At 72.3% G+C, this 115,343-nt stretch carries 92 protein-coding genes (2 of these 92 running past the window's edge); 46 read left to right on the top strand and 46 right to left on the bottom strand.

Annotated elements, in window-relative coordinates; genetic code table 11:
• The 3 genes from ACWCWD_RS01860 to ACWCWD_RS01850 all read right to left on the bottom strand — a co-directional run.
• Positions 1 to 5,859 carry the start of a non-ribosomal peptide synthase/polyketide synthase gene (locus ACWCWD_RS01860; RefSeq protein ID WP_450769426.1) on the bottom strand. It extends 18,168 nt beyond the left edge of the window, so only the first 5,859 of its 24,027 coding nucleotides appear in the window; the start codon lies at positions 5,857 to 5,859; its stop codon lies off the left edge, out of view.
• Between the two features lie 103 nt (positions 5,860 to 5,962).
• Positions 5,963 to 8,263, bottom strand: coding sequence for an ATP-binding cassette domain-containing protein (locus ACWCWD_RS01855; RefSeq protein WP_450769425.1), 2,301 nt, complete (start codon positions 8,261 to 8,263; stop codon positions 5,963 to 5,965).
• Between the two features lie 224 nt (positions 8,264 to 8,487).
• A complete protein-coding gene (locus tag ACWCWD_RS01850) occupies positions 8,488 to 8,829 on the bottom strand; it encodes a DUF5132 domain-containing protein (protein WP_450769424.1) in 342 nt (113 codons plus the stop codon).
• 659 nt (positions 8,830 to 9,488) lie between these two features.
• On the opposite strand from ACWCWD_RS01850, the gene ACWCWD_RS01845 reads away from it, so the two are divergent.
• From ACWCWD_RS01845 to ACWCWD_RS01820, 6 genes are all read left to right on the top strand, one after another.
• A complete protein-coding gene (locus ACWCWD_RS01845) occupies positions 9,489 to 11,072 on the top strand; it encodes an ABC transporter substrate-binding protein (RefSeq protein WP_450769423.1) in 1,584 nt (527 codons plus the stop codon).
• 13 nt (positions 11,073 to 11,085) lie between these two features.
• The gene (locus tag ACWCWD_RS01840; protein WP_450769422.1) at positions 11,086 to 12,054 is read left to right on the top strand and encodes an ABC transporter permease; all 969 of its coding nucleotides are present in this window, start codon (positions 11,086 to 11,088) and stop codon (positions 12,052 to 12,054) included.
• A gap of 35 nt (positions 12,055 to 12,089) precedes the next feature.
• Positions 12,090 to 13,919 carry a dipeptide/oligopeptide/nickel ABC transporter permease/ATP-binding protein gene (locus ACWCWD_RS01835; RefSeq protein WP_450769420.1) on the top strand — a complete coding sequence of 610 codons (1,830 nt, stop codon included), beginning with the start codon at positions 12,090 to 12,092 and terminating at the stop codon, positions 13,917 to 13,919.
• Entirely contained in the window at positions 13,916 to 14,707 is a 792-nt protein-coding gene (locus ACWCWD_RS01830) for an ABC transporter ATP-binding protein (protein WP_450769418.1), read from the top strand. Before ACWCWD_RS01835 ends, ACWCWD_RS01830 begins: the two co-directional genes overlap by 4 nt.
• Before the next feature lie 329 nt (positions 14,708 to 15,036).
• The gene (locus ACWCWD_RS01825) at positions 15,037 to 16,071 is read left to right on the top strand and encodes a 3-oxoacyl-ACP synthase III family protein (RefSeq protein ID WP_450769416.1); all 1,035 of its coding nucleotides are present in this window, start codon (positions 15,037 to 15,039) and stop codon (positions 16,069 to 16,071) included.
• A 158-nt stretch (positions 16,072 to 16,229) separates the two neighbouring features.
• The gene (locus ACWCWD_RS01820; RefSeq protein ID WP_450769414.1) at positions 16,230 to 17,570 is read left to right on the top strand and encodes a glutamine synthetase; all 1,341 of its coding nucleotides are present in this window, start codon (positions 16,230 to 16,232) and stop codon (positions 17,568 to 17,570) included.
• Between the two features lie 60 nt (positions 17,571 to 17,630).
• On the opposite strand, the gene ACWCWD_RS01815 is transcribed toward ACWCWD_RS01820, so the two are convergent.
• Together ACWCWD_RS01815 and ACWCWD_RS01810 are read right to left on the bottom strand one after the other, a co-directional pair.
• Positions 17,631 to 18,233, bottom strand: coding sequence for a GNAT family N-acetyltransferase (locus tag ACWCWD_RS01815; protein ID WP_450769413.1), 603 nt, complete (start codon positions 18,231 to 18,233; stop codon positions 17,631 to 17,633).
• Positions 18,230 to 19,465, bottom strand: coding sequence for a type III PLP-dependent enzyme (locus tag ACWCWD_RS01810; RefSeq protein ID WP_450769411.1), 1,236 nt, complete (start codon positions 19,463 to 19,465; stop codon positions 18,230 to 18,232). Before ACWCWD_RS01810 ends, ACWCWD_RS01815 begins: the two co-directional genes overlap by 4 nt.
• 1,326 nt (positions 19,466 to 20,791) lie before the next feature.
• On the opposite strand from ACWCWD_RS01810, the gene ACWCWD_RS01805 reads away from it, so the two are divergent.
• Positions 20,792 to 22,021: a carbohydrate-binding protein gene (locus tag ACWCWD_RS01805; protein WP_450769410.1), complete on the top strand. Its 1,230-nt coding sequence runs from the start codon at positions 20,792 to 20,794 to the stop codon at positions 22,019 to 22,021.
• A gap of 294 nt (positions 22,022 to 22,315) precedes the next feature.
• Complete coding sequence (locus tag ACWCWD_RS01800) at positions 22,316 to 23,671, top strand: tetratricopeptide repeat protein (RefSeq protein WP_450769408.1); 1,356 nt, start codon at positions 22,316 to 22,318, stop codon at positions 23,669 to 23,671.
• Between the two features lie 182 nt (positions 23,672 to 23,853).
• Here ACWCWD_RS01800 and ACWCWD_RS01795 read toward each other — a convergent pair whose 3' ends face one another.
• Positions 23,854 to 26,094 (bottom strand): RICIN domain-containing protein, encoded by a 2,241-nt coding sequence (locus tag ACWCWD_RS01795; RefSeq protein ID WP_450769407.1) that lies wholly within the window; start codon positions 26,092 to 26,094, stop codon positions 23,854 to 23,856.
• 499 nt (positions 26,095 to 26,593) lie between these two features.
• Here ACWCWD_RS01795 and ACWCWD_RS01790 point away from each other — a divergent pair, with 499 nt between their 5' ends.
• Positions 26,594 to 27,583, top strand: coding sequence for a LacI family DNA-binding transcriptional regulator (locus tag ACWCWD_RS01790; RefSeq protein ID WP_450769671.1), 990 nt, complete (start codon positions 26,594 to 26,596; stop codon positions 27,581 to 27,583).
• A gap of 339 nt (positions 27,584 to 27,922) precedes the next feature.
• Here the strand turns inward: ACWCWD_RS01790 and ACWCWD_RS01785 are convergent, their stop codons facing one another.
• Positions 27,923 to 28,474: a GNAT family N-acetyltransferase gene (locus tag ACWCWD_RS01785; protein ID WP_450769406.1), complete on the bottom strand. Its 552-nt coding sequence runs from the start codon at positions 28,472 to 28,474 to the stop codon at positions 27,923 to 27,925.
• Positions 28,475 to 28,523: 49 nt separating this feature from the next.
• On the opposite strand from ACWCWD_RS01785, the gene ACWCWD_RS01780 reads away from it, so the two are divergent.
• Both ACWCWD_RS01780 and ACWCWD_RS01775 read left to right on the top strand, forming a co-directional pair.
• Positions 28,524 to 29,126, top strand: coding sequence for a TetR/AcrR family transcriptional regulator (locus tag ACWCWD_RS01780; RefSeq protein ID WP_450769404.1), 603 nt, complete (start codon positions 28,524 to 28,526; stop codon positions 29,124 to 29,126).
• 175 nt (positions 29,127 to 29,301) lie between these two features.
• Positions 29,302 to 30,870: an amino acid permease gene (locus ACWCWD_RS01775; protein WP_450769402.1), complete on the top strand. Its 1,569-nt coding sequence runs from the start codon at positions 29,302 to 29,304 to the stop codon at positions 30,868 to 30,870.
• A 55-nt stretch (positions 30,871 to 30,925) separates the two neighbouring features.
• Here the strand turns inward: ACWCWD_RS01775 and ACWCWD_RS01770 are convergent, their stop codons facing one another.
• Positions 30,926 to 31,618 carry a TetR/AcrR family transcriptional regulator gene (locus tag ACWCWD_RS01770; protein WP_450769401.1) on the bottom strand — a complete coding sequence of 231 codons (693 nt, stop codon included), beginning with the start codon at positions 31,616 to 31,618 and terminating at the stop codon, positions 30,926 to 30,928.
• 157 nt (positions 31,619 to 31,775) lie between these two features.
• Here ACWCWD_RS01770 and ACWCWD_RS01765 point away from each other — a divergent pair, with 157 nt between their 5' ends.
• The 8 genes from ACWCWD_RS01765 (at position 31,776) to ypfJ (ending at position 43,464) form a co-directional block, all read left to right on the top strand.
• Positions 31,776 to 32,618, top strand: coding sequence for an urea amidolyase associated protein UAAP1 (locus tag ACWCWD_RS01765; protein WP_450769399.1), 843 nt, complete (start codon positions 31,776 to 31,778; stop codon positions 32,616 to 32,618).
• Positions 32,615 to 33,268, top strand: a complete 654-nt coding sequence (locus ACWCWD_RS01760; protein WP_450769398.1) for an urea amidolyase associated protein UAAP2 — start codon at positions 32,615 to 32,617, stop codon at positions 33,266 to 33,268. Before ACWCWD_RS01765 ends, ACWCWD_RS01760 begins: the two co-directional genes overlap by 4 nt.
• Complete coding sequence (uca, locus tag ACWCWD_RS01755; protein WP_450769396.1) at positions 33,265 to 36,852, top strand: urea carboxylase; 3,588 nt, start codon at positions 33,265 to 33,267, stop codon at positions 36,850 to 36,852. The genes ACWCWD_RS01760 and uca overlap by 4 nt, the downstream gene beginning before the upstream one ends.
• On the top strand, positions 36,849 to 38,594 hold the full coding sequence (gene atzF, locus ACWCWD_RS01750; RefSeq protein ID WP_450769395.1) for an allophanate hydrolase: 1,746 nt from the start codon (positions 36,849 to 36,851) through the stop codon (positions 38,592 to 38,594). The genes uca and atzF overlap by 4 nt, the downstream gene beginning before the upstream one ends.
• Before the next feature lie 559 nt (positions 38,595 to 39,153).
• Positions 39,154 to 40,476 carry a PP2C family protein-serine/threonine phosphatase gene (locus ACWCWD_RS01745; protein ID WP_450769670.1) on the top strand — a complete coding sequence of 441 codons (1,323 nt, stop codon included), beginning with the start codon at positions 39,154 to 39,156 and terminating at the stop codon, positions 40,474 to 40,476.
• 375 nt (positions 40,477 to 40,851) lie between these two features.
• Complete coding sequence (locus ACWCWD_RS01740; protein ID WP_450769393.1) at positions 40,852 to 41,577, top strand: IclR family transcriptional regulator; 726 nt, start codon at positions 40,852 to 40,854, stop codon at positions 41,575 to 41,577.
• A gap of 154 nt (positions 41,578 to 41,731) precedes the next feature.
• Entirely contained in the window at positions 41,732 to 42,199 is a 468-nt protein-coding gene (locus tag ACWCWD_RS01735; RefSeq protein WP_450769391.1) for a hypothetical protein, read from the top strand.
• 371 nt (positions 42,200 to 42,570) lie between these two features.
• A complete protein-coding gene (gene ypfJ, locus ACWCWD_RS01730; protein WP_450769390.1) occupies positions 42,571 to 43,464 on the top strand; it encodes a KPN_02809 family neutral zinc metallopeptidase in 894 nt (297 codons plus the stop codon).
• A gap of 199 nt (positions 43,465 to 43,663) precedes the next feature.
• On the opposite strand, the gene ACWCWD_RS01725 is transcribed toward ypfJ, so the two are convergent.
• Entirely contained in the window at positions 43,664 to 45,091 is a 1,428-nt protein-coding gene (locus ACWCWD_RS01725) for a protein kinase domain-containing protein (RefSeq protein WP_450769388.1), read from the bottom strand.
• A 312-nt stretch (positions 45,092 to 45,403) separates the two neighbouring features.
• Entirely contained in the window at positions 45,404 to 46,162 is a 759-nt protein-coding gene (locus tag ACWCWD_RS01720) for a MerR family transcriptional regulator (RefSeq protein ID WP_450769386.1), read from the bottom strand.
• A gap of 202 nt (positions 46,163 to 46,364) precedes the next feature.
• Between ACWCWD_RS01720 and ACWCWD_RS01715 the strand changes: the two genes are divergently transcribed.
• The gene (locus ACWCWD_RS01715; RefSeq protein WP_450769384.1) at positions 46,365 to 47,222 is read left to right on the top strand and encodes an ISL3 family transposase; all 858 of its coding nucleotides are present in this window, start codon (positions 46,365 to 46,367) and stop codon (positions 47,220 to 47,222) included.
• A gap of 112 nt (positions 47,223 to 47,334) precedes the next feature.
• Here ACWCWD_RS01715 and ACWCWD_RS01710 read toward each other — a convergent pair whose 3' ends face one another.
• Entirely contained in the window at positions 47,335 to 47,622 is a 288-nt protein-coding gene (locus ACWCWD_RS01710) for a hypothetical protein (protein ID WP_450769382.1), read from the bottom strand.
• Between the two features lie 373 nt (positions 47,623 to 47,995).
• On the bottom strand, positions 47,996 to 49,435 hold the full coding sequence (locus tag ACWCWD_RS01705; RefSeq protein WP_450769381.1) for a dihydrolipoyl dehydrogenase family protein: 1,440 nt from the start codon (positions 49,433 to 49,435) through the stop codon (positions 47,996 to 47,998).
• 128 nt (positions 49,436 to 49,563) lie between these two features.
• Here ACWCWD_RS01705 and trxA point away from each other — a divergent pair, with 128 nt between their 5' ends.
• Positions 49,564 to 49,953, top strand: a complete 390-nt coding sequence (gene trxA / locus ACWCWD_RS01700) for a thioredoxin (RefSeq protein WP_450769379.1) — start codon at positions 49,564 to 49,566, stop codon at positions 49,951 to 49,953.
• Positions 49,954 to 50,091: 138 nt separating this feature from the next.
• Here the strand turns inward: trxA and ACWCWD_RS01695 are convergent, their stop codons facing one another.
• Together ACWCWD_RS01695 and ACWCWD_RS01690 are read right to left on the bottom strand one after the other, a co-directional pair.
• On the bottom strand, positions 50,092 to 50,439 hold the full coding sequence (locus ACWCWD_RS01695; RefSeq protein WP_450769377.1) for a hypothetical protein: 348 nt from the start codon (positions 50,437 to 50,439) through the stop codon (positions 50,092 to 50,094).
• Between the two features lie 51 nt (positions 50,440 to 50,490).
• On the bottom strand, positions 50,491 to 51,513 hold the full coding sequence (locus tag ACWCWD_RS01690; protein WP_450769375.1) for a LacI family DNA-binding transcriptional regulator: 1,023 nt from the start codon (positions 51,511 to 51,513) through the stop codon (positions 50,491 to 50,493).
• Positions 51,514 to 51,746: 233 nt separating this feature from the next.
• Here ACWCWD_RS01690 and ACWCWD_RS01685 point away from each other — a divergent pair, with 233 nt between their 5' ends.
• Positions 51,747 to 52,214: a type II toxin-antitoxin system PemK/MazF family toxin gene (locus ACWCWD_RS01685; protein ID WP_450769374.1), complete on the top strand. Its 468-nt coding sequence runs from the start codon at positions 51,747 to 51,749 to the stop codon at positions 52,212 to 52,214.
• Here the strand turns inward: ACWCWD_RS01685 and ACWCWD_RS01680 are convergent.
• On the bottom strand, positions 52,199 to 53,095 hold the full coding sequence (locus tag ACWCWD_RS01680) for a TIGR02452 family protein (RefSeq protein WP_450769372.1): 897 nt from the start codon (positions 53,093 to 53,095) through the stop codon (positions 52,199 to 52,201). The two genes, ACWCWD_RS01685 and ACWCWD_RS01680, sit on opposite strands and share 16 nt — an antisense overlap.
• 156 nt (positions 53,096 to 53,251) lie before the next feature.
• Between ACWCWD_RS01680 and egtA the strand changes: the two genes are divergently transcribed.
• The 4 genes from egtA to egtD are packed head-to-tail and all read left to right on the top strand — an operon-like array spanning position 53,252 to position 57,661.
• Positions 53,252 to 54,604, top strand: a complete 1,353-nt coding sequence (gene egtA, locus ACWCWD_RS01675) for an ergothioneine biosynthesis glutamate--cysteine ligase EgtA (protein WP_450769370.1) — start codon at positions 53,252 to 53,254, stop codon at positions 54,602 to 54,604.
• Positions 54,601 to 55,947 (top strand): ergothioneine biosynthesis protein EgtB, encoded by a 1,347-nt coding sequence (gene egtB, locus ACWCWD_RS01670; RefSeq protein ID WP_450769369.1) that lies wholly within the window; start codon positions 54,601 to 54,603, stop codon positions 55,945 to 55,947. The genes egtA and egtB overlap by 4 nt, the downstream gene beginning before the upstream one ends.
• Positions 55,947 to 56,702: an ergothioneine biosynthesis protein EgtC gene (gene egtC / locus ACWCWD_RS01665; protein WP_450769367.1), complete on the top strand. Its 756-nt coding sequence runs from the start codon at positions 55,947 to 55,949 to the stop codon at positions 56,700 to 56,702. The genes egtB and egtC overlap by 1 nt, the downstream gene beginning before the upstream one ends.
• Positions 56,699 to 57,661: an L-histidine N(alpha)-methyltransferase gene (gene egtD / locus ACWCWD_RS01660; RefSeq protein ID WP_450769365.1), complete on the top strand. Its 963-nt coding sequence runs from the start codon at positions 56,699 to 56,701 to the stop codon at positions 57,659 to 57,661. The genes egtC and egtD overlap by 4 nt, the downstream gene beginning before the upstream one ends.
• Here the strand turns inward: egtD and ACWCWD_RS01655 are convergent.
• From ACWCWD_RS01655 to ACWCWD_RS01645, 3 genes are all read right to left on the bottom strand, one after another.
• Positions 57,604 to 58,518 (bottom strand): lysophospholipid acyltransferase family protein, encoded by a 915-nt coding sequence (locus ACWCWD_RS01655; RefSeq protein WP_450769363.1) that lies wholly within the window; start codon positions 58,516 to 58,518, stop codon positions 57,604 to 57,606. The two genes, egtD and ACWCWD_RS01655, sit on opposite strands and share 58 nt — an antisense overlap.
• The gene (locus ACWCWD_RS01650) at positions 58,515 to 59,405 is read right to left on the bottom strand and encodes a GNAT family N-acetyltransferase (RefSeq protein WP_450769361.1); all 891 of its coding nucleotides are present in this window, start codon (positions 59,403 to 59,405) and stop codon (positions 58,515 to 58,517) included. The genes ACWCWD_RS01655 and ACWCWD_RS01650 overlap by 4 nt, the downstream gene beginning before the upstream one ends.
• Before the next feature lie 212 nt (positions 59,406 to 59,617).
• Positions 59,618 to 60,877 (bottom strand): extracellular solute-binding protein, encoded by a 1,260-nt coding sequence (locus tag ACWCWD_RS01645; protein WP_450769359.1) that lies wholly within the window; start codon positions 60,875 to 60,877, stop codon positions 59,618 to 59,620.
• Between the two features lie 203 nt (positions 60,878 to 61,080).
• On the opposite strand from ACWCWD_RS01645, the gene ACWCWD_RS01640 reads away from it, so the two are divergent.
• Positions 61,081 to 61,296 (top strand): dodecin, encoded by a 216-nt coding sequence (locus ACWCWD_RS01640; protein ID WP_386887158.1) that lies wholly within the window; start codon positions 61,081 to 61,083, stop codon positions 61,294 to 61,296.
• Between the two features lie 284 nt (positions 61,297 to 61,580).
• Positions 61,581 to 62,942 (top strand): hypothetical protein, encoded by a 1,362-nt coding sequence (locus ACWCWD_RS01635; protein ID WP_450769357.1) that lies wholly within the window; start codon positions 61,581 to 61,583, stop codon positions 62,940 to 62,942.
• Here ACWCWD_RS01635 and ACWCWD_RS01630 read toward each other — a convergent pair.
• Positions 62,866 to 63,354: a phosphatase domain-containing protein gene (locus tag ACWCWD_RS01630; RefSeq protein ID WP_450769356.1), complete on the bottom strand. Its 489-nt coding sequence runs from the start codon at positions 63,352 to 63,354 to the stop codon at positions 62,866 to 62,868. The two genes, ACWCWD_RS01635 and ACWCWD_RS01630, sit on opposite strands and share 77 nt — an antisense overlap.
• Before the next feature lie 241 nt (positions 63,355 to 63,595).
• Here ACWCWD_RS01630 and ACWCWD_RS01625 point away from each other — a divergent pair, with 241 nt between their 5' ends.
• From ACWCWD_RS01625 to ACWCWD_RS01615, 3 genes are all read left to right on the top strand, one after another.
• Positions 63,596 to 65,344: a diacylglycerol kinase family protein gene (locus tag ACWCWD_RS01625; protein WP_450769354.1), complete on the top strand. Its 1,749-nt coding sequence runs from the start codon at positions 63,596 to 63,598 to the stop codon at positions 65,342 to 65,344.
• Positions 65,344 to 66,297 (top strand): YihY/virulence factor BrkB family protein, encoded by a 954-nt coding sequence (locus tag ACWCWD_RS01620; protein WP_450769352.1) that lies wholly within the window; start codon positions 65,344 to 65,346, stop codon positions 66,295 to 66,297. Before ACWCWD_RS01625 ends, ACWCWD_RS01620 begins: the two co-directional genes overlap by 1 nt.
• A gap of 97 nt (positions 66,298 to 66,394) precedes the next feature.
• Entirely contained in the window at positions 66,395 to 67,168 is a 774-nt protein-coding gene (locus tag ACWCWD_RS01615; protein WP_450769350.1) for a phosphatase PAP2 family protein, read from the top strand.
• 83 nt (positions 67,169 to 67,251) lie between these two features.
• On the opposite strand, the gene ACWCWD_RS01610 is transcribed toward ACWCWD_RS01615, so the two are convergent.
• The 3 genes from ACWCWD_RS01610 to ACWCWD_RS01600 all read right to left on the bottom strand — a co-directional run bounded on the left by ACWCWD_RS01610 (position 67,252) and on the right by ACWCWD_RS01600 (position 69,118).
• Positions 67,252 to 67,983: a DUF6215 domain-containing protein gene (locus tag ACWCWD_RS01610; protein ID WP_450769348.1), complete on the bottom strand. Its 732-nt coding sequence runs from the start codon at positions 67,981 to 67,983 to the stop codon at positions 67,252 to 67,254.
• A 341-nt stretch (positions 67,984 to 68,324) separates the two neighbouring features.
• A complete protein-coding gene (locus tag ACWCWD_RS01605) occupies positions 68,325 to 68,591 on the bottom strand; it encodes a DUF4235 domain-containing protein (RefSeq protein ID WP_450769346.1) in 267 nt (88 codons plus the stop codon).
• Complete coding sequence (locus tag ACWCWD_RS01600) at positions 68,588 to 69,118, bottom strand: DUF3618 domain-containing protein (RefSeq protein WP_450769345.1); 531 nt, start codon at positions 69,116 to 69,118, stop codon at positions 68,588 to 68,590. Before ACWCWD_RS01600 ends, ACWCWD_RS01605 begins: the two co-directional genes overlap by 4 nt.
• A 172-nt stretch (positions 69,119 to 69,290) precedes the next feature.
• Between ACWCWD_RS01600 and ACWCWD_RS01595 the strand changes: the two genes are divergently transcribed.
• Positions 69,291 to 71,714, top strand: a complete 2,424-nt coding sequence (locus tag ACWCWD_RS01595; RefSeq protein WP_450769344.1) for an ABC transporter — start codon at positions 69,291 to 69,293, stop codon at positions 71,712 to 71,714.
• 159 nt (positions 71,715 to 71,873) lie between these two features.
• On the opposite strand, the gene ACWCWD_RS01590 is transcribed toward ACWCWD_RS01595, so the two are convergent.
• The 3 genes from ACWCWD_RS01590 to ACWCWD_RS01580 are packed head-to-tail and all read right to left on the bottom strand — an operon-like array spanning position 71,874 to position 75,275.
• Positions 71,874 to 72,620: a succinate dehydrogenase/fumarate reductase iron-sulfur subunit gene (locus tag ACWCWD_RS01590; RefSeq protein WP_450769343.1), complete on the bottom strand. Its 747-nt coding sequence runs from the start codon at positions 72,618 to 72,620 to the stop codon at positions 71,874 to 71,876.
• Positions 72,617 to 74,566, bottom strand: coding sequence for a fumarate reductase/succinate dehydrogenase flavoprotein subunit (locus tag ACWCWD_RS01585; protein ID WP_450769342.1), 1,950 nt, complete (start codon positions 74,564 to 74,566; stop codon positions 72,617 to 72,619). The genes ACWCWD_RS01590 and ACWCWD_RS01585 overlap by 4 nt, the downstream gene beginning before the upstream one ends.
• 1 nt (position 74,567) lies before the next feature.
• Complete coding sequence (locus ACWCWD_RS01580) at positions 74,568 to 75,275, bottom strand: succinate dehydrogenase (RefSeq protein WP_266714369.1); 708 nt, start codon at positions 75,273 to 75,275, stop codon at positions 74,568 to 74,570.
• Between the two features lie 96 nt (positions 75,276 to 75,371).
• On the opposite strand from ACWCWD_RS01580, the gene ACWCWD_RS01575 reads away from it, so the two are divergent.
• The gene (locus ACWCWD_RS01575; protein WP_450769340.1) at positions 75,372 to 76,292 is read left to right on the top strand and encodes a LysR family transcriptional regulator; all 921 of its coding nucleotides are present in this window, start codon (positions 75,372 to 75,374) and stop codon (positions 76,290 to 76,292) included.
• A 28-nt stretch (positions 76,293 to 76,320) separates the two neighbouring features.
• Here the strand turns inward: ACWCWD_RS01575 and ACWCWD_RS01570 are convergent, their stop codons facing one another.
• Together ACWCWD_RS01570 and ACWCWD_RS01565 are read right to left on the bottom strand one after the other, a co-directional pair.
• Positions 76,321 to 78,495: a putative bifunctional diguanylate cyclase/phosphodiesterase gene (locus ACWCWD_RS01570; protein WP_450769338.1), complete on the bottom strand. Its 2,175-nt coding sequence runs from the start codon at positions 78,493 to 78,495 to the stop codon at positions 76,321 to 76,323.
• The gene (locus tag ACWCWD_RS01565) at positions 78,492 to 79,310 is read right to left on the bottom strand and encodes an SAM-dependent methyltransferase (RefSeq protein ID WP_450769337.1); all 819 of its coding nucleotides are present in this window, start codon (positions 79,308 to 79,310) and stop codon (positions 78,492 to 78,494) included. The genes ACWCWD_RS01570 and ACWCWD_RS01565 overlap by 4 nt, the downstream gene beginning before the upstream one ends.
• Positions 79,311 to 80,621: 1,311 nt before the next feature.
• Between ACWCWD_RS01565 and ACWCWD_RS01560 the strand changes: the two genes are divergently transcribed.
• Both ACWCWD_RS01560 and ACWCWD_RS01555 read left to right on the top strand, forming a co-directional pair.
• A complete protein-coding gene (locus ACWCWD_RS01560; RefSeq protein ID WP_450769335.1) occupies positions 80,622 to 81,386 on the top strand; it encodes a bestrophin-like domain in 765 nt (254 codons plus the stop codon).
• A 190-nt stretch (positions 81,387 to 81,576) separates the two neighbouring features.
• Positions 81,577 to 82,197, top strand: coding sequence for a hypothetical protein (locus ACWCWD_RS01555; protein WP_450769334.1), 621 nt, complete (start codon positions 81,577 to 81,579; stop codon positions 82,195 to 82,197).
• Between the two features lie 130 nt (positions 82,198 to 82,327).
• Here ACWCWD_RS01555 and ACWCWD_RS01550 read toward each other — a convergent pair whose 3' ends face one another.
• A complete protein-coding gene (locus ACWCWD_RS01550; protein WP_450769332.1) occupies positions 82,328 to 82,891 on the bottom strand; it encodes a hypothetical protein in 564 nt (187 codons plus the stop codon).
• 322 nt (positions 82,892 to 83,213) lie between these two features.
• Here ACWCWD_RS01550 and ACWCWD_RS01545 point away from each other — a divergent pair, with 322 nt between their 5' ends.
• A complete protein-coding gene (locus ACWCWD_RS01545; protein WP_450769668.1) occupies positions 83,214 to 83,873 on the top strand; it encodes a class F sortase in 660 nt (219 codons plus the stop codon).
• A 148-nt stretch (positions 83,874 to 84,021) separates the two neighbouring features.
• On the opposite strand, the gene ACWCWD_RS01540 is transcribed toward ACWCWD_RS01545, so the two are convergent.
• Positions 84,022 to 84,891, bottom strand: coding sequence for a polysaccharide deacetylase family protein (locus tag ACWCWD_RS01540; RefSeq protein WP_450769330.1), 870 nt, complete (start codon positions 84,889 to 84,891; stop codon positions 84,022 to 84,024).
• A 157-nt stretch (positions 84,892 to 85,048) separates the two neighbouring features.
• On the opposite strand from ACWCWD_RS01540, the gene ACWCWD_RS01535 reads away from it, so the two are divergent.
• Positions 85,049 to 85,510: a universal stress protein gene (locus tag ACWCWD_RS01535; RefSeq protein WP_450769328.1), complete on the top strand. Its 462-nt coding sequence runs from the start codon at positions 85,049 to 85,051 to the stop codon at positions 85,508 to 85,510.
• Between the two features lie 189 nt (positions 85,511 to 85,699).
• On the top strand, positions 85,700 to 86,269 hold the full coding sequence (locus ACWCWD_RS01530; protein ID WP_450769326.1) for a sigma-70 family RNA polymerase sigma factor: 570 nt from the start codon (positions 85,700 to 85,702) through the stop codon (positions 86,267 to 86,269).
• A 30-nt stretch (positions 86,270 to 86,299) separates the two neighbouring features.
• Here the strand turns inward: ACWCWD_RS01530 and ACWCWD_RS01525 are convergent, their stop codons facing one another.
• The 10 genes from ACWCWD_RS01525 to ACWCWD_RS01480 all read right to left on the bottom strand — a co-directional run bounded on the left by ACWCWD_RS01525 (position 86,300) and on the right by ACWCWD_RS01480 (position 98,128).
• Positions 86,300 to 87,490, bottom strand: coding sequence for a sensor histidine kinase (locus tag ACWCWD_RS01525; RefSeq protein WP_450769324.1), 1,191 nt, complete (start codon positions 87,488 to 87,490; stop codon positions 86,300 to 86,302).
• On the bottom strand, positions 87,487 to 88,977 hold the full coding sequence (locus tag ACWCWD_RS01520) for a sodium/solute symporter (protein WP_450769322.1): 1,491 nt from the start codon (positions 88,975 to 88,977) through the stop codon (positions 87,487 to 87,489). The genes ACWCWD_RS01525 and ACWCWD_RS01520 overlap by 4 nt, the downstream gene beginning before the upstream one ends.
• A 49-nt stretch (positions 88,978 to 89,026) precedes the next feature.
• Positions 89,027 to 89,389 carry a hypothetical protein gene (locus ACWCWD_RS01515; protein WP_450769321.1) on the bottom strand — a complete coding sequence of 121 codons (363 nt, stop codon included), beginning with the start codon at positions 89,387 to 89,389 and terminating at the stop codon, positions 89,027 to 89,029.
• A gap of 47 nt (positions 89,390 to 89,436) precedes the next feature.
• Positions 89,437 to 90,189, bottom strand: coding sequence for a LytR/AlgR family response regulator transcription factor (locus ACWCWD_RS01510; protein ID WP_450769319.1), 753 nt, complete (start codon positions 90,187 to 90,189; stop codon positions 89,437 to 89,439).
• A gap of 45 nt (positions 90,190 to 90,234) precedes the next feature.
• Positions 90,235 to 91,095, bottom strand: a complete 861-nt coding sequence (locus ACWCWD_RS01505; RefSeq protein WP_450769317.1) for an Fpg/Nei family DNA glycosylase — start codon at positions 91,093 to 91,095, stop codon at positions 90,235 to 90,237.
• Between the two features lie 94 nt (positions 91,096 to 91,189).
• Entirely contained in the window at positions 91,190 to 92,047 is an 858-nt protein-coding gene (locus ACWCWD_RS01500) for an amidohydrolase family protein (protein ID WP_450769315.1), read from the bottom strand.
• 1 nt (position 92,048) lies between these two features.
• Complete coding sequence (locus tag ACWCWD_RS01495; protein WP_450769314.1) at positions 92,049 to 93,059, bottom strand: aldo/keto reductase; 1,011 nt, start codon at positions 93,057 to 93,059, stop codon at positions 92,049 to 92,051.
• A 119-nt stretch (positions 93,060 to 93,178) separates the two neighbouring features.
• Positions 93,179 to 94,549 carry a wax ester/triacylglycerol synthase family O-acyltransferase gene (locus ACWCWD_RS01490; RefSeq protein WP_450769312.1) on the bottom strand — a complete coding sequence of 457 codons (1,371 nt, stop codon included), beginning with the start codon at positions 94,547 to 94,549 and terminating at the stop codon, positions 93,179 to 93,181.
• 205 nt (positions 94,550 to 94,754) lie between these two features.
• A complete protein-coding gene (locus ACWCWD_RS01485; protein ID WP_450769310.1) occupies positions 94,755 to 96,911 on the bottom strand; it encodes a SpoIIE family protein phosphatase in 2,157 nt (718 codons plus the stop codon).
• 86 nt (positions 96,912 to 96,997) lie between these two features.
• On the bottom strand, positions 96,998 to 98,128 hold the full coding sequence (locus tag ACWCWD_RS01480; RefSeq protein ID WP_450769308.1) for a DUF6777 domain-containing protein: 1,131 nt from the start codon (positions 98,126 to 98,128) through the stop codon (positions 96,998 to 97,000).
• 242 nt (positions 98,129 to 98,370) lie between these two features.
• Here ACWCWD_RS01480 and ACWCWD_RS01475 point away from each other — a divergent pair, with 242 nt between their 5' ends.
• Together ACWCWD_RS01475 and ACWCWD_RS01470 are read left to right on the top strand one after the other, a co-directional pair.
• The gene (locus tag ACWCWD_RS01475) at positions 98,371 to 98,877 is read left to right on the top strand and encodes a DUF1990 family protein (RefSeq protein ID WP_450769307.1); all 507 of its coding nucleotides are present in this window, start codon (positions 98,371 to 98,373) and stop codon (positions 98,875 to 98,877) included.
• Between the two features lie 92 nt (positions 98,878 to 98,969).
• On the top strand, positions 98,970 to 100,409 hold the full coding sequence (locus ACWCWD_RS01470; protein WP_450769306.1) for a lipase maturation factor family protein: 1,440 nt from the start codon (positions 98,970 to 98,972) through the stop codon (positions 100,407 to 100,409).
• A gap of 108 nt (positions 100,410 to 100,517) precedes the next feature.
• On the opposite strand, the gene ACWCWD_RS01465 is transcribed toward ACWCWD_RS01470, so the two are convergent.
• Entirely contained in the window at positions 100,518 to 100,691 is a 174-nt protein-coding gene (locus ACWCWD_RS01465) for a hypothetical protein (RefSeq protein WP_390961156.1), read from the bottom strand.
• Between the two features lie 398 nt (positions 100,692 to 101,089).
• Entirely contained in the window at positions 101,090 to 102,571 is a 1,482-nt protein-coding gene (locus ACWCWD_RS01460; RefSeq protein WP_450769305.1) for an SDR family NAD(P)-dependent oxidoreductase, read from the bottom strand.
• Positions 102,572 to 102,912: 341 nt separating this feature from the next.
• Here ACWCWD_RS01460 and ACWCWD_RS01455 point away from each other — a divergent pair, with 341 nt between their 5' ends.
• From ACWCWD_RS01455 to ACWCWD_RS01435, 5 genes are all read left to right on the top strand, one after another.
• Positions 102,913 to 103,833, top strand: a complete 921-nt coding sequence (locus ACWCWD_RS01455; RefSeq protein ID WP_450769667.1) for an RNA polymerase sigma factor SigF — start codon at positions 102,913 to 102,915, stop codon at positions 103,831 to 103,833.
• A gap of 149 nt (positions 103,834 to 103,982) precedes the next feature.
• Positions 103,983 to 105,257 carry a PP2C family protein-serine/threonine phosphatase gene (locus ACWCWD_RS01450; protein ID WP_450769304.1) on the top strand — a complete coding sequence of 425 codons (1,275 nt, stop codon included), beginning with the start codon at positions 103,983 to 103,985 and terminating at the stop codon, positions 105,255 to 105,257.
• The gene (locus ACWCWD_RS01445; RefSeq protein WP_450769303.1) at positions 105,250 to 106,875 is read left to right on the top strand and encodes a sensor histidine kinase; all 1,626 of its coding nucleotides are present in this window, start codon (positions 105,250 to 105,252) and stop codon (positions 106,873 to 106,875) included. Before ACWCWD_RS01450 ends, ACWCWD_RS01445 begins: the two co-directional genes overlap by 8 nt.
• On the top strand, positions 106,872 to 107,315 hold the full coding sequence (locus tag ACWCWD_RS01440) for a response regulator (protein ID WP_327179446.1): 444 nt from the start codon (positions 106,872 to 106,874) through the stop codon (positions 107,313 to 107,315). Before ACWCWD_RS01445 ends, ACWCWD_RS01440 begins: the two co-directional genes overlap by 4 nt.
• A gap of 108 nt (positions 107,316 to 107,423) precedes the next feature.
• Positions 107,424 to 107,879: an ATP-binding protein gene (locus ACWCWD_RS01435; RefSeq protein ID WP_450769666.1), complete on the top strand. Its 456-nt coding sequence runs from the start codon at positions 107,424 to 107,426 to the stop codon at positions 107,877 to 107,879.
• Positions 107,880 to 108,023: 144 nt separating this feature from the next.
• Here ACWCWD_RS01435 and glgC read toward each other — a convergent pair whose 3' ends face one another.
• Together glgC and glgA are read right to left on the bottom strand one after the other, a co-directional pair.
• Positions 108,024 to 109,241: a glucose-1-phosphate adenylyltransferase gene (gene glgC, locus ACWCWD_RS01430; protein ID WP_450769301.1), complete on the bottom strand. Its 1,218-nt coding sequence runs from the start codon at positions 109,239 to 109,241 to the stop codon at positions 108,024 to 108,026.
• Positions 109,242 to 109,284: 43 nt separating this feature from the next.
• Positions 109,285 to 110,454, bottom strand: a complete 1,170-nt coding sequence (glgA, locus tag ACWCWD_RS01425; RefSeq protein WP_450769300.1) for a glycogen synthase — start codon at positions 110,452 to 110,454, stop codon at positions 109,285 to 109,287.
• A 274-nt stretch (positions 110,455 to 110,728) separates the two neighbouring features.
• Between glgA and ACWCWD_RS01420 the strand changes: the two genes are divergently transcribed.
• Complete coding sequence (locus tag ACWCWD_RS01420) at positions 110,729 to 111,790, top strand: DMT family transporter (RefSeq protein ID WP_450769298.1); 1,062 nt, start codon at positions 110,729 to 110,731, stop codon at positions 111,788 to 111,790.
• On the opposite strand, the gene ACWCWD_RS01415 is transcribed toward ACWCWD_RS01420, so the two are convergent.
• From ACWCWD_RS01415 to ACWCWD_RS01405, 3 genes are all read right to left on the bottom strand, one after another.
• Complete coding sequence (locus ACWCWD_RS01415) at positions 111,780 to 113,078, bottom strand: peptidoglycan DD-metalloendopeptidase family protein (RefSeq protein WP_450769297.1); 1,299 nt, start codon at positions 113,076 to 113,078, stop codon at positions 111,780 to 111,782. The genes ACWCWD_RS01420 and ACWCWD_RS01415 overlap by 11 nt on opposite strands.
• 209 nt (positions 113,079 to 113,287) lie before the next feature.
• Positions 113,288 to 114,661 (bottom strand): FAD-dependent oxidoreductase, encoded by a 1,374-nt coding sequence (locus ACWCWD_RS01410; RefSeq protein ID WP_450769296.1) that lies wholly within the window; start codon positions 114,659 to 114,661, stop codon positions 113,288 to 113,290.
• A gap of 48 nt (positions 114,662 to 114,709) precedes the next feature.
• Positions 114,710 to 115,343, bottom strand: the 3' portion of a protein-coding gene (locus ACWCWD_RS01405) for a class I SAM-dependent methyltransferase (protein ID WP_450769294.1). Its footprint extends 203 nt past the window's final position; only the last 634 of its 837 coding nucleotides appear in the window; its start codon lies beyond the right edge, outside the window; the stop codon is at positions 114,710 to 114,712.

Raw genomic sequence — 115,343 nt, 5'->3', positions numbered from 1 at the left:
GCGGGCCAGGACCGCGACCTGGGCGACACCGGGGCACGCGGCCACCGCCGCCTCGATCTCGCCGAGTTCGATCCGGAACCCGCGCACCTTCACCTGCTGGTCCGCCCGGCCGACGTAGCGCAGGCCGCCGTCCACCGCACGGCGCACCACGTCGCCGCTGCGGTACATGCGCGATCCCGGCGGTCCGAACGGGTCCGCCACGAACCGGCCCGAGGTCAGGCCCGGCCGGTTCAGGTAGCCGCGCGCCAGGCCCGGGCCCGCGACGTACAGCTCACCGGGCACGCCCGGGGCCACCGGCCGCAGGCCGTCGTCGAGGACGTACGCCCGCAGGTCGGGGAGGGCCGTGCCGATCCCGCCGGCGGCGGGGGAGCGGTCGAGCGCCGCGTACGTGACGTGCACCGTGGTCTCGGTGATGCCGTACATGTTGACCAGCCGCGGCGCGTCGTCCGGGTGCCTCTCGTACCAGCTCGACAGCCGGCCGTGCTCCAGCGCCTCACCGCCGAACACCACCGTGCGCAGGGCGAGTCGGCGGCCGGTCTCCGGCGCCTCCGCGTCCGCCTGCGTCAGCTGGTAGAAGGCGGACGGGGTCTGGTTGAGCACCGTCACCCGCTCGCGGGCGAGCAGTTCCAGGAACCGGCCGGGCGACCGGCTGGTCTCGTGGTCCACGACCACCAGGCGGCCGCCGTGCAGCAGCGGGCCCCACAGTTCCCACACCGAGAAGTCGAAGGAGTAGGAGTGGAAGAGGGTCCACACGTCCTCGGCGGTGAAGTCGAACAGCTCCCGGGTGGTGTCGAACAGGCGCACCACGTTGCGGTGCGGGACCACCACGCCCTTGGGGTTGCCGGTGGAACCGGAGGTGTGGATGACGTAGGCGGCGTGGCCGGGGTCGAGGGCGAGCCCCGGGTCCGTGTCCGGCAGGGCGTCCAGGCCGACGGTGTCCAGCAGCAGCCGGTCCACGCCCTCGGCCTCCAGCCGCTCCCCGGTCAGGCTCGTCGTCACGAGCAGCGCGGGCCGGGTGTCCTGGAGCAGGTAGGCGATGCGGGCGGAGGGGTACTCCGGGTCCACCGGGACGTAGGCGGCGCCGGCCTTGAGTACCGCGAGGACCGCCACGACCAGCTCGGCCGAGCGCGGCAGAGCCAGCGCCACCAGCTGCTCCGGCCCCACTCCGCGGCCGATCAGGGCGTGCGCCAGCCGGTTGGCGCGGGAGTTCAACTGGGCGTACGTCAGGGTGGTCGCGCCGTCGCTGAGGGCGGTCGCGGCGGGGTTCGCCCGTACCTGCCGCTCGAACAGCGCGGGCAGGCCGCTCTCCGGCAGCGCCCCGGCCCGGTCGGCGCCGGCCGGCAGCAGGGCCCGGAGCTCGTCGGCGGAGAGCACGTCCACCTGTCCGATCCGCCGGTCCGGGGCGGCGGCGACGGCACGGAGCAGCCGCTGCCACCGCTCGACGATCCCGGCGACGGTGGCCGCGTCGAACAGATCGGTGCTGTACTCCACCACGCCCGACAGCCCGTCCCCGTCCGGCTGTTCGGCCAGGACGAAGTTCAGGTCACACTTGGCCGTCCCGGTGGGGACCAGGTCGGTCGTCACCCGCAGCCCGGGCAGGTCGAAGGTGCCGAACGGCGCGTTCTGGAGGGTGAACATGGTCTGGAACAGCGGGTGGTGGGCGAGCGTCCGGTTCGGGTTCAACGCCTCCACCAGGTGCTCGAACGGCATCTCCTGGTGCGCGTAGGCTTCCAGCGCCCCGGAGCGCACCCGGCCCAGCAGTTCGGTGAACGAGGGGTCCCCGGACAGGTCGGTGCGGAGCACCAGGGTGTTGACGAAGAAGCCGACCAGCTCGTCCAGGGCTTCGTCGGTGCGCCCCGCGATCGGGGTGCCGATGGGGACGTCACTGCCGGCGCCGAGCTTGCCCAGCAGGGCGGCCAGACCGGCCTGGAGCACCATGAAGAGGCTCGCGCCGCCGTCGCGGGCGAGTCCGCGCAGCTGCCGGTGCAGCTCGGCGTCGATCCGCACCGGCAGCTGGGCGCCCCGGTAGGTCATCGCCATGGGCCGGGGCCGGTCGAAGGGAAGCTCGACCTGCTCGGGCAGGCCCGCCAGACGCTCCCGCCAGTAGGCGAGTTGACCGCTGAGCAGACTGTCCCGGTCGGCGCCGTCGCCCAGCAGCTCCTGCTGCCAGAGGGCGTAGTCGGCGTACTGGACGGGGAGCGGCGACCACTGCGGCTCCCCTCCCCCGCTGCGGGCCGCGTAGGCGGTCGTCAGGTCCCGCGAGAGCGGCCCGGTCGACCAGCCGTCACCGGCGATGTGGTGCATCACCAGCAGCAGTACGTGCTCCTCGGCACCGAGGCGGAACAGTTCGGCGCGCAGTGGCGATTCTTCGGAGAGTTCGAAGCCGCGCCGTGCCGCCTGCGCCAGCCTGTCGGGCAGCTCGTGCTCGCCGACCTCGGTCATCCGCAGCCGCGGCCGTGCGGCGTCGGCGTCGAGCACCCGCTGCCACGGCACGCCGTCGGCCACCGGGAAGACGGTGCGCAGGCTCTCGTGCCGCTCGGTCACGTCCGCGAGGGCGGCCTCCAGGGCGCGCGGGTCCAGACTTCCCGACAGCCTCAGCGTCAGCGGGATGTTGTAGGTGGCGCTCGGGCCCTCCATCCGGTGCAGGAACCAGAGGCGGCGCTGCGCCGAGGAGAGCGGGACCGTCCCGGGCCGCTCGCGCCGCCCGAGGGCCGGGCGCGCCCGGCCGGCGGCGTCCACCGCGGCGGCCAGTTCCGTCACCGTCGGTGCGTCGAACAGGTCGTGCAGCCTCAGCTCCACGCCCAGCACCGACCGGGCTCGGGCGACCAGCCGGGTGGCGAGCAGGGAGTGCCCGCCGAGGTCGAAGAAGCTCTCGTCCAGTCCCGCTTCGGCGACCCCCAGCACCTCGGCGAACAGCCTCTGGAGCAGGTGCTCGACCGCGGTGCGCGGAGCCCGTCCGGGTGCGGCGGGACGCAGCTCGGGGGCCGGGAGGGCGCGTCGGTCGAGCTTGCCGTTCGGGGTCAGCGGCAGCGCGTCCAGCACCACGAGGGCGGACGGCACCATGTACGCGGGCAGCCGCTCCCGCAGCCGGTCCCGCACTCCGTCCGCCGTGACGGCCTGCCCCTCGGCGGGGACGACGTACGCGACCAGCCGGGGTTCCTCGTCGGTGCGCACCGTGACGACGGCACGCGCGACCCGCGGGTCGTCGGCGAGGACCGCCTCGATCTCGCCGAGTTCGATCCGGTGCCCCCGGATCTTGACCTGGTCGTCGGTGCGGCCGAGGAACTCCAGGTTCCCGTCCGGGTTCCAGCGCACCAGGTCGCCCGTGCGGTACATCCGCGAGCCACAAGCACCGGACGGGTCCGCCACGAACCGCCCCGAGGTCAGGCCCGGCCGGCTCAGGTAGCCGCGCGCCACTCCCGCACCCGCGATGTACAGCTCACCGGCCGTACCGGCCGGCACGGGCCGCAACGCGGCGTCGAGCACGTACAGCCGGGCATTGGTGACGGGCCGGCCGATGACCGGGCGCGGGCTCGACGCCACGGGCGCGGCCACCGAGTTGACGGTGCACTCGGAGGGTCCGTAGAGGTTGAGGCAGGAGGTCCCGTCGGCGGCGCGCAGCCGCTCCCACAGCTGCTCGGGTACGGCCTCACCGCCGGCCGCGACCAGCGCGGGGCGGTGACGTGGGCCGTCCAGCAGACCGGCGGAGACGAGGTCGTGGAGGTAGGAGGGGGTGGCCTCGACGTAGTCCAGTCCGTGGGAGGCCGCGTACTCGACGAAGGCCTCCGGGTCGGTCCAGGTCGCGTGGTCCAGGACGTGCAGCTCGTGGCCCGCGAAGGGGGCCATCAGCTGGTTCCAGGAGGCGTCGAAGGAGACCGAGGTGGTCAGCGCCACCCTCAGCCGCTGCCGGTCCTTCAGCAGCGGTGCGAACTGCACCAGCCGGTGGTCGCTGAGCAGGTTGCGCAGTCCGCCGTGGGTCGCGACCACGCCCTTGGGCGTGCCCGTGGAACCCGAGGTGTAGATGACGTACGCCGGATGATCCGGCCCCACCGACACCCCCGGGTCCGCCACCGGGCAACCCGCCAACAACTCAGCGGTCCCCGGCCCGTCCACCACCAGCCGACCGACCGGACCCTCCGGCAACCGGCCCTCGGTACCCACATCCGTCACCAACAGAACCGGACGGGCATCATCCAGCAGATACGCGATCCGCGCCGCCGGATACTCCGGATCCACCGGAACATACGCCCCACCCGACTTCAGCACCGCCAGAATCGCCACCACCAACTCGGCCGACCTCGGCAACGCCACCGCCACCAACCGCTCAGGCCCCACACCCCGAGCGATCAACGCATGCGCCAGACGATTCGCCCGCACATCCAACTCAGCGAACGACAACGACACGTCCCCGGCCACCACCGCGCACTCGTCCGGGGCCGCGGACACCCGGGCCCGGAACAACTCCAGCAGACTCTCGGTGAACGGTTCCGCCACCGGGCCCGTACCGAGAACCGCCAGCTCACGACGGTCCGCCGCGGTGAGCAGGTCGATCCCGCCCACCGTCCGGTCCGGGTCGTACTCCGCGACGGCGTCGAGGAGGGCGAGCAGCCGTTCCTGGTGCGCGGCCAGGTCGCCGTCGGCGTACGCCTCCGGCGCGCCGTGCAGCCTGAGGAGCGGTGGGGTGCCGTCCCGGTAGTCGAACACCCAGACGGCCAGGTCGGTGGTCGACCCCGACACGAAGTGGTGCACCGAGGCGGGGTGCCCGGCGAAGCTCGGCCTCGCGTTGAAGGCCATGATGTTGACGATCAGCGGGAACGCCGTACCGATGCCGCCGGGTGCGCCGAGGTCGCGCAACAGGTCCTCGCTGCGGTAACGCTCGTGCGCGACGGCCGACTCGACTTCCCGGGCCACCTGGGCGACGAGCTCGCCCCAGCGCATGTCGGGGCGCACGGTCAGCCGCAGGGGCACCACGTTGGACATGGTGCCGGGCGCGGACAGCAGGCTCCGCCCGGAGCCCCGACGGGCGGTGACGGGAAGGGCGAGCACCACGTCCTGGGTGCCGCTCAGCCGGTGGGCGTAGAGGGCCGTCGCGGCGATGACCACACGGGACCACCGGACACCGGCCCGGCCGGCCGCGGCACGCAATGCCCCGGGACTCCGCAGTTCCCGCTCCCCGGCCAGGCGCAGGGCCCGGTGCGGGTCGGTCGTGGAGGCGTCGGTGAGCCGCGTCGGGGCGGGCAGATCGGCGAAGCGCCCGGTCCAGTAGGCGCGGTCGGCCACGAAGTCGGCCGACGAGCGGTAGTCGGCGTCGCTGTCGACCAGGTCCCGGAGGGAACCGAACGGGCAGGGCGGCACGTCGCCGCCCTCGGCCAGGGCCGAGTACACCTCGCCGACCCGCTGACGGACCATGGAGCTGCTGATCGCGTCCAGCACCAGGTGGTGGTAGTTGAGGTACCAGAGGAACTCCGTCGGTGACAGCCGGATCAGCGCGTGGCCGAACAGCGGGTCACGGGCGAGGTTTAAAGGGCGGGCCAGGTCCCGCTCCATCCACCGCATGGCCGCCGCCCGGGGATCGGGCTCCGACTCGAAGTCGAGGTGTTCGGGCGCCCAGTCCCAGGTCTCGCGGAGGATCTGGCGCGGGCCTTCGCCGTCGTCGACGAAGGTCACGTGCAGGGCGTCGACCTCGTCCACGACCAGGCGCAGCGCGGTCTCGAACAGCTCGGGGTCGACCGGACCGTGGATCTCCAGGCACTCGCCGACGCGGTAGCCCGGGATCGGTGTACGGGAGCTCTGCTCGGCGAGCCAGATCTCCCGCTGGGCCGCGGTCAGGGAAAGGACGTCGCCGTCACGACGGGACATGGGGTACCTCCAGAAGTATTGAGTGGGCATGCGCGCAGGGCGTGCCACCGGCGCCGGTCACGGTGTGTGTCACGTGGTCGGCGAGGGGCGGCTCGTCTGCGGGTCAGGCGGCGATTTCGCCGGCCTGGAGCTGCCAGAGGGATGCGTAGAGCCCGTGCTGGGCGAGGAGTTCGTCGTGGGTGCCCTGCTCGGCGACGATGCCGCGCTTGTCCATGACGTAGATCCGGTCGGCGTGGCGGACCGTGGAGAGGCGGTGCGCGATGACGATCATTGTCCGGTCCTCCGCGAAGCTGCGCAGCGTGCGCTGGATGGCGGCCTCGGTCTCGTTGTCCACGGCGGAGGTGGCCTCGTCGAGGATGACGACCGGTGAGTCCTTGAGGATCGCGCGCGCCAGGGCGATCCGCTGCCGCTGGCCGCCGGAGAGCGTGGCGCCGCGTTCGCCGATCAGGGTGTCGTAGCCGTCGGGCAGGGTCGCGACGAAGGTGTGCGCCTCGGCCATGGCGGCGGCCCGGACCACGTCCTCGTGCGAGGCGTGGAAGGTGCCGTAGCGGATGTTGTCGGCGATGCTGCCGTCGAAGAGGAACGGATCCTGCGCGACGAAGCCGACGGCGTGGCGCAGGTCGTGCCGCCGCAGGTCCCGGACGTCCTGCCCGTCGAGCAGCACCCGGCCCGACTCCGCGTCCTGGTAGCGCATCAGCAGTTTGGCGATCGTCGTCTTGCCCGAGCCGGTGGCTCCCACCAGGGCGGTCACCTGGCCGGCCGGGACGGTCAGGGAGAGGTCCTCCAGTGTCGCCGGGCGTCCGGGGTAGGCGAAGGTGACCCCGTCGAGGACGATCTCGCCCCGCACATCGGCGAGTTCGAGCTTCCCGTCACCGGTGTCCGCCTCGACGGGCAGGGCGCGCAGGCGCTGGACCCGGTCGTAGGACGCGAGGGTGCGCTGGTACTGGTCGGCGATGCCGCCGAGCCGGCTCATCCGCATCAGCAGCATCTGGGGCAGGCCGATCAGCGGGCTGAACACCTCGAAGCGCAGGGTGCCGTTGAGTACCGACCGACCGCCGATCAGAAGGGTGCCGGCCATGGACGCGGTGGTGCAGGCCCGTACGGTCTCGACGTGGCGGATCGTGCTCCGGTCGGCCTGACGGCTGCTCTCCTGGACCGATTCGCTCAGCTCGTCGACGCGGGTCGCCTCGTACTCCTCGGTGCAGAAGCTCTTGACGGTCGCACCGGCTTCGAGCGAGTTGATCACTTGGCTGCCCAGCCTGGCCCGCCGCTCGCCGGTGGCGGCGTAGGTCGCCGCGGCTTCGCCCTGGTGGCGCAGCGAGAGCCAGGCGACGACCGGGATCGGCAGGAACGCGATCCAGGCGATCTGGGGTGCCAGCAGGAGGAACGCTGGCACCAGGACGGCGACACTGGTGCCGAGTTGCAGCACGTCGTTGGCCGGGCCGGCGAAGAAGGCGCCCAGCTGTCCGACGTCGTTGGTGAGTGTGCCGGCCACCCGGCTGGTCCGCTCGCCCTCCAGGTGCGCCAGTTCGAGGTGCTGGACGTGCCGGTACGTACGGCTCCGCCAGTCGTGCTCGATGTCCTGGCCGAGGCGGCGCCATTGGAGGTTCGAGGCGTAGGAGAGACCGGCCACCGCAGCGCAGGCGGCGGACACCAGCCCTGCCAGGCCGAGGAGTTGGGCCGATGCCGTGGTCAGACCGAGGACGGCCAGCGGGGCCGCCTCGCCCTTGATGAGGACGAGACCGGTCCATCCGAGGAAGGTGCCGAGCGCCATCTCGGCGGCCTGGCAGGCGACGGAGAGGGCGGCGGCCCGGTAGAGGCGGCGGCGGTGCGGACCGACGATCTCCAGCAGCGGGTGGTGTTCGGCACCGGTCCCGGCCGCGTGCCGGGCCGCCTCGACCGTTCCTCGCCAGGCTTTCCGGAGGACGATCGCGGTCGCTGCGGCAACCCCGCCCGCCGCCACCAACTGCCTGCCCCTCGCGGACCCCTTGATCAGCGTGACCCCGGCCACGATGCCGCCGCCGACGGCGAGCACCGGGCGCACCACCGCGCCGCGGTCCGCCCGTGGGGCCGGAGGGACGGCGGGGCGGTCCGCAGGTGCCGGACGTCCCGTTCCGGTCGTGTTCTCCGCGACGCGGGTGACGGCTCCGCGGATGATCCGGCCGACCTCCGCGGCGCGCAACCGCGCGTCGTGCCGCACGAGCACCCCGCCGGTGACCGGGTTGGCCCGGGCCTCGGTGATCCCTGGAACGCGACGCAGCACAGCGGCGAGAATCTCGGCCGTCCGGGGACGTCCGAGCACCAGCTCGACGTCCCAGCGCTGACGGCCCGGGATGACCGAGCGCGGGCTGGCACTCGATTCCACGGAGCGGAATCCGGCTGCGGCGCCCAGTAGCGATGGCATGTGTACGATCACCTGTTTGCGGAGGTCGCGGGAATCCGTCATGGACACGACGGAATGCGGCGACGGAGCGGGAAAGTCTGAACACGGAATGCGGCGACGGAGCAGAACGCCGAACGGCGGATCTCTGCGGCCGAACGGCCTGCCAACGGCCGCCGCCCGGGCGCGCTCCGCCGAAAGATCGATCGGCACGCACGCCTGGCGGCGGCCCAGGTTCCTACGGGCCGTCAGTGGGACTTGCCGGAGGCGGAACCTGCGGTCGCACGGATCTTCGGGGTCCTCGCGTCCCCTTCGGGGCGGTCGGCGGCCGCCTCCTTGGTGGCGGCACGCTGGCCGACGACGGAGTGCCCCTCGGTCTCACTGGCGGCGATCTGGGCGGCCACCACGTCGGCGGCCACCTCGGCCGCGAGGTCGTGCATGTTCTCGCCGGCCTCCTGGGCCGCCTTCTTCACCTCCATCGCGATACCGACGGACGTCCTGACGACTCCGCTCACCAGCGGCTTGAGCAGACGCTTGGCCAGCGGCGCGACGATGAGGCCGATCAGGAAGGGCGGGACTACTGGCGGCATGATTCTCCATCCTCTCCACGCATACGTATGACAGGGAACCCGGGCATGACGAAAACCGAAGCAGCGCACAGCCGGGCGGGATTCACTCTCGAATTTGTCCGGAACTCGCCTGGCGAGTCGAAATTCTCCGGACGCCGGAACTCACCATCCGATCCCGTGATCACCGTAGTGGAATCCCACCCGCCTGGGCCAAGCAGCTCCCCTGCATTCACTCATGAGAGTGCTTCAGGGCCTTTGTGCGCAACCTCCGAAACCCGGCACGCCCAACGCGCTCAATACCCTCGACGCATTAATGCGACTATCTGATTTACTTTCTCGGCGCATACGCCTTGCGGGTCGCCCGACCACATGCCGACGGCGCAGGACGGCCCTCCGCCCCGCGCGCCGTTCCGCGGAGACCCGCGCCCCGCACCACTACCGCCACCGCCACCGCGGGACTCGCCGGCCTTCGAGGGGACGGCGGGGCGGCCCCGCCACGACGCCGGGCCGGCCGGCACGACGAGCCCCGGCACCCCCCGTACGGGTGAACCAGGATCGGCCGCCCGGTAGCCCCCGACGGCCCTCCGCCCAGCTGCCAGGCGGCTCGGGCCATTCGAACACCCCATCCGTACAAGCCAGTTGGATGATCAGGGCCGAATTTCCGGTGGCACCATGACGCCATGTTCCGACGCTCCCCGCCGGTCGCCCTGGCGGCCGCCCTCACCGCCTCTGCCGTCGCGCTGGGCGGTTGCGGCGGAGCCGCCACCTCCTCGACCACCACCCCGCTGGTGATCCGCGGCACCGTCCGGATCGCCGGGACCAGCGAGACCCCGAGCTTCGACCCGTACTCCACGTTCGGCGCCTCCCAGGCCCACTACGCCTACGACTCCCTGGTCAACCTCACCCCCGGCGGTGACCTGGTCTCCGGCCTGGCCACCTCGTGGCGGGCCACGGCCACCAAGGCCACCTTCACCCTCCGCCCGGGCGTCACCTGCTCGGACGGGACCGAGCTCACCGCCTCGGCGGTGGCCCGCGCACTCACCTACGCCGGCGACCCGGCCAACCAGCTCGCCGGCGCCCAGACCGTCCTGCCGAACGTCCCGTTCAGGACGGTCGCCGACGACGGGACCGGCACGGTGTCGGCGACCGCCGCCGCCCCCTTCCCGTTCCTCACCCGCACCATCGGTCTGCTGCCGATCGTCTGCCCCGCGGGCCTCGACCGGCCCGATTCACTGGACCGCGCCACCCAGGGCACCGGTCCCTACGTACTGACCCGCTACACCCCCGGCGGACCGTACGAGTTCACCGTCCGCGACGGCTACACCTGGGGCCCGTCCGGAGCGACGACCGGGGAACCCGGCCTCCCCGCGCGCATCGTCCTCTCGGTGGTGCCCCAGGCGTCCACGGCAGCGAATCTGCTGCTCACCGGGGGCGTGGACATCGCCGGTGTGAGCGGGCCGGACCGCGCCCGGCTCACCGGACGCGGCCTGTCCACCGCCGATGTGGCGACCGTGGTCGGGCTGACCTTCTTCAACCAGCGTCCCGGGCGGGTGCTCTCCGACCGGGCACTGCGCCGCGCCCTGGTCTCCGCCCTCGACCGCCGGGGGCTCGCCAACGTCGCCGTCGGCGGCACCGGAGAACCCGCCACCGACTTCGGTGCCGAGGGCTCCGTCTGCCACGCCGACCTCGCCGACGACAATCTGCCCGCGAGCGACGCCCCCGATGCCCTGCGGGCAGCCGGCTGGACCCGGTCCGCCGACGGTCCGCTCACCAAGGACGGCCGGCCGCTCCGGCTCCGCCTGCTCACCAGTCCCGACCTCGGCCCGACCCTGGCCTCCGTCGCCGAGCTCATGGCCCGGGAGTGGACGGCGCTCGGTGCCGAGGTCGACCTGGTCTCCGAGAGCCTGCCGGCCCTCGTCAACGCCATGTACCAGAGCGCCGAGTTCGACGTGGTGGTCGGCAGCACGCCGGGGTTCGCGCTGCCGGTCGGCTTCATCTCCTTCTTCTCCGGCCCCACCCCGGCCCGGGGCCTCAACTTCGCGGGGGTGTCCAATCCCGAGTACGACGCCCTGGTCTCCCGGGCTCTCCGGGAGACCGACACGTCGGGATGCGGCACCTGGAACCGGGCCGCAGCCGCTCTCTTCCGCTCGGCCGACGCACTGCCGATCGCCCGGGGCAGCAGCGGCCTGTACGGCTACCGCACCACCTTCGCCACCACCTTCGGCGGCCGGCTCGTTCCCACCAGCATCCGCCTCCACCAGTGACCTGGGGCCCACCATGTCTGCATCCCAGCTGTTGCGGCACCCCTGGACCGTGTTCCTCGGCCGCCGCGGCGTCCGGCTGCTCCTCTCCCTGGCAGTCGTGGTCACCGCGTCCTTCGCGATGATCCGCCTCATTCCCGGCGATCCGGTCCGGGCCGCTCTCGGCGTCGACGCCTCCCCCGGCCTGGTGGCCGCCCGCAGGCACGACCTCGGGCTCGACACCCCCTTCCTCTCCCAGTACCGCCACTACCTCGACGGCCTGCTCCACGGCGACCTCGGTACGTCGCTGGTCACGGGCGCACCGGTCGCCGAGCTGGTCCGCACCCGGTTGCCCGCCACCCTGGAGATCGCCGTCCTCGCCTTCCTGACCGCCCTCGCCATCGCCCTGCCCGGCGGCCTGCTGGCCGCCGTCCGCACCCGTGACGGCCGACGCCCGCGCACCGAGCTGGTGTTCACGGCGGTCACCGCCGGTCTGACGGGGGTACCGGACTTCGTCCTGGCCGCCGGGCTCACCGCGTTGCTGGCGGTCGGCCTCCAACTGCTCCCGGTGGCCGGGGCCGCGGGCGCCGAGTCGCTGATCCTGCCCGTGATCGCGCTCGCCCTCGCTCCCACCGCCGTACTCCTGCGCATCGTCCGGGTGGAGGCGCTGAAGGTACTGAACGAGGACTATCTGCGCACTGCCCGGAGCAAGCGGCTGTCCTCGGCGCGCCGCTACCTCCGGCACACGGCACCGAACATGGCGTCCGCCGCGCTCACCGTCGCCGGAAGCCTGCTGCCCGCTGTGATCGCCGGCACGGTGCTCGTCGAGAAGGTCTTCGCCTGGCCGGGTATCGGCTCGGCCATGGCCCAGTCCGTGGTCGCACAGGACTACCCGGTGGTCCAGGCCATGGTTCTGGTGCTCGGCACCACCGTGCTGCTCGCCGGCCTCCTGGTGGACGTGCTGCTCGCCCTGCTCGATCCCCGCTCGGCGATCCGGGAGATGTGACCATGAGACCCCTGTCCGTACGTCCACGTTCTCCCATGGCCTGGGCCACCGCGGTCATGCTGACGTCGCTCGTCGCGCTCGCTGTGGCCGGCCCCCTGTTCTGGGGTGCGGCGGCCGACCGCCCGGACCCGTCGGCCGTGCTCCAGGGCCCGTCCGCGGTGCATCCGTTCGGAACCGACGGCCTCGGCCGGGACCTGCTCGCCCGCATCCTGACGGCCACCCGTCCTTCCCTGCTGCTCGCACTCACCTCGGTGCTGCTCGGCGCGAGTGCGGGGGTACTCCTCGGGGCGTGCACCGCCGTCCTCGGGCGACGCGGCCGTCGGCTGACCGGCGGGCTGATCAACCTCCTGCTCGCCTTCCCGGCGCTCCTCGTCGCGATGTTCCTCGCGGTCGTGTTCGGTGCGGGCGCCACCGGGGCGGTGCTGGCCCTGGCGGCGGCGGCCGTCCCGGGGTTCGCCCGGCTCGCCCAGACCCTGGCCGCGGGCGTCGCGGGCACCGACCACCTCGGTGCGGCCAGGGTGCTCGGTCTGCGCCGCCACCGCCTGCTGTGGCGGCACGTCCTGCCCAACATCGCGGAGCCGCTGCTCCTGAGCGTCACCACGGCGGGGGGCACCGCCCTGGTCGCGCTCTCGGGGCTGAGCTTCCTCGGACTGGGTGTCCAGCCGCCCGGCTACGACTGGGGGCAGCTGCTCAGCCAGGGGCTCGACCGGATCTACGCCGAGCCGGTGCCGGCGCTCGCCCCGGGCCTGGCCATCCTCTACGCGGCTCTCACCTTCCAGCTGCTCGGAGAGGTCCTGGCCGGAAACGTCGCGCGGCGCGGGCCGGTGCGGCGCGCCCCCGCACCGGTGCCCGCTCCGAGTGGTCCCGCCGAGGACGGGCTGGTCCTTCAGGTCGAGGACCTCTCCGTCGAACTCCCCACCTCCGGCGGCACGATCCGGCCGGTGCGCGGTGTGAGCCTGTCCCTGCGGCCGGGCGAGATCGTGGGCCTCGTCGGCGAATCGGGGTCGGGCAAGTCGCTCACCGCGCTCGCCGTCGCCGACCTGCTCCCGTACGGCGCCCGGGTGTCGAGGCGCACGCTGCGTCTGCTCGGCAAGGACCTCTCCGCCCTGACGCCGAAGGAACGGGACCGGCACCTCGCGACGGGCCTGTCGATGATCTTCCAGAACCCGGCCTCGGCGCTCAACCCGTCCCTGCGTATCGGCACTCAGCTCACCGAGGCGGTCCGGGCCCACCGGGGTGCGAGCCGCGCGCAGGCCGCCGCGGACGCTGCCGACGCCCTGACCCGCGTGGCCCTGCCCCCGGCGCTGCTGCGCTCACGTCCTCACCAGCTCTCCGGCGGCCAGCGCCAGCGGGTGATGATCGCTTCGGGTCTGATGGTGCGGCCGGGACTGATCATCGCCGACGAACCGACCACGGCGCTCGACGTCACCGTGCAGCGCCAGATCACCCGGCTGCTCACCGATCTCCGGCGGGACACGTCCGCGGCGATCCTGTTCATCAGCCACGACGTCGCGCTCGTGGGCGAGTTCTGCGAAAGGATCCTGGTGATGTACGCGGGCACCGTCGTCGAATCCCTGCCCGTGGGCCGCCTCGCCGACGGGGCCCGGCATCCCTACACCCGGGCCCTGATCGCATCCGTCCCGGACCTCACCGCGGACCGGGGACGGCCGCTGCCGACCGTCGAGGGCGCGCCGCCCGATCCGCTCGCGCCCGTGGCGGGGTGTCCCTTCGAGCCCCGCTGCCCGCGCCGCCAGGACCGCTGCGCCGAGCGGGCTCCCTCCCTGGAGGACGTCGGAATCGGCCACCGGGTCGCCTGCTGGCATCCGGTGACGGCGGAGGCCCCGGAGGCGGTGCCCGCGTCATGACCACTCTTCAGGTGATCGACCTCATCGTCCGCCACCCCGGCCCCCGGAACTCCCCCGCCGCCGTGGACGGTGTCTCGCTGGAGATTCCGTCCGGCACCACCCTCGGTCTCGTGGGGGAATCCGGCTCGGGGAAGTCGAGCCTGGCCGGCGCGATCGTCGGGCTCGTTCCCGTACACAGTGGCCGCGTGCTGGTCGACGGCCGCGAGATCCGCACCCGTACCGTCGGCGACCGGCGGCGGCTCGGCCGCCTGGTCCAGATCGTCCGCCAGGACCCGGACACCGCGCTCGATCCGCGGATGACGGCTCGTCAGACGCTCGTCGAGGCCGCCACGGTCTTCCGCCGGCTCGACCGGGCCGCCCGCGCCGAGCGCGTCACCGAGCTGCTCGGCCTCGTCGGACTGGATCCCGGGCTGGCCGATCGCCTGCCGCGCCAGTTGTCCGGCGGCCAGCGGCAGCGGGTCGCCCTGGCCCGCTCCCTGTCCGTCGAACCGGGCCTGCTGATCGCCGACGAGGTCACCTCGGCGCTCGACGTCTCGGTGCAGGCCTCCGTCCTCAACACGATGCGTGCACTCCAGCGGCAGCTCGGGCTCTCCATGCTCTTCATCGGCCACAACCTGCCGGCGGTCTGCCACGTCTCGGACGTCGTGGCGGTCATGCGGCACGGCCGGATCGTCGAGATCGCTCCCACCGGGACGATCCTGCGCGCACCGAGCCACCCCTACACCCGGACGCTGCTCGCCTCCGTGCCGTCCCTGCGTGCCTCCCTGCCCGGGCAGAGGTCGTCCTGAACCCGGGCCGCCGGACGCATCCCCCGCCGCCGTCCTTCCGTATCGCATCGTGGTGGGCCAAGGTGGCTCACGGCCCGCTCCAGGTCCCGGAAGATGCCCTCGCGGGCCCCGAGACGAATTCTCGGAAATTACGCCGTCAAGCGATCAGCCAATTCATCACGCTATCGAATTAAAGCGTGATTTTAAGACATGATTCCCGTGAGATGATGCGGCGGATTTCAATTCGGCGCCCCGCCGACACCGGGTCAAAGACCACCCACCAATGGAGAGATGCGGAATATGACAATTCTTCGAGGAGTATCGGTGACCCCCGGGCGGAGCGCCGTGACATGACCGTCGCCCTGGAGCAGACCACGGTCCACCAGACCGGCGCCGGCCTGTCCGTACCGTTCACCATCGCCGGGACGGGAATCCACCTGCCGCCGACCGTCGTCACCAACCACGAGCTCGTCCGGACGCTGGACACCAGCGACGCATGGATCACGAGCCGTACCGGCATCCGCGAACGCCGCCGTCTGGCACCGCACCTGGCCACCTCCGACATGTGTGTCGCCGCCGCCCATCCGGCCCTGGAAGCCGCCGGCGTCGAGCCCGGCCGGCTGGACGCGGTCATCGTCGCCACCTACACCTGGGACCAGCCGCTCCTGTCGACCGCACTCATCGTGAAGGAAGCCCTCGGCGCCCACCGCGCTCTCTCCCTGGACGTCACGACGGCCGCCTGCGCCTCCGGCATCCAGGCCATGCTGATCGCCGCCCACCTCCTGCAGAACCCCTCCATCACCACCGTCCTGCTGCTCGCGGCCGACTGTGCCTCCAGGGTCACCGATCCCACCGACCGCACCACCGGTGTCTTCTTCGGAGACGCCGCGGCGGCCGTCGTCCTCACCCGCACCGACAGTCCGGGTTCGGGCCTCCTCTCCTACAGCCTGGGCTCCCAGCTGTCCTACGACGTCCAGATCCCCGCAGGAGGCTCCCGGATGCCCGCCAGCGCCGCCACCGTCGCCGCCGGGGACCACTATCTGTCCATGGACGGCCGCGCCGTCTGGAACGCGGCGACCACCCGCCTGCCCGAGAGCATCGCCGGCGCCGTTCGACGCGCGGGCGTGCCGATCGACGAGGTGCGGCACTTCTTCCTGCACCAGGCCAACCTGAACATCCTCAACGAGACCACGGCCGCCCTTGGAGTCCCGCGCGAGCGCGCCCCCGTCACCATCGACCGACTGGGCAACACCGGGTCGGCCGGTGTGTTCACCGCACTCCACACGGCCGTCGCCGAAGGCTCCTTGCTCCCGGGAGACACCTACGTGCTGTCCGGCATCGGCGCGGGCTTCCAGTGGGGATCCCTCTGCCTCCGGCACGCTTGACCGGGTCCATGTCCACAACGCCTCTGTGGCTGCCATGGGTTGGTGGAACCCTGGCAGCCAGGGGCGGGTGTCATGTCGCGGCTCCGGTCGTTCACGGACGGGTGAACTCCCCTCCGTCCGACGGCGATCCCGCTGCCGCGAACGCCACCATGGACGACATGACCACCACACACTCACAGGCCGAGCGGGCCGCTCGGGCCCGTGCGGCCGAAGTCCAGCTCGCCGCCGACGGAATCGACGGGGTGGTGTTCGGCTGGGTCGACAACGCCGGGCTCACCCGGGTGAAGTCCGTCCCGCTCGCCCGACTCCGGCACGCCGCCGAGCACGGTGTCGGCGCCGTCCCCTGCTTCGACGTCTCCCTGGTGGACGACTCCTTCACCACCACGGCTTCGAGTACCGGCCCGACGGGCGACCTGCGGCTCGTCCCCGACCTCGACCGGCTGACCCCGCTCGCCGCCCAGCCCGGCTGGGCCTGGGCGCCGGCCGACCTCTACTCCCAGGACGGCACCCCGCACCCGGGCTGCCAGCGGGGCTTCGCCCGCCGGGCCACCGAGGCCGTCGAGCGGCGGGGGTTCTCGGTGCGCGCCGGGATCGAGATCGAGTGGGTGGTGGCCGACGCCGCCGGAGATCCCGCGACGTCCGCGCCCGGTTACGGCATGACCCGCTTCATCGAGTTCTCCGACTACCTGCGCGAGGTGCTGCGCGCCCTCACCGCGCAGGGTCTGACCGTGCTGCAGCTCCACCCCGAGTACGCCGCCGGGCAGTTCGAGGTCTCGGTCGCCGCCGAGGGCCCGGTCGAGGCGGCCGACACCACGATGCTGGTACGCCACACCGTCCGGGCCGTCTCCGCCCGTCACGGGCTACGGGTCTCGTACGCCCCCGTCTTCACCGAGGGCGCGATCGGCAACGGCGGCCACCTCCATCTCAGTCTCTGGCGGCAGGGACAGAACCTCGTCCACGCCGGCCACGGCCGTCACGGTCTGCACCCCGAGGCCGAGCACTTCTTCGCGGGGGTACTCGCCGAGCTGCCGGCCCTGCTCGCTCTCGGCGCGCCGGCCGTCGCCTCCTATCTGCGCCTGGTCCCCTCCCACTTCGCCGGTGCCTACCGCTGCTGGGGTCTGGAGAACCGCGAGGCTGCCCTGCGCCTGATCACCGGCACCGCCGCGGGACAGGCCAACGCCGAGGTCAAGTGCTTCGACGCCGCCGCCAATCCGTACCTGGCGGTCGGCGGGGTGCTGGCCGCCGGACTCGCCGGACTCGATGCCGGTATGCCGCTGCCTCCCGAGACTCTGGGCGACCCCGCCGCTCTCGGCGACGTCGAGCGCCTTCCGGCGAGTCTGCCGGAAGCCACCGACGCGTTCGAGAAGTCCGCCCTCCTTCGGCAGGCACTCGGCCCCGAGCTGTACCAGGCCGTACTGGCCGTCCGACGCGCCGAGGCGGAGTTGTTCGCGGGGCACTCGGACGCGGACGTCATCGAAGCAGTTCGCTGGCGGTACTGACCCGACGCCCATGTCCGCCGTCCCCGGAGCGACCGGGGGGCGGCGGACATCCGCACCGCGTCAGCCCGCTTCTTCGCGCCTTTCCGGGGAAGGCGACGTGGGAGTCGGACCGGTGACCGTGGCCTCCACCGGCTTCGTCATGTACACCGCCTCGGCGCCGTAGCTCGCGGGCAGTAAGGTCCCGGGCCGGGCGCCGTATCCCAGCTCGGCCCACAGCGCCCGCGAGCCCTGCACGGCGACCAGGGAGAGCGTCCGGTAGTGGCCCGCACGCCCGGTCTCCTCCAGATGCCGCGCCATCCGGCGGGCCAGGCCCCGGCCACGCGCCCGCTCGGCGATCACCACGTCATGGAGGTGCAGGTTGCTCTCCCGACCGCTCTCCCGGCCCTTCTCCCCGCCCTTCTCCCGACCGTTCACCTGAACGGCGCGCACCTCGGCCAGGCTCAGGTCGGGACACCGGTGAAGCGGGTACGGCAGCGCGAGCAGGTAGCCGCCGAACTCGCCCTCGTACTCCAGGACGAAGCAGGTCGACGGCGACCCACGGTGCTGGGAACGGAGCGTTTCCCGCCCCTCGACCAGGCCGCTCGCCGTGTAGGCACGTTCCTCCAGCGCGACCACCGCGTCCCAGTCGTCCTCCAGGAGAAGCCTGATCCTGGTGCCGGTCACACGCTCTCCCCGTCCAGGGCCGAGCCGGCGACGCAGGTGTACGGCAGCGGTGCGAAGCCGTTGAACCCCTGGGTGGCGTAGGCGACGGCGTACGCACCGCAGGAGTGGACCCAGACCGGGTCACCGGAGGCGATGGTGCGCGGGACCCGTACCAAGCCGCCCTCCTGGGCGTACGCGTCGTCGCTGTCGCACGTCGGACCGGCCACCACCGCGTCGACGAACTGCCCACGGGAACTGGTGGGGAACTCCAGCCGGTACCGCAACTGATCCATTTCGTACAGGCCGTTGAACTTCCCACAACTGAGATAGAGCCAGTTCTCGACCGAACCGTCGTCCCTCCGGCGGGAGGTGAGCCGGGCGACGTGGGCGCGGATCGCGCCGTGGTCGGCGACCAGGTGGCGGCCGGGCTCCAGCAGGAAGGACAGCGGGGCGGCGTTGACGGCGCGCAGCCGTTCCATGCCGTCGCGCATCACCGCGAACATCTTGTCCAGGGGCGGCTCCAGCGGTCGGCCGCGCCGGTCGAGGACGCCGAGAGCGGGCAGTCCGCCGCCGAGATTGATCCGGTCCAGAACGATGCCGTGCCGGTTGAGCGTCTCCACCGATCCGGCCAGTGTCTCGATCGCCTCGCTCCAGGCTTCGGCCGTCATCTGCTGGGAGCCGACGTGCACCGACAGGCCGGACGGCACCAGTCCGGCGTCCCGGGCGGCGACGAGCACCCGCAGGGCATCCTCGGGCGAGCAGCCGAACTTGTGACTCAAGCCCCACAGCGCTCCGTCGCCGGTGGTTGCGATCCGGCAGAACACCGATGATCCCGGGGCGTGTTCGGCGATCGCGGCGACGTCCTCCAGGCTGTCGGTCGCGAAGTCGCGCACGCCCAGCCGGTAGGCATCGGCGATGTTGCGGTCGGACTTGACGGTGTTGCCGTAGTGGATCAGCCCGGGGTCCACCCCGGTACGCAACGCCTGGGCGACCTCCTGCGGGCCGGCCGCGTCGAACCCGGAGCCGAGCCGGGCGAGATGACCGAGCACCTCGTCCACCGGGCACGCCTTCATGGCGAACCGGACGGCGGCACCGGGAAGTTCGGCGCACAGGGCGGCGTACTGACGGCCGATTCCCTCCAGGTCGTAGATGATGGTGTCCTCGGTCGCGGCGGCGAGCGCGGCGCGCAGGGCGGAACCGTCGTGCCGGCCGACGAGGGACGACTGCGCCGATGTCACCGCGACCGGTGCCACGACCGGCGCCGTCGGAGCGCGTTGACCGGTTCTGCCACGGTCGGCGGGCCGACGCTGTTCGGTGATCTGACACATGTCGGTGGCCTGAGGCCTCACGCGTGAACTCCCTGTTCCGACTGGATGATCGGTGCCCTGAACATCCGGCACCATGAGAGGGAACGAGGCAGTCCGGTGGTGGGTTATGACGCGCGAACGGATTTCCTTCCGGCCGGACTCCACGCACGCGTGACGGCTCGGTCCTGAGCCTGGCGTCCTGTTCCTGGAGGACACCGGGAGCGGCTGACCGGCCGCGTGGCGGGTGCGGTCCGGCGCGGTCGGCCCGGGCGGTCGAACAACCCTGCGTCACCTTCCGCGCGCCACGGACGGACCCACTCGTTGAACCAGCGGCCGCCTGCCATGAACAGTCGGCCGGGCATCACATCGAGCGCCTCAGCCGACTGCCACCGGCCAGACCGCACCTGCAGCCCGCCGACCGGCCGCCTTCCGGAACTACCCCGACCAGCGGGAGCCACCCCGAACGAAATCCTTTCGGAACCTGGGCACTTGACCTCACCGCTCGATGATCCCCGACAGAGTCAAGCTCGGCCGGGTGCTGTGACCGCGGCTGCGGACCGCATGAGGGCGGGGGCCGCAAGACTGGCGGGCACCACACAGCTCAGAAGGACCACGGGCCACGCCACCAGGCCCACGAAGAACGAGGTCGGAACACTGGCGCACGAAGCAGCCACCGCAACTGCTGCGGCACGGGCGGACCGTGAGGCCGGATCAGTGCTCATGGCCTTGGCCCAGAGCAGTACGACCACAGTGATACCCAACTCGATGGCCGCCTCGGGAAGGGCAACCTGGAGTGCGCCTGCCCACCGGTCCTCGCCCTGCGCACTCCCTCCCGGCTGCGCTTCGAACACACCGAAAAGGAAGTAGCAGAGAACTGCCAATGGCGCGACCGTCGACGCGGTGATGCAACCGATACGGATCAGGGGCCCAAAAAAATCTCACACTCCACCTTCACCTGCGTCCCGAATGGCGGCATCGGTGACGCGCGGTCCCGCCGGGGCCTCCGGTTCGCGCGCGCCGCGACCGGAGCACCGAGCACCCGCCCGTGCGCAGGCGTCGAATCCCGGCCGAGGCGCGGCCGGAGTCGGGCGGGGACTCCGGGCTCCGGGCTCCGGGCTCCGGCACTGTCGGCCCGCCGAGCCGAGACCGGCCGCCACCCACGCCCGTCCCGGGTACGCAATCTTCAAGAGAGGGCAATGGTCTAGGCCAAATCATTGACGTGCATGCGTCATCAATCGATTCTGGCGACACCTCTCCCGACAGGAGTCCCCCATGAAGCGCCTTCGCGCTCTGCTCTGCGGTGTCGCCACCGCGACACTTGCCACCGCCGGACTCGCGGCGTTCACCACACAGCAGGCTTCGGGTGCGTCCGCCACCACACTCAGTAACCGCTGGTACGCCGCCGCGCCGTATCTGATGCCGCACGACAACAACCCCCCGGACGCGGGCGCCATCATGGACGCCACCGGACTCAAGGCGTTCCAGCTGGCGTTCGTCCTCGCCCCCAACGGGGGCGGTTGCAGCCCGACGTGGGACGGGACGTCACCGGTCTCGTCGGACACCGCAGTGGGTTCGGTCGTCAGCGCGATCCGCGCCAAGGGCGGCGACGTGTCCGTCTCCATCGGCGGTTACGGGGGAACCAAGCTCGGCCAGGCCTGTTCCGACGCGGCTTCCACCGCGGCCGCCTATCAGCAGGTCATCACCAAGTACCAGCTGAAGGCGATCGACTTCGACCTGGAGGAGCCGGAGTACGAGAACGCGACCGCCATCGCCCATGAGATCGGCGCGGCCAAGATCCTCCAGCAGAACAACCCAGGACTCTACGTCTCGGTCACCACCGCGGGAACCGCCGACGGCACCGGCTGGTTCGGCAAGCAGATGCTCAACGAGGCCAAGACGCAGGGCTTCACGCCGAACAACTTCTCGATCATGCCCTTCGACGGCGGATTCAACGGTGCGGCCGCGCAGACGAGCGCCCTGACGAACTTCAACTCCATCCTGCAGTCCACATTCGGCTGGGACGCGGCAACCGCGTACGCACACCAGGGATTCTCCGGGATGAACGGACGCAGCGACACCGGCGAGTACTTCACTCAGGCCGATTTCCAGACCGTTCTGGACTACGCCACCAGCCACCACATGGACCGCTTCACATTCTGGTCCCTCAACCGCGACCGCCAGTGCACCCCGGCCGACAACAACGGTACGACGTCCGGCACATGCAGCAGCGTGGCCCAGTCGGCCTGGGACTTCGCCAAGTACTCGGTGAAGTTCGCCGGAGTCACCCCGCCGACGACCACTCCGACGACCGCGCCTCCGACCACCACTCCGCCGTCGGGCGGCAACTGCGCCGCGGCGGCGTGGAGCAGCAGCGCCGTCTACACCGCGGGCAACACGGTCTCGTACGGAAGCCACACCTGGAAGGCCAAGTGGTGGACGCAGAACGAGACGCCCGGCACCACGGGTGAATGGGGTGTCTGGCAGGACCTCGGCGCCTGCTGACACCAGGCCGTGAAGGAGGTACCGGCCGAGTACCGCCGGCACGCCGCGGGGCCGCCCTTCCCGGGACGGTCCTGCGGCGTACCCCATGTGCGGCCTCGTCGTACTGCGTTCGGCGTGTTCAGGAGGCCGTCTCGTACTCCATGACCGCGTTCGGGGGCAGACGCCCGCGAGTTTCGGTGGCGCGTCGCGGCGCGTACGCACCGGGTGGCGGGGAGCGTCATTCCAACTGTGCTGTATCCGAAGCTGTTGGTGGTGTCGGCCCGGTGTCAGGGGTGAGCGCTATGGTGCTTGGCCGTGGACGCTACTGATCTTGACCATCGGGCCCGGACGCGGTCCGGCTGCATCACGCCGGAGCTGGTCTCGCGGCTGCTCGAACGAGGCCATGCCGACGTGGTGGAGCTGCACGCCGGACGCGGGGAGTGGTTCTGCGCGCTGGCATGGGCCCGGGTGCTGGGTGAGCAGGGCCGGGAGGCCGACGCGTTGGACGCGCTCGCCCCGTACGTGGCAACAGGCTGGTGGACGGCTGTTGTTGCCGCAGCCGAGCTGCTGGAGGGCTGGGGCCGCACCGACGAGGCGATCGACATCACCCGGACCCGCATGGAGGCCGGGCACCCGATGGCTTTGGATGCCTACACACGGCTGCTCGCCCGGCACGGCCGCGCCGAGGAAGCGTTCAACCTGCTCGTGCCCCACGTCGACGACTGGGTGCTCGCCACTGCCCTGGTCGACGTCGCCTCCATTGCCGGCCGCGACGAGGAGGCGGCCGCGCTGCTCGCCGGCCGGATCCGGGCCGACCACTGCTGCGACGGCCCATGGTGCTGCCGTGGCCTCGATCCCGACACGGCGCTCGGCCTGCTCGCGACGATCCGCGAGCGCCAGGACCACATCGATGAGGCCATCGCCCTGCTCCGCCGCCGACAGATCACCTCGGTCAACAGCCGGGACCAACTCGCCGACCTGTTGGCCCGGCACGACCGGATCGAGGAACTGCGCGCCTACGCCGCCCTGGACGGACACGAGGAAGCCGTCCAGCGGCTGGCGGAGCTGCTGGAGAAGAGGGGCGACCTGGAGGGCGCGATCGCCGTATACGGGCAGGCCGACGGCCCCACGGCCCGGGACCCGAACTCGGCCTACGAGCTCGCGCGGCTCTTGGCCCGACACGGACGGGGAGGAGAGTCGATCGCTGTGATGCGCGCCCAGGCCGACGCCCACCACGGCGACGACTGGATTCTCCACGCTTTGTCCGAGCTGTGCCTCGACCAGGGCCGCCCCGCCGACGGCCTGGCCCACCTCGACGCCCTCGACGCCCAGCGCGGGGGCGAGGTCGAATGGGAGTTGTACCGGATGCGGTTGCCGCTGATCGCCGCCTGCGGTGGGGTCGACGAGGCGGTTGAACGGGCCCGGGCCCACCCCGAAGGCAACACCTGGTACGCGGCGTGGCACATTGCGCGCCTCCTCGCCGAATCCGGGCGCACCGAGGAAGCCGTTGACGTCCTCCAGCAGCACGACCGCAGGGACAGCCACGACCTCGCCGGTTACCTCGTCGACCTAGGCCGCGTCGAAGAAGCCCTGGCCATCCTCCTGCACAGAAGCCCCCCACCACCGCTCGTGCCGACGACACACCTGTGGTCCGACGAGCCGCCGTCCTGAAGCCCTGACCGAATGGTGGCAATGACGGCCCGTCAGTCGATGCCGGGGGCCGGGCGAGGTGCCGGCCGAACAGCGGGAGTACCGCACCGGCGGCCCGGACATCGAGAGGGAGGGCGGTGCCCGTCACCCCCGGTACGTCTCCAGCGGCTCGTGGGCAAGGTCCCGGTGGGCCTGGGCTGGGCTCAGCCGACCGTCCACCGCTGGAGGGCGGAACCGGTGTCGGTCTGCTGGGTGAGCAGGGCGCCCTGGCTCGTGGACGCCGAGGTCAGGACCAGATTGCTCTTGACGGAGGTGACACTGTAGGTGCCGTCGGAAAGGCGGGTGAACGTCCAGTGCTGGTTGGCGCCGCTGGTGCAGGTCCACTGGATGATCTTGGCGCCGGCGGCGGTGGAACCGTCGGAGACGTCGGCGCACAGTCCGGATTCGGCGTTGCGCAGTTCGTAGGATCCGTCGTTCTGCCGGCTGAAAGTCCAGGTCTGGTTGGCGCCGCCGTTGGCGGTGTAGGTGATGAGCTGGGTGCCGGCGGTGGTGCTGTGGCCGGGGTTGTCCAGTGCCTGTCCACCGGTGGTGAGGGTGTGGTCGCCGTTCAGCCCGGCGGTGGAGGTGCCGACCGCCGTGACGGTCAGCGTCTGCTCCGCGGCGCCGCGTCCGCCGCCGACCGTGCTGCCGGCGGTGTCGGACCAGGCGCGCACGGGGGTGGTCTCGGCGAGCCTGCCGTTGACGCCGGAGAGGCCGACGACCAGGCCGCTGTAGCGGTTCACCAGTCGGTACGTGCCCGTGGCGGCGCCGTTGACCGAGGAGGTGTTCGGCACGACGAACCACTGCTGGCCGACGGTGGGACCGCCGCTGCCGGGCGGGGTGACGGTGGGCGCGCTGCCCCAGGCGCGGCCCGTCGCCGCGGTGGTGGGTACGCCGAGGAGCTGTCCGGTGGCGGCGTTGGCGATGCGGTAGGAACCGTCGCCGGTGCCGGTGAAGGTCCAGGCGTCCAGCCCTGTCCCGGTGGAGGTGGCCGTCGAGGTGGTGGCGGAGGAAGTGGAGGAGACCTGTGCCAGGATTCGGCCTCCGCCGCCCGCGATGCGATAGGTCCTGGCCGGATCGAAGGTCGCGGGGGCCGGGTCGGAGGAGTTGACCGTCAGGTTGACGTACTCGCCGGAGGCGCCGCCCGAGCAGCCGAAGGAGCAGTAGGACCGGAAGTCCTTGCCGACTATCGCCGAACCTGTCTTGCTGATGCCGTCGAGGAACCACCGGTACCAGGAGGCGGTGTGATACCCACCGGTGTCGCCGATCAGGCGCCATTTCTGGGTGGCCAGGTTGTCGGTGGCGTACAGCTGTTGCGGCGCGTTGCCGGACTGGTCGGCCGCCTGGGGTTCGCCGATGTAGAGCCCCAGGTAGGCGTTGTAGGTGATGTCCATGACGAACAGGGGCGACGTGGGCGGGGTCTTGCCTGCGGCGATCTGCTGGTCCACGCTGCCGGTGTTGGCCGGGTCGTACTCCTTCGCGGTGGGTGTGTAACCGGTGGTGTCGGTGGCGGTCACCGGGACCGTGTTGCTCTCCCGGCCGCCGACGCCCGGCTGGGACCAGGAGCCGCCGTACCACTTCTGCCAGGTGCCGGAGGCCATTTTGCCGGACAGCGGGGCGCGGGCCACGTGAGAGTAGAACGCCTTCCAGCCGCCGTTCTTGTCGATGAGGCGGGAGCCGTAGAAGACGTAGAAGTAGCCCGAGGCGGCGTCCACGTAGAGGCGCTGGTCGCCGTCGCCGTAGGAGTACGTCTGCTGCGGGAAGGCAGTGGTGTCGCCGCGCGCGGTGCTGTACGGGGACGTGAGGGCATGGCCCTTGATGGTCCAGTGCCGTCCCTGGTCGGTGGAGACGGCGTAGTCGATGGCGTCGAAGTGGCTGCTGTCGCCGAAGGGTTGCGGGGTGAACTCGTTGTGCACCAGGCCGTACCAGTCCCCGCTGTCGGGGTCGACCCATACCCCGGCCAGATCGCAGAAATTGCGCTGCGAGTAGCCGGAGCCGCTGGGCGGGAAGGTCGCCGCGGTACCGGTGGGGCTGTTGTTGCACAGTGTGGTGGTGTCAGCGTTGGTTCCGGAGTCGCTGATCGCGGCGGAGCGGGTGGCGGTGTCGAGGTCTGCGCCGGTGTAGAAGGTCCACGTCCGGCTGTCGCTCGGACCGTACAGCGAGTGGGCCTGCTGGTAGTAGAACGTCCCGTCCTTGTCGATGTACGGGTAAGCGGGGGTGTCGTCCGGGTGGGTCCAGCCGCCCTTGGCGCCGACCGTCACCGTGTAGGTGGGGTCGGCGGCGGAGGCGGCCGGGACGTTCACGTTCAGCACGGTGCCGACCACGGCGAGCGCCGCCGCGGCGAGTGCTCCGACGGCCCTGGTGCGACGTGCGGTATGTCCGGGACTCCTGCGAGGGGTCGCCACGGTGTGCTCCTTCGGTGTCGGGGTGTGACGGTGTGTGGGGATTCGAAGGTTGTCGGGTTCTGCGGGCCTGCCGAAGGTCTCGATGTAGACCTGCGGTTCACCGGGGTCCGGCCGGTCGCACAGAGCGAGCTGCTCTGAGAACGGCTCCGGCGGTCATGCCCGCACGCCGGAGACGCTGGAGGACGAAGAAAGCGTTCGGCAGAGGTATGTCGGAACTCCTCATGGCTCCTCCAAAGTGCTGCGGCAGCCCCGGAGTACGACGCTCCGGCGGGACCGCGCGAGGTGAGACGCCCTGGTCCGCGGGGACCCGGTGCGTCTCGATGGCCGGAACTATGGCAGAGAATGTTAACGATGCCAACAGGCCATCACCCCCTTTACACAAGGGACTTGGTTTTTTCGGTGCAGACATTCTGGGATCGATATCATTGCCTCGTCGGCCAGCGAGGGAAGGGAAGCCATGGCGAAGCCGCACGGCAGAAGTGCCGATCGCCCACCGGGCATGGTGGACGTGGCGCGTGTCGCCGGGGTGTCCGCGCAGACGGTGTCACGGGCTCTCTCAGGACACCCCAACGTGCAGCCGCACACGCGGGAGCGGGTGCTGGCCGCTGTGGAGAAACTCGGCTACCGGCGCAACAACGCGGCCCGCATGCTCTCCTCGGGGCGCAGCCGCACCCTCGGCGTGGTGACCCTGCAGACCACGTTCTACTCGCGGGCGGCGCTCACCGCCGGCATCGAGAACGCCGCGCGGGCCGCCGGGTACGAGGTCAGCACGGCGGACACCTCCTCCCTGGACACCTCCAGCATCGAGGTCGCCCTCTCGCGGCTGGCCGACCAGGACGTCGAAGGCGTCATCCTCGCCGTGCCGCTGATCCACACCAGTGCGCGCATCGAGCAGTTCATCCGGACCACTCCGACGATCGCGGTCGACGGGCCCAGCACCGACACCGCCGAAGTCGTCGCGATCGACCAAACGCTCGCGGCGCGCAAGGCGACCGAGCACCTGCTGAACCTCGGGCACAAGACCGTCTGGCACATCGCCGGGCCTGAACACTGGCTGGAGGCCGCCCGCAGGCGGGACGGTTGGCGCGCCACACTCGAAGAGGCCGGCCGACCGGTACCGCCACAGCTGGAAGGGGACTGGTCACCGGCCTCCGGTTACCGCAACGGGCTTCTGCTCGGCCGGATCCCGGAAGCGAGCGCGGTCTTCGTCGCCAGCGACGAGATGGCCTTCGGCGTGATCCGGGCGCTGACCGAGCTCGGGCGGCGCGTACCGGAGGACGTCTCCCTGGTCAGTGTCGACGACATCGACCTGGCCGCGTACTGCACCCCTCCGCTGACCACGGTCGCCCAGCCGTTCGCCCGGACCGGCGAACTCGCCGTGGCCCACCTGCTGCGGCACATCACCGACCCGGCGGGCACACTCGTCCCCGCATCGGTCGAACCAGAACTCGTCGTCCGCGCCAGCACGGCCCCGTACGCCGGGACGTGACACCGCCAGCCGGCAGGTGCTCCCGGCCTCGCCCCCGGGTCCGGGGTGAGGCCGACGTGGGGATGTAACGGGAGACACATGGGTGGCCGCTTCGGGTCCGACGAGGTGTTCCTCGCCGATTCCGGAGTTCGGGGTCGCGAGGAGGCGAGCGGGCGCAGCGCGACGTCGAGCCGGCGGAAGCGGGATCCGGCCGTCGAGCCGGTCGGCGCGGGAATGCCGATGCGGGCGTGGATGTCGAGGATGACACCGATGGTCGGCAAGCGGCCTCCTCGCACCGGTGCGGCGCGCACCCGGCCCTCGCAGGACGACCGCGCACTTTTTGTGCGCGGTCGTCGCCACTCACCGCTCCAGTTCCTGCCATTCCGGAGCAAGGACGGCCCAGAGCTGTTTGTCGTGGCGCACGCCCTCGTACGGCCACGCCTCGCGGCGTACACCCTCCAGGGACATACCGAGCCGCTTGGCCACCGCCGAGCTGCGGTCGTTGTCGGCCCGGCAGTGCCACTCGGCCCGGTGCAGCCCCCGGGTCGAGAACGCCCAGTCCAGCAGGGTGCCGCACGCCTGAGTGATCAGCCCGTGGCCCTCGGCGGAAGGCTCCAGCCAGCATCCGATCTCGCACGAGCCGAAGGAGGCGTCGAAATCCGTGAACATCACGCCGCCGACCAGGACTTCACTCCGCCAGATGCCGTACAGGCGGGCCCCGTCGTCGGCCTTGCGCCGGGCATACCGCTGAAGCGTTGCCCGCGCCCCGTCCACGTCGCCGGTGAGGAACGCGGGCCCGACCCACGGCCGGATGTGCTCGCGGGCCCGGTCCAGATGGGCGGCGAACTCCTCCGCGTGCCAGACCTCCAGCTCCCCGAGGCGAACGCCTTCGCGCAGCAGCAGCGTGAACATGGGCACCTCCATTTACATAACAAGCGTTATGGCAATGTACCGTGTCGTCATGCCACGCACCAAGGGAGATCACGAGGCCCGTCGACGCGACGTCTCCGCGGCAGTCTGGAAGGTCATGGCCACGCGCGGCTTCGCCGGCCTGACCCTGCGCGCCGTCGCCACCGAACTCGGCGCCACCACCGGCCTGCTCACGCACTACTTCCCGACCAAGCAGGCTTTGGTCGAGTACGCCCTGGAGCTGCTCGAGCAGCGCACCGCCTCCCGCCCCCGCCGTGAGGCGAGTGAGGGTCTGGCCGCTTTCAGGGCCGCACTCCTCGACATCCTGCCGCTGACCCCGGCGTCCACCGAGAGCAACCGGATCTGGGTCTCATCCTGGGATGCCGCGCTTTCCGACTCCGACCTGAGCACCGCGTACGCCCGCAAGTACGCCCGGAGCCGGGACAGGTTGAGCGACCAGGTGGCCGCGGCCCAAGAGCTCGGCGAGCTGCCCCGCGACGACCCCGCCCGCATCGCCGCCGCAGCCCAGTCCTTCGTACTCGGCCTGGTGGTCCAGGCGCTGTTCGCTCCGGCGGCGTTCCCGCCAGAGCGTCAGATCGCCCTCCTGGACGGCCACCTGGCCGATCTGACGGCGCGCGCCAACTCCACGCGATGAAGCGGCGACGCCGCGAACCGGGCACCTGCCCGGCGTGAAGGCGTACGGCCCTTGTCGGGAGAGGAGTCACTAACGGTCGGGACACGACAGTGATACGCGGCGGAAACCAGCCGTCCCTAATTTCTATCACTCGACAGAAATTCGCAGGACTTGCCTCCGCGACAGGGGACCCGCCATGACCGTGACCACCGATCCCGCTCCCCCGTCCGGTGCGACGGCCGTGGACCCGCCGGACGGCTCCCTCACCTCGTTCGGCTACCCGCAGGAACTGCGGCGCCGCATGGGGAGGTACGCGTCCTTCGCCGCCGGGTTCTCCTTCATCTCCGTACTGACCACGGTCTTCCAGTTCTTCCCGCTGGGCTACTCCTTCGGCGGTCCGCTCTTCTTCTGGACCTGGCCCGCCGTCCTGATCGGCCAGTTCCTCGTCGCCGCCTGCTTCGCCGAACTCGCCGCCCGGATGCCCATTTCGGGAGCCGTCTACCAGTGGGCCAGCAGGCTCGGCACCCCGTCCTTCGGCTGGTACGCGGGCTGGATCATGGTGGTCGGGCGGGTCGTGGTCGTGGCGGCCGCCGCTCTCGCACTGCAAGTGGTCCTGCCCGCCGTCTGGCCCGGCTTCCAGCTGGTCGGGGGCGATCCGTCACCCACGACGACCAGTGGTGCCACGAACGCCGCCCTCCTCGGGCTCGTCCTGCTCGTGTTCACCACCCTCCTCAACGTCACCGACAACCGGGCGCTCTCCGCCGTCAACTCGATCGGCGTCACCGCCGAGATCGCCGGCATCGCCCTGATCGTCACCCTCCTCGCCACTCACGCGGAACGCGGTCCGGCGGTCACTCTGCACACCGGAGGCGAAGGCGGCCTGATCACGGCGCTGCTCGTCGGCTCGTTCACCGCCGCGTACGTCCTCATCGGGTTCGAGAGCGCGAGCGAGATGAGCGAGGAGACCGTCAACCCGCGGCGCACCGCGCCCCGTACGACGCTCACCGCCCTCACCACCTCCGGAGTCTGCGGCGGGCTCCTGCTGCTGGGCGGGCTGCTCGCCGCACCCTCCCTCACCGACGGACGCCTCGCGACCGGGGGCCTGGGGTACGTGCTCACCAGCACGCTCGGCGACGGCTTCGGCAGGGTGCTGCTCTGCGACGTGGCCGTGGCCATCTGCGCGGCGACCCTGGCCATCCAGACGTCGGCGACACGCATGCTCTATTCCATGGCCCGCGACGGCGTCCTCCCGTACTCGGCACGGCTGGCGCGGGTGCCGCGCAGGACCGGGATGCCCGGGACGGCCGCGACGGTGGTCGGTGTCGGAGCAGGGGTGTTGCTGCTGCTCAACCTCGCGTCGCCGCAGGCGTTTCTGGCCATCGGCACGAGCTGCATCGCGATGGTGTATCTGGCGTACGCGATGGTCACCGGGCCGATGCTGTTCAGGCGGCTGAGGGGCGAGTGGCCGCCCGCGGACGACGGCCGGAGCGACGAGCTCGGCCGGCCCCTGTTCTCCCTCGGCCGCTGGGGACTTCCCGTCAACGCCGTCGCGTTCGGTTACGGGCTCCTCATGACGGTCAACCTCGCCTGGCCGCGCACCGCGGTGTACGACCCCGCCGGCGGCCACTGGTACTTCCGGTGGTTCACCGTCCTGGTTCTCGGCGTGACCGTCGCGGCCGGCGCTGGTTACCGTAGCCGCCGTCGGACCGGGGCGGAACGCAGAACGCGGGGCGGGACCGGAGCCGTTCGAGCCACTCGGTCCTGAGGGATCGGGCGGTCGAACGACGAGGCAGGGGCGGGCGGTCCCCCCGCCCGAACCCTCAGTCCCGCGCCGCGAGGAGCCGTTGCCCCTCGCGGCGCAGCCGTGCCAGGGAACTCTGCGGTACGCCGGCCACCCGCAGTGCGGCGTCCGCCGTCGCCACCGCCAGGGCCAGCGGGTCGCGGTCGGGGTCGGATTCAGCGCGCCGGATGAGGATCACGCTTTCGGTGAGGCCGAAGACGAGGTCCGTGTGCAGGGCCAGGGCCGTCGGGCCGAGGGATGCACCGGCTTCGGTAGCGGCCAGCAATTCGTCGTAGCAGGACTTGAGTTCGGCCCGGACCCGGTGGAAGTCGGCGAAGCGGCCCGTCTGCGCCTCCGGCAGCAGGTACAGCGCACCGAGGTTGTGGGGGCCGCCGCACAGCAGCGCCGCGTCGGAGTGGCACAGGGCCCACAACCGCGCCTCGGGGGCAGCCTCCGTGCGGGACACGAGGCCGCGCGCCACTTCGAGGGAGGGACGGACGGTCCCTTCGAGCAGCTCCGCGAGGATCGCTTCCTTGCCGTCGAAGTAGTGGTAGAGGGATGCCTGGCGCAGGCCGGCCCGTTCGGCGATCGTCCGGGTGGATGTCGCGGTGTAACCGCGGGTGGTGAACAGGTCGGCTGCCGCGGCGAGGACTTCGTCGCGCGGCTCGAGACCGCTGGAAGGACGCTCCTGGATCCGCGGGCGGCCGACTCTTCTGCTGGTGGGCGTGCTCACTCCACGATCCTCGCACAGAGCCGGTGGCCGACTCGGGGCCGATCCCCCCGGTGAGTTCGCGGAAACCGGCCAGAAACGCACGCGCAACGGCCTCGAAGCGCCCGCTGCCTAATTTCTATCAAGCGACAGAAATTAGCCCCCGACCGGAGGTCGACCCATGACGACACCGTCAGCGACAGCATCGGCGCACGGCGCACGTGACCACGCCCGTGCCCAGGCAGGCAGGGAGACCGACGCCATGCCCGTCCTGCCCGCGAGCAGTTGGCCCGAGCCGCCCCGGGGCGTGGCCTCCGAGGACGTCGTATGGGCCGAGACCGTGGCGGGCGGCAACTACACCCACAAGGTCCTCGCCCGGGGCACCGAACTGCGACTGACCGACATGACCGGCGACGCCTGCGCCCACCTCCTCCTCCACAGCGCCGACCGCCCCTGGGAGCGGCTGAACACGGCCGACACGGTCAAGGTGCTCTGGAACGCGTACCTGGGCGAGGGCCGGCTGCTCCTCTCCGACCAGGGCCGGGTGCTCGCCTCCGTCGTCGAGGACACGTCCGGCCGTCACGACGCGCTGACCGGGACCTCCACCCTCGCGCGGAACACCGCGCGCTACGGGGACGGCACCTGCCAGTCCGCCTCTCCGGCGGGCCGCGAGCTGTTCAAGCTCGCCGCCCTCAAGAACGGCCTGACCCCCCGCGACCTTCCCCCTTCCGTCTCCTTCTTCCAGGGCGTCCGGATCGCGGAGGACGGCGCGACCGAGTTCACCGGCTCGGCCGGTCCCGCCACGCGCGTCACCCTCCGCGCCGAGCAGGACGTCGTCGTCCTCCTCGCCAACGTCCCCCACCCGCTGGACCCGCGTCCTGTGTACACCTGCGGAAATCTCGGGGTTCTCGCGTACCGGTCCCGTGCCACGGCGCCCGACGACCCGTTGTGGAACGCCACCCCCGAAGGCCGCCGCGCGTACCTGAACACCGCCGACCACCTCACCGCCCGGAGGACCGCATGACCACCGTCGCTCCCGCCGCCCGCGTCGTCCGCGACGACACCGTGCCCGCCCGCGCCGCATGGTCGGCGATCGTCCGCAGGGGCCAATGGCTGACCGTCACCGATCTGTACGGCAACCAGGCCGCGGACTTCCTCCTCTACGACGCCCACGACACTTCCGTCCGATACAGCGTCCCCGACACCGTCCAGGCGCAGGGCAACGTCTTCCTGACCACGGGCTCCGTGCTGATGTCCAACGAACACACCCCGCTGATGACGGTCGTCGAGGACACTTGCGGACGGCACGACACCCTCGGCGGCGCCTGCTCCAAGGAGTCCAACACCCTCCGCTACGGCCACCACACCTGGTCCCAGCACGCCTGCGTGGAGAACTTCCTCGCCGAGGGCGTCCGGCACGGTCTCGGCAAGCCGGACCTCGTCTCCAACATCAACTGGTTCATGAACGTGCCGGTCGAGGAGGACGGCACGCTCGGCATCGTCGACGGCCTCTCGGCGCCGGGTCTGAAGGTCGTACTCCGCGCCGAGACCGACGTCCTCGCCCTGCTGTCCAACTGCCCGCAGATCAACAACCCCTGCAACGGGTTCGATCCCACACCCCTGCGCCTGACGATCACCGAGCCCGCCCGGAACGACGAGGACCGCACCCGATGACGTTCGACACCCTGCTGGTGGCCAACCGCGGCGAGATCGCCGCCCGCATCATCCGCACCGCCCGCAAGCTCGGCCTGCGTACCGTCGCCGTCTACTCCGACCCCGACCGCGGCGCCGCACACGTACGCCTGGCCGACGACGCGGTGCGGCTGGGCCCGGCCCCCGCCAAGGAGTCGTACCTGGACGTAGACCTGGTCCTCAAGGCCGCACAGGACACCGGCGCCGGTGCCGTCCACCCCGGCTACGGGTTCCTGTCCGAGGACGAGGGGTTCGCACGCCGCTGCGCCGACGCGGGCATCGCCTTCGTCGGTCCCACGCCCGAACAACTCAAGCTGTTCGGCGCCAAGCACACCGCCCGCGCCGCCGCACGGGCGGCGGGCGTGCCCCTCGCTCCCGGCACCGGTCTCCTCCCGGACGTCACGGCGGCCCTCGCGGCGGCCGAGGAGATCGGATACCCGGTGATGCTCAAGGCCACCGGCGGCGGTGGCGGCATCGGCATGCAGGCCTGTCACGGCACGGCGGACCTCGCGGACGCGTGGGAGCGCGTGCAGCGCGTGGCCGCGGCCTCCTTCTCCTCGGCCGGGGTCTTTCTGGAGCGGCTGGTCGAACGCGCGCGTCACGTCGAGGTACAGGTCTTCGGCGACGGTCTCGGCAAGGTCGTCACCTTCGGCGACCGCGACTGCTCCCTCCAGCGGCGCAACCAGAAGGTGGTGGAGGAGGCACCGGCTCCCCGGCTTCCCGACCACGTACGCCGAGACCTCGCCCGCTCCGCCAGGGAGCTGTGCGCGTCCGTGGACTACCGGTCCGCCGGAACCGTCGAATTCGTGTACGACGCCGTCCGCGAGGAGGCCTACTTCCTGGAGGTCAACACCCGGCTCCAGGTCGAGCACCCGGTCACCGAGGCGATCTACGGCGTCGACCTCGTCGAGTGGATGCTGCGCCTCGCGCAGGGGGAAACCGCCGTCGTCACCGAGCCCCCCACCCCCGCCGGACACGCCGTCGAGGCCCGTCTCTACGCCGAGGACCCGTCCCGCGACCATCGCCCGAGCGCCGGCCTGCTGACCCGCGTCGCCTTCCCCGAGGGCGTCCGCGTCGATGGATGGGTCGAAACGGGCACGGAGGTCACCACCGCGTACGACCCGATGCTTGCCAAGATCATCGCGCACGGCGCCGACCGCGCCGAGGCGCTCGACCGGCTCGACGCCGCGCTCGACGCGACCCGCGTCGACGGCATCGAGACCAACCTCGGCCTGGTCCGCGCGGCGCTCCGGCACGCCGACGTGCGCGGAGCCACCCACTCCACGGCCTCGCTCGCGGACGTCACCGACCCGACCCCGCGCATCGAGGTCGTCACGCCGGGCACCCTGACGACCGTGCAGGACTGGCCGGGACGCACCGGTTACTGGCAGGTCGGTATTCCGCCGGGCGGGCCGATGGACGACCTGTCCTTCCGGCTCGGCAACACCGCACTCGGCAACGACGAGGGTGCACCGGGGCTCGAATGCACCCTCCAGGGCCCCTCGCTGAGGTTCACCCACCCGACGACGCTCTGTGTCACCGGTGCCCCGGCCCGGGTGACGGTCGACGGCACCCCGGTGCCGCAGTGGGAGCCCGTCACCGTGGGGGCGGGGCAGGTGCTCGCCGTCGGGGCCCCCGCCGAGCAGGGCCTCCGCACGTACGTGCTGTTCGCCGGGGGCCTGGACGTCCCCGAGTTCCTGGGCAGTGCGGCCACCTTCACCCTCGGCAGGTTCGGCGGACACGGCGGACGTGCCCTGCGCGCGGGTGACGTCCTGCACGGGGGCGAGGCCCGTCCGGAGACCTTCTCCGTCCCACTCGACGCGCGCCCGGTCTTCAGCGGACAGTGGCGGGTCGGCGCGGTCGAAGGGCCGCACGCCGCACCCGAATTCTTCACCGAGGACGACATCCGCGACTTCTACACCGCGGACTGGAAAGTGCACTTCAACTCCGCCCGCACCGGAGTCCGCCTGATCGGCCCCAAGCCGCGCTGGGCCCGGACGGACGGCGGCGAAGCGGGACTGCATCCGTCGAACATCCACGACACGCCCTACTCCGTCGGCGCCGTCGACTACACGGGGGACATGCCCGTCCTCCTCGGCCCGGACGGTCCGTCTCTCGGCGGTTTCGTCTGTCCGGCCACCGTCGTCAGCGGTCAGCGGTGGAAGCTGGGCCAGCTCCGCCCCGGCGACACGGTCCGGTTCGTGCCGGTGACCGCGGAGGCTGCCACGCGCCTGCGGAAGGCACCCGCGGCCGAACCCCACGCCGACCGGGACGCCGTCGTCGACGGCGGCATCCTCGCCCGTCTGGAGGAGACGACGGTCCGTCCGTCGGTCACCTACCGACGCAGCGGTGACGACAACCTCCTGGTCGAGTACGGGCCCATGCAGCTGGACCTGGCCCTCCGCATGCGGGTGCACGCGCTGGCGGAGGCGCTGGCCGCACGCGCCCTCCCCGGCGTCGTCGACCTCACGCCGGGCATCCGCTCGCTCCAGATCCAGACCGACCCCGACGTGCTGCCGCAGCGGGAACTCCTCAGCACCGTGATGCGCGTGGAGGAGGACCTGCCCGCCACCGACGAGCTGGTGGTCCCCAGCCGGACGGTGCACCTGCCGCTCTCCTGGGACGACCCGGCGACCCGCGAGGCCATCGACCGCTACGTCGCGGGCGTACGCGACGACGCCCCGTGGTGCCCGTCGAACATCGAGTTCATACGCCGCGTCAACGGCCTGGACACACAGGCCGACGTGTACCGCACGGTCTTCGACGCCGAGTACCTCGTCCTCGGGCTCGGCGACGTCTACCTCGGTGCGCCCGTCGCCACGCCGCTGGACCCGCGGCACCGGCTGATCACCACCAAGTACAACCCGGCCCGGACCTGGACGGCGGAGAACTCGGTCGGCATCGGAGGCGCGTATCTGTGCGTCTACGGCATGGAGGGCCCCGGCGGCTACCAGTTCGTCGGCCGCACCACCCAGGTCTGGTCGGGCTGGCAACAGCGCGGCGGATTCGAACCGGACAAACCGTGGCTGATGCGCTTCTTCGACCGCGTCAAGTGGTATCCGGTGAGCGCCGACGAACTCCTCGAGCTCCGCGCCGACATCATCTCCGGCCGTTTCGTGCCGAAGACGGAGGACGGCACCTTCTCGCTCGCCGCGTACCAGCAGTTCCTGGCCGACAACGCCGAGTCGATCGCCGCCTTCCGCAACCGGCAGAACACGGCGTTCGGTGCCGAGCGCGATGCCTGGGAGGCGGCCGGCGAGTTCGCCCGTGCCGAGGCCGCCACCGAGAACGCCCCGGTGACCACCGACATCGAGGTGCCCATGGGCGGCCACCTGGTCGAGGCCGAATTCCCCGCCTGCGTATGGCAGGTGAACGTCGAGGTCGGCGACCGGGTCTCGGCGGGCCAGCAGTTGATCGCCCTGGAGGCGATGAAGATGGAGGCCCCCGTGAAGGCCCCGGCCGACGGAATCGTCGCGGAGGTCCTGATCAGGACCGGCAGCCAGGTGGAGGCGGGCAGCGCGCTCCTCGTCCTCGCTCCCGTCGAGACCGCGGAGGTGTACGCGTGACCAGCACCGTGGAGAGAGTGCGCGCCGCGTACACCAGGATCGAGGAGGTGGACCGGCCCGAGGTGTGGATCGGTCTCCGGCCCCGCGAGGATGTGGAGACGGAGGCGGCCCGGGTCGACGAGCGGGTCGCCGCCGGTGAACGGCTGCCGCTCGCCGGAACGGTGTTCGCGGTCAAGGGGAACATCGACGTGGCCGGGCTGCCGACCACCGCCGGCTGCCCCTCGTACGCGTACGAGCCGAAGGCCGACGCCCCCGTGGTGGCGCGACTGCGGGCGGCGGGCGCCGTGTGCCTCGGCACCACGAACCTCGACCAGTTCGCGACCGGCCTGGTCGGCACGCGCAGCCCGTACGGGCCGGTCCGTAACGCCGTGGACCCGAGTTACGTCTCGGGCGGTTCCTCGTCCGGATCGGCGGTAGCGGTAGCCCTCGGCATCGTGGACTTCGCGCTCGGCACGGACACGGCGGGCTCGGGCCGGGTTCCGGCCGCGTTCAACGGCATCGTCGGCCTCAAGCCGACGCGTGGCCTGGTTCCGGCGTCGGGCGTCGTTCCCGCCTGCGCCTCGCTCGACTGTGTGACCGTCTTCGCCCGGACTCTTCCGGAGGCCGAGCAGGCACTGTCCTTCATGGCCGCACCGCAGGCACGCGAGCTCCCCGCCCTGGAGCAGCGACGCCCCGGCCCGTGGCGGATCGCGGTCCCGCGTCCCGGGCAGCTCGGCGAGCTGGACCAAGGCTGGGCCGAGGCGTTCGCGTCGGCCGCGACCCGGATGGCCGACGCGGGCGCCGAACTCCTGGAGATCGACCTGACGCCGTTCACCGAAGCGGCCGCCATGCTGTACGAGGGAGCGTTCGTCGCCGAGCGCTACAGAGCCGTCGGCGGCTTCGTCGACGCCCACTGGGGTGCGCCGGACCTCGATCCGACCGTGGCCGGGATCATTTCGCGCGCCGGAGAGATCCCGGCCCACCGGCTCTGCACCGATCTCGACAGCCTGTCCGTCCTCCGCCGCGGTGCGCTTGCCTCGCTCGGCGACGCGGACGCACTTCTCCTGCCGACGACACCCGGGCACCCGACCCTCTCGGAGGTGGCGGCCGACCCCGTGGGCGCGAACGCCCGGCTCGGCCGGTTCACGAACTCGACCAACCTCTTCGACCTCGCGGCGGTCGCCGTTCCGGCGGGCGAGGTGAACGGGCTCCCGTTCGGTGTGATGCTGATCGGCCCCGCGTTCACCGACGAGCGGCTCGTCCGCATCGCCGGCCTGCTCGCCGCCCCTCCTCCGCACCTCGCGGTGGTCGGCGCGCACCTGTCCGGACAGCCTCTGAACGGAGAGCTGCTGGCCCTCGGCGCCCGGTTCGTACGCACCACCACCACGGCACCCGACTACCGGCTGTACGCCCTCGACACGTCGCCGCCCAAGCCCGGTCTGGTCCGTGCCGGCGGGGAAGGTGCCGCCATCGAGGCCGAGGTGTGGCGGCTCCCGGCCGCAGGGCTCGGCACGCTCCTCGCGGCGCTCCCCCGCCCCATGGCCCTCGGTACGGTGGAGCTTGCGGACGGCACCTGCGTGACGGGCTTCCTCTGTGAGCCCGAAGCACTCGACGGCGCCCGCGACATCACCGCACACGGCGGCTGGCGCGCGGCCCTCCCGACGCTCTCGGTCCCGCGGCACACCGAGGACACGACGTCGGCGTGCGGACGGTCGACACCGGTGCCCACCACGACCGCCTCGGCGCCCCCGACGTCGCCCTGAGCATCGGGGGGTCGGCCCGCGCCGGCACGGCGGACCGCCACGACCGGAGTGCTCCGACGCGAAGCCCCCGCCGGCAGGGTGTGTCCCGCCGGCGACAGACACATGGGCGCCGCTTCGCGCCGGCAAGGCAGCCGTCCTCCGGCGTTCGGCGGTTCCGGACGACCCCATGGTCCGGAGCCGCCGCGTGACGAGCCCCAGATCGTGGACGCTGCGCACGACTGTGTCGCGTTCCGACATCGGTACTCCTTGCTGCGGGAGAGCCCAAGTGGTTCAGGGGCCTGCTCCCACGGTCGCCGCGGGGAGACCGGTGCACCACAGAGGCGCCGCATTCGGGCCGGAGGCCGGTTCCGTCACGCTTGCGGACGGCAGCAGAGGGTCAGTGGACGCCCGCGTGGCGGCGGGATGAGGCCCCGCCGGTCCGCGGTCGGCCCACCGGACCGGTGAGGGTCACCCTGCCATCGGAGGGTTGATGGTCCATGTCAGGAGTACACGGTGCGATGAGCTTGTTGGTACGGGTGTGCCCAGTGTGCGAGGAGAGGAGGCCGGAAAGGTGGTTGGCATCGACTTCCCGGGCGGGCTGCGGGCGGACGGCCTGCCGGCCGCCTTGTCGGATCCGTCGCGTCTGGCCGCGGTGGAGGGCACCGCTCTGCTGGACACCGGGCCCGAGGCGGTCTTCGAGGACCTTGCCGCGCTCGCCGCGAGAATCACCGGGGCGGGGCGGGCGTTCGTGACCCTGGTCGACGCGGACCGCTCCTTCTGGAAGGCATGCTTCGGCGTCGATGCCGACGCGATGTCCGACCGGCAGAACCCGGTGAAGGAGAGCTTCTGCTACTTCCTGGTCGGGCTGGAGGGGCAGCCTTTCATCGTCGATGACGCCGCCACCGACCCGCGCACCGCCGACCACCCCTCGGTGGGCCCGATGAACATCGGCGCTTGGGCCGGCTACCCCCTGCTCGACCCCGACGGACGCGTGCTGGGCAGCTTCTGCGTCATCGACGACTCTCCCCGCACCTGGTCTCCGGCCGACCTGGCCGCCCTGGCGACCCTGGCCCGCTCGGTGGCGGCGGAGATCCACCTGCGCCAGAGCTTGACCGCGGCAAAAGCCGCCCACCAGCGCTCCGCCGATCTCGCCCGTAGCCTGCAGGCCGGGCTTCTCCCTCCGCGGCTGCGCACGATCCCCGGCGCGGAGGCGGCCGCCTCCTACCTGCCGGCCTCCAACCGCCACCGCACCGACATCGAGGTCGGCGGCGACTTCTACGACCTCTTCCACACCCAGGGTCCGAATTACGCCGCCGTTCTCGGTGACGTGTGCGGCAAGGGCATCAAGGCCGCCCAGGTCAGCTCGATGGCCCGATACACGATCCGCGCCGACGCCGACGAGGCCGGCTCCCCGGCCGACCGGCTCGCCCGCCTCAACATCGCTCTGCTCGCCCAGGACGCCCCCCGCTTCCTGACCGCCGTCTACGCGACCTTCCAGCCCTCCGCAAAGGGCCTGTCCGGCACCATCGCCCTGGCCGGGCATCCCCCGGCACTGATCCGGCGCGCCGACGGCCGTGTCGAGCGAGTCGGGGTCCCAGGGACCCTGCTGGGGATCATGGAAGCCCTGAGTCTGACCGACGTGCCCTTCCACCTCCACCCCGCCGACCTGCTCCTGCTCTTCACGGACGGCGCCACCGAAGCCCGCCCCCGCCCCGGGACCTCCCCCGACGACGCCCGGACCATCTTTTCCGAGGACGACCTGGCCAAGGCCCTGGCCGCCAGCCACACCATGGACGCCGTCGCCACCATCACCCACCTCACCGGCATCCTCGACGCCCACCACAGTGGTTGGGCAAGCGACGACACCGCCCTGCTCGCCCTGCGCGCCACCACGTCGGCCTGACCGCGCCACGACGGCCCGGGCACCTGAAGGCCCGGTCCGTGGACGACTCGCGCAGGCCGATGGAGTCGTGGGTCCACACATAGGTGGCGGGCAGCTTCATCAGCGCGGCCGGCCGCGCACCGGACCGACCGAACCGGATCAGGCTGCCCGCGTCGGTCCGAGGCAGGGTCCGGACCGAGACCCGGAGCCGCCTGCCGGCCACCCTCACCGTGCCACCGAGCCCCCTCGCACTCCTCTCGTCCCACGGGTAGGGGCGACCGTTGTGCCGTGGGTCACGTTCGCGCGTGGCGGGGTGTGCCCCTGCTGTGCGGGTCGGGCATTCTCTCCCGGCGGCCGTACGAAGGGGTACGGCCCCGGTGACCGGCTGGGGGAGAGATGTCGCGACACGCGGGCAGGGAGCAGGGGCGGGGAACGGACCGGGGGCGGGGCGTGATCGAGGGGGCGTTCGCACTCCTTGAGGCGTTGCGCAGGTGCGGCGGGGAGGCAGGGCTCACCGAGATCGCCGCGGCCTGTGCCCTCCCCAAGGGGAGCGCGCACCGGCTGCTGGAGCAGTTGCTGCTGGTGGGCGCGGTGGAGCGGCGGGGCAGCCGCTATCGCGTCGGCTCTCAGCTCTACCGGCTCGGGCAGACGTGGGAGCCACACCCGGGCCTGCGGGTGGCGGCCCGTCACCCGCTGCACCGGCTGCGGGCGGCGACCGGGGCGAGCGCGCTGCTGACCGTCCTGCACGACGGCCTGGCTCTCACCGTGGCGTCCGTGCCGGGCGAGGTGGAACCGCTGGTGCCGGTGCGGAACGGGATGAGCTTCCAGCTGGACACCGCGGCCGGCCAGGTGTTGAGCGATCGGGGCCCAGCCGGCTGCGGGGGCCGACTGCCGGGGGCGGTGCTCGAGTGCGCGGAGGTGGTGGACGGGGTGTGCTGCGCGGCACTGCCCGTGCGGGGGCGCGACGACCGGACCATCGCCGCGATCGCCGTCATGACATTGTCCGCGCGGGGGCTGCAGCGGGCGGCGCAGGAGGCGGCGCGGGCGGGCGCGGCCGTCACGGCGGCCCTCGTCCGGGCCGGCTCGTCCTCGCCCTGCCTGCCTCCCGTCCTGCACTACTGACCCACCGTCAGCTCTGTGCTCGTGGCGTCGCCGGCTCTTCTCCGCGCGCCCGTTCCGCTCAGCGGAACGCGCGTAGAACGGCGGGCAGCGGTCCGGCAGTCTGTTCTTCGAGCCGGTCGGGGGACCGGCGAAAACCGAGACTACGGGGGACAACATGACCGTCCGACGACTGACCGCCTTCGCCCTCACGGGCGCGCTGGGCCTCACCTCGCTGGTGGGCGCCGCGGGCGCCGCACAGGCCGATCCGGTCGACTACGTGCAGATCCAGCTCGTCGACCTGTACTGCGGCGATGAGAGCGAGGGCGACCACGACGAGGCCTACCTCAACATCGCGGCGAACGGCGGCAAGGCCGTGAGGCTCTGGCCCGCCAACGCGTCGTACCAGACCATGGGCACCGGCTACCGCCGCGCCCTGGACGGGAGCAACGGCAACGCGCTGCTGATCCTCGGCAAGACCGAGTCCCGCACGCTCTCGCTGTGGGACTACGACAGCACCAGCGGCGACGACCGGCTCGGCTCGGTGACCGTCACGGGCAACGAGTTCGGCGCGGAGACGCAGTACCGGGTGCTGGAAGGCTCCGGTGGCGTCTACACCATCGCCTACCGGGTCGTCGACATCTGATCCGCCCCTCCTGCCGCGGTCCGACCGGTCCGGTCGGACCGCGGCAGGAGCACGGACGCGGGCCTGCCGACGGTGAACCACACCGCCGGCAGAAGCCGGGCGAGCAGCGGAAAATCCAACGACGCCTCTCCCCCGAGCATGGTCCGCCGCCGCTCCGTCGCCTTCGGGCAGCTGCCCCTCTTGCCCGGGCACGCGGCTGTGACTGGACCTGCTCGGTACCGGGGCCCGGCCGCCAAGCTCCCTGAACCCGGTGGTCGAGGGGAGGGCCGAGGAATCGCGCTCGGCCGCGATGGCGGGTGAGGCGGCTTCCCGGGGGTACGCGTGCCGAGCGACGCAGGGTGGACCGGCGCGCCGTGAGGGAGAGTCAGCTGATGGAATTCGACGAAGACGCCGCCCTGGACACCTCCGAGGTCCAGGACAACCGGGGCGGAGCTCTGAGCGGGATCCCCGGTGGCGGGAAGACCGTGGGCGGTGGGGTGGTCGGTCTGCTGGTGCTGATCGCGTCGGTGGTATTGGGGGTGGACCCCGGCCTGCTCGGCTCGGACCCCGCCACCGAAGCCGGCGGATCCGGTGGTACCGGTGCCGCCGATCTGGCAGCGGACTGCCGGACGGGTGCCGACGCCAACACGAAGGACGACTGCCGGATCGTGGCCGTGGTCGACAGCCTCCAGGCATTCTGGAAGCAGACCGAGTCGGCGGCCGGGAAGTCCTACACGCAGGCCCCGACCTGGCTGTTCACCAACAGTGTGAGCACCGGCTGCGGCAACGCGACGTCCGAGGTGGGCCCCTTCTACTGCTCCGCCGACGACAAGGTCTACCTCGACCTGGGCTTCTTCGACGAACTCACCGGCAAGTTCGGCGCCAAGGGTGGCCCCTTCGCCGAGGCGTACGTCGTCGCGCACGAGTACGGGCACCACATACAGGACCTCAACGGCACCATCTCCCGCGGCAGCGGCCAGGGCCGGGACAGCGGCTCGGTGAAGCTGGAACTCCAGGCGGACTGCCTCGCCGGAGTCTGGGCCCACCACGCGACCACGACTCCCGACCCGAAGAGCGGCAAGCCCCTGATCACCGAACTCACGGAGTCGGACATCGATCAAGGACTGGACGCGGCCGCCGCCGTGGGCGACGACCGTATCCAGGAGAAGTACCAGGGCAGCGTCACGCCGGACACCTGGACGCACGGCTCTGCGGCGCAACGTCAGAAGTGGTTCACCACCGGCTACCGGTCCGGGAAAGTCGACACCTGCGACACGTTCGCCTGAATCGAGGCCGGGGCGCGTGCGACGCCGCATCTTCGAGGCGGAGCCCGAATCGGCCACGTGCGTCACGAGCATCGTCGGGATCGAGCGCTCCGACCGGCGGACGGGCTGGAGCGTCGATGCGGTCCCGCCCGCGATGGGCGCCGGTCGCGGCTGACGCCGCGAACGCCGTCCCGGTGCGGCTCCTCGCCGGGTGCGGTCGCTACGAGCGGGGGCCGCACCCGGGCGGAGTGCAGGCGGAGTTGCCCCGGCCGGGCTTCCGCGCAGCATCCGTCCTCGCCGCATCCTTCTCCGCCTTCTTGGCCTGGCCCGGCGGCAGATGCGGGGCGTCGGACGCCGCGCCCCGCCCCGCCGTGGCCACGGGACCGGTCGAACTGGGCGGTTGCGGCCGCGCAGCCCCGGAAGCGTCCGGCTGTGCGCCGGAGGCCGCGCCCGAACCCGGAGAGGACGCGGCCGGGGACGTTCCCCGCGCTATAACCGCAGGGGCGGCGGTGCCCGGCCTGCCCGCGGCAGGGTCGCCGTCCCGCTTGCCCCCGGGGGTGCGGGACGCGGTGGAGGCGCCGCGGCCCTCGCCGGGCGGGGTCGAGGCGTCGGTGACGGCGAAGGCGGTCATTGTGACGGCGGCCAGCACGACGGACGCTCCGGCGAACAGAAGCCGTCCCCGCGCGGGCAGCGCCCGGCGCGCGGGCCGCGCCTCGGCCGGCGCCGGGCTCCGATGCGTGTGCCCCGCCGTGCGCGGCGCGCTCTGCCCGGCCGCGACGGGGCTCGTGGCGTTCGCCGTCGGTAGGAGAGCCGTACGGTCCTCGTCGGCCAGCGCGGTCAGGACGCGGGCACACCCACCGGCCGTGGGCCGGTCCTGCTCGTCCAGGCTGGTCATGTCCCGTATCAGCGAGGCCAGTCGGTCGGGCAGGCCGGGGGGCAGCACGGGTGCCCGGTGCAGCCGCGCGATCGCGGCCTCCACGGGGATACCGTCGTACTCCAGCCTGCCGGTGAGGCACTCGAGGAGTACAAGGCCGAGCGCGTACACGTCGGCGGCCCGGCCTACGGGGCGGCCGAGGACCTGCTCCGGGGCGAGGTAGGCGGCGGTGCCGACGAGGGCGCCGGCGGTGGTGCGGGAGGGGTCGTCCAGCATCCGCGAGATGCCGAAGTCGATGAGGTGCGGGCGGCAGGCAGCGTCCAGGACGATGTTGGACGGCTTGACGTCGCGGTGGACGATGCCCGTCTCGTGCGCGTGGTCCAGCGCCTGGGCGACGCCCGCGCCGAGGGCGGCGGTCGCGGCGGGGAGCAGCGGCCCTTCGGCGATGCGCTTGAGCAGGTTGTCGCCCTCGACCAACCGCATGACCAGGAAAGGGCGTCCGTCGTGCTGTCCGGTGTCGTAGGCGGTGACGAGGCCGGGGTGGTCCAGTCGGGCCAGCATGACCGCCTCGTTGTGCAGGCTCACCTCGAAGTCGACGCCCGCGTCCTGCCGGAAGACCTTGACCGCCACCGGCCGGCGCAGCCGCAGGTCGAACCCGCGGTGCACGTGCGCCGCGCCGCCCGAGCCGAGGAGCCCGTCCAAGCGGTACCGGCCGCCCACGATCTCGGCAGTGCCCAGGGACGCGGCGCTCTGCGCGAAGTCCTGAAGCCTCATTCCCTCTCCCACTGTCGAGGGCGGGTGCCCTGACCGAGCCGTTCCCGGCGCGCTTCGGGACGCGGGTACCCCGGTGTGGCGGGAGTACCCCCTCGCTGATGATCCGGCAGTCCTGATCCGCTCGGTCGTACGTGCGGCGACCGTATGCGTGGGGCGCCCCGTGCTGATCACTCTCGGCGGCGGCCACCGGCCACGGGGAACGAAGCCCGTGCGGTGCGCCGCAGGGCGGAGGAGGTAGTCGACGCGAAGCGACGGCGAAGCCGCGAGGTGCGGCACAGAGCCCCGCGAGCCCAGCATGCTTCAAACGGGGCCTCAGATACTGCGGACCGCGTTCGCAAGAATCGCGTCCCGTACGAACAGCGCCAGGCCAGGCCTGACCGCGTCGTAATAGGACGTGAAGCGCTTGTCCGCAACGTACATCTCGCCCAGACACGTGTGCATCTCGTGCGAGCAGGTGTAGCAGTTGCGGTCGATCCAATTCCGGTGCTCCTCCGCCAGTTCCATGGCCTGCTCGGAGTCAGCCGCCGCGTCCTCGCCGAGCAGCGCGGCAAACCGTTGGCGGAGGTCGTCCGTCTCGTCGCGCAGCCGCTTCCAATCCTTCTTGGTGTGCGAGGCCGTCATGCGGGCGGACTCCCTGTAGGCGCTCGTGTGGGCCCAGCGTCGCTCGACCTCCGGCATGTACCGCTCGGGGTCATGGTCCCCGAAGACCTCAAATCGCTCCTCGGGCGAGAGGTTGATGCCCATCTTGTTCGCCTCCATGGCGTGTTCGACGGCCGTGGCCATTTGTTGGAGCCGGGCGATCCGGCCGGTCAGCAGGACATGCTGCCGACGCAGGTGCTCCCGCGAATCCGATTCCGGATCGTCCAACAGGACCGCGACCTCTCTGAGGGGAAAGCCGAGCTCCCGGTAGAACAGGATCCGTTGCAGCCGGTCGAGATCGGCTTCGCTGTACCGCCGGTGGCCCGCGCTGCTGCGGCCTCCCGGGCTGAGCAGCCGGATCTCTTCGTAGTGGTGCAGAGTTCGCACCGTGACCCCAGCGAATCCGGCGACCTGTCCCACGGAGTAGCCCACGCTCCCGCCCTCTCTTCTGCACACGCCCCCACTGTGAGGCCTCACGCCGCGTGAGGTTCAAGTGGTGGCCACGTCCGTGATCACTGGCTTTGTCGATGAGAATGGGGTTCTGGCACACATTCCGTGAGGACGATCACCGGCGTTCTGCCACGGTGACGTCGCGTCATCTGAGATCGTGGTGCGGTGTGATGCCCTCATAAGGGTGCTGTTTCCGCAGTTCAGGGCGGTCTTGGTGGAGCGGGTGTTCACCGAGTGTGGTGTGGTGCACATCGTTGCGAGAACCCTCGATGGCACGGCTTCGATGCCGGACTGCGAGCTTCCGTCGAGTCATGTACACAGCTGCTACGAACGCCGGCTTGCCGACACTCCGGTCGGTGACCAGCCGGTGGTAATCGCACTGACCGTGCGGCGGCTGTACTGCGATAACGCCTTGTGCGGGCGCCGTAGGTTCGTTGAACAGGTCGCAGGTCTGACGTTCAGGTACGGGAGAAGGACTCTGGCCTCGCGTCGAGTCTTGACGGCCGTTGCAGTTGCCCGCGCAGGCCGGGCCGGGGCCCGTCTGGCAGCAGTCCTGCAGACGAGGGCGAGCCGGACAACGCTGCTGCGGGCGATCATGGCCGTACCTGATCCTCTCTGGGCCGTTCCCACGGTGTTGGGTGTCGATGACTTCGCCACCCGTCGAGGCCACCATTACGGCACTGTCCTCATCGACTGCGAGACCGGCCGGCTTCTGGATCTGCTGGCGGGCCGAGACGCCTCCACCCTCGCGGGCTGGCTGCGCGAGCATCCCGGCGCCGAGATCATCTACCGTGACCGGGCCAGCTCGTACGCCGACGGCGCCCGGACCGGTGCGCGAAACGCGATCCAAGTGGCCGACCGCTTCCACCTCTGGCAGAACCTCGGCACCGCCGTCGAAGCCATCATCAGGCTCCACAGCACGTGCCTCAAGACGGCTTTCACCAGTTCAGAAGGCCCTACGAGCGATGGCCCGCGGGTGGTGACGAACTCCAGCATCGTTGATCGTCCTCACGGAATGTGTGCCAGAACCCCATTCTCATGAACAAAGCCAGTGATCACCTTGGCTGCCGACCGTGCACGATCTCGGTGAGAAGTGCGGCGAAGCCCTTCCAGCGGATGATGTGCACGTGGCGGACCCCCAGGTTCCGAGATCGTCAGGAGGACAGCCTCGGGCGGCTGTCCTCCGGAAGGCGCAGCGCACGGCCGGGGGAGCCGACGTCCCGGTCCCCGATGCCGAGGAGGACCCGTTCGTGCCCGGCGCGGAGCGCGACGCCGTCTCCGCGAGCCACGATCACCGAAGAGGCGCAGCGGGCCGCGACGCCGAGGCTGACCGATCCCGGAAGGACCGCTGCGGGCTGCCCGGGAACCAGCGACCGCCGACGCCGCCGTCCTTCGCTCGGCAGGGCCCCTGCCGCGTCGTCCGCGACGGCTTCGGTGGACACGCTCAGGTCGGGGACAGTCGCCCCACCCCCTCGGCAGCGGGTGCGACGATGCTCACGGCGAGTACCCCGGTCCGCCGGCGGACCGGTGCCGGGCGACGGCGTCGTTCTCCCGTACCGCTCCCGCATATCGAGGCATACACCACTCTCGGCGGACCCGTGTGTCGCCCGGCCTCGTCAGCCGCCCGGTCCATCGCCGTGAACCGGCGCCAGTCGGGCGTGACGGCAGGATTTGCAGGGCTTTCCAGGTCCGGACCCGGGCCGGCTCCCGGGCGAAGGATCCCTACCGCGCCGCGGACGCGACGCCCTCTCCCGCCGATGCGTTCCCGTACCGCCGGCCGGACACGTTTGCGCCAGCCCGCTTCAACGGCGGCCGCTACCCCCGGTAGGTCTCCAGCAGCCGCAGCCACACCTCGCTGATGGTCGGGTACGAGGGGACGGCGTGCCAGAGGCGCGCGAGGGGTACTTCGCCCGCCACCGCGACGGTGGCCGAGTGGATGAGCTCGCCGACGCCCGGGCCGACGAAGGTGACGCCGAGGAGGGTCTCGCGGTCCAGGTCGACGATCATGCGGGCGTGGCCCCGGTAGCCGGAGGCGTACAGGGTCGCGCCCGAGACCGAGCCGAGGTCGTAGTCGACGGCCCGGACGCGGAAGCCGGCGCGTTCGGCCTCGGCGAGGGTGAGGCCGACCGAGGCGGCCTCCGGGTCGGTGAAGACGACCTGGGGGACGGCGGCGTGGTCGGCGGTGGCCGCGTGGGCGCCCCAGCTGCTGGTCTCCAGGGTCGCGGTGCCCTGGGCCCGGGCGGCGATCGCGGCGCCCGCGATCCGGGCCTGGTACTTGCCCTGGTGGGTGAGGAGTGCGCGGTGGTTGACGTCTCCGACCGCGTAGAGCCAGTCGCTGCCCTCCACCCGGCAGCTGTCGTCCACCGTCAGCCAGCTGCCGGGTTCCTGGCCCACCGTCTCCAGGCCGAGGTCGTCCGTTCGGGGGGCGCGTCCGGTGGCGAAGAGGATCTCGTCGGCTTCGATCCGGTCGCCGTCGTCCAGCTCGACGGTGACCGGTCCGTCGGGGGCGGGCCGGTGGAGGGCGGTGGCCGAGACGCCGTACCGGATGTGCGCACCGGCCTCGGTGAGCGCCTCGGCGACCAGTTCACCGGCGAAGGGCTCCATCTTCGGCAGGAGTCCGCCACCGCGGATGAGCAGCGTCACCCGGGCGCCCAGGCCCTGCCAGACGGTGGCCATCTCCACGCCGACGACTCCGCCGCCGACGACGACGAGCCGGCCGGGCACGCTCTTCGCGCTGGTCGCCTCGCGGCTGGTCCAGGGGTTGGCCTCGGCGACCCCGGGCAGGTCGGGGACGACGGCGCGGCTTCCGGTGCAGACGGCCACGGCGTGCCGCGCGGTCAGGGTACGGACCGTGCCGTCCGGCGCGGTGACGGAGACCTGCTTCTCGCCGGTCAGCCGCCCCTTGCCGCGGAAGACGTCGGCGCCGACGCTCTCCAGCCACTCCACCTGTCCGTCGTCCTTCCAGTGGGAGGTGAACCCGTCGCGGTTGGCGAGGACGGCGTCGGCGTCCAGGGGTCCCTGTACGGCGGCTTCGAGCCCCGGCACCCTGCGCGCCTCGGCCCGGGCGACGACGGGGCGCAGCAGTGCCTTGCTGGGCATGCAGGCCCAGTACGAGCATTCGCCGCCGACGAGTTCGGCCTCCACGACGGCGGTGCTCAGGCCCGCAGCTCTGGTCCGGTCGGCCACGTTCTCGCCCACCGGCCCCGCTCCGATGACCACGACGTCGTACTCGGCACTGCTCGCAGCTTCGTTCATGGGCACAGTCTGTCCGGGCGTGTGCCGTACGGCCACAGGGGCAGGCGGAATAGTGCACGGATGGTCACGGTTGAGCCGGACAGATCCCCACCGGGACGAGAAGCCGGCACAGGAAGAGGTAGCAGAGAATGAGCACCGTAGAGCTCACCAAGGACAACTTCGACCAGGTCGTCAGCGACAACGAGTTCGTCCTGATCGACTTCTGGGCTTCCTGGTGCGGTCCCTGCCGCCAGTTCGCCCCGGTCTACGACTCCGCGTCGGAGCGGCACCCCGATCTGGTCTTCGCGAAGGTCGACACCGAGGCGCAGCAGGAGCTGGCGGCGGCCTTCGAGATCCGGTCGATCCCCACGCTGATGATCGTCCGCGACAACGTGGCCGTGTTCGCGCAGCCGGGCGCGCTGCCGGAGGCCGCGCTGGAGGACATCATCGGGCAGGCGCGGAACCTCGACATGGACGAGGTGCGCAAGTCGGTGGAGGAGCAGAAGAAGCAGCAGGCGCAGGGCCAGAAGCAGGCGTAGCGCCCCGGAGCGGAGGCTCCTGGCGGCGCGCCCCTCGAGGCCCCGGGTGGAGTGCATCGGTGTGTGCCGGTGTGCTCCGGCCGGGGCCTCGTGCGTGGCCGGACCGCCGGGCGGGTCTTCCGCCGGGAGGCCGAGGCCTCAGGTGCCCGCCTGGCCCGCGGCCGGGCCGTCTCCCGGTGCGGGGGTGCGGTCCGCGACGCGCACCGAGAGGCCGTAGTCGATCTCGGCGCCGTCGATCAGCAGCGCTTCGACCGTCCGCGTGGCCGGGTCGATGTCGGCCTCGATGCCGTCTCCGGCGTACCGGGGGTAGCCGGACGCGCCGGTGGCACCGGTGGCCTCCACGATTCCGGACCGGATGGCGCTGCCGGGCCGCGGTGGGTCGTCCCGTTCGTTCTCCCCCCTCTTCACCGGTCCCGGTTTGTCGGCGCCGGAGGCGTCGGCGTACTCGGGTACCAGCAGGATCTCGTAGCTCTGCGGATGGCTCATGGGCCGACGCTAAGGGCTGTCCGGCGGTGGCCGGTGGACCGGCGCGCGCCGTCAGGTCGAGTCGCGGGGCACCGCCACGGCCCGCAGGAGTTCGTGGTGCTCCGGTTCGCCGCCGGGGTGCTGGACGAGTCGGTCGATGAGTTCCGCGAGCGGCTGTCCGGTGGCGAGCGCCATCCGTACGGTGCTCAGCCGTGGGCGGAGCAGCCTTCCGAGCATCAGGTCGTCGGCTCCGATCACGGCGGCCTCGGCGGGCACCAGGATCCCCGCGTCCTGGAAGGCCCGCATCAGCAGCATCGCGTACTCGTCGTTGTAGGCGAAGGCGGAGTCCAGGCCGAGGTCGCGCCAGCGGGAGGCCAGGCGGGCGGCGGCCCCCTCGTCGTACGCCAGGACGAGTTCCTCGATCCGCGCTCCGGCCGGTCGCGCCACCCGCCGTACGCCTTCGAGGCGCGGGACGGCGAAGGGGACGGTGGCCTTCTCCTCGGGCATGACCACGCCGATCCGCCGGTAGCCCCGCTCCAGCAGGTGGGCCGCGGCGCGGCTGCCGACCTCGCGTTGGTCCAGTACCAGGCCGTGCGCTCCCTCGACCGGGTGCGGGCCCAGGGTGATGACGGCCTTGGCGCCGGAGCGGTGGAGGACGGCGATGCCGTAGGCGGTGAGGGCCAGCCCGGCCGGTGCGACGACGGCCACGGGGCGGAGTTCCGCCCAGGCCCGTGCGGCCTCGTCCGCGCCCAGGCCGGCGCTGCCGTACTGGACCACGGTGTAGTCGAGTCCGCGCAGGCCTGCCTGCAGTTCCTGCAGGAAGTGGCGGTAGAGGGGGCCCTCGGGGAGGTGCCCGGTGGGCAGCAGCACCATACGGGTGTGTCCGGCGCGCAGGCTCCTCGCCGCGGCGTGGGGCACGTAGCCGAGATCTCGGGCCGCTTCCCGCACCCGGCGGCGGGTGGGTTCGCTGATCCGCATGGTGGGGTTGTTGTTGAGTACGTACGACACGGTGGCCCGGGAGACGCCCGCCAGCCGCGCCACGTCGGCGCTCGTGGGGACGGGAGATTCCGAGGGCTGCTTGGGTAACTGGCTCATGGCGACGGGCAGTCTTGCAGACGTACCGGAGGGGGTCGCGTCCCGGGGCACCCCGAAACACTCCGGCCGCGCACGGGGGCGTGCGTACGCTCCCGTCGTGCGCCTCCCGCGCCGCCCCACGCAGGGCCTTCGCGCCGCCTTACCGCCCCGGCTCGGCTCGGCGTCCCGTGCGCCGCCGGTCGCGGTCCGCGGCCGATGTCGGGCCATGGGAGTGATTGTCCTACGGTGTGTTGATGACTTATCAGAATGGCATGCCCGAGACCGACTTCCGCCCCGTCTCCCCCGGCCGCACCGGCCCCTCCGCGACCGCCGAGGCGGATCCGCGCGAGGTGGGCCCGGTCCGCACCTCGTACGCCCCCGACCGCGACGGCGACCCCGACCCGGGTGAGATCGTCTGGACCTGGGTGCCGTTCGAGGAGAACGACGGCCGGGGCAAGGACCGGCCGGTGCTCGTCGTGGCGCGGGAACAGGCCGGCACCCTGCTCGCGGTGCAGCTCTCCAGCAAGCAGCACGATCTGGACCGGGAGTGGGTGGCACTGGGAGCGGGGCCGTGGGACAGCTCGGGCCGGGCCTCCTGGGTCGATCTGGACCGGGTGCTCAGGGTGCACGAGGACGGGATGCGGCGCGAAGCCTGCGCGCTGGACTTCGAACGGTTCCAGCGCGTCGTGGAGCGGCTCCGGGAGCGCTACGGCTGGAGCTGAGCCGGGTCCGCCGGACCCCGGAGACGCGACGCAGCGTCCCCGGGGTCCGGCGCGGCGCTCGCCGGGAAGCGGTCGGCGAACGCCGCTCGGGTGGCGGAGGCGGGCGCACGGTCGAGGATGCCGAAGACGACCTGGTCGAAGTGGCCGGCGAAGCGCCCGCCGTCCGTGAGCAGCCCCCCGAAGGCATCCGCGACCTGCGCGGGACTGTTCTGGAAGACCCCGCAGCCCCAGGCGCCCAGGACGAGCCGGCGGTATCCGCAGGCGGCGGCGGTCTCCAGCACCCGTTCGGCGCGGCTCGCCAGGGCGGTGGGGACGCGGTGCGCCTCGTCGGGGGTCTGCCGCCGGATCACGCCCGCGTTGGGCGCGGGTGAGGTGAGGAAGCCCACGAGGTACGGGGTGTCGAGCAGTGCGCCGCGGTCGTCGCGGAAGACCGGGACACCGGGTGAGTGGATGACCCGGTCCGAGTAGAACGCGCTGCGGTGCGCACGGTGGTGGGCGTAGTACTCGGGGGCGCGCAGCAGGGTCGCGTGGAGCGCGGAACCGCGGCAGAGGTCCTCTTCCTGCGCCCGTGCGCCGTTCAGGTATCCGCCGCCCGGATTGCGGGCCGAGGCGTAGCTGAGCACGGCGATCCGGCCCGGCCCCTCCTCACTCATCCGGCGGGCGGCCCGCAGGCTGCTCTCGCCCGTCACCTCGAAGGCGGTCGCGCGGTCGGAGTCGAGCACGGGGACCGCCACCGGGCCCGGTCCGTACAGCCTGGTCCCGGCGAGGGCGGCGGCCGTGGGGCCTCCGATGGAGACCTCACGACCGCCGGACGTGCGGTAACGGCCCTCGTGGACGATGGCCTCGGTCTCGCGCGCCAGAGCGCGCATCCGTGCGCTCACGAGCGCTCCCCCCAGCGGTCCCCCGAACAGTGCATAGCGCACATGTTCGACGCCGGGTGAACTCCTCGCAACGTCTTTTCGCCGGGGCGGGGCGCCCTTGTGCGATCGGTCGGCAGGGGTTTGGGTGGAAGGGAGGCATCGGAAGAGGAGGCACGTATGCCCCCGAACGCGACCACCGGAACCGGCACCCGCACGCACGGATCGCCTCTCGGCGAGAGCGAGGCGGAGGATTTACTGCAGGCCATCTGTTTCAAGACGGGTCCGCCCCGCACCGTCGGCGTGGAACTCGAATGGCTCATCCACGACGCCGCGCATCCTGACCTGCGGGTCACTCCGGAGCGCCTGGACGGCGCCTTCGCGGAGGTGCGGGCACTGGCGCTCGACTCGGCGCTGACCTTCGAGCCCGGAGGGCAGCTCGAACTCAGTTCGCGGCCCGCCGGATCCCTGATGGCGTGCGTCGACGCGGTCTCCGCCGACCTGGCGGCCGTACGCGGCACGCTGGGCCGGTCGGGTCTGGTCCCGACGGGGCTGGGCGTCGACCCCTGGCAGTCGCCCCGGCGGTGGCTGAGGGAGCCGCGTTACGACGCGATGGAGGCGGCCCTGGACCGTTCGGGCGCGGCCGGGCGGGCGATGATGTGCACCTCCGCGTCGGTGCAGGTCTGCCTCGACGCGGGCGAGGAGGAGCCGGGCCCGCTGGGTTACGGCCGCCGGTGGCAGCTCGCGCATCTGCTGGGCGCGGTGCTGGTGGCGGCGTTCGCCAACTCACCCTTCCAGCAGGGAGCGCGGACCGGCTGGCGATCGACCCGGCAGGGGCTGTGGGCCGCGCTCGACCCGGACCGCACGTTGGCTCCCCCGGGGCATCTTCCGCCCCGCGAGGCATGGGCCACGCACGTACTGGACACCAGCGTCATGTGCATCCGCACCGGCACGGGCCCCTGGGAGGTGCCGGACGGGCTCACGTTCCGCCAGTGGATCCGGGGCGGTGGTCCCCGGCCGCCCGACGCCGAGGACCTGGAGTACCACATGACCACCTGCTTCCCGCCGGCCCGGCCACGCGGCCATCTGGAGCTGCGCATGATCGACGCCCAGTCCGGGGCGGACGGCTGGCTGGTGCCGCTCGCCGTCGCCTCCGCGCTGTTCGACGATCCGGAAGCGGCGGAGACGGTGTACCGCACCGTGAAACCGCTGGCCGAGACGGCCGGACCCAACGCGGCGCCGCGCAATCCGTTGTGGCGGGCGGCGGCCCGCGACGGGCTGACCGATCCGGAGCTGCGGGCCGCGGCCACCACCTGTTTCGAGGCGGCGCTCGGCGCACTGCCCCGGATCGGTGCCACCACCGCGGTACTGGACACCGTGGCGGACTTCACCGAGCGGTACGTCGCCCGCGGGCGATGTCCGGCCGACGACCTGCCCGACCTCCTCTCCCCCGCGGCCGCCGCCGCGTGGGTGGAGGGGTCCTCGGCGGGCGGCGCCCGGACCACTCCCTCCGGAAAGGCCCTCCCGGCATGACCACCGTGTCCGACAGCAACTTCCATCTCGCGCCGGAATCCGACGCCGAGGCTCTCCGCAGCCGGGCCCTGACCGCCCTGATCGCCGCCAGGGCCCGCACCTCGGTTCTGACGGACAGCGTCGACGACGGCGAACTCATCGCCCAGCACTCGCCGTTGATGTCCCCGCTGGTCTGGGACCTCGCCCACATCGGCAACCAGGAGGAGCAGTGGCTCCTGCGCGCCGTGGGCGGCAGGGATGCGATCCGGCCGGAGATCGACGGCCTCTACGACGCGTTCGAGCACCCGAGGTCCGCCCGCCCGTCCCTGCCGCTGCTGGCCCCCGCCGAGGCCCGGACGTACGCCTCGGACGTACGCGGCCGGGTGCTGGAGATCCTGGAGAGCGCCCCGCTGCACGGGGGCGGGCGCCCGCTGGAGCGCGCCGGGTTCGCGTTCGGCATGATCGCCCAGCACGAACAGCAGCACGACGAGACCATGCTGATCACCCATCAGCTGCGTTCCGGCCCGGCCGCACTGACCGCCCCCGAGCCGCCCCGCGCCCAGGACTCCGTACGCCTCCCGCACGAAGTGCTCGTCCCCGGCGGGCCGTTCACCATGGGCACGTCCACCGAGCCCTGGGCGCTGGACAACGAACGCCCGGCGCACCGGCGGGAGGTGGCCGCGTTCTTCCTGGACACCACCCCGGTCACCTGCGGGGCGTACCAGCGGTTCATCGAGGACGGCGGGTACGCCCAGGAGCGCTGGTGGCATCCGGCGGGCTGGGCGATGGTCCGCGAACACGAGCTCACCGCACCGCTGTTCTGGCACCGCGAGGCGGGTCAGTGGCTGAGGCGGCGGTTCGGGGTGACCGAGCCCGTACCGGACGACGAGCCGGTGCTGCACGTCAGCTGGTACGAGGCGGACGCCTACGCCCGCTGGGCCGGCCGGCGGCTGCCGACCGAGGCCGAGTGGGAGAAGGCGGCCCGCCACGACGCCACGGCCGGGCGCTCGCTGCGCTACCCCTGGGGCGACGCCGACCCCACGCCGGAGCGGGCGAACCTCGGTCAGCGCCATCTGCGTCCGGCCGCCGCCGGCGCCTACCCGGCCGGGCAGTCGGCCGCCGGGGTGCGCCAGTTGATCGGTGACGTGTGGGAGTGGACGGCCAGCGACTTCCTGCCCTATCCGGGGTTCGTGGCTTTTCCGTACCGCGAGTACTCGGAGGTCTTCTTCGGTCCGGAGCACAAGGTGCTGCGGGGCGGTTCGTTCGCGGTGGACCCGGTCGCCTGCCGGGGCACGTTCCGGAACTGGGACCTGCCGGTGCGCCGCCAGATCTTCTCCGGTTTCCGTACCGCCAGGGATGTCTGATGTGCCGTCACCTCGCCTATCTTGGGCCTCCGGTGGCGCTGGGCGAGGTGCTGGTGGCGCCGGAGTTCTCGCTCGTACGGCAGTCCTGGGCGCCGCGCCGGCAGCGCAACGGCACGGTCAACGCGGACGGGTTCGGGGTGGGGTGGTACGCGCCCGGCGACCCGGTGCCGGGCCGCTACCGCAGGGCCGTCCCGGTCTGGGGCGACGAGACGTTCCAGGAACTCGCCCGGGTGGTCCGCAGCGGGGCGTTCCTCGCGGCCGTGCGGGACGCCACCGAGTCGGGTGCGGACGGGGAGGCGGCGGCCGCCCCGTTCAAGGCGGGCCCGCTGCTGTTCAGCCACAACGGCGCCGTGCTCGGGTGGCCCGGCTCCCTCGCGCCGGTCGCGTCCGCGCTGCCCGCGTCCGTCCTGCTCTCCCTGGACGCGCGCTGCGACTCGGCGCTGCTGTGGGCGCTGGTCCGCCGCCGTGTCGAGGAGGGCGACGACCTCCCGCAGGCCGTCGCCGACACCGTCCTGGACGTGGCGCGGTCCGCGCCCGGTTCGCGTCTCAATCTGCTGGTCGGCGACGGGACGACCGTCGTGGCGACCGCCTGGGGCGACAGCCTCTGGTATCTGCACCGGCCCGGCCTCCGCACGGTGGTGGCCTCGGAGCCGTACGACGACGATCCGGCCTGGCACGAGGTGCCGGACCGCACCCTGCTGGTGGCGACCGTCGACGAAGTCCTGCCCACCCCGCTCAAGGAGACCCCCCGTTGAGTCCCTTCCTGCTGACCCGCACCCTGCCGGTGGACGCCACGGAGGCATCGCTCCGCGCCGATGTGCTCGCCGGCCTGTCCCGGCGCCCCAAGACACTGCCGCCGAAGTGGTTCTACGACGCGCGGGGCAGCGAGCTGTTCGAGGAGATCACCCGGCTGCCCGAGTACTACCCGACCCGCGCGGAGCGGGAGATCCTGGTGGCGCACGCGGCGGACATCGCCGCCGCCTCGGGCGCCCGGACCCTGATCGAACTGGGCTCGGGCTCCTCGGAGAAGACCCGCCATCTGCTCGACGCCCTTCCGCTGCTGCACAGTTACGTCCCCGTGGACGTGAGCGAGAGCGCGCTGACCGGCGCCGCTGAGGCGCTGCTCGCCGAGCGTCCCGAGCTGAACGTGCACGCGCTGATCGCGGACTTCACCGGCGGCCTCGCGCTGCCGGGAACCCCGGGCCCCCGGCTGGTGGCGTTCCTGGGCGGCACGATCGGCAACCTGCTGCCGGAGGAGCGGGCCACGTTCCTGCGTTCGGTCCGCTCGATCCTCTCCCCCGGCGACGCGCTGCTGCTCGGTACGGACCTGGTGAAGGAGCCGGAGACGCTGGTCGCGGCGTACGACGACGCGTCGGGGGTCACCGCCGCGTTCAACAAGAACGTCCTGGAGGTCGTCAACCGGGCGCTGGACGCGGACTTCGACCCCGCCGCCTTCGACCACGTCGCGCGCTGGGACGCGGACGCCGAGTGGATCGAGATGCGGCTGCGGGCGCGTTCGGCTCTCACGGTGAAGATCCATGAGCTGGATCTCGTGGTGTCGTTCGAGGAGGGCGAGGAGCTGCGTACGGAGGTGTCGGCGAAGTTCCGTCAGGACCGGGTGCGCGAGGAGCTCGGCGCGGCGGGGCTGCGGCTCGATCAGTGGTGGACGGACACGGCGGGCAGGTTCGCGGTGTCGCTGGCGACGGCCGTCTGAGCGAGGCGGGCGAGCGTCCTGCGGTCGCCCGCCCCGTCCGCCGGGAGCGGCGGCAGGAGGGTGATCTCGGCGGTCACTCCGGCGGCCCGCACCACCCTCCACAGCGAGGCGTGGAGCGGGTCGTCGCCGACGAACGCGACGGCGCGGGCCGGGAGGTGGGCGGCGTGGTCGCCGGCCCCTGCGGGGGCGGGCTCGACGCGGTAGGCGATCCGGGCCGGTCGCACCGTCGCGCCCGCGTCGACGGCCGCCTGGAAGACCGCGTGGCGGAAGGCGCCCGGCGGGCCGCCGCCGCACCGGGTGGAGCCCTCCGGGAAGGCCACCACCCGGTCGCCGGCGCGCAGCGCGTCGGCGACGGCGCCCACCGACGCGGGGAGAGCCCGCAGGCTGTCCCGGTCGATGAAGAGGGTGCCGCCCCGTGCGGCGAGGGCGCCGAGCAGCGGCCACTGCCGTATCTCGGACTTGCCGAGCATCCGCGCGGGGAGGGCGGCGGCGACGAGCGGTATGTCGAGCCAGGAGATGTGGTTGGCGACGACCAGTTCCCCGCCGCTCCTGACGACGGCCGGTCCATCGCCTGCCCCTCCGGCGCCTGGCTCCCCGCCGCTCCCGCCGCCCGGGTTGCCGGTGACCCGGGTGCGCACCCCGAAGGTGTGCAGGACGGTCCGGGACCAGCGGCGGACCAGCCGGTCGCGGACCGGCTGCGTGAGCGCCGCCGCGAGGGGTGTGCACGCGGCGCCGCCGAGCGCGAGCAGACTGCCCGCCACCAGCCGTGCCACCGCGGGCAGGACGGGGCGGACCGCTCCGTGGTGGCCGGTGCAGGCCCCCGGTGTGCACGGGGAGACGGGGAACCAGGCGTTCATCGCAGAGGCGCCATGGAGAGGAAGTGCCGCAGGTAGCGGGGGTCGGTGCGGCGCATGGAGAGGAGTATATAGAGGTCGGCGCAGTCGAAGTCCGGGTCGTACGCGGGCGATCCGCACACCCAGGCGCCGAGGCGGAGGTAGCCGCGGAGCAGCGGCGGCAGGTCGGCACGGGCCCCGGCCGCCGGTCGCGGGCCGGGGACGCCCGGGGTGCCGGACCAGAGGCGGCGCGGGGTGACCCGGTACTCCTCGGGGGCCAGGTGCTTGGTGCGTACGGTCTCCCAGCTGCGGGCGGCCTGGATGCCGCCGTCGCCCAGGGGGAGCGAGCAGCATCCGGCCAGCCAGTTGTGGCCGGTGCGCTCCATGTAGCGGGCGAGGCCGGCCCAGATGAGGGCGATGACGGCGCCGTCGCGGTGCGCGGGGTGGACACAGGAGCGGCCCACTTCGACGAGGTCGTCGCGCAGAGGGGCGAGCCGGGTGAGGTCGAACTCGCTCTCCGAGTAGAGGCGTCCGGCGGCGCGGGCGCGCTGGGGTGGCAGCACCCGGTAGGTGGCGACGACGTCGCCGGTGGCGGTCTCCTTCACCAGCAGGTGGTCGCAGAAGGCGTCGAACTCGTCGCCGTCGAGGCCGGGTTCGGGCCCGTCGAGCCGGGCGCCGAGCTCCCCGGCGAACACCTGGTGCCGCAGCCGCTGGGCGGCACGCACGTCCTCGGGGCCCGCGGCGAGGGAGAGGTGGTAGGCGGGTGGCTGGGACTGGCCCGTGGGGGCGGCGGGCCGGGACTGGCCCGAGGGGGCGGCGGGCCGGGGCTGGCCCGAGGGGGCGGCGGGCCGGGCGGGGGCCGGCACTTCAGAGACGGGGCGTACCGGTGGGGCGATGGGCAGGGCGGTCATGGCAGTCTCCGGGACGGATCAGCAAGGGCGGCCGCCGGACCCCCGCGCGGCGGCGAAGGTCCGGCCCCCTACTTCTTCCGCGTCCGGCTGGATTCGGCGTGGCCGCCATGGAGCGTGCGGATGTGCGACGGCTTAATCCCGGGGTGCGGCCCGGGCCCGCCGTTCCCCCGTCCCCCACCGGTCCCTGCGGCCCCGGCGGTCGGGTACGGGCGTCAGCTGCCGGCGAGGAGGGAACTGATGCGCTCGGAGGCCTTCTTCGCCTCCTCGGCCGGGTCGCGTCCCTCCAGCACCGCGGTCATGTACGGCTTGATGGGGTTCTCGGCCTCGACCTCCGCCCACTGGGCGGAGTTGGGGGTGGCCCGTCCCTGGGCGGCTCCCTTCGCCATCGCGGCGGTGCCTTCCTGGTTCTCGATGGCGCCCGCGAGCTTCGGCTTGTTGGGGACGTAGCTCATGGCCAGGGCGAGTTCGCGCTGCCACTTCTCGCTCGCCAGCGCCTCCACCACCTTGACGCCGGCACTGCGGTGCGCCGCCTTCTCCGGGACGATCAGGTCGGAGCCGCCGGTGAACACCGCGCCGGGCTTCTTCGTGGTCTTGCCGGGTATCGGGAAGTAGCCGAGTTTCCCCTTGAGTTCGGGGTTGGCCTGCTCGATGAGCGCGGCACTGCCCGGGGTGGAGATGATCTGGGCGACGTTGCCGCGGGCGAACACGTCGGTCTGCGGCGGGTTCTCCTCGTCGGCGTCCTTCGGACCGGCACCGAGCGCCTGGAGCTTCTTGTAGAACTCCATGCCCCTGAGCGCCTCGGGGCTGTCCAGGGTGCCGGTCCAGTCGCCGTCGTCCCCTTCGGCGAGTTCGCCGCCCTCGTCCCAGATGAATCCGGCGAGGACGTACCAGTTCTGCCCCGCGAGGTAGATGCCCTGGTTCCCGTCCGCGTCCAGGCGTTCGGTGTCGGCGATCCACTGCTCGCGGTTCTTCGGCGGGGTGTCGATCCCCGCCTGCGCGAAGAGGTCCTTGTTGTAGATGACCACCCGGTTGGCCGCGTACCAGGGGATTCCGTACTGCACTCCGTTGATGCTGCCCGGGTCGGCGAGGCCCGGCAGCCAGTCCTCGCTGCCGAGATCGCGCATGGCCTCCAGGGTGAGATCGCGCAGGCCGCCGCTCTCCGCGTACTGGGCGACCTGGGTGTTGCCGACCTCGATGACGTCCGGGGAGTCCTTGCCCTTGCCCTTGAGCGCGGTCAGCACCTTGGGGCCGATACCGCCCCACTCCTGGAACTTGAACTCCAGTTCGACAGAATCGTGTTCCTTCTCGTACTCCGCGGTGAACTTGTCCAGGAATTCGGTGGAGGCACTGCCCTTCATCAGCCAGACCGTCACGGTGGTGTCCCCCGCGCCGGAGGGGGACAGGTAACCGCATCCTCCGAGAGCGACGGACGAGACGAGTGCGATGGCTCCGGCGAGAATCCGGTTCTTCACGAGCGTCACCTTCTGCGAATCAGCACGATGGGATCTTGACCCGGTGTGGGGGGACGCGGGCGGTGCTCGCACGGGTGTGTGGCTGGATTTTGGTATGGACCATTCAGCAGGTCAAGGGCCGTCCTTCACCCGGGCGAGGCCGACCGCTCCCTCGCGCGCCACCCAGGAGTAAGGCACCGTGGAGACACGAAGGGAGACATACGATGTCCAATCACACCTATCGGGTCACCGAGATCGTAGGAACCTCCGAGGAGGGCATCGACGCGGCGATCCGCAACGGCATCGCCCGAGCGTCGGAAACGTTGCGCAATCTCGACTGGTTCGAGATCAAGGAAGCGCGCGGACACATCGAGGACGGCCGGATCGGGCACTACCAGGTGACGCTCAAGGTCGGTTTCCGGCTCGACGGACCCTCCTGACACGGAACGATCCGAAACGCCACGGGCACGATCCGGGACGGCACGGCACGGCACGGCACGGCTCGGCACGGCACGCCGCAAGGCGAAACGCACCGCCCCGACCCGGCGCGGTTCGACAAGTCCTTCGCCCGCGACATCCGGGCAGTCCCGCACCCTCGTCCGGTCCGCTCCGTAAATACGCCCCGCCCCGGTGCGTCCTCTGCGATGATCCGACGCATGATGTTCTCTCCCGCACGGAAGGGCGGCCACCGCCCCGCTCGATGAGGTGGCTCGACGAAGCCGTCATGACCGGCACCGCCGCGATCGCGGGCCACCCGTCCCGTGCCGCGCTCTGGTCCGCGGTGACCGCGGACCGGGCCGGCCCGGAGGCCGGACGGCTGCTGCACCTCGCCCACGCCGAGGACCCGGCGGTACGGCGCGCGGCGCTGGATCTCCTCCACAGCCTCTGCCTCGGCGGCGGCGGACCCTGGCCCGAGGCCGCGGCGGCGGCCCTGTACGGCCTCACCGACCCCGCCGCGGCCGTACGGCTGGTGGCGGCCCCGCTCCTCGTCCGTGCCGGACGCCCCGGCCTGGCGCTCGGCGCTCTGGACGGCTCGGCCGACCCGCCGATCGCCCCCGAGGTACGCACCGCCCTGGCTCTCGCGCTCCGCGGTTCCGTGGCCGCCAGGCGCACCGACCCCCAGCCGTCCGTCCGTTTCCTGGCCCATCTGGAGACCCTGCGGAGGGCGCCCGAGGAGGAATGGCCGGCTCTGGACGCCGCGCTGTCGGCGGACGTACGGGAAGCGGCCCCGGAACTGCCCGACCTGGGCACCTCGTGGGGCTCGGTGCTGAGGAGGCTGGGACGCGAGCGGCACGCGTACGTCCTCGTCGAACGCCTCCTGGCCGATCCGGCGACCCGGGACGTCGGCGCCGATCTCGCGCAAGCCGCCTGCCACGCCTGGCGGGCGGCACCGGTCGAACTGGTGCCGTCACTGGCCCGGTACGGCGCGGAACCCCTCTCCCCGGCGTTCTCGCGGGCCCTGACCACGGCTTCGCTCTCGGAGGCGGCCCGGCGCAGGCACGGCGCCCTGCTGTCGGCGCGCGGGTTCCCGCCACGGGTGAAGTCCTGCCGCGGCGAGCGGAAGTCGTACAGCGCCGAGTCGGCCGCCGAGACGCTCGCGGCGCTCCCGGTGGGCGTGGGCCGGCTCTCCGCCGCTCCGGAGATCTTCGGCGCCCTGCTGGACGCCGGTCCGCTCTCGTTCCGGCAGGCGGCGCAGCTCTACAACCTCACGTTCCGGTGGCCGGGACGCATGCAGGCGGCCTGTGCCCCGCTGTGGCTGCGCCACGCGGGGCCGTCGACCCTGTCCCGGCTGCTGGGCATCATGACGCCGCTGCTGGACGACTACATCCATGGTGAGGAGTATCTGGCCGCGCTCGCCCTGATGGGCGATGCGGCGCGGTCCGCGCTGCCGGCGGTGACCGCCCTGATCGACCGGCGCACCCGCATCCCGGTGAACGACACCACCGAGGACGCGGAGACGGCACGCGACGAGGCCCTCCTCGCGGCGGCACTCGCCACCCGGCGTGCGCTCACGTACGCCCCTGACGCTCCTGGGCGTCCTTCAACGCCTGGGACGACTCGGCCCAGCGGGCCCTCACCACGGTGAAACCGGCCGCCTCGGCGTCGTCGCAGACCAGTTCGTCGTCGTCCACGAGCATCCGGATCCCGCGCGCCCGGCCCAGCCTCTTCAGCACCTCCAGCTTGGTGCGGCGGGCGGGCCGGCGGTCGTCGTTGCGCCGCATGTGCAGCGGCCCCTCGGGGAGCCCGTGCAGGGAGATCCAGTCGAGGGTGTCCTTGCGGCAGCGCTCCGGGCGTCCGGTCAGGTAGACGACCTCGCATTCGTCGGCGCTCCGCACGGCGAGGCTGATCCCCTCGGCGAGCGGCGGGTCGTCGACGGCGGCGGCGAAGAACGCGGACCAGTCCTTGCGGGCGCCTTCGAGGAAGTGCTGCCGGTGGGCGCTGTCCGAGAGCGTGCCGTCCAGGTCGAATACGGCAAAGGGCCTGGCGTCGTCGGTCATCCCTCCACAGTAGGCCCCCCGTCCGGTCCGGGTCGTACCGGCCCGCGCACGCGGACCTCAGCCCCGTCCCGCCCCCTGCGGCTACCAAGAATCGTCCCGTCAAGGCCGTCCCGCCCCCGCCGGTACGGCTCCGCCGGGCAGAGCCGAGGTCTGCCGCCCCGTTTCCAGGGCATACGCCGCTTTGCCGGGCCGCACTCGCCGCCCGGATCCGAGAACACGAGCACGGACACGTGGGGGTTCCATGCCGACTGCCCTGCCGGCGAGACGGGCCGGAGTCGACGACGAGCAGCGCCCGGACGTCTCCCGTCCCGGCCGCTCCCCCGCCCTGACCAGCGGTATCGGTCGCGCCGCCGTACGCGTCGGTGCGCTGACAGTCTGCCAGGCGGGACTGCTGACGGGCCTCGGCCTGCTGATCACCGGCCCGGCGCGGGACTGGTGGCCGCTGACCGTCGAGGACGAGGTGAACGAGGGCTTCGAGCGCATACGTACGCACGCGCTCACCTCCGCCTCGCTCATCGGGTCCGGCGCGGGCAACACCTCCACGGTGGTCGGCATCACCCTGCTGGTCTGCGTGGGGCTGATCCTCATACCCCGCCTGCCGAGGTGGCGGGAGACCGTCTTCCTCGCGACCGCCGTGTCCCTCCAGGCACTGGTCTTCCTCGTCATCACGGAGTCCGTCGACCGGACCCGCCCGGACGTGGAACGCCTGGACGCCTCGCCGCCGACCTCCAGTTACACCTCCGGGCACACCGGGGCGGCCACCGCGCTCTACGGGGGACTCGCCGTCCTGGTGCTCTCCCGGGTGCGCGGCCCCTGGCGGAAGGTCCTGGGCGTCGTCTTCCTGCTGATCCCGCTGCTCGTCGGGGTCGCCCGGCTCTACCGGGGCATGCACCACCCCACCGACGTGGTGGGCGGCCTGCTGAACGGCTGCCTCTCCCTGCTGATCGTGGGCCGGGCCGTCCTCGCGGACGACTACGCGGCGGCCCCCGTACCCGCCGGTGCGGCCGACGTCGCGGTGGCCGCGGCCGAGTCCCGTACCGAGCAGCCCGATCGGCGGACCACCGGGACCACCGGGCACACCGTCGTCATCGTCAACCCCACGGTCACCGGCCCCGCGGTCCGGGACACCCTGCGTCTCGTGCTGGCCCAGCACGGGCGCGGCGCACCGGTCTTCGCGGAGACGACGGCCGAGGACCCGGGCGCCGGGCAGGCGGCGGACGCGGTGCGGGAGGGCGCGGGGCTGGTCGTGGTGTGCGGCGGCGACGGGACCGTCCGTACGGTGGCCGACGTCCTCGCGGGTACGGGCGTCGCGCTGGCGGTCGTCCCCTGCGGCACCGGCAATCTGCTCGCCCGCCACCTCGGCCTGCCGCTGGACCCCGCGAAGGCCCTGCACGCGGCGCTGAGCGGTACCCCGCACCGGCTCGACCTGGGCCGGCTGGAGGGCGACGGCGTTCCGGCGACCCACTTCACGGCCATGTCGGGGGCGGGCCTGGACGCGGCGATGCTGGAGCACACCTCGGAGCGCGCCAAGTCCGCGGTGGGCTGGCCCGCCTACGTGGTGGCGGGGATACGTGAACTGCGGTCCCCCCGCACCCGGCTGACGCTCCGTCTGGACGACGGCCCGGAGCTGCGCCGGAGCGTGCGGATGGTGCTCCTCGCCAACATCGGTACGGTGCAGGGCGGCACCGCCCTCGTACCCGCCGCGCGGCCGGACGACGGCCTGCTGGACCTCGCGCTCTACGATCCGCACGGCCCGGGCGGCTGGCTGCGCGCCCTGCGGGTGCTGCTGCGCCCGTCCTCGGCCAAGGGCCCGGAGGGCGGCGGGGACGGGGGTCCCGTCGAGTTCTTCACCTTCCGCCGTGCCGAACTCCGCTTCGCGTCGCCGCAGCCCCGCGAGATGGACGGCGACCCGGTGGGCGCCGGTCTCCGGCTCACCGCCGAGGTCGTGCCCGGGGCACTGACCGTCCTCGTCCCCGCCGGGGGCGCGTGATGGGTACGGCGACCCGGGTCCCGCAGACCCGCGACATGACGGGCGACGAGCTCTCCGCCGACGAGGCGCTGGCCACCCTGCGCCGGTACGGCAGTTGGCAGCTCGTGCGCGACTCCTTCGTCCGCTTCCGCTACTCCGACGGGTTCAGCCACTCCCGGGCTCTCGCCCTGCAGACGGTGCTGGCGGTGATACCGCTGGTCATCGCGTTCGTCGGTCTCTCCGCGGAGATGCACACCGAGAACATCGGCCGGCTCGCCGAACTGACGATCCACCGGATCAGCGCGGGCCCCAGCGCAGACGTCGTCGACGAGGCGCTGGACCAGAGCCGACACCAGACGGGCATCGGCGCCCGCCTGGCCCTCTGGTTCGGACTCGCCTTCTCCATGGTCAACACCACCACCGCGATGTGCCAGGTGGAGCGGGGCGCGAACCGGATCTACGGGGTCGAACGCGACCGGGTCTTCCACCGGAAGTACCTGCGCGGGCTCGTCATGTCCCTCAGCGCGGGCATCCCGCTCGGCATCGGCTCGCTGCTGATGGTGGCGGGCGGTGACCTCGTGGCCGCCGCGACCACCGTCTACCACCTCGGCGACGGTGCCCGGACCGCCTGGGACCTGCTGCGGTGGCCGCTGGGGGTGATCCTCGCCCTGATCTCCGCCAGCGCGATATTCCGCCGAGCGCCCCGGCGGAAGCAACCCGGTTACACCTGGCTGGCGTTCGGGGCGGCCGTCTACCTGGTGCTCTGGACGGCGCTGACCTGGCTGCTGAGCAAGTACCTCGCGTTCAGCGGGTCGTTCGACACCGTCTACGGTCCCCTCAGCGCCTTCATGTCCCTGCTGTTGTGGGCCTATCTGACCTCGATCGCCCTCTTCCTCGGGCTGTCCTTCGCCGCGCAGCTCGAAGCGGTGCGGGCCCGGCGGCCCGGACCGATCCAGCCCGACCCGGGGGCCTGAGGCACCGCCGGACCGAACCGAACCAGCCCGGACCCGGGGGCCTGAGACCCCTGATCCGACCGAACCGAACCGATCCACCCCGGACCCGGGAGCCCGAATGCCCGTACGCACCACCGCCCGCCGTCTCCGCGACAGCCGCCGGGCCGACCGGAGATTCGGCGGCCGGCTGCTCGGGGCCGTCGCGGTCGCCGCCGTGGCAGCGGTCCCCTTCGCCCTGCTGCTCGTCCTCGTGGAGGGGCACTGGCAGCCGCTGCGCCGGCTCGACGCCTCGGCCGCCCTGCGGCTGAACCGGACGGCCCTCGGCCACCCCGAGTGGACCAGCACCCTGCGGTTCCTCTCCGACTGGGTGTGGGACCCGACCACCCTGCGGGCCGCGGTGGCGCTGCTGACGGTCTGGCTGCTGTGGAAGCGGGCCTGGCGGCTGGCGTCCTGGGCCGCCGTGACGGCGGTCGGCGGAGGGCTGGTCGGGCTGCTCGTCAAGACCGTGGTGGAGCGCGCCCGGCCGTCCCTGGAGGACCCGGTGGCGCACGCGCCGGGCTTCTCGTTCCCCTCCGGGCACGCGATGACCGCGACCACCTCCTTCGCGGTCCTGCTGCTGGTCCTGCTGCCGGTCGTGCCGCGCGCCTGGCACGCGCTGTGCTGGGGCGTGGCGGCCCTGTCCGTGGTCGGGGTGGGGTTCACCCGGGTCGCGCTCGGCGTCCACTGGTTCAGCGACGTGGTCGGCGGGTGGCTGCTCGGGGCGGCGGTGGCCGCGCTCACCGCCTGGGCCTTCGAGGCGTGGCGCAGCGACGTGGGCCGCCGGCGGACCGAACTCGGCGAGGGTCTGGAGCCCGAGCTGACCGGCGCGGAGCCGGAGCGCCAGGATGCCTGACACTCTGCCGGCTCACGCGGGAGGCCCGCCGCCGAGGTTCCGGTGGAGGGCTTCCCGGGCAGGTGGGACTCTCGACACACGCTCTACGGGCTGTCCCGCACCTCTGCTCCGGCCGTCCACCCCGGGATCGTGGGCAGCACCGCCTCGGCGACCCGGAGGAGGGTCGCCTCGTCCGGCTCCCAGCCGTCCTCGCGCCACATCGCCACTTCCACGGAGTCGCCGCCGTGCTCCGCGTCGACGGAGAGAACGCGGGACGGGACTCCGGGGGCGCTCCGGGCGTCGCTGCCGTCGAGGCGGAAGCTGAGGCTGATGGTCCGGTCCGAGTAGAGGACCGCCGGGCGTCCGAGAACCGTCCGCTGCTGGGCGGTGTCCCCCAGGAGGGTGACCAACGCCGCCGCCGGAAGTCCGTCGTGGCTCACCGCGAGCGTCACGGTGTACGGGCCGAGTTCGACCCGGGCCGAGGGGCCTTCGGTCCCCTCGTCCTTGCTCGCGGACGACTGCACGAGGCCGCCACTTCCGCTGGCGCTCTGCGCGATCCCACCGGTGGCGTCGAGCAGTTCGGCCAGGTCGGGCCGGTTCAGCGCGGAACACAGCTGGAACCCGGAGACGGCGAGGAGCGCGTCACCGTCCTTTTTCGGGGTCGTGTCCTCCCCTCTTCGGCCGTTCTCGTCCGGGGAACAGGTGGCCGGGCGGGCTTCGGTGTCCGTACCCGTGTTCGCGGTCTCGCCGATCGCCCACAGCCCGCCGCCGAGCATCCCCACGAGCACCACCGCGGAGACTGCCTGCCCCCACGGGTTCGTACCTCTTTCGGGCAAGCCAGTACGTCCGTCCAAGTCCCCCACCCCTTACTGCTGTTCCCCCCGGGCACGCGCCCGGGGGAATTTAGCCCGTTCCTGGCGCTCCCCACAACGCGATTGATCTTTCTCCGCGTTCGCGGAGGCCCGCCGAAAGTCGAAGCGCACCACACCGGCACGGAACGCCCACCCGCCGGAGTGAGGGCAGAGGACCGGACCGGCCGACGCCGGTGAGGAGTTCGGAGCCGTCCGGCAGCGCTGGACACGCGAGGAGTCCGCCACCGGTTCGTGTTCCGGTGGCGGACTCCTCGGTGGATCCGGGGGCGTCGGAGTTGCCGGGGTCTTCTGCCCGGCCTCGGCCCTCAGTCGGGCCAGGTCCCCGTCAGGCGCCGGACGGTGATGGCCCCGCCGCGTCCGACCGCGGCGCGGACGGTGGAGAAGACCGCCCCTTGCAGGGCCGCCGCGGCGAGGATCTCCGGCCAGCCGCGGTCGCGGTCCGTCGGGTTCGGGGCTTCGTCCTCGTGGGCGACCGCCTTCCACACCTGGCGGAACACGGCCCCGGCGACCAGGCCGCCCGCCACCCCGGCCGCGAGGCCGACGGGCTTGTACACGAGGGCGGGGACGTTCACCCGCGCCGCCGGTGACGCGCGACGGCGACCACCGCGACGGCGGCCACTCCCCCGGCGACCAGCAGTCCCTCCTTGCCCCGCGCGGCGTGGGCCACGCGGTCGGCGCCCCGGCGTACGGGCTCGGGCGCGTGCTCCTGGAACTTCTCCCCGAGGGTCCGGACGGCCACCCCGATCTGCTGCTGGGCCTGCGCCGCGGTGCCCAGCACGGCGTCCGGAGTCCGCTCCCGCGCCTCCGCGCGCGCCTCTGCGGCCTTCGCCGAGGCGCGGGCCCGTAGCTCTTCGGCCTTCTCCACGGCCCGGTCCTTCGCCCCGGCCGCCTTCTCCTGACCCAGCGCGGTCACGTCCGCCGTCTTCTCCCGCGCCTGCGAGGTCAGCTCGTCGGCCCGGGCGCGTACGGTCGCGTCGGCCGTCGCCGCCAGTTGCTCGACCGTCCGGCCGAGTTCGTCGCGCGCGGCCGACGCCTGTGCCCGGAGGTCCTCCGGTGTCGGTACGGAACCGTCCTCGCGGGGGTTCTGGTCATCCGTCATCGCTCAGCACTCTCCTTCTCGTCCGTGCCGGCCGGACGGTCGCCCGCCCCGGCCGGCCGTGGATCATCGGCATGCTCCCCGCGTGCCCCCGGGCGGGCAGGCAATGCCTCGTCCGACCGGACAGCCCTTTAGAATGCGACTATTTATCCCCACATGTTCGGAGTCCGCACCGATGTCCACCCCCCACGATCCGTACGTCCGGGTGCGCGGCGCCCGCGAGCACAACCTCCAGAACGTCGACGTGGACATCCCCCGCGACACCCTGACCGTCTTCACCGGAGTCTCCGGTTCCGGCAAGTCGTCGCTGGCGTTCGGCACCATCTACGCGGAGGCGCAGCGGCGGTACTTCGAGTCGGTGGCGCCGTACGCCCGCCGGCTGATCCACCAGGTCGGCGCTCCGGCGGTCGGCGAGATCACCGGGCTGCCGCCGGCCGTCTCGCTGGAGCAGCGCCGCTCCTCGGCGGGCGAGCGTTCCTCGGTGGGTACGGTGACCACGCTCTCCAACTCGTTGCGGATGCTCTTCTCCCGGGCCGGGGAGTATCCGGAGGGCGCCGAGCGGCTGGATTCGGACGCCTTCTCCCCCAACACCGCCGCGGGTGCCTGCCCCGAGTGCCACGGGCTCGGGCGGATCCACCGCACTTCGGAGGAACTCCTCGTCCCGGACGCCTCGTTGTCGATCCGGGAGGGGGCGATCGCGGCCTGGCCGGGTGCGTGGCAGGGCAAGAACCTGCGGGACGTGCTGGACGCCCTCGGGTACGACGTCGACCGGCCCTGGCGCGACCTTCCGGCCGGGGAGCGGGAGTGGATCCTCTTCACGGACGAGCAGCCGGTGGTGACGGTCCATCCGGTGCGTGATGCGGGTCGCATCCAACGCCCGTACCAGGGTACGTACATGAGCGCCCGGCGCTATGTGATGCACACGTTCGCGGACTCCCGGAGCCGGACCCTGCGGGCGCGGGCGGAGCGTTTCCTGACGAGCGTTCCGTGTCCGGTCTGCGAGGGCGGGCGGCTGCGGCCGGAGGCGATGGCGGTGACCTTCGCCGGGCACACCATCGCGGAGCTGGCCGCGCTGCCGCTGGCGGCTCTGTCCCAGGTGCTGCGCGCGTCCGGCGGAGATGCGACGGCGCGGGTGATGACCACGGATCTGCTGGCCCGCATCGGGACGGTCACCGAGCTGGGTCTCGGCTATCTTAGCCTCGACCGGACGGCGCCCACGCTCTCTTCCGGCGAACTCCAACGACTGCGTCTGGCCACGCAGTTGCGGTCCGGTCTGTTCGGTGTGGTGTACGTGCTGGACGAGCCGTCTGCGGGTCTGCACCCGGCGGACACGGCGTCCCTGCTGGCGGTGCTCGGCAGGCTGAAGCGGGCCGGGAACTCGGTCTTCGTGGTGGAGCACCAGTTGGACGTGGTGCGGCAGGCCGACTGGCTGGTCGATGTGGGGCCGCTCGCCGGGGAGCACGGCGGCCGGGTGCTGCACAGCGGTCCGCCGGCCGGTCTCGCCGAGGTGGCGGAGTCGGCGACCCGGCGCTTCCTCTTCGACGGGGCCGCGCCCGCCGCCCGTCCGCCGCGCACCCCGTCCGGCGAGGTGCGGCTCGAAGGGGTCCGGCGCCACAACGTGCGGGGCGTCGACGTGGCGTTCCCGCTCGGGGTCTTCACCGCCGTCACGGGCGTCTCGGGTTCGGGCAAGTCGACGCTGGTCGGCCAGGTGCTCGCCGGGGTGCTCGCCGACCGCCAGGCCTCGCGGGCGGCTGATCAGCCGCAGGCGCCCGTCGTACGGGACTGCGTGTCCGCGCGGGGGCTGGAGGCGGTGGACCGGCTCGTGCAGGTGGACCAGAAGCCCATCGGCCGTACGCCGCGCTCCAACCTGGCCACGTACACGGGCCTGTTCGACGTCGTACGCAAACTGTTCGCGGAGACGGAGACGGCGCGGGAGCGCGGCTACCGGGCGGGGCGGTTCTCGTTCAACGTGGCGGGCGGGCGGTGCGAGACCTGCCAGGGCGAGGGGTTCGTCTCGGTGGAGCTGCTCTTCCTGCCCAGCACGTACGCGCCCTGCCCGGACTGCCACGGGGCGCGCTACAACCCGCCGACGCTGGAGGTCACCCTGCGCGGGCTCTCCATCGCCGAAGTGCTGGATCTCACGGTGGAGGCGGCGGCCGGGTTCTTCGCCGGGGTGCCGGCCGCCGAGCGGAGCCTGCGCACGCTGAACGAGGTGGGGCTCGGCTATCTGCGCCTCGGGCAGCCCGCCACCGAGCTGTCGGGCGGTGAGGCGCAGCGGATCAAACTGGCGGCGGAGCTCCAGCGCGCCCGGCGGGGTCACACCCTGTACGTGCTGGACGAGCCGACGACGGGGCTGCATCCGGCCGATGTGGAGGTGCTGATGCGCCAGTTGCACGGGCTGGTGGACGCGGGCGGCACGGTGGTGGTCGTGGAGCACGACATGGCGGTGGTGGCGGGTGCGGACCATGTGATCGACATGGGGCCCGGCGGCGGCGAGGAGGGCGGGCGGATCGTCGCGGCGGGCGCCCCGGCCGAGGTCGCGCGGGCGGCGGGCAGCCGCACGGCCCCGTTCCTCGCCCGGGCGCTGCGTACGGGCTGAGCGGACCGCCGGGAGACGAGAGCCCGGAGGGGGTGGGCACGGGGCCCATGGAGAACCGGAGGGGGTGGAGCGGCCCCTTGAAAACCGCTCCGCCCCCTCCGGCAGGTCCCGCCGGCGCCCACGGTGCGACGGCGGGACGGTCGGGTGACGCTTCCCGGGTCAGCGCCGGACCTTGCGGGTGGCGCGCAGCCACTCCTTGTTCATGGCGGCGATCGACGGGAGCGGGATCCCCTTCGGGCAGGCGGTGGCGCACTCGCCGGTCAGGGTGCAGCCGCCGAAGCCCTCCGCGTCCATGGTGGCGACCATGTCGAGCACCCGGGTCTCCCGCTCGGGCGCGCCCTGCGGGAGCACGTTGAGATGGTTGATCTTCGCCGAGGTGAAGAGCATCGCCGAGCCGTTGGGGCAGGCGGCGACGCAGGCGCCGCAGCCGATGCACTCGGCGTGCTCGAAGGCGAAGTCGGCGTCCGGCTTGGGCACGGGGGTGGCGTGCGCGTCGGGGGCCGTACCGGTGGGGGCGGAGATGTAGCCGCCGGACTGGATGATGCGGTCGAAGGCCGAGCGGTCGACCACCAGGTCCTTGATGACCGGGAACGCGGAGGCGCGCCAGGGCTCGATGTCGATGGTGTCGCCGTCGTCGAAGGACCGCATGTGGAGCTGGCAGGTGGTGGTGCGTTCGGGGCCGTGCGCGTCGCCGTTGATGACGAGGCTGCACGCTCCGCAGATGCCTTCGCGGCAGTCGTGGTCGAAGGCGACCGGCTCGTCGCCTTCGAGGATGAGCCCCTCGTTGAGGGTGTCGAGCATTTCGAGGAACGACATGTCCTGCGAGATGCCGTCGACTTCGTAGGTGGCCATGGCGCCGGGCGCCTCGGCGTCTCGCTGGCGCCAGACGCGCAGGGTGAGCTTCATGCGTAGCTCCGCTGGGTGGGGTGTACGTACTCGAACACGAGGTCTTCCTTGTGCAGGACGGGGGCCTCGCCGGTGGCGGTGAACTCCCACGCGGCGGCGTAGGAGAACTCCTCGTCCCGGCGGGCGGCTTCGCCGTCCGGGGTCTGCGACTCCTCGCGGAAGTGGCCGCCGCAGGATTCGGCGCGGTGGAGGGCGTCGAGGCACATCAGCTCGGCGAGCTCCAGGTAGTCGACGATCCGGTTGGCCTTCTCCAGCGACTGGTTGAACTGCTCGCCGGTGCCGGGGACCTTGACGCGGCGCCAGAACTCCTCGCGGATCTGGGGGATGCGCGCGAGGGCCGTGCGCAGCCCTTCCTCCGTGCGGGCCATCCCGCAGAACTCCCACATGAGTTCGCCGATCTCGCGGTGGAAGGAGTCGGGGGTGCGGTCGCCGTCGACGGCGAGCAGCAGGTTGAGCCGGTCCTCGGTCTCGGCGACCGTCTCCACGACCGCCGGGTGGTCCGCGCCCACGGGGGTGGTGTGCGGATTGCGGGCGAGGTAGTCGTTGATGGTGGACGGCAGGACGAAGTAGCCGTCGGCGAGGCCCTGCATCAGCGCGGAGGCGCCGAGGCGGTTGGCTCCGTGGTCGGAGAAGTTGGCCTCGCCGATCGCGAAGAGTCCGGGGATCGTGGTCTGGAGGTCGTAGTCGACCCAGAGACCGCCCATCGTGTAGTGCACGGCGGGGTAGATCCGCATCGGGGTCTCGTACGGGTCCTCGGCGGTGATCCGGGCGTACATGTCGAAGAGGTTGCCGTACTTCTCCTCGACCTTGGCGCGGCCCATCCGGGCGATGGCGTCGGCGAAGTCCAGGTAGACGCCCTGGCCGCCGGGGCCGACGCCGCGGCCCTCGTCGCAGACGTTCTTCGCGGCGCGGGAGGCGATGTCGCGCGGGACGAGGTTGCCGAAGGCGGGGTAGATCCGCTCCAGGTAGTAGTCGCGCTCGTCCTCGGGGATCTCGTTGGCCGGGCGGTCGTCGCCCTTGGCCTTGGGAACCCAGATCCGGCCGTCGTTGCGGAGCGACTCGCTCATCAGGGTGAGCTTGGACTGGTGGTCGCCGGTTCGCGGGATGCAGGTGGGGTGGATCTGGGTGAAGCAGGGGTTCGCGAAGTGGGCGCCGCGCCGGTGGGCCCGCCAGACGGCGGTGGCGTTGGAGTTCATCGCGTTGGTCGAGAGGTAGAAGACGTTGCCGTAGCCGCCGCTGGCCAGCACGACCGCGTCGGCGAAGTAGGTGTCGATCCGGCCGGTGACCAGGTCGCGGGCGACGATGCCGCGGGCCCGTCCGTCGACCACGATCAGGTCGAGCATCTCGGTGCGCGCGTGGAGTTCGACGTTGCCCGCGGCGATCTGCCGGGAGAGCGCCTGGTAGGCGCCGAGGAGGAGTTGCTGTCCGGTCTGGCCCCGGGCGTAGAAGGTGCGGGAGACCTGAACTCCGCCGAAGGAGCGGTTGTCGAGGAGGCCGCCGTACTCGCGGGCGAAGGGGACGCCCTGTGCGACGCACTGGTCGATGATCTCGACGGAGATCTGCGCGAGCCGGTGCACGTTGGACTCGCGGGCGCGGAAGTCGCCGCCCTTGACGGTGTCGTAGAAGAGCCGGTGGACGGAATCGCCGTCGTTGCGGTAGTTCTTCGCGGCGTTGATGCCGCCCTGGGCCGCGACCGAGTGGGCGCGCCGCGGGGAGTCCTGGAAGCAGAACTGGACGACGTGGTAGCCCTGTTCGGCGAGGGTGGCGCCGGCCGAACCGCCGGCGAGGCCGGTTCCGACGACGATCACCGTGTGCTTGCGGCGATTCGCCGGGTTGACGAGCTTGGCCTCGAAGCGGCGGGTGTCCCAGCGTTCGGCGACGGGCCCCTCGGGGGCCTTGGTGTCGACGAGCGGCTCGCCCGTGCGGTACTGCGTGTAGTCGCTCATGTCAGCTCACGACTCCGGTCATGACGGCAACGGGTACGGACACGAATCCCGCGGTGAGCACCACCGCGATCACGTTGGCCAGGGTCTTCAGGACCCGGTCGCGGGTGGCGCTGCCGACTCCGAGGGTCTGCGCGGCGCTCCAGAATCCGTGCTGGACGTGGAGGCCGACGGCGAGCACCGCGACGATGTAGATGACGTCGCCGTACCAGGTGGAGAAGGTGTCGACGACGTTCTGGTACGGGTGCCCGGCCTGGAATCCGCCGCTGTGCACGGTGCCGGTGGTGAGGTCGAGGATGTGCCAGACGATGAAGAGCGCGAGGATGATGCCGCCCCACCGCATGGTCCGGGTGGCGTAGCTCGCCCGGGCCCTCTTGTGGACGTAGCCGACGGGGCGCGCCCTGAGGTCGCGCCGGCTGAGCTGGTACGCGGAGACGGCGTGCAGCACCACGGCGGCGACCAGCACCAGGCGGACGATCCAGAGCGCCCACTCGTGGTGGAGGAAGGGCTCGCCGAGCGTGCGCAGCCAGTGCGCGTAGTGGTTGAACTCGCCGGGCCCGAAGAAGATCTTCAGGTTGCCCAGCATGTGGACGACCAGGTAGCCCAGCATGATCAGGCCGCTCACTGCCATGATCGTTTTCTTGCCGACGGTCGAGTCCCAGAGCGTGCGCGTCATGGACGGCCGTCGTTCCGCCCGTGTTGCCAATGCCATGGGCACGACGGTAGGGCCGGACGTCCCCATCGGTCCAAGAGATGAACACGCTGATCTCCATAGGCATGGCCTATGCAACGGGTTTAACCTGCCTTTATGCACTTCCAGCAGCTCACTTATTTCGTGGCCGTCGCCGAGGCCCGGCACTTCACCCGGGCCGCCGAGGCGGTGCACGTCTCCCAGCCCTCGCTGTCCCAGCAGATCCGGGCCCTGGAGAACGAGCTGGGCGCGGAGCTGTTCAGCCGGGCCCGGGGCAACATCGCGCTGACCGACGCGGGCGAGACCCTGCTGCCGCTGGCCCGGCGCATCCTCGCGGACGCGGAGAGCGCGCGCCGCGAGGTGCAGGAGCTGGTGCGGCTGCGGCGCGGGCGCATCCGTCTCGGCGCCACCCCGAGCATCTGCACCGGCCTGCTGCCCGACGTGCTGCGGGCGTACCACGACCGGCACCCGGGGATCGAACTGCTGCTGGAGGAGGGCGGTTCGCACGACCTGGTACGCCAACTGGCGCGCGGGGCGCTCGACATCGCCCTGCTGGTACTCCCATTGCCCGCCGCCTCACCGGCGTTGACCACGGTGGAGCTGCTGCACGAGGACCTGGTCGTGGTGTCGGCGGCGGACGCGCCCGCACCGGGCCGGGGGAAGTCCGTGCGGATCGCCGACCTCCAGGGCGTACCGCTGGTGATGTTCCGCCACGGCTACGACCTGCGGGAGCTCACCGTGGCCGCCTGCCGGGCGGAGGGCTTCGAGCCCACCTTCACCGTGGAGGGCGGCGAGATGGACGCGGTGCTCGGCTTCGTACGGGCGGGTCTCGGCATGGCCGTGGTGCCGCGCATGGTCGCGGGCCGGGCAGGGCAGGGCCTGCGGATGACGCCGCTGGCCCCGCCCGGGCTGCGGCGGACCATCGCGCTGGCCCACCGCACCGACGTGGCACCGCCCCGCGCGGCCAGGGAGTTCCAGCGGATGCTGCTGGAGGCGGATCCGGGCAGCCTGCTCGGGGGGTCCGCCGGGCAGGGGTGAACGGGCCCCGAAAGCCGTCCGCCCCCGCTCACACCGCGTCGGCCAGCACCAGCGAATGGATGCGGTCCGGGGCGCCGGGACGGGCGTAGTACCACCCCTGGGCGGTGTCGCAGCCCAGCTCCCGCAGCTGCTCCGCCTGGGCCGCCGTCTCCACGCCCTCCACCGTGACCGCCAGTTCGAGGCTGTGCGCCAGGGTGACGATCCCCTCCACGATCTTCAGGTCGACGGGGTCCGCCGGGTGCCGCTGCATGCCCCGGGTGAAGGACCGGTCGAGCTTGAGCACGCTGACCGGGAGGCGGCGCAGGTTGGCGAGGTTGGAGTAGCCGGTGCCGAAGTCGTCGAGGGCGATGTCGACGCCCATCTCCGCGAGCTGGCGCAGCGGTTTGAGCAGTCCGTCGTCGGCGCCGATCAGGGCGGACTCGGTGAGCTCCAGGCAGAGCGCGCCGGGCTCCAGACCGGACCGTTCCAGCACGTCCACGGTCTCGGCGACGAGCCGGGGGTGGTGGAGCTGGGTCGGCGAGAGGTTGACGTTGATCCGCAGGGGGCCGCCGTCGCTGTGACGTTCCTGCCAGTGGTGGGCCTGGCGGACGGACTCTTCGAGCACCCAGCGGCCGAGCGGCACGATGAGGCCGGTGTGCTCGGCGAGCGGGATGAACTGGTCCGGTCCGAGGATGCCGTGCTGCGGATGCAGCCAGCGGACGAGGGCCTCCGCGCCGTGCACGCTGCCGTCGCCGAGGTGCACCAGCGGCTGGTACTCGATGAAGAACTCGCCCCGCTCCAGGGCCGCCGGGAGGGCGGTGGTGAGCCCGTGCCGGGTGATGGCCCGGGCGTCGGCCTCCTCGTCGGCGAGCTCGAAGCGGTTGCCGCCGGCCGATTTGGCGCGGTACATCGTGATGTCCGCGCTGCGCAGCACCTCGGCGGCGCTGCGGATGCCGGAGGGGCCTTCGACGACTCCGATGGAGCCGCGCACGGTCAGTTCCCGCCCCTCGATCCGGATGGGCGTGGACAGCACGTTCAGGATGCGGCAGGCGAGGTCGCCCACCTCCCGCGCGGTGTTCGGGCCGGTGGTCAGCGCCACGAACTCGTCGCCGCCGAGCCGGGCCACCATCTCGCCCTGCGCCGTCGCGCAGCTCTGCAGCCGGTCCGCGACCTCGACGAGCAGGCGGTCGCCCGCCGCGTGGCCGAGGCTGTCGTTGATCGCCTTGAAGCCGTCGAGATCGAGGTAGCAGAGCCCGAAGCGGGTGCCGCCCTTGGCCGCCACCGCCTTCTCCAGCCGCTCGAAGAAGAGCGTCCGGTTGGGCAGTCCGGTGAGCGCGTCATGGGTGGCCTCGTACCGCAGCCTCAGGTTCAGCAGCCTGCGCTCGGTGGTGTCCTCCATGAGCGCCAGCTGGTACTCGGGGTTCCCCTCCGAGTCGCGCAGCAGCGACACCGTGAGGTTGGTCCACAGGACCGTGCCGTCGTTGCGGTAGTAGGGCTTCTCGACGCGGTAGTGGTCGCGTTCGCCGCGGACGAGGTCGTGGTAGTACCGCCAGACGTGCGGGGTGTCCTCCGGGTGGGCCCAGTCGGTCAGCTTGCGGCTGCGGACATGGCTGTCGAGACCGCCGAACATCCGGGTGAGGGTGTCGTTGATCTCCAGCACGTTGCCGTCGAGGTCGGCGATGGCGATGCCGATGGCCGCTTCCGCGAAGACCGCCTGGAAGCGGGCCTGCGTCTCGTGCAGCACCTGCTCGGCGTGCGAACGCGCGGTCAGCGCGGAGCGGGCGATGGCCTCCTGCTCGCCCAGGGTCCGCTCGCGCAGCGCGTGGCTGTACCCCCCGGCCAGGGCGTGCTGGATGCGCGCGCTGCGGGCCCGGCTGTCCTCGGTCGAGAGCTCGGCGGGGCCGTTGCCGCCGCAGTAGAGCACCAGGTACGAGTCGATGACGCCGAGGGTGGCGCTCAGGGCGTCGGGGTCGGTGCAGTGGGCGGCGACGAGTGCGGTGCCGACCTGCTGGGCGGGTGCCGCGTCGAACGGGCGGGCGTGCAGGGTCTCGTTCAGCTCGCGTGCCAGGGGCAGCAGATGCTGTTCGAACTCGGGACGGGTCAGCGAGGTGGCCGTCGACGGGAAGATGGCCCGGCTCCAGATCGTGGCGAATCTCCGGAGCCGGTCCTCGGGGCCGTCCGGTTCCTCGTCCGGCGCTCCGGACTTCTGGGCGGGGATGCTCACGCCTTGCGCCCCACACCGGCGTAGCCCGAGAAGGCGAACGGGTCTTCCGGCTCACCGGCCGTGCCGGGGTCGGGCCGCCAGTCCGGCATCTGGACCAGCCCCGGGTCCACCAGCTCCCAGCCCTCGAAGAAGCGGCCCACCTCCTCGGGCGAGCGCATGATGAGCGGGTTGCGGATCTTGCTGTACACGCCCACGGCGCCGCCCGCCTCCTCACGGCTGAGCGGGATGCCCTCGTACGCGGCGTGGGTGACCACGAGCAGGCTGCCCGGGGCGAGCGCGTCACGCAGTTCGGCGACGGCGGCGTACGGGTCCTCGGAATCCTCGACGAAGTGGAGCACGGCCACCAGCAGGAGGGCCACCGGCCTTTCCAGGTCGAGCAGTTCGCCGATCTCCGGGTTCTTCAGGATCTCCCGCGGACGCCGCAGATCGGCGGCGACGACGGTGGTGCGGCTGTCCCCGTCGAGAACCGCACGGCTGTGCGCCACCGCGACCGGGTCGTGGTCGACGTAGGCGATGCGCGCGGTGGGGTCGGCGGCGTGGGCGACCTCGTGGACGTTGCCGAAGGTCGGTATGCCCGAGCCGATGTCCAGGAACTGGGTGACGCCCGAGGCCACCGCGTAACGCACCGCCCTGCGCATGAACGCGCGATTGGCCTGCATGATCTTGGGGAGGCCGGGCATGAACTCCATCGCCCTGCGGGCCGCTTCCCGGTCCACCTCGAAATTGTGCGAGCCGCCCAGATAGAAGTCGTACATGCGGGACACGCTCGGCACCGATATGTCTATGCCTTGCGGTGCCCAGGCGGGACGCTCCATCGATGTCTCCAACAAGTCGCCACGACGATCCGGCCATGTTCATGGTCAGTGTTGACCAGAGGCTACTGACCGACCGCCAAGAGAGCGAGAGGAAACGGAAATTAGCGGTCCGTTATTGGTCACACCCCGGTGACAGGTGTGACCACCGTACGTATCCGCAGGTGAACGCGGAGCGACCGGAGTTCCTGCCGGGCCGTCGAGGGTCGATCCGGAACTGGCCGACTCCTCAGCGGTGTTGAATCGGGCATCTCCGGAGTCTTCATATCACATATCGTACGGCACTCTTCCGCGGGCCTCACCGGGCCCCTCTCGCGGCATCACCGCCCTTTATCGAAAGGCGAGTTGTCGGCCCGCCATCGGAAACCGACCCCCCGGTAACCACACACCGGGGAACCCGCCCTCCGAGCGGCATTTCAGGCCACGCCGAATGAGCACCACGGGGCGGGAGGCGGGATCCCGCGGCAGGTTCCACCGCCCGCCGCGCCGAACGCGCCCCCCGGAAAAGGAAGTCGGCCCTCACTGTCCGTCAGGGACCGCTCACCGGAAACAGTCCGTGCGGTCCGAGTAGGGCGACCGCCCCTCGGCGCCTCTCCGCCGGAAGACACAGCACGCTTCCCCCCTTCCGTACATGAAAATCGGCGATTGTCCCACCATCAGGCGAATCACCCGAGTGCTTCGTGTGCATCCCCCCGAGGAGGACCATGATCCGGGGCGTGCACGGATCACGTATCGGACGGCTCACCGCGGCCACCGCCCTCCTCTGGCTGATGTCCGCGCCCGCCCCGGCGGTCGCGGACGCCTGCGCGGTCGCCGTCATCGGGCCGGACGGCGGTATCACCGCGGTCGCCGTGGCGGGAAGCGGCGTATGCACGCCTCCACCGACGCCTCCCCCGACGCCGCCACCCTCGCCGTCGCCGGAACCCACCCCGCCTCCGCCGTCCCCCACTCCCCCGCCCCCGACCCCGAAGCCCGAACCGTCCCCCACTCCGGAGCCCCCGCCGCCACCGCCGAAACCCCGGCCGCCGGCACCGCGCGCGCTCCCGCCGCCCACTCCCCGGGCGACGCCTCCGGCCCCCGCACCCGCGCCACCGCCCGCACCGGAGCCGAGTCCGTCGCCGACCCCCTCACCCACTCCGTCCGCGCACCCCACGGCCCATGTCGTCGCGCTGCCGGCCTATCGCAAGCCCCGGCGCCAAGTGCACGACAGTGGAACCTCGTTGGTGACGCTGACCCTGATGATCACGGCTCCCGCCGTGTTCGCCGTCGCCGTGCTCCGGCCTCGTTCGTCCCGCTGACCCGACGGAGGACACCTTGTCGGAATGGATCGCCCTCTCCATCGCGATGGCATCGGTCTGTGCCGTCGTACTCACCATCGCCGTCCTCAACAACCGCCGCGTCGGCGAGGACGACGACCCCTCCGAGACGCCCGACGTCATCGAGTACATGACGATGATGATCGGCGTGGTGTACGCGATCGTGCTCGGCCTCGCCATCGCGGGCGTCTGGGAGGGCCGCAGCTCCGCCCAGGAGTCCGTACGCCTGGAGGCCCAGGCGCTGCACGAGGTGCACGCGCGCTCGTCCGTCTATCCGGCGGAGGTCCGCAACCGCATCCGCGCCGACGTCGACACCTACGTCTCCTACGTGGTCGACGACGAATGGCGGTACATGGAGAAGCACGGCTCCCTCACGGATCATGGGACCCGGCTCCTCGACACCATCCGCGCGGACGTCACCGAGTACGTCCCGCGGAACGACCACGAGGGCCAGGCCTACCAGCCGCTCGTGGACCAGGTCGCGGCGGCCGACGACGCACGCAGCGCGCGCGGGCAGAACGCCGGCGCCACGATGCCGGGGGTGGTGTGGTTCGGTCTCATCATCGGCGCCCTGGTGACCGTCGGACTGATCTTCACACTCCAGATCCGCAGAACCTTCAGAGAGCTGCTCCTCGCGGGCCTCTTCAGCGTGCTGATCGCATTCCTCCTCTTCCTGATCTGGGACTTCGACGCCCCCTTCGGACGAGGTATCTCGGCGACCGCCGCTCCCTTCTTCGACCTCTTCCCGCACGCCGCGCGCTGAGGAGGACCCCGGACGGACGCGTCCCCCGCGCGGTGAGCCGCCCGGGGGACCGCGCTGCCCCATTCGCCTTACTCCGATCGCGGGTGATGTGGCGCGCTCCTAGCGTGTCGGACACCGAGACGTATTTCCTCGTGCTTCCCACCTCGCGGAAACCGGTTCCGCGGATACGCCTCGGTCCCCGGAGGCTCACATGCGCGCGATACGTGTCGCACCCCTCGCCCTGTCCGGCGCCACCGCCCTCCTCCTCGCGTCTCCCGCCGCCCACGCCTCACAGGACGGGGGGAGCACCCCGCCGTTCACCCCCACCGTCACGCCGTCGGTGATAGCGCCCGGCGGACAGGTCACGCTGGGCAGCGGCGGGTGCTCGGGCGGGACGACCGTCACCTCGGGAGTCTTCGACACCGCCGTCATCCCCAGCGGAACCACCACGGCCGTCGCCACGGTGGACGGAGATGCCCAGCAGGGTGCCATCTACGCGGTGACCTTCAAATGCGGCTCCAGCGGCGATGCCAAGAACGCCAGCCTCACCATCACTGGCGGAGCGGGCACGGGCACGAGCACCACCACGAGCACGGGTACGGGCTCGTCCACCGCCCCCGCCGCCGTCACGCCGGTGATCGGCACCGCCACGGCCGTCGCGACGGCGAACTCCACGTCGCTCCCCGCACCCGCGGGCGTCCAGGGCGGTCTCGGCGGAAGCATCGAATCGCTCGACGGCGAGGAGCTCGCCCTGGGTGCGGCCCTCGTCCTGACCGCCGCCGCCGGCACCGTCTTCTTCGTACGCCGTCGCGGCACCGCCGGCCGGCACTGACCGGTGACGGCCGGCCGGGGCACACGCGCGAACGTCGGTCGCCCCGGGTCCCTGGTCCGGGACTCGGGGCGACGGGCGTATCGGGCCGGGTGGCAGGGACGGCTCCAGGGTCTGATCCGAGCGGGAGGCCCTACACGGCCGCATTGCTCGTCCGACGACGGCGGACGATGAAGACGGCGCCGCCGACGGCCGCGGCCGCCACCAGCCCACCGCCGATCCGCGTCTCCGTGGAGCCCGGCCCCATGGAGCCGCCGAGGCCGCCCTGGGCCCCCCGGCCGTCGAGCACGGTGAACCGCGCCGTCGCCACGGCGCCGTTGCCGTTGCCGTTGCCGAAGTCGTTGACGTCGTCGTCGCCGAAGCCGTTGTTGTTGCTGTTGTTGCTGTTGTTGTTGCAGCGCACCGACAGGTTGTAGTGCCCGGGGGTGGTGTCGTAGCGGATGCGCGCGGTGGCGTAGCCGGTGCGGCCCGCCGAGAGCTCCACCGTCGGGAACGCGTTCGACCACACCCGGCCGCCGCGGTTGCAGCCCTGAGCGCTGATCTGCAGCGTGGCACCCTGGTGGACCGCACGCGGGTTGACGGTGACGTTCACCGGGACGGACGGGGACGGGCCGCCGCCGGCGGCGGCCAGCGAGGGGGCGAGTCCGACCGCCGCGAATGCCGTCGCGGTGACCGCGAGAGCGCGTGTGACACGCATCGTGTGAACCTCCAGCGGGACGCGCCCCGGAAGCCTCTCCTCCGGGATCGGTCGAACGCGTCCCATGACGAACCCTCACCAGAACCTCCTGCGGGTCGCATGTCGGCACCGCCGTCCCCGGTACGGCGACACGCCGAGCGGTGCGCGGCGCGAACTGACGGAGTCGCAGGTCACGGACCGTCAGAACTTTTATCCGGCCATTACTCCGACAGGCAGGGCGGCTGACCTGCGGCGAATCCGGCGCCACCCGTTCGCGCCGCTCCGATCGCCGTCGTGCCCCCGCGCCCTTAGCGTGCCGAGCGTGGCGACGAAAGGGAGAACCATGGGCCGGGACAACTGGAAGGTCCAGCGGACCAGACACACTCCCTGGGGTGCCGTCGCCCTGGTCATGCTCACCGGGATCGCGCTGATGAGGAACGGCGTCGACGTGCCGGCCGGGCCGCCGCAGCCGGTGGCCGCCGCCCGGATCGACAGCTCCCAGGACACCGGGAGCGTCCCCCCGGCGGCGGAGCCGGTGCAGGTGCTGCCGTACGCCCCCGCCGCCCGCGTCTCGATCGCGGCCATCAAGGTGGACGCCCCGATCGTGGACGTGGGCCTCGATCAGGACGGCTGGATCGCCGCGCCCTCCCCGCAGGACACCAACCTGGCGGGCTGGTACCAGAACGGCATCTCCCCCGGTCAGCGGGGAACATCGGTGATCGTCGGCCACGTGGACAACATGTCGGGGCCCGCCGTCTTCTACGGGCTCGGCGCCCTCACGAAGGGCGAGCACGTGGAGGTGACCCGCTACGACGGCCGGGTCGCGGTCTTCGAGATCTACGGCGTGGAGGTCTTCTCCAAGGCCGACTTCCCCGGCCCCCGGGTCTACGGCGACACCGGCTACGCCGAGCTGCGCGTCATCACCTGCGGCGGCGGTTACACGAAGGCCGGCGGGTACGACGGAAACGTGGTCGTCTTCGCCCGCCTGGTGGAGACCCGCTGAGCCGTCTTCGCCCGCCCGTACCGCAGGTGTCCGGGGCCTCCCGCCGGACCGGCCGGACCCGCTGCGCGAGCCGCGCCGCCCCCGTACGCGGCCGGCGCGCACGCCGCACGCGCCGTGCGCCCGCTCCCTGCGGAGAGGCCCCGGTGTTTCAGGTGCGGTACGGCACCGTGAGCCGGTAGCCCTGGTCGATCAGGCGGGGCAGGTACTGGGGAAGCGCCTCGACGGTCTGCGAGCGGTTGCCGCCGGCGTCGTGGGAGAGGACGACCACGCCCGGGGCCGCGCCGTCCAGCACCCGGCCGATGATCGCGTCGGTGCCGGGCGTCTCCCAGTCCAGCGTGTCGACCGTCCATGCCATCGGTTCCATGTCCAGCTCGGCGCCGATCTCGAAGACGTTGCGGTTCCACGCCCCGTAGGGCGCCCGGAACCACAGCGGCGCGTCCCCGGCCGTCCGCCGGATCACCTCGCTGGTCCGCTCGATCTCGTCCCTCGCCTCCGCCCGGGTCAGACCGGTCATCAGGGGATGCGTCCAGGAATGGTTGCCGATCACGTGTCCGTCCTCGGCGATGGCCCGCACCAGATCCTGGTTGTCGTCGGCCATCTCGCCGCAGAGGAAGAACATGGCGTGCACCTGGTGCCTGCGCAGGGTGGCCAGGATCTGCGGGGTGTAGACGGGGTCGGGGCCGTCGTCGAAGGTGAGCACCATCGCGTGCCCGAGGTCCGGCAGCTCCTCGAAGGGCCGGGTGCGTACGGGCGGCAGCGCGGGGCGGCGGCGGGGTGCGGTCTCGGCGGCCGGGCCGACCATGGGCTGGAGCCGGTAGGCGGAGGGCCGGCGGGGCGCCGCGGCCGGCGGGCCTGCGGCGGGAGGGCCCGCGGCCACCGGGGTCCGCGGGGCGGCGGCCGGTCCGGTGGGGGTGCCGGCCGGTTCCGCCGCGATGAGGCGAACGGCGGCCGCCGCGCCGAACCCGGCGGCGATTCTCAGCAGCGTTCGACGCCCCGGCTGCTTCTTTTCGTATTTCATGACTAACTGCTCGCACGAAGATCCTTTCACCGGACTTTGCGACACGAGGGCCGGGCGAGGTCCACCCGATGGAAGGGCCGCGCCTGTGCCGACCGGTCCAACACCGCACGTGGGACCCCGTTCGGCGCCGCGCGCGGGAGCGGCTAGCCTTCCAGCCGTGACCGAGCAACAGCGACACCAGTTCGAACGAGGCACCGACGGTCCCAAGGTGATCGTCGCGGGCATCGACGGCTCCGAGTCCTCCATGAGGGCGGCGGCCTACGCCGCCGGGCTCGCGCGCAGACAACACGCCGTGCTGGCGCTGGTCTACGTCCAGCCCTTGAACGTCACCGGGGCGGCGCTCGGGGCGCCGGTCTCGGGAACCACCGGGGACGTGGCGGAGGGGCTGATCAACGAGATCCGCAGCTCCTCGGAGCGGATGAAGGACACCTGGGACGTGCGCTGGGAGTTCCACACCTTCCCCGGTGACCCGTACAACGGGCTCGTCACCGCCGCGGACGAGCTGAAGGCGGACGCCGTCGTGGTCGGCGCCTCCGAGTCGGCCGGGCACCGGATCATCGGCTCGGTGGCGGTGCGGCTGGTGAAGGCGGGCCGCTGGCCGGTGACGGTGGTGCCGTAACCCCCGTGGTGCCGTAACCCCGAGGCCCGTCGGGGCCCGCTGCCGGGGGGGCCGGCGACCGTTCACCGCACCGTGCGACCGCTCGTCGCACGCTCCGGCCCGCAGCCTGGCCCTTGGCCCGTCGGATGCGTTCGTATACGCCAGGCGGCGACGAGGCCGCCTGCGACCTGCGGGAAGGGACGTTCCACGATGTCCACGACGACCACCGACGAGCGGGCCATCGCGGAGCTGCTGCGGGAACACGGCCCCGCGCTCCTGCACTTCCTCCAGCAACTGACCTACGGCGACAGCCAGGGGGCCGAGGATCTGGTCCAGGAGACGCTGGTGCGCGCGTGGCAGCACCCCGAGGCCTTCGCCGCACCGTACGAGTCCATGCGGCCGTGGCTCTTCACCGTCGCCCGGCGCCTGGCCATCGACGCGCGGCGGTCCCGGCAGGCGCGCCCCGCCGAGGTGAGCGACTCCGTGCTGGAGTGCGCGTCCGCCCCGCTGGACACCGCCGACTCCGCGGTCCGCTCCCTCGACGTGCGCGCGGCGGTACGCGGTCTGAGCCCCGAACACCGTGCCGTGCTGGAGGAGATCTACTTCCGCGGGCTCAGCGTCGGGGAGACGGCCGAGGTGCTCGGCATTCCGCCGGGCACGGTCAAGTCACGCTCCTACTACGCCCTCCGGCTGCTCCAGCGCGGTCTGCCCGGCTACTCCGAAAGGTCCCGCGCGGCCGGCCGGACGAGGCATGCGAAAGCCTGCACCACCTCCGTGTAGGCGGATGCCGTGGCCCCAGCGGGCCCCGGTTCAGGAACCGTGCACACCGGCGCGGTACTTGGGGAACCGCAGGGTGATCTTCATGCCCGCGCCGACGCCGGTCTCGATGACGAGCCCGTAGTCGTCGCCGTACACCTGGCGCAGCCGCTCGTCGACGTTGAGCAGGCCGATGCCGGTCGAGGCGCCGCCCTCGCCGCGCAGGATCTGCCGCAGGCGTTCGGGGTCCATGCCGGTGCCGTCGTCCTCGATGACGACCTCGGCCTCGGAGCCCGCGTCCAGGGCGGAGATGGTGATCCGGCTGCGGGTGACGGCCCCTTCGAGCCCGTGCTTGACCGCGTTCTCGACGAGCGGCTGGAGGCAGAGGAAGGGCAGGGCGACGGGCAGCACCTCGGGCGCCACTTGCAGGGTGACCGCGAGCCGCTCACCGAAACGTGCCCGCACCAGCGCCAAGTACTGGTCGATGGAGTGGAGTTCGTCGGCGAGCGTGGTGAAGTCGCCGTGGCGGCGGAATGAGTAGCGGGTGAAGTCGGCGAACTCCAGGAGGAGTTCGCGGGCCTGCTCGGGGTCGGTGCGGACGAACGACGCGATGGCGGCCAGTGAGTTGAAGATGAAGTGCGGGGAGATCTGGGCGCGCAGCGCCTTGATCTCGGCCTCGATCAACTGGGTCCGGGAGCGGTCGAGTTCGGCGAGTTCCAGCTGTACGCAGACCCAGCGGGCCACCTCGCCCGTCGCGCGTGCCAGGACCGCCGACTCGCGTGGCGCGTGGGCGACGAGCGCTCCGAGGACCCGGTTGTCGACGGTGAGCGGTACGGCGACCGCCCAGCGCAGCGGGCAGTCGAGGTCCTCGCAGTCGGTGGCGAAGGCGGTGTCGCGGCCGTTCTCCAGCAGGTTCCTGACCTGTTCCATGACGTCGGGGCCGTGGTGGTGTCCCGCGCCGTCCCAGACGAGCACCCGCTCCCGGTCGGTGAGGCAGAGCGCGTCGGTACCCAGCAGGGAGCGCAGCCGGCGGGCGGAGCGGCGGGCGCTGTCCTCGGTCAGGCCGGCCCGCAGTGGGGGTGCGGCCAGCGACGCGGTGTGCAGGGTCTCGAAGGTCGCGTGCTCGACAGGGGTCCCGACGTCGCTGGGCCGTACGGGGCGGGCGGTGCGGCGGCCGAGCAGGAAGGCCGCTCCGGCCGGCAGGGCGGCCGCCACGGCGAGGACCGCGATCTGTGCCCCGGTCATCGGTCCCTCCCCGAGGTCAGGGCTTCCGGCAGGTGGAAGCGGGTCATCACCGCGTTGGTGCCCGGGGGGACGCGCCCCGGGGTGGCGAGCGAGACGAGGACCATCGCGAGGAAGCCGACCGGCACCGACCACACGGCGGGCCAGGCCAGCAGCGCGTGGGGCCAGCCCGGCGGCCGTACGGCCCCGCTCACCGTGATCGCGACGGCGAGGAGCGCCGAGCCGCCGCCGAGCAGGAGTCCGGCGATGGCTCCGGGCGGGGTGAGGCGGCGCCACCAGATGCCGAGCACCAGCAGGGGGCAGAAGGACGAGGCGGAGACGGCGAAGGCCATGGCCACCGCGTCGGCCACCGGCACCCTGCTGACCAGCAGCGACCCGGCCAGCGGCACGGCGATGGCGAGGACGGTCGCGGGCCGGAAGTAGCGCACGCCGCGCTGCGGCAGGACGTCCTGGGTGATGACCCCGGCCACGGCGACGGTCAGACCGGAGGCGGTGGAGAGGAACGCGGCGAAGGCTCCCCCGGCGATCAGCGCGCCCAGCAGGTCGCCGCCGAGCCCTCCGATGACCCGCGCGGGCAGCAGCAGGACGGCGGCGTCGGCGTCACCGCCGTGCCGCAGTTCGGGGGCGTACAGGCGCCCCAGCGCTCCGTAGACGGGCGGCAGCAGGTAGAAGACGCCGACGAGGGCGAGCACGGCCACGGTGGTGCGGCGCGCGTCGCGGCCGTTGGGGCTGGTGTAGAAGCGGACGACGACGTGCGGGAGCCCCATGGTGCCGAGGAAGGTGGCGACGATCAGCCCGTACGTGGCGTAGAGCGGGTGGTCGGCGCGGAAGACGGCGTGCTGTCCGCCGAAGGTGACGGCCGGGCGGCCGTCCCCCTGCCAGGCGAGTACGAGGAAGAGTGCGGGGACCAGGAGCGCGGTCAGCTTCAGCCAGTACTGGAAGACCTGGACGAAGGTGATCGACCGCATCCCGCCCGCCGCGACCGCGACCACCACGACCGAGGCGACGAGGACGTCCCCGAGCCAGCCGGGTGCGCCGGTGAGGATCTGGAGCGTGAGCCCGGCCCCCTGGAGCTGGGGCACGAGGTAGAGCCAGCCCGCGCCGACGACGAAGACGCTGACCAGGCGGCGTACCTGGCGCGATTCGAGGCGTCCTTCGGCGAAGTCGGGCAGGGTGTACGCCCCCGAGCGGCGGAGCGGGGCCGCGACGAAGAAGAGGAGCACCAGATATCCGGCCGTGTAGCCGACCGGGTACCAGAGCATGTCGGGGCCGTGCACGAGCACCAGTCCGGCGATGCCGAGGAAGGAGGCGGCGGAGAGGTATTCGCCGCTGATCGCCGCCGCGTTGAGGCGGGGGCGGACGGTGCGGGAGGCGACGTAGAAGTCGGAGGTGGTGCGGGATATCCGCAGGCCGAACCCGCCGACGAGCACCGTGGCGAGGACGACGAGGGCGACCGCGGCCCACGACGCCGCGTGGTCGGGCGCGTTCACCGCTCAAGGCGCCCTTCGCAGGGGTGGGCGCAGGGGCCGACGGGGTTCCTCACAGGGCGGGGCGGCCTTCCACGAGCCGGGCGAAGTCACGCTCGTTGCGTTCGGCCCGGCGTACGTACCACCAGGCGAGGAGGGTGATCGGCAGGTAGGCGGCGAAGCCGAGGACGGCCCAGACGACCGCGCCGCTGCGCAGGGTGGTGAAGACGAGCGGGAGGGTGCCGGCGACGAGCGCGAGGGCGGCGAAGGCGGTGAGCCCGGCCCGGAGCTGGCTGCGCATCAGTGAGCGTACGTACGCTCCGCCGAGGGCGGTCTGCTCGTCGATCTCGGACTGGGTGCGGTGGCGCGGCAGCGGACGCACCCGCCGGGGTACTCCGGTGACGACCTCGCGCCGGGGCGTGGGCTCTGCGGACATGGGCTGGAAGTTTAGGGCGCGCGGGGGCCGGCTGGGAAGGGGCCTGGTCAGCGGCTTCCCTGGCGCATCAGCAGATCGCGCAGGGCTCGGCTGTGGCGGCGGCTCACGGCGAGTTCCGCACCGCCGATGCGGACGCTCATGCTGCCCGCTTCCAGGCGGAGTTCGTCGATGCGGGCGAGGGCGACGAGGTGGCGGCGGTGGATGCGGACGAAGCCCCGGGAGCGCCAGCGTTCCTCCAGCGTGGTGAGCGGAATCCGTACGAGGTGGCTTCCGGTGTCGGTGTGCAGGCGGGCGTAGTCGCCCTGGGCCTCGGCGTACGCGATGTCCTCGACGGGCACGAACCGGATCACTCCGCCGAGTTCGACCTGTACCGGGTCGCATCCGGTGTCGTGCGCGGGCGCGGTGCGCTCCCCCATCTGTCCGGCGACGCGGCGGACGGCCTCGGCGAGGCGTTCGCGGCGCACGGGCTTGAGCACGTAGTCGACGGCCTTGAGGTCGGAGGCGTGGCCGGCGAAGCCCTCGTGGGCGGTGACGAAGACGATGAGCGGCGGCGCGGCGAACCCGGCCAGCAGCTGGGCGATGTCGAGCCCGGTGAGGCCGGCCATGTGGATGTCCAGGAAGACGACGTCGATCGCACCGGGGTCGTCGGGTCCCGCGTCGACCGCGGCGCCGATGCGGCGCAGCGCCTCGGTGGCACCGGTGGCGCCTTCGGCGCTGCGGATGCGGGGGTCGGCACGCAGGAGGTAGAGGAGTTCCTCCAGGGCCGGTTCTTCGTCGTCGACGGCGAGTACGCGCAGCATGAGGCCGGAGTGTAGGCGGTGCCCGGCGGCCTCTGCGTGACCTGTTCATTTCAGGAAGCGTGACGTCCTGCGGTCGGCGAGCGGCTTCCCGCCGGTCTGGCAGGTGGGGCAGTACTGGAGGGCGGAATCACTGAAGGACACCTCCAGGACGGTGTCCCCGCAGACCGGGCAGGGCTCCCCCGCACGCCCGTGGACCCGCATGCCGCTGCGCTTCTCGGACTTGAGCTCGCCGGCGGCGACCCCGCTGGAGCGGGCGACCGCGTCCTCCAGGGTGGTGCGCAGCGCGGTGTGGAGGCGGCTGATGTCGTCGTCGTCGAGGTCGGCGGTGCGCTTGAACGGGGACATCTTCGCGGCGTGCAGGATCTCGTCGCTGTAGGCGTTGCCGATGCCCGCGATCAGCGACTGGTCGCGGAGCGCGCCCTTGATCTGGCGGCGCTCCCCGTCGAGGAGGGCGGCGAGGGCGTCCCGGTCGAAGTCCGCGGCGAGCGGGTCGGGGCCGAGCCGGGCGATGCCGGGTACGTCCATCGGGTCGTGGACGAGGTACACGGCGAGCCGCTTCTTGCTGCCCATCTCGGTCAGGTCGAATCCGTCGCCTCCGGTGAGGACGGTACGGAGGGCGAGCGGCCCCTTGCCGGGTCCGGGCGGTTTGGCGGGGAAGGAGTCCCGCCACCGGAGCCAGCCGGCCCGGGCCAGATGGGTGACGAGGTGGAGCGGTCCGGCACCGATGTCGAGGAACTTGCCGTACCGGTCCACGGAGGTGACGGTGGCACCCTCCAGCGCGGCGGGTGGCGGATCGTACGTCTTGAGCACATTGACGGAGAGCGGGAGGACACCGGCGATCTCCCTGCCGACCAGGTGGTCGCCGAGGAAGACCCGCAGGGCTTCGACTTCCGGCAGCTCGGGCATGTATCCAGCCTGCCGCAGTCCCCGTACGGTCGGCCACCGCTGGCCCCGGGCCGTGCTGTGCGCCGACGGCCCGGCGCCCGTGCCCGGGGGCGTTTCAGCCGAGCCGGTACACGCGGGTCGCCGTCCCGGCGAAGACGGCGGCGCGCTCGTCCTCGGAGAGGTCCGCGGTCAGGGTGCGCGCGGCCTCCAGGACCTCCGCGTACGGGGCGGCGAGCCGGCACACCGGCCAGTCCGAGCCGAACATCAGCCGGTGCGGTCCGAAGGCGTCGAGCAGGACGTCGGTGAAGGGGCGCAGATCGTCCGTGGTCCAGTGGTGCGGGTCGGCTTCGGTGACGAGGCCGGAGAGCTTGCAGACCGTGTTCGGCAGTGCGGCCAGCGCGCGCAGGTCGTCGGCCCAGGGCTGGAGGTGCCCTTGGGCGACGGGGGGCTTCCCGGCGTGGTCGAGTACGAAGGTGAGCCCGGGCAGCAGTGCGGCGGCGGCCGTGGCGGCGGGCAGCTGGTGGGGGCGGACGATCAGGTCGTACGCGAGTCCTGCGTCGGCGACGGCGGCCAGGCCGCGCAGCACGTCGGGGCGGAGCAGCCAGCGCGGGTCGCTCTCGCCCTGGACCTGGTGGCGGATGCCGGTGAGCAGGTCGCCGCCGGGCAGCTCCCGCAGTGCGGCGAGGGTGCCGGCGACGTCCGGGGCGGTGAGGTCGGTCCAGCCGACGACTCCGGCGACGAGGTCGCTGCCGTGGGCGAGGGCGAGGAACTCGGGCGTCTCCTCGGCGACGGTGACGGTCTGGACGAGGACGGTGGCGCCCACGCCCGCCGCCCGGGCCTCGGGTTCCAGGTCGGCGAGGGTGAAGTCGCGGCGGATGGGGGCGAGTTCCTCGCCGGTGATCCACTCCTGGTCGCGTACGGAGAGGTCCCAGACGTGGTGGTGGGCGTCGACGGTCGTGGCGGGCGCGGCCATGTCAGCGCTCCTCGGGGGCGCGGGACCCGGTGGGCGCGCCGGGGGCCGGGAGGAGCCCCTCGGCCCGCAGGTCGTCCCAGAGTGCCGACGGCAGCGGGGTGCGCAGCAGGGCCGCGGCGTCGCGCACCTCGTCGGGCGAGCGGGTGCCGACCAGCACGCTGGCGACGGCGGGGTGGGCGAGGGAGTGGTGCAGGGCGGCGGCGCGCAGCGGGACGCCGTGCGCCTCGGTGACGGCCTTCATGCGCAGGGCGCGTTCGAGCAGTGCGGCGGGGGCGGCCGCGTAGTCGTAGGGGGCGCCGGGGCGCGGGTCCGCGAGGAGGCCCGAGTTGAACACCCCGCCGACGACGACGCTGCGCCCCCGGGCCTCGGCCTCGGGGAGGAGTTCGTCCAGCGCGCTGCCGTCGAGCAGGGTGTGCCGGCCGGCGCAGAGCACGACGTCGACGTCGGTGTCCCGCAGGAAGCGGGTGAGCATGGCGGTCTGGTTCATTCCGGCGCCGATCGCGCCGACGACGCCCTCGTCGCGCAGCCGTTCCAGAGCGGGGTACGCCTCACCGAAGGCGGCTTCCGCGTGGTCGTCGGGGTCGTGCAGATAGGCCACGTCGATACGGTCGAGGCCGAGGCGCCCCAGGCTGTCCTCGACGGACCTGCGTACCCCGTCCGCGCTGAAGTCCCAGCGCCGCCGGTGCGTCACCGGAACGGCGAACCCGTCGTCGAGGCCGTCCGGCACCGGGGTCCCGGCGGGCAGCGGGTCGAGGATCCGCCCGACCTTGGTGGAGAGGGTGTACGAGGCGCGGGGCCGGGACCGCAGTGCGGCGCCGAGCCGTCGCTCGGAGAGGCCGAGTCCGTAGTGCGGGGCGGTGTCGAAGTGCCGGACGCCCTCGTCCCACGCGGCGTCCACCGCGAGGGCCGCCTGTTCGGGGTCGACGGCGCTGAAGAGATTGCCGATGGCCGCTGCCCCGAAGGACAGTTCGGTGACCTCCACGGCGGTACGTCCGAGTGTGCTGCGCCGCATGGCCTGCCGCCCTCACTGAATGATCGCTTTCCGTACAGGGCGATAATTCATCGGATCACTGGGGCAAGTCAACCGGACAGACGCTGCTCATTTCCTCCCTTCGCCGGGAATCAGTCCGATCACTCCACCAGATTGAGGCGCCGCAGGGGCGCCCCGGCGAGCTCCTGGAGCGCGGCGAGCTCGTCCGTCATCGCCGCTCCGAGCAGGTCGAGGTCGGGCAGTGCCCGGCCGTCGGCGACCAGGCCGACCTGCACCCGCCCGCCGTACGTCGAGAGCGCCACGGCGAGGGACTGCCCGCGGGCCAGCGGGGCCATCGGGTAGAGGGAGCGCAGCGGGCAGCCGCCCAGCGAGAGTTCGGCGCGCGGCAGCGGAACGCTGGTGACCAGGAGGTCGAAGAGCATCCGGGCCGCGTTCCCGGCGAGGGGGGCTCCGAAGCGGTGGGCGAGCGGCGGCAGCCGGTCGGCCAGTACGGCGACGGCTCCCGCACCCTTCAGCGGACCGGCCGCCTTGTTGCGCTCCATCGCGATGCGTACGGCTCTCAGCCGGCGGCGGGCGTCCGGCTCGGAGACCGGGAGGCCGAGGAGATAGGCGGAGAGCCGGTTGCCGTTCTGGGCGGCTCCGCCGGGGCGCCTGCGCGAAACGGGCACCAGAGCCCGGGGATCACTGCCCGGCAATTCCTCGCCGCGCCCGGTCATCCACCGCCTCAGCGCCCCGGCGACGACGGCGAGCAGCACGTCGTTGGCCGTACCGCCTTCGGCCCTGCGGACGCGCTGCACGGCCTCGGCGTCCAGGTCTGCGGTGACGAGCCGCCGGGTGCCGCTGGAACCTGCCGCCAGGGCGCCGCCGGGCGCCAGCCGGCTCGCGCGCACCACGGAGGCCCCGACGCCCAGCGCCCGTCCGACCTCTTCGAGCCGGCCGAGCGCGAGACCGGCGACCTCCCGGGGGCCGGGCATCCAGGAGCGCGGCGGTACGGGGGTGCGCCGTACGGCCGTCGCGCGGCGGGAGGCGACGGCCGCGATCTCGTCGAAGATGCCCGCGCCGATCGCGACGGCGCGCATGCCGTCGGCCAGCGCGTGGTGCAGCTTCACCAGCACGGCGAACGGACCGTCGCCGGAGCCGCTCTCCAGCAGGTACATCTCCCAGGGCGGCAGCCCCCGGGCGATCGGACGTTCCATCAGGTCGCCCGCGAGCGAGGTCGCCGCCGCCATGAAGTCCCCCGGCGGCAGGGCGGCGCGGTGCACATGGCGGCGGACGTCGAAGTCCTTGTCGGTGGACCAGGCCGCACCGCCGAGGGGCAGCAGGACGTCCCGTACCCGCATCCGGAGCCGGGGGACGGCGGCCGCGCGCTCCCGGAGCAGTTCCAGCACGTCCTGCTGGGGGCCGCCCGGCACCGGGGAGAAGACGGCGAGCGCACCCAGGTGCATCGGGTGGGCCTCGGACTCCAGGTGCCAGAAGGCCAGATCGAGAGGAGCGAGCAGTTCGGTACCCATGGGGGACCTCATGTCATCGGGGGGGAAGCGGACCGCCGTGCGCCCCCAGTCAAACCACGGCGGCCAGTTACGGTCAAGAACGGACATGTTACGTTCCGCTACCGTCAAGTAGTGCTGAAGTCCGTTCAGGGGTCGGCAAAGTCCGGCCCGTGTTCGGGTAAGGCCTGGGGCGAGGGACGCCGGACGAGGGACGGGGCGAGGGGGCTCAGGAACGCGGGGGCGGACCGAACCGTCCGGTGCCGCCGGGCCGGTCGGGGAGCTCGTGGGGCTCGCGGCGGCCGGGCCGCCCCGGCCGGTCGAACCGTTCGGGGATGAGGAACTCGCCCCAGACGCACTTGCCGCCGCCCCGCGACTCCACCCCCCAGACGTCGGCGAGCCGGTCGACGAGCATCAGCCCGCGCCCGGAGACTCCGGCGTCCCCGGCATCGCGGCGGCGCGGCAGCGCGCTGGAGCGGTCCTCCACGTCCACCCGCAGCCGGCGCTCGCCTCCGGCGAGGATCCGGATGGTGACGATCGCGCCGCCGTCCGTATGCATCAGGGCGTTGGTGATCAGCTCGTCGGCGGCGAGTTCGATCTCGTCCGCGCGTTCCCTGGCGCCCCAGGCGCGGACCGCCGCCCTGATCATGTGGCGGGCGGAACTCAGTGCCTCCGGGTCGTTCTGGGCGACGTGCTGCCGGAGCCGCCCGCCGGGCTGTGGTGTGGGCGCCGCGTCCCGGCGCAGCAGGAGGACCGCCACGTCGTCCTCGCCGCCGTGCTCGTCGACCGAATCGCAGAGCTGGTCGGCCAGCCGCCGGATGTCCTGCGGGCCGCCCCGCACCATGTCGGTCAGCAGCCGCATTCCGGCGTCGAAGTCCGTGTCGGGCAGCTCCACCAGTCCGTCGGTGTAGAACACCAGCGTCTGCCCGGGGTCGAGTTCGACCGTGCTCACCGGATAGTCCAGGCGGCCGAACTCGGCCGAGAGCCCGAGCGGCAGGCCGCCTTCGACGAACAGCTTCCGGCAACTCCCGTCGGGGTTGCGGACCAGCGGTTCCATGTGCCCGGCCCGGACCATCTGCATCACCCCGGTGGTCAGGTCGACCTCCGCGTAGTTACAGGTCGCGAAGCGGTCGGTGTCCAGCTCGTGCAAGAAGACGGAGGCGCGGGCCATGACCGTGGCGGGGCTGTGCCCCTCGGCCGCGTAGGCGCGCAGCACGATCCGGAGCTGTCCCATCACGGCCGCGGCGTGGGTGTCGTGGCCCTGCACGTCCCCGATGACGGCGCCGACCCGGCCGCCGGGGAGCGGGATCACGTCGTACCAGTCCCCGCCGATGTCGCGCCCCATCCGGGCGGAGCGGTACCGGACGGCGACCTGCGCGCCCGGCACCTCCGGGATGCGGCGCGGCAGCATCGCCTGCTGGAGCCCCTCGGCGAGGTCGTGCTCCTGCTCGTAGAGCATCGCGCGCTGGAGGCTCTGCGCGATCGAACTGCCGAGGGAGACCAGCAGGTTGCGCTCGTCGGCGGCGAAGCCCACCCGGTCGTTGTACAGCAGGCCGAGCGCGCCGATCGGGCGGGCCTGGGCGATCAGCGGCAGATAGGCGGCGGAGGTGATCCCGAGATGACCGACCTGCTCCCAGAGCTCGGGGTACGAGGTGGCGAAGTCGTCGGAGGTCTCGATGAACCGGGGGTCCAGCGTCCGCAGCACCTCGCTCATCGGGTAGCGCTCGTCCACCCGCGTGTAGCGGGTGCCCGGCACGAACGACCCCTCGGGCCCGTCCGCCACCAGGTGGATGCGCCCGGCCTCCAGCAGCCCCATGACGAGGCTGGTCGCCCCCAGGTGGGCCAGGCCCCGGGAGTTCTTGAGCACGTCGATGACGTCCTGCACCGTCCGTGCGCTGGCGAGCGCGGCCGACGTGGCCTGCACCAGGCTGGTCCGCCGGCGCCGCTCCTCGTCGAGTTCCTGACGCGCGGCGGAGTCCGCCAGCTCCTGGGAGGCGTCCCGGACGATGCCCAGGATGCGGCGGGGCCGGCCCTCGGCGTCCCGGCGGATGAACCCCTGCGTGTGGGTCCAGCGCAGCGAGCCGTCGCGGAGCCGGCAGCGGAAGTAGGCGCCGTAGCTCTCCCGTCCCGTTGTCAGCGCCTGCCTGACCATGGCGTCGAGCCGGGCACCCTCTTCCTCGGGCACCCGCGGGGAGAGGGAGGTCGGCTGGTCGTCGTACTCCTCGGCCCGCAGATCGAACACGTCCAGTGCGGGCTGGTCCATGTGCATGAGGCCGCTGTCCAGATCCCAGTCGAAGCTGCCCATACGGTTCAGGGCGAGGCTGAGGTCCGGGTGGGCGGGCCAGTCTTCCGGGAATGACAGGGCACCCGCTACCCGATCATCCATGTCGGCCACTCTGCCACCCTTTGTCCGATTCTTCGAGCGGTTCGCGAGACGGGCGGGCCCCGGTAACGCGATGCGGCCTCGGCCGGTCACGCCGTGGACGTCTCCTGTTCCGCGTCCGCCTGACCGGGGTCATCGGGGTCACCGCCGGGATCCTGGAAACCCGGGTCCGCGTTCCCGGTGAAGTCGGGCAGGCCATCGGCGAACGGGCCGCCCGTGAAGTCCGGCAGGTCCACGTACGGGTCACCGGTGAAGTCCGGCAGATCCATGTACGGGTCACCGGTGAAGTCCGGCAGGTCCGCGTACGGATCCCCCGTGAAGTCCGGCAGGCCGTCGGCGGGCGCATCGCCCGAGTCCGGGGAGCCGGGGGCGGGGGCGCCGTCCGGGCCGGTGGCGGCGGCGTCGGAATCCGCCGCGCTGCCGGGCTGTTGCGCTCCGTCCTGAGCGTCGGGCGAGAAGGGGAAGAAGCTGTCGCCCGGACCGGCCGCCGGCGGGACGGAGGGGTTCTTGTCCTCGGCGCCCTCGCCGACCGGCCGCTCGATCCACGCCCCCTCGACGAGGTCCGCGATGACCAGGCTCTCCAGCACCTCCGAGCTGGGGGCGACGTCCAGCACCCGCTCCGGGGCGTACCCGGCCCAGCGCTCGCCCCGGTCGGCGATCCGTCCCGTGAGGGGCATCGCGGGCGCGAGCGGGTTGCCGGAGGCGCAGCGCACCCGGGGCAGCCCCCGGCTGTCGACCATCACGGCGGTGCCCGCCTGGAGCACGGTCTGGAAGCTGGTGGGGGCGCCCGAGGCGAAGCCGTGGTCGGTGACCCGTACGTCGGCCCGCAGCACCACCGGGGTCAGCGCGCGCAGGTATCCCGGAATCTGCACCGCCTCGATGCCCGCCACCCCCGCGAAGGCCCGGGCCCGGGCGGAGTCCTCGGTCAGCAGATCGGCCTGCGCGCCCACGTCGCAGCTGGGCGTGTTCCGGACACCTCCGTACAGCCCCGCCGCGTCGCCCGTGACGGTGTGGACGGCCGGAGCGGCGGCGGGGGCACCGCCCGCCGGAAGCGGCCGCGCGTCCTCGGCCCCGGGGACCGCTCCGGCCGTGGACCGGGTGAAGGGCGCCGGCCCCCGGGCGGCGGCCGACTGGAGCACCACCTCGTGGCCGACGGTCGTCGCGGCGGGCCGCGCGGCGCCGGGCGCACCGGTACATCCGGCCGCGGAAAGGGCTGCCACGGAGACCACGGCGGACAGGGCATACGGAAGTTGTCGGGACGAGCGCACGGTGCTCTCCTGCCAGTACGTACGGGGGTGGTGGGTCCCCTCATGTCTGACGCACCTCGATACCGGTCGCAAGCCGGGATACGGCCGCCCGGCGCAGTCTTGAACGCGTTCAATAGAGGTACTAGGCTCAAGGCCGGATCACCGAGCCGCGCCCGCGGCACCTCGGCCGGGCGCCGAACAGAGGGAAGCCCGACGTGCACACCTTCACCTACCCGGAGACCGGCGCCACCCGTCGGCGCCCGCTGCCGCGCGGGTACGACCACCTGCACCACCGCGCCCCGGTGGGCCGGGGCCGCGCCTCGTTCGAGGCGGCCGGCGCGGCAGTGACCGAGTGGCGCATGCACCGCGCCACAGGGTTCCTCGTCGCGGCTTCCGCCGACCGCGCGGAGGTGGGCGCGGCCGTCGAAGTGACCCTTCGCTTGGGTCCGTTGCACGTCAAGGCTCCCTGCCAAGTGGTGTGGACCGAGTACACCGGCGAGCGCATCGGCTTCGCGTACGGAACGCTCGTCGGGCATCCGGAGCGGGGCGAGGAGTCCTTCGTCGTGGAGCTGGCGGACGACGGCACCGTCTGGTTCGACGTCACCGCGTTCTCCCGGCCCGCTCTCTGGTACACCCGCCTGGCCGGGCCGCTCGTCCGGGTGCTCCAGCGGAGCTACGCCCGGTACCTGGGGCGGACACTGCGCCGCATCGCCGCCACCTGAGCCCGCGCCGGGGCGGCGGGTCGGGGCGCGGGTCGCCACGCTCGCCGCGTCGGTCACGCGGCGCCGGGCCGGGCTGACCGATACTGACGCCGGTGGACTGGTTCACCGCGGACGGCTACGGGCTGAGCAGGCTGATCTTCCAGCGGGCTCTCGCCGCCGTCTATCTCACCGCGTTCCTCACCGCCGCCCTCCAGTTCCGCGCGCTGATCGGCGAGCGGGGCATACTGCCGGTGCCCGAACTGCTGCGGCGCACCCGCTGGACCACCGCTCCCGGGCTCTTCCGGCTCCACTACTCGGACCGCTTCTTCGCCGCCGTCGCGTGGTCCGGCTGCGCGGTCTCCGTCGCGCTCCTGGCCGGGCTGGACGGCCTGTTGCCACTGTGGGGTGCCCTTCTCCTGTGGGCGCTGCCCTGGGCGCTGTACCTCTCGATCGTGCAGGTCGGGCAGGTCTGGTACGGCTTCGGCTGGGAGTCGCTGCTGCTGGAGACCGGCTTCCTGGCGATCTTCCTCGGCAACGAGAGGACGGCGCCGCCGGTTCTCGTGCTCTGGCTGATGCGCTGGCTGCTGTTCCGGGTGGAGTTCGGGGCCGGTCTCATCAAGATGCGCGGGGACGAGTGCTGGCGCCGGCTGACCTGCCTGGACTTCCACCATGAGACGCAGCCGATGCCGGGCCCGCTCAGCTGGTTCTTCCACCACCTGCCGGCCCCGGTGCACCGGGTGGAGGTGGCCGCCAATCACGTCACCCAACTCCTGGTCCCCTTCCTGCTCTTCACCCCTCAGCCGGTGGCGGGCGTGGCGGCGGCCGTCATGGTCGTCACCCAGCTGTGGCTGATCCTCTCCGGCAACTTCGCCTGGCTGAACTGGCTCACGGTCACCCTCGCGCTCCCGGCGATCGACTGGTCCGCGCTCGCGGGCTCTTCCCGGCGCCAGCCCGCCGCCCCGCTCTGGTACGAGATCACGGTCTGCGCGGTCACCGTCCTTCTGCTGGTGCTCGGTTACCGTCCGGCCCGCAATCTGCTCTCCCGTCACCAGGTGATGAACCGCTCCTACGACCCGCTCCATCTGGTCAACACCTACGGCGCGTTCGGCAGCATCAGCAGGGTTCGGCTCGAAGTCGTCATCGAGGGAACCGACGACACGGTGATCCACCCGGGCACCCGCTGGCGGGAGTACGGGTTCCGGGGCAAGCCGGGGGATCCGGGGCGTCTCCCCCGCCAGTTCGCCCCGTACCATCTGCGGCTCGACTGGATGATGTGGTTCGCCGCGCTCTCCCCCGCGTACGCCCGTTCCTGGTTCGGTCCGCTCACCGAGCGGCTGCTGCGCGGGGACCGTGACACCCTGCGGCTGCTGGGCCACAACCCCTTCCCGGAAGGGCCGCCCGCCCAGGTGCGGGCGTCGGTGTACCGGTACCACTTCACCGACGCCGCCGAGCTGCGGAGCACCGGGCGGTGGTGGCACCGCACCTACGTACGGGAGTTCATGCGCCCGGCGCGCCGACCGCTGCCGCTCCGGCCGCCGGAGGGTTCCGGGTGACCGGAGCGAGGGGGCGGCCCCGCGCCGCCCGCTCCGGACGTGCGAGAGCCCCGGTCCCGCCCGTCGGGGCGGGGACCGGGGCTCTCGTGCACGACGGGAGACCGGGGGTCAGTCGATGCCGGGCAGGATGTGCGGTTCGGCGAGGTCGTCCTCGTATCCGGCCAGCCGGATCGGGGCCGACCTGGCCCAGACCTCGATGTTCCGGAGCTTCTCGGGCCTGCGGGCCCGATCGCCGGTTCGTTCGGCCGGTCGCTTCTCGTCTGTCGTCAGTTCAGGTGTCACCGCGCACTCCTTCGCGTCGCGTAACCCCCGGCAGTGGGGTACCGCGGCTTCTCCACCGCGGACCGCCGCACACAGGGGCATGGGCATGGGCATTCGGTCGCGGTGGCGCCGGTACAGGGCGGGACGACGGCCTGGTTGCAGGCCTGTCCCGGGACGATCGAGGAAGCTTCGTGGATCCCTCGGTGCCGTCCGTTCGCCCCAGCGTAACCAAATGAGCGGCATCCCGCTCGACAGAACGTGTGCCTTGGGTCACTTTCGGCCAAATGAAGCCGCTCAGCGGGGTCGCGGCAGGGGCTCAGGGGGCCGCGAGGGCGAGTGGGACAGGTGGGACGACGACAAGACGGCCGCACCCCGGGTCGGGGTACGGCCGTCCTTCGACAGCACGCTTCAGGCCGGTGTCACCAGCCGGCGGGGGCGTAGTCCTTCAGGAAGCAGCCGTAGAGCTCCTCGCCCGCTTCGCCGCGCACGATCGGGTCGTAGACGCGGGCGGCGCCGTCCACCAGGTCGAGGGGGGCGTGGAAGCCTTCCTCGGCCAGGCGCATCTTGTCCGGGTGCGGGCGCTCGTCGGTGATCCAGCCGGTGTCGACGGCCGTCATCAGGATGCGGTCCTTCTCGAACATCTCCTGGGCGCTGGTGCGCGTCAGCATGTTCAGGGCGGCCTTGGCCATGTTGGTGTGCGGGTGGCCCGCTCCCTTGTAGCCGCGGCTGAACACGCCTTCCATGGCGGAGACGTTGACCACGTACGCCCGGCCCGCGGCAGCGGCCATCGCCGGACGCAGACGGCTGATCAGGATGAACGGCGCGGTGGAGTTGCAGAGCTGCACCTCCAGGAGTTCGATCGGCTCGACCTCCTCCACCGTCTGGATCCAGCTGTTGGTGTGGTGCAGGTCGGGTACGAGCCCGCCCGCGTCGATCGCCGTGCCGGCCGCGATGCGCTCCAGCGAGGCGGATCCGGTGACCAGCGCCAGACCGGTGACGTCGTCGGCGGTCAGCCCCTCCTTGCGGGCGGCGGGCAGCGCGGCCACCCGGTCGACGCTGCCGCTGCCGAAGGTGCCGATGACCTCAGCCGGCGGCAGCTCTCCGGCGGGCAGCGGTGCCGACTCGGCGGCGAGCAGTTCGCTGTACGCCTGCGGGGACCGTCGTACCGTCTGCGCGGCGTTGTTGATCAGGATGTCCAGCGGGCCCTCGGCGGCGACGGAGTCGGCCAGCGCGACGACCTGGGCGGGGTCGCGGAGGTCGATGCCGACGATCTTCAGCCGGTGGATCCACTCGTCGCTGTCCGGCATCGCCTTGAAGCGGCGGATCGCGTCGTTCGGGAAGCGGGTGGTGATCGTGGTGTGGGCACCGTCGCGCAGCAGGCGCAGCGCGATGTACATGCCGATCTTCGCCCGGCCGCCGGTGAGCAGCGCGCGGCGGCCCGTGAGGTCCGTACGCGCGTCGCGCCGGGCCCTGTTCTCGCGGGCGCAGTCCTGGCAGAGCTGGTGGTAGAAGGCGTCCACCTCGGTGTAGCGGGTCTTGCAGATGTAGCAGGACCGCGGCCGCTGGAGGATGCCCGCGATCTCCGCGGTGGCCGAGGAGGAGGGCAGGACGCCCTGCGTCTCGTCGTCGATCCGCTCGGCGGAGCCGGTGGCGGTCGCCTCGGTGACGGCCTTGTCGTGGGCCGTCTTGGCGGCGCGGCGCTCCTGGCGGCGGCGCTGCTTCACGGTCCGGTAGATCCCGGCGGTGGCGCGTCGCACCGTGATGGCGTCCGGGTGGTCGACGTCGATGGAGTCGAGCTCGTCCAGCACGCTCAGGCAGACGGCCAGCCGCTCCGGAGCGATACCGGGACCGAAGTCCTCGATTTCGGGCGCGAGTCCCTGGCTTTCCTCTGTCACCGTCATGCTGCTGCTTCCTCTGTCGTCCTGGGTGGTGTCGGCGGATCGAAGTCGGTCAGGTCGTCGTGACCCCGGCCACGTTCCGCCGGACACCGCCTGCCCCGCGGGCCACCGGTCGTCGCGGGCCCGGACACCCGGTCAAGTCTGCCATGGGCGCAACCCTCCTCCGTCCGGGTGTACAAATGCTCCGCGCGCGCGGAGGCGGGCGCGGCCCGGGTGGCCGGTGACGCGGCCCACTCACCGCGCCGACCGGATCTCCTCGAAAGTTTCTGAAATCGGCAGGCATGACTCCGGAATCCCCGGGCAGACGCCGGACCGACAGCTACGGCAACAGGGAGGGCGACACCATGACGGCGATGTCATTGCGAACCACCGGAGCTGGCGCCGCGCAGGCGTCGCTGCACGACCGGGCCGGGACGCGGGCACCTGCCGGTATCGGTACGGAGACCGGCCAGGGCGAACTGCCCTGGATCGAAGAGGCCGGGAAGGTGGCCCCGCAGGACGCGCGGGCCCTCTCGAAGATCTTCTTCGACCGCCTCCAGACGGTCGAGGAAGGCACCCGCGAGCATCAGTACGCCCGCAACACCCTGATCGAGATGAATCTCTCACTGGTGCGGTTCGCGGCCTCGCGGTTCCGCAACCGGGGCGGGGACGACACCGAGGACATCATCCAGGTCGGCACGATCGGCCTGATCAAGGCGATCGACCGGTTCGACCTCTCCCGCGAGGTGGAGTTCGCCACCTTCGCGGTGCCGTACATCGTGGGTGAGATCAAGCGGTTCTTCCGTGACACCACCTGGTCCGTGCACGTGCCGCGCCGGCTCCAGGAGCTGCGCGTCGAACTGGCCAAGGCCAAGGAGCAGCTCTCCGCGAAGCTGGACCGCGACCCCACGGTGAAGGAGCTCTCGGCCCATCTCGACCTCTCCGAGGAGGAGATCATCGAGGGTCTGGTCGCCGCCAACGGCTACTCGGCCGGCTCGCTCGACACCCCGTCCTCCGAGAGCGACGACGGCCAGGACCAGCGGGCCTACGCCGAGATGCTGGGCGAGCGGGACCCCGCCATGGAGACGGTCGAGAACCTGCACACCCTCGCGCCGCTGCTGGAGCAGCTCGACGACCGCGAGCGCCGCATCGTGCAGATGCGGTTCGGGCAGGAGATGACCCAGGCGCAGATCGGCGCGGAGCTGGGCGTTTCACAGATGCACGTGTCCCGGCTGCTGAGCCGGATCGTGGCGCGGCTGCGCGCCGGGATGTCCGTCGAGGAGTAGGACCGTTTTCGGTCGGGTAGCAGCCGCCGGACTCGCTCCGGCCGGCCCTCCCGGGACCCACGTCCGGCGCTCCGGCACCGGACGTGGGTCATTTATGCTTCCAGGCACGGTGCGGGGAGACCCGCGCCTTCCTTATGAGGGGGTGGAGTGTGACCGAGCTGCCCACGAGGGGTGTGCCGGTCCGTCAGGCGGGACCCGCCGCGGTTCCCGCTCAGCAGACGACGGCCGTCGCGGCCGCGAACGGCTCCGTGTGGGGCGTGGACGCGGTGATCCTTCTGGTGGAGGACGACGCCGGGGACGCCCTCCTGGTCGAGGAGATGCTCTCCGACAGCGACCTCGACCCCTCCCTCACCTGGTGCAAGACGCTGGCGGAGGCACGACAGTTCCTGCGGACCTGCCGCACCCCCGTCTGTGTGTTGCTCGATCTGCACCTTCCCGACGTGCACGGGCTCGACGCCGTGACGCAGATCGTGGAGGCGTCCGGGGACGCGGCCATCGTGGTGCTGACCGGACTCACGGAGGCGGGTACCGGGCTCTCGGCCGTGGCCAACGGCGCCCAGGACTACCTGGCCAAGGGCCGGCTCGATCCGGAGACGCTGGGCCGCGCGATCCGGTACGCCCTCCAGCGCAAGCAGGTGGAGCGGGCCGCGGCGGCGCTGCGGGCCAATCAGCAGATGGCGCAGGAGAACGCCCGGCTGGAGCGGGGCCTGCTTCCCGTGCCGCTGCTGCGGGACGACCGCTTCGAGGCGGTGGCCCGCTACGAACCGGGTCGGGTCCACGCCCTGCTGAGCGGTGACTTCTACGACGTGGTGCAGACGGCGGACGGCACCGTGCACGCGGTCATAGGGGACGTGTCCGGCCACGGCGCCGCCGAGGCCGCGCTCGGGGTGTGTCTACGGGTGGCCTGGCGTACCGCGGTGCTCTGTGGCACCAGCCCGCTCGACCAGATCAATCTCCTGGAGGAGATACTGGTGGCGGAGCGTTCCGACCCGCACCTCTTCGCGACGGTGACCACGCTCACCTTCACTCCGGACGGGAGCCGGGTGGGCATCGTGCGCGCCGGTCACCCGGGGCTGCTCCTGCGCCAGGGCGGCGAGATCTCCTGGGTGGAGCCCGAGACCGGTATGGCGCTCGGGCTGCTGCCGGGGGCGCGGCACTGGTCGGAGAGCGAACTGGCGCTGGGCCCGGACAGCAGTCTGGTGCTCTTCACGGACGGCCTCTTCGAGGGGCGTACCGGCCCCGACAGCCGCCTCGGCGAGGAGGGGCTCCTCGCGATGGCGCAGGGCTGCTCGGAGCTGGCGGCCCGGCCGTTCATCGACGCCCTCGTGGCGGGGGCCACGGCCGGGGCGGCGCCCTGGGGCGGGCTCGCGGACGACGTGGCCGTACTGCATCTGAGCTGGGGAAAGGTGGAAAACAATGGCTGACCCCCAGGGGAAGCCCATACGCGCTGGAGGCGCCTCACGGCTGTCGGTGCAGAGCTGGGTCCACCTGATCCTGGGCGGCTTCGTCGTCGTGGTCGTCACCTGTCTGGTGATCGGCTCGGTGGTCCTCAGCGAGATGTCCGCGCGGACGAACGAGCTGGTCGACCGGGTCCAGCCGGCGCGCTCGGCCTCGTTCCAGCTCCAGAACGCGCTGCTCAACCAGGAGACGGGTGTCCGGGGCTTCGTGCTCACCGGCGACGACTCGTTCCTCGAACCGTACAAACAGGGTCAACGCGACGAGAAGGAGCGGCTGGCCCGGGTGCGGGAGCTGGTCGGGTCCGAGCAGCCGTACGCCGGTGACCTGGACCGGATCGCGGCGGCGGCCGCGAAGTGGCGCACCTCGCAGGCGGAGCCGCTGATCGGATCGGTGCGGGCCAGCGGTCCCACCGGTGAGGCGTCGGCGCCGCTGCTGCAGAGCAAGACGGAGTTCGACGCGCTGCGCGCTCTCTACGGTGTCCAGCAGGACCACCTGGACCAGGCCCGTGACCACGCCCGTGACCAGCTGGACGACGCCCGCGCGACCCGCGACCGGGTGCTCCTGGCGCTGATCGCCGGGTTCCTCGCCTCCGTGGTGGCGTTGAGCCTGCTCTTCCACCGGGTGGTCGGCAGGCCGCTGAACCGGCTGCGCGCCGCCTCGGACGAGGTCAGGTCGGGGACGTACGTGGGAAAGATCGACGTGCGCGGTCCCTCGGACGTGCGGTCGGTGGCCTCGGCCGTCGAGTCGATGCGGGTCCGGCTGGTGGACGAGCTCGCGGAGTCGCGGAGCCGGGAGACGCTGCTCGCCGAGCAGACGGAGGAGCTGCGGCGTTCCAACGCGGAGCTGGAGCAGTTCGCGTACGTCGCCTCGCACGACCTCCAGGAGCCGCTGCGGAAGGTGGCGTCCTTCTGCCAGCTGCTGGAGAAGCGTTACGGCGAGGAGCTGGACGCGCGCGGCAAGCAGTACATCGACTTCGCGGTGGACGGCGCCAAGCGGATGCAGGTCCTCATCAACGACCTGCTCACCTTCTCGCGGGTGGGCCGGGTGCACGAGAGCTGGCAGGCGGTGGAGATGGAGCGCGGGCTCGACCGCGCGCTGGCCAATCTGACGCTGGCGATCGAGGACGCCGGGGCGGAGGTCGTCCGGGACGAGCCCCTGCCGGAGGTGCTGGGCGACTCCACGACGCTGGCGATGGTGTGGCAGAACCTGATCGGCAACGCGGTGAAGTTCCGCCGCGCGGACGTTCCCTGCCGGATCGAGGTGGGGTGTGTCCGCGAGGACGAGGTGTGGCACTTCACGGTGGCGGACAACGGCATCGGTATCGCGCCGGAGTTCGCGGACAAGGTGTTCATCATCTTCCAGCGGCTGCACGCGAGGGACGCGTACGACGGCACCGGCATCGGGCTCTCCCTCTGCCGCAAGATCATCGAGTTCCACGGGGGCCGGATCTGGCTGGACCCGGAGCCGGCCGAGGGTACGCTGATCCACTTCACCCTGCCCGTCAGCCCGGACGCCCCCACGCACACCACGGCGGAACTCCTGGCTCCCGCCCTGCTCGCCGTCCCCTCGGGAGATGCCACGTGACCAGTTCCGTACAGCCCATCGAGGTCCTCCTGGTGGAGGACGACCCCGGCGACGAGCTCATGACGCGGGAGGCGTTCGAGGACAACAAGATCCGCAACACCCTGCACGTGGTGCGCGACGGGCAGGAGGCGCTGGACTTCCTCTACCGGCGCGGCCCGCACGCGGGGGCTCCCCGGCCCGACCTGATCCTGCTCGACCTGAACCTGCCGAAGTACGACGGCCGCCAGGTGCTGGAGCAGATCAAGAGCGACGCGGAGCTGGCCACGATCCCGGTGGTGGTGCTGACCACGTCCTCCGCCGAGGAGGACATCCTGCGCAGCTACAAACTGCACGCCAACGCCTATGTCACCAAGCCGGTGGACCTGGACCAGTTCATCGCCGCGGTCCGGCAGATCGACGACTTCTTCGTGACGGTGGTGCGGCTTCCCGGGCGTACGTGAGCCCGCCGCCGGTTTTCCGGATTCACCAGGAGTGGGATGCCCCGGCCCGGGTAGACGGCTCCCGTGACAACGACTCTCACCTCCCCCGCCGGGCCCTGGCTGGAGCACATGAACGAACAGGCCGCTTCGTTGCCGGACGTACCCGGACCTGGCATCCCTTGCACCGACGTCCTGCTGACGGCGGAGGTGTTCGACGGTGAGCCCGGGTGCATCGCGCAGGCGCGCGCCCTGGCGGACCGGTTCCTGACCCGGCTCGCGGCCGAGTGGTTCGCCCCGCTCGGCACCCACACCCGCAGCGATCTGCTGCTGACGGTCAGCGAGCTGGTGACCAACGCGGACCGCTACAGCCACGGCCCGTACCTCCTGGAGCTGGAGGGCACCGCCGAGAGCGTGAGCGTGACGGTCTACGACAGCAGCACCGCGCTGCCGGTGCTGTACTCCCCCGACCCCGCGCGGCTCGGCGGGCACGGCATGGAGATCGTGGTGGCGCTCTGCGACCGGGTGACGGCGGAGGCGGTCCCGGTGGGCAAGCGCATCCGGGCCGAGTTCCGCCTCGGTTCCTGAACCTCGGCCCCGAAGAGCCCCGGCCCGAAGAACCCCGACCCGCAGAGCCCCGACCCCGCAGAGCCCCGGCTCCGAAGAACCTCGGCTCCGCGACGCCGCGGCTCCTGGACGGGCGGGCTCGGCCCGGACGCGCGGGGGCGCCTCTCAGCGCACCGGCTGGCCCTTGCCCAGGGCGATGACACCGTTGCCGGAGACCGTGTAGTACTCCCGGTCCCGCTCCGGGTTGACGCCGATCGCCGCGCCGGGCGGCACGTCGACGTTCTTGTCGAGGATCGCTCCCCGCACGATGGCCCCGCGCCCCACCCGTACGTTGTCGTGCAGCACCGATCCCTGGACGACGGCCCCCTCGGCGACGACGACGCCGGGCGAGAGGACCGACCGGGAGACCTGGCCGCGGATCACGCAGCCGGGGCTGATGACCGACTCGCTCGCGATCCCGCCGGCCACGATTCTCGCGGGCGGCAGCGGACCGGCGTGGGTGTAGATGGGCCAGCGCCGGTTGTCGAGGCTGAAGGCCGGCCGGTCGGAGAGCAGATCCATGTGGGCGTCGTAGTAGGCGTCGAGCGTGCCCACGTCACGCCAGTAGCCGTGCTGTACGGACGTCTCGCCCGGCACGTGGTTCTCGTCGAAGTCGTAGACCTGCGCCTGCCCGCGCGCGGTGAGCATCGGCAGGATGGAGCCGCCCATGTCGTGGACCGAGTGCGGGTCCTCGGCGTCCCGGTGCAACGCGTCCACCAGGACCTTCGTGGTGAAGAGGTAGTTGCCCATGGAGGCGAAGACCCGGTCGGGGTCGCCCGGCAGACCGGGCGGGTCGGTGGGCTTCTCCAGGAACCTCTCGACCTGGGTGCCGTCGGTGCCGGGCGTGATGATCCCGAACGCGGACGCCTCCGCGCGCGGCACCTTGATCCCCGCGACGGTGACGCCCGCCCCGTTGTCGATGTGCTTGGCGAGCATCTGGCGCGGGTCCATGCGGTAGACGTGGTCGGCGCCGAACACGGCCACGTAGTCCGGCTGTTCGTCGTGGACCAGGTTGAGCGACTGGAGGATGGCGTCGGCGCTCCCCAAGTACCAGCGCGGGCCCAGCCGTTGCTGCGCGGGCACCGGTGTGACGTAGTTGCCGAGCAGGCTGGACATCCGCCAGGTCGTGGAGATGTGCCGGTCCAGCGAGTGCGACTTGTACTGGGTCAGTACGCAGATGCGCAGCACGTCCGCGTTGACCAGGCTGGACAGGACGAAGTCGACCAGCCGGTACGTGCCGCCGAACGTCACCGCCGGTTTGGCCCGGTCGGCGGTGAGCGGCATCAGCCGCTTTCCCTCCCCTCCCGCGAGTACGATTCCGAGCACCGAAGGTCCACCGCGCATCGCCGCCCCTTTGTCCGACCTCCACCGGCGCCTTTGCCGGTGGTCACTCACCTGCCGCGCGGATCTCCCGGTACAGTTCCGCGGTGCGGCCGGCCACCCGGTCCCACCCGAACTCCTCGACGGCGCGCCGCCGTCCGGCCGCGCCCATCCTCCGGGCCCCGGCCACGTCGCCGACCACCGTGTTCAGCGCTTCGGCGAGCCGGAGTTCGAAGCGCTCCGGCTCCGCCTCTTCGTACGGGACGAGCAGACCCGTACGCCCGTCGTCGACCACCTCGGGGATCCCGCCGACGGCGGAGGCGACCACGGGTGTGCCGCACGCCATCGCCTCCAGGTTGACGATGCCGAGCGGTTCGTACACCGAGGGGCATACGAACACCGTCGCGTGGGTGAGGAGTTGGACGACGTCGGGCCGGTCGAGCATCTGCGGGATCCAGTGCACGCCTTTGCGGCCGGCGTCGAGTTCCTCGTACGCGAGGCGGAACTCCTCGGCGAGTTCGGGGGTGTCGGCGGCTCCGGCGCACAACACCAGCTGGGTGCCCGGCTCCAGGAGGCGCGCGGCACGCAGCAGGTGCGGGACGCCCTTCTGGCGGGTGATCCGTCCGACGAACAGGACGTACGGCCGGTCCGGGTCGATGCCGAGCCGGGCGAGGACGTCCGTGCCGGGGTCGGGGGCGTAGAGCCGGGTGTCGATGCCGTTGTGGATGACCCGCACCCTGGCCGCGTCGAGCTCCGGATAGCAGGCGAGGATGTCGTCGCGCATGCCGTGCGACACCGCGACGACCGCGTCGGCGGAGGCGAGGGCGGTGCGCTCGGCCCAGCCGGAGAGGGCGTATCCGCCGCCGAGCTGCTCGGCCTTCCAGGGGCGCAGGGGTTCCAGCGAGTGGCAGGTGACCACGTGCGGGATGCCGTGCTGGAGCTTGGCGAGGTGGCCTGCGAGGTTGGTGTACCAGGTGTGCGAGTGGACCAGGTCGCGGTCGCCGAGGGCGGCGGCCATCGACAGGTCCACGGAGAGCGCCCGCAGCGCGTCGTTGGCTTCGGCCGGGAGCGCCGGGCGGTGCCAGTGCACGCCGTCCTCCCCGCCGTCGGGCTCGCCCCAGGCGTGCACGGCGAGATCGACCAGCGGCCGTAGTTCGCGCGCCAGGAACTCGACGTGCACGCCGGCGCCGCCGTACACGCCGGGGGGGTACTCGCGGGTGAGCAGTCCGACCCTCATGCCTTGATGGTCACTCACGCGGCGCCTGCGCGAAAGACCCCGTCACGGGTCGGTGGAACCGGGGCCTGTGTGGATCATGCCGGGCTCGGGGGGTCCTGGTCGTCACGTTGCGGGTACGCCGCGTGGCGGTGCGGATCTTCTGCGGCGGGCCCGGGGAAGGAGGGCTACCGTCGAAGGAAGGACGTCGCACACCTGCCCGTACTACGGAGGCAGTACGCCGGATCGCCCCCTCTGGGACGACGACTCGGCGGCTTGCGGAGGACATCGTGGTCCCATGAGTTCCCTCGTGCTTTCCGTGCTGTTGTCCCTGGTCTCCGCGGTCGCCTACGCGGCCGGGGCGATCGTGCAGGAGCGGGTGGCCTCCGGCGGGGACCGGCGCTCGTACGCGCCGTTGCGCAACGCCGCCTGGTGGGCGGCCGTGGGGCTCAACGGCGCGGGGGCGCTGCTGCACGTGGTGGCGCTGGCGTACGGCCCGCTCAGCCTCGTCCAGCCGCTCGGGGCGCTGACGATCGTCTTCGCGCTGCCGATGGCGGCGCTCTTCGTCGGGCGTGCGGCGGGGCGCACCGCGTGGCGCGGGGCCGTCATGGCGACGGTGGGACTCGCGGGACTGCTGGCGCTCACCGGGAGCGCCGAATCGCACGCGCTGGGTGGTGCCGACCAACTGCTGCTGGCGACCGCGACCTTCGGGGCGGTCGCGGCGCTCTTCCTGGCGGGTCAGGGGCTGGGGCAGCGGCCGATGTTGCGCAGCGTGGTGCTGGCGACCGGTGCGGGGGTGGCGTTCGGAATGGCCTCGGTGTTCACCAAGACGGTGGCCGTCGAGTGGACCTCGGGCGCGCTCGGGGAGGGGCTGCCGTCGCTGCTGGTGATCGCGGTGTTCGCAGCGGCCGGGCTACTGCTGTCGCAGGCGGCGTACCGGGGGGCGGGGCTGACCGCGCCGCTGGCCACGGTGACGGTGGTGAACCCGGTGGTGGCGGCGGTGGTCGGGCTCACGCTCTTCGGGGAGCACTTCCGCTTCGGGCCGGTGGGGACCCTGCTGGCGCTGGCGAGCGGTGCGCTGGCGGCGGCCGGGCTGGTGCTGCTGACGACTCAGCGGCTGGCCGCCGAGCGGCGGGACGGCCGGCCCGCCGACGCCGACGGGGCGGACGGGGCGGACTCCGGGGTTACGCGGCGCCGGACGCCCGGACCCCGGAAGGGCGGGCGGGGCCGGGTGGCGCTGCCGGAGCCCGCCGAGGAGCCCGAACGGCCCGCCGCCGGATCGTCCGGCGGCGGGCGGTCGCACTCCCCGGCGGTGGGCGGACCCTCGTCGGCCGCCCCCGGTAGCGGGCTCAGACCTTGACCCCGCCTGCCCTCAGGTAGGCGAGGGGGTCCACGTCGGAGCCGTAGGCGGGCCCGGTGCGGATCTCGAAGTGGAGGTGCGGGCCGGTGGCGTTGCCGGTGGAGCCGGAGCGGGCGATGCGCTGTCCGGCGGAGACCTGCTGGCCGGCGCGCACGTTCAGGGCCGAGAGGTGGGCGTACTGGCTGTACTTGCCGTCGCCGTGGCGGATCACGATCTCGTACCCGTACGCGCCGGCCCAGCCGGCGGAGACGACGGTGCCCTTGGCGACGGCCTTCACCGAGGTGCCGGTGGCGACCGGGAAGTCGACGCCGGTGTGGTAGCCGCTGGCCCAGGAGCCGGACTGGTGGTACGGGGTGCCCAGGGACGCCTGCACGGGGGCGACCATTCCGACCGCCTTCGACGCCTGCTTGGCGGGGGCGGGGGCGGCCGCCGGTTTCGCCTGCGCGGGCTTCGCGGCCGCGGGCTTCGCGGCGGGCTTGGTGGCGGCGGGCTTGGCGCTCTGCTGTTTCGCGGTGCCGGATGCCGCCCGGGCGGGCGCGAGGTCGAGTCGCTGGCCGGGGAGGATGAGATCGGGGTCCTCGCCGATGACCGTGCGGTTGGCGGTGTAGAGCCCCTGCCAGCCGCCCTGGAGCCGCTCGGTGGCGGCGATGGCGGAGAGCGAGTCGCCGCGCGCCACGGTGTACGCCTCGCGCTTGCCCGGCACCGTGGTGGGGGTGGCGGCGGGGGCCTTCTTCGGCGCCTGCCCGGCGGTGGCGGCCGAGGTCTTCTTCGGGGTCTGCGCGGCGGTGGCGGCCGAGGTCTTCTTGGGGGTCTGCGCGGCTACCCGCTTGGCCGCTGTCTGCTTCGCGGTGGCCGGTAACGCGGCGGGGCGGGACCCCTGGGCCTGCGTGACCGTTCCGGACCCGGCGTCGTCGCGGGTCAGCCCGGCCCGCTCGGAGCAGACCGGCCACGCGCCCGGACCCTGCCCGTCGAGGACCTTTTCGGCGATCGCGATCTGCTGGTCCTCGGTCGCGAGATCGGCGCGTGCGGCGAAGGCGGTGCCACCGTACGCGGCCCAGGTGGACCCGCTGAACTGGAGCCCGCCGTAATAGCCGTTGCCGGTGTTGATGTGCCAGTTGTTCGTCGACTCGCAGGCGGCGACCTTCTCCCACGTGCCCACGGACGCGGCGTGGGCGGTGCCCGCCGCGATCAGGGGCAGGGCTATCCCCGCACCTCCCGCCGTCACCGTGAGCGACGCCCGGTTGATCCGACTCGGCTGGTATCTGCGATGCCGTCCGTTCGCGGCCATGATGAGGCTCCCCCGCTGGCAGGTGGACACAGTTCAGGCGTCAACTTAGGTGCGCACAAAGGCTCGTGACAAGTGCACGACCACACCGGCGTCCCCGCCGGAGCCGGGCGCGAACGCCCGGAATCCGTCCTCCGGGCGCCTGACCAGGGCCGCGGGCACGGCGGTCGCGATGCGGGCCGTGGCCGGTGACCATGGTCACCGACTGTCGATCAGCCGGGGAGGACCGCGTTCCACTCCTCCCGGGTGGGGCCGTCGTGCCGGGGCGCGAAGCCGGGGCGTGCGGCCAGCCAGGCGCCCACGTGCCGGTCCACTTCGTCGGTGCCGTAGGCCTCGTGGGGGTGGAGCAGGAGATGGCGCACCTGGGCCCGGGCCCGCATGACGACGGGATCCTCGAAGGCACAGGCGGCCCGGGCGGCGGACCAGCGGTCCAGGTGCGGTGAACTCACCGCGAGCCGCTGCCCGTTGGCACGGTCGGCGGCCACCTGCCCGTCGAACCACGGGCGGAGAGCCTGGTTCGTCCAGGCGTGGTACGTAGCCGGGTCGGCGGCGATCCGGTCGGCATGGGTGGCGAGGTACTGGGCGGCGCGGAGCCCGAGGGCGGTTCCCTGGCCCAGCGTGGGGTTGGTGTGGATGAGGCTGTCCCCGGCGCCGACCAGGCCGCTGACCACGGGTCCGCGGTCGTCGGTCAGCGCGGTCCAGCGGTTGTCCAGGCCCGCCATCGCGAGAACACCCGACTCCGGTACGGGAGCCAGGGCGAGCCAGGCGTCGAGGGCGGGGAAGAGCCGGGCCACGGCCTCGAACACGGCTGGGTCGGTGAGTGCGCCGCGGGTGGGGTCGCCCGTCGGAAGAACGAGGTTGACGGCGAAGGTGTCGTTGTCGGAGGGAAAGACCCCGGCGAGCGCGAACGGTGCGGCCGAACCGGTCTTCACCCGCCCGGGATCGCGCGGGCCGTCGGGGTGCAGGCGGTACCAGCGGCAGAGATACGCGATCCCGGTCCGGTGGTTTTCGGCCACGGGCGGGCGGCAGCCGGCCTCGGTCAGCCAGCCGGGCACCGGCGAGCGCCGGCCGGACGCGTCGACGACGAGGTCCGCCCGGTGCGTCTCCTCTCCCACCCGCACGCCGGTGACCCGGGCGGGACGACCCGCCTCGACGGTGAGGCCGCGCACCCGGCGACCCGGCCGCACCTCGACGGCGGGTTCCCGCCGTACGGCCGCGAGCAGGGCGGCCTCCAGCACGATGCGGCGGGTGCGCAGGGTGACCAGCTCCTCGTCGCCCGGACGGTACGGGGGATGCTCGTCGAACCAGTCGAACTCGTGGTACTCCCGGGCCCCGCGCGCCAGCAGGTCGGCGTACACGTCGGGGGTCTCGGCGCGCAGCACCGTGCGCACGGGCGCGAGGAGCGCGTGGGGCTGGTCCGCCTGCGGGACCCGGGGTCTGCGCCAGTGGAAGAAGTCCTGGTCCAGGTCGTCGCCGGCCTGTCGGGCGTCCTGCTCGAACAGGGTGACCGGGTGGCCGCGCCGGGCGAGCATGAGCGACGCCCCCAGTCCACTGATCCCCGCCCCGATCACCGCGACCCGCACCATGAGCGCCTCCTCGCGTCCCCGTACTCGTACCCGTCGGCGTCTCTCCGCTCAGGAGGAGGCGGCGCGTACGGCGGTCACGGCCAGGGTGGTGTACTCCATCGTGAAGCGTCCGCCCAGGGAGTCGATGGCACCCCCGACCGCCTCCAGCACCTCGGCGAGCTGACCGGGACGGAGTCGGGTGAGGCCGCCGGTGGTGGGGAGCAGATCCAGCCATTGGTCGCGGGTGTAGGACCGCTCCCAGTCGAAGCGCCACTGCTCGGGCTCCTCGAACCGTCCGGTCTCCCGGATCCTGTCGCCGATTTTCGCGTAGACCGCCTCGTAGAGGCCGAGCGGACGCCGGGCCGGCTGGCCGCTGAACGGGGAGTCTGGTGCCGCCCGCCGGAGTGCCTCGGCCAGCGGTTCCGCCACCTCGGCCGGCGGCTCGTACGCATGTCCGAAGATCGCCAGCCGTCCGCCCGGCCGCAGTACACGGGCCGCCTTCACGGCACCGGCGACCGGGTCCACCCAGTGCCACGACTGGGCGGCGACGACCGCGTCGAAGGTCCGGTCGCCCGGCTGCCAGTCCTCGAAGGTGGCCACCTCGACCCGCAGGCCACGGGCCCGCGCGAAGTCGGCCATCCGCGCGTCGGGCTCGACGCCGAGCACCTCGCAGCCGAGCGCCTGGAACTGGCGGGCCGCGATG

The sequence above is a fragment of the Streptomyces sp. NPDC001493 genome (genome assembly GCF_053597235.1).
This window is presented reverse-complemented; position numbering and strand designations above follow the sequence as displayed.

Coding starts and splice junctions, on each gene's coding strand:
- ACWCWD_RS01445 (WP_450769303.1), top strand. CDS start 105,250: ATGGCTGACCCCCAGGGGAAGCCCATACGCGCTGGAGGCGCCTCACGG.
- ACWCWD_RS01830 (WP_450769418.1), top strand. CDS start 13,916: ATGACCACTCTTCAGGTGATCGACCTCATCGTCCGCCACCCCGGCCCC.
- ACWCWD_RS01685 (WP_450769374.1), top strand. CDS start 51,747: ATGACTTATCAGAATGGCATGCCCGAGACCGACTTCCGCCCCGTCTCC.
- ypfJ (WP_450769390.1), top strand. CDS start 42,571: ATGGAATTCGACGAAGACGCCGCCCTGGACACCTCCGAGGTCCAGGAC.
- ACWCWD_RS01495 (WP_450769314.1), bottom strand. CDS start 93,059: ATGCGGCGCAGCACACTCGGACGTACCGCCGTGGAGGTCACCGAACTG.
- trxA (WP_450769379.1), top strand. CDS start 49,564: ATGAGCACCGTAGAGCTCACCAAGGACAACTTCGACCAGGTCGTCAGC.
- glgA (WP_450769300.1), bottom strand. CDS start 110,454: ATGAGGGTCGGACTGCTCACCCGCGAGTACCCCCCCGGCGTGTACGGC.
- ACWCWD_RS01630 (WP_450769356.1), bottom strand. CDS start 63,354: ATGACCGACGACGCCAGGCCCTTTGCCGTATTCGACCTGGACGGCACG.
- ACWCWD_RS01775 (WP_450769402.1), top strand. CDS start 29,302: ATGACCGTGACCACCGATCCCGCTCCCCCGTCCGGTGCGACGGCCGTG.
- egtC (WP_450769367.1), top strand. CDS start 55,947: ATGTGCCGTCACCTCGCCTATCTTGGGCCTCCGGTGGCGCTGGGCGAG.
- ACWCWD_RS01420 (WP_450769298.1), top strand. CDS start 110,729: ATGAGTTCCCTCGTGCTTTCCGTGCTGTTGTCCCTGGTCTCCGCGGTC.
- egtB (WP_450769369.1), top strand. CDS start 54,601: ATGACCACCGTGTCCGACAGCAACTTCCATCTCGCGCCGGAATCCGAC.
- ACWCWD_RS01415 (WP_450769297.1), bottom strand. CDS start 113,078: ATGGCCGCGAACGGACGGCATCGCAGATACCAGCCGAGTCGGATCAAC.
- ACWCWD_RS01575 (WP_450769340.1), top strand. CDS start 75,372: ATGCACTTCCAGCAGCTCACTTATTTCGTGGCCGTCGCCGAGGCCCGG.
- ACWCWD_RS01455 (WP_450769667.1), top strand. CDS start 102,913: ATGACGGCGATGTCATTGCGAACCACCGGAGCTGGCGCCGCGCAGGCG.
- egtA (WP_450769370.1), top strand. CDS start 53,252: ATGCCCCCGAACGCGACCACCGGAACCGGCACCCGCACGCACGGATCG.
- ACWCWD_RS01820 (WP_450769414.1), top strand. CDS start 16,230: ATGACCACCACACACTCACAGGCCGAGCGGGCCGCTCGGGCCCGTGCG.
- ACWCWD_RS01515 (WP_450769321.1), bottom strand. CDS start 89,389: ATGTCCGCAGAGCCCACGCCCCGGCGCGAGGTCGTCACCGGAGTACCC.
- ACWCWD_RS01655 (WP_450769363.1), bottom strand. CDS start 58,518: ATGAACGCCTGGTTCCCCGTCTCCCCGTGCACACCGGGGGCCTGCACC.
- ACWCWD_RS01845 (WP_450769423.1), top strand. CDS start 9,489: ATGTTCCGACGCTCCCCGCCGGTCGCCCTGGCGGCCGCCCTCACCGCC.
- ACWCWD_RS01615 (WP_450769350.1), top strand. CDS start 66,395: ATGCCCGTACGCACCACCGCCCGCCGTCTCCGCGACAGCCGCCGGGCC.
- ACWCWD_RS01485 (WP_450769310.1), bottom strand. CDS start 96,911: ATGGATGATCGGGTAGCGGGTGCCCTGTCATTCCCGGAAGACTGGCCC.
- ACWCWD_RS01510 (WP_450769319.1), bottom strand. CDS start 90,189: ATGCTGCGCGTACTCGCCGTCGACGACGAAGAACCGGCCCTGGAGGAA.
- ACWCWD_RS01825 (WP_450769416.1), top strand. CDS start 15,037: ATGACCGTCGCCCTGGAGCAGACCACGGTCCACCAGACCGGCGCCGGC.
- glgC (WP_450769301.1), bottom strand. CDS start 109,241: ATGCGCGGTGGACCTTCGGTGCTCGGAATCGTACTCGCGGGAGGGGAG.
- ACWCWD_RS01540 (WP_450769330.1), bottom strand. CDS start 84,891: ATGAAATACGAAAAGAAGCAGCCGGGGCGTCGAACGCTGCTGAGAATC.
- ACWCWD_RS01545 (WP_450769668.1), top strand. CDS start 83,214: ATGGGCCGGGACAACTGGAAGGTCCAGCGGACCAGACACACTCCCTGG.
- ACWCWD_RS01635 (WP_450769357.1), top strand. CDS start 61,581: ATGACCGGCACCGCCGCGATCGCGGGCCACCCGTCCCGTGCCGCGCTC.
- ACWCWD_RS01850 (WP_450769424.1), bottom strand. CDS start 8,829: ATGCCGCCAGTAGTCCCGCCCTTCCTGATCGGCCTCATCGTCGCGCCG.
- ACWCWD_RS01525 (WP_450769324.1), bottom strand. CDS start 87,490: ATGACCGGGGCACAGATCGCGGTCCTCGCCGTGGCGGCCGCCCTGCCG.
- ACWCWD_RS01460 (WP_450769305.1), bottom strand. CDS start 102,571: ATGACGGTGACAGAGGAAAGCCAGGGACTCGCGCCCGAAATCGAGGAC.
- ACWCWD_RS01780 (WP_450769404.1), top strand. CDS start 28,524: ATGCCACGCACCAAGGGAGATCACGAGGCCCGTCGACGCGACGTCTCC.
- ACWCWD_RS01620 (WP_450769352.1), top strand. CDS start 65,344: ATGGGTACGGCGACCCGGGTCCCGCAGACCCGCGACATGACGGGCGAC.
- uca (WP_450769396.1), top strand. CDS start 33,265: ATGACGTTCGACACCCTGCTGGTGGCCAACCGCGGCGAGATCGCCGCC.
- ACWCWD_RS01565 (WP_450769337.1), bottom strand. CDS start 79,310: ATGGAGCGTCCCGCCTGGGCACCGCAAGGCATAGACATATCGGTGCCG.
- ACWCWD_RS01600 (WP_450769345.1), bottom strand. CDS start 69,118: ATGACGGATGACCAGAACCCCCGCGAGGACGGTTCCGTACCGACACCG.
- ACWCWD_RS01835 (WP_450769420.1), top strand. CDS start 12,090: ATGGCCTGGGCCACCGCGGTCATGCTGACGTCGCTCGTCGCGCTCGCT.
- ACWCWD_RS01550 (WP_450769332.1), bottom strand. CDS start 82,891: ATGCGTGTCACACGCGCTCTCGCGGTCACCGCGACGGCATTCGCGGCG.
- ACWCWD_RS01490 (WP_450769312.1), bottom strand. CDS start 94,549: ATGGGTACCGAACTGCTCGCTCCTCTCGATCTGGCCTTCTGGCACCTG.
- ACWCWD_RS01590 (WP_450769343.1), bottom strand. CDS start 72,620: ATGAAGCTCACCCTGCGCGTCTGGCGCCAGCGAGACGCCGAGGCGCCC.
- ACWCWD_RS01760 (WP_450769398.1), top strand. CDS start 32,615: ATGACCACCGTCGCTCCCGCCGCCCGCGTCGTCCGCGACGACACCGTG.
- ACWCWD_RS01765 (WP_450769399.1), top strand. CDS start 31,776: ATGACGACACCGTCAGCGACAGCATCGGCGCACGGCGCACGTGACCAC.
- ACWCWD_RS01855 (WP_450769425.1), bottom strand. CDS start 8,263: ATGCCATCGCTACTGGGCGCCGCAGCCGGATTCCGCTCCGTGGAATCG.
- ACWCWD_RS01740 (WP_450769393.1), top strand. CDS start 40,852: ATGTCGCGACACGCGGGCAGGGAGCAGGGGCGGGGAACGGACCGGGGG.
- ACWCWD_RS01625 (WP_450769354.1), top strand. CDS start 63,596: ATGCCGACTGCCCTGCCGGCGAGACGGGCCGGAGTCGACGACGAGCAG.
- ACWCWD_RS01690 (WP_450769375.1), bottom strand. CDS start 51,513: ATGAGCCAGTTACCCAAGCAGCCCTCGGAATCTCCCGTCCCCACGAGC.
- ACWCWD_RS01595 (WP_450769344.1), top strand. CDS start 69,291: ATGTCCACCCCCCACGATCCGTACGTCCGGGTGCGCGGCGCCCGCGAG.
- ACWCWD_RS01500 (WP_450769315.1), bottom strand. CDS start 92,047: ATGGCCGCGCCCGCCACGACCGTCGACGCCCACCACCACGTCTGGGAC.
- ACWCWD_RS01840 (WP_450769422.1), top strand. CDS start 11,086: ATGTCTGCATCCCAGCTGTTGCGGCACCCCTGGACCGTGTTCCTCGGC.
- ACWCWD_RS01435 (WP_450769666.1), top strand. CDS start 107,424: ATGAACGAACAGGCCGCTTCGTTGCCGGACGTACCCGGACCTGGCATC.
- ACWCWD_RS01785 (WP_450769406.1), bottom strand. CDS start 28,474: ATGTTCACGCTGCTGCTGCGCGAAGGCGTTCGCCTCGGGGAGCTGGAG.
- ACWCWD_RS01725 (WP_450769388.1), bottom strand. CDS start 45,091: ATGAGGCTTCAGGACTTCGCGCAGAGCGCCGCGTCCCTGGGCACTGCC.
- ACWCWD_RS01650 (WP_450769361.1), bottom strand. CDS start 59,405: ATGACCGCCCTGCCCATCGCCCCACCGGTACGCCCCGTCTCTGAAGTG.
- ACWCWD_RS01695 (WP_450769377.1), bottom strand. CDS start 50,439: ATGAGCCATCCGCAGAGCTACGAGATCCTGCTGGTACCCGAGTACGCC.
- ACWCWD_RS01505 (WP_450769317.1), bottom strand. CDS start 91,095: ATGCCCGAGCTGCCGGAAGTCGAAGCCCTGCGGGTCTTCCTCGGCGAC.
- ACWCWD_RS01790 (WP_450769671.1), top strand. CDS start 26,594: ATGGTGGACGTGGCGCGTGTCGCCGGGGTGTCCGCGCAGACGGTGTCA.
- ACWCWD_RS01410 (WP_450769296.1), bottom strand. CDS start 114,661: ATGGTGCGGGTCGCGGTGATCGGGGCGGGGATCAGTGGACTGGGGGCG.
- ACWCWD_RS01735 (WP_450769391.1), top strand. CDS start 41,732: ATGACCGTCCGACGACTGACCGCCTTCGCCCTCACGGGCGCGCTGGGC.
- ACWCWD_RS01805 (WP_450769410.1), top strand. CDS start 20,792: ATGAAGCGCCTTCGCGCTCTGCTCTGCGGTGTCGCCACCGCGACACTT.
- ACWCWD_RS01640 (WP_386887158.1), top strand. CDS start 61,081: ATGTCCAATCACACCTATCGGGTCACCGAGATCGTAGGAACCTCCGAG.
- ACWCWD_RS01705 (WP_450769381.1), bottom strand. CDS start 49,435: ATGAACGAAGCTGCGAGCAGTGCCGAGTACGACGTCGTGGTCATCGGA.
- ACWCWD_RS01585 (WP_450769342.1), bottom strand. CDS start 74,566: ATGAGCGACTACACGCAGTACCGCACGGGCGAGCCGCTCGTCGACACC.
- ACWCWD_RS01580 (WP_266714369.1), bottom strand. CDS start 75,275: ATGGCATTGGCAACACGGGCGGAACGACGGCCGTCCATGACGCGCACG.
- ACWCWD_RS01530 (WP_450769326.1), top strand. CDS start 85,700: ATGTCCACGACGACCACCGACGAGCGGGCCATCGCGGAGCTGCTGCGG.
- ACWCWD_RS01555 (WP_450769334.1), top strand. CDS start 81,577: ATGCGCGCGATACGTGTCGCACCCCTCGCCCTGTCCGGCGCCACCGCC.